Origin of the sequence: Polynucleobacter sp. MWH-UH23A (genome assembly GCF_040409805.1) — a bacterium.
Lineage (GTDB): Bacteria > Pseudomonadota > Gammaproteobacteria > Burkholderiales > Burkholderiaceae > Polynucleobacter.
In genome coordinates, this window is the sequence record NZ_CP099572.1 from 396452 (window position 1) to 511794 (window position 115343).

At 45.7% G+C, this 115343-nt stretch carries 118 protein-coding genes, 2 tRNA genes, 1 other RNA gene and 1 pseudogene (2 of these 122 running past the window's edge); 73 read left to right on the forward strand and 49 right to left on the reverse strand.

Going from position 1 to position 115343, the window contains the following annotated elements; genetic code table 11:
* The 4 genes in view from NHB35_RS02150 to fdxA are tightly spaced (at most 60 nt apart) and all read right to left on the reverse strand, a layout consistent with a single transcriptional unit that may run on beyond the window.
* Nucleotide 1 carries a 1-nt sliver of a dihydrofolate reductase gene (locus NHB35_RS02150; RefSeq protein ID WP_353432754.1) on the reverse strand. 488 nt of this gene lie to the left of the window's left edge, so just 1 of its 489 coding nucleotides falls inside the window; only part of the start codon is in view: it crosses the left edge, with 1 base visible at nt 1; its stop codon lies beyond the left edge, outside the window.
* Between the two features lie 8 nt (nt 2–9).
* Nucleotides 10–804 carry a thymidylate synthase gene (locus NHB35_RS02155; RefSeq protein WP_353432755.1) on the reverse strand — a complete coding sequence of 265 codons (795 nt, stop codon included), beginning with the start codon at nt 802–804 and terminating at the stop codon, nt 10–12.
* Between the two features lie 57 nt (nt 805–861).
* Nucleotides 862–1905 (reverse strand): NAD(P)/FAD-dependent oxidoreductase, encoded by a 1044-nt coding sequence (locus NHB35_RS02160; RefSeq protein WP_353432756.1) that lies wholly within the window; start codon nt 1903–1905, stop codon nt 862–864.
* A gap of 60 nt (nt 1906–1965) precedes the next feature.
* A complete protein-coding gene (gene fdxA, locus NHB35_RS02165; RefSeq protein ID WP_353432758.1) occupies nt 1966–2289 on the reverse strand; it encodes a ferredoxin FdxA in 324 nt (107 codons plus the stop codon).
* A gap of 97 nt (nt 2290–2386) precedes the next feature.
* Here fdxA and NHB35_RS02170 point away from each other — a divergent pair, with 97 nt between their 5' ends.
* The gene (locus NHB35_RS02170; protein WP_353432759.1) at nt 2387–3400 is read left to right on the forward strand and encodes a D-glycerate dehydrogenase; all 1014 of its coding nucleotides are present in this window, start codon (nt 2387–2389) and stop codon (nt 3398–3400) included.
* 86 nt (nt 3401–3486) lie between these two features.
* On the opposite strand, the gene NHB35_RS02175 is transcribed toward NHB35_RS02170, so the two are convergent.
* From NHB35_RS02175 to NHB35_RS02195, 5 genes are all read right to left on the reverse strand, one after another.
* On the reverse strand, nt 3487–3780 hold the full coding sequence (locus NHB35_RS02175; protein WP_353432760.1) for a hypothetical protein: 294 nt from the start codon (nt 3778–3780) through the stop codon (nt 3487–3489).
* Between the two features lie 12 nt (nt 3781–3792).
* Nucleotides 3793–5109, reverse strand: coding sequence for a gephyrin-like molybdotransferase Glp (glp, locus tag NHB35_RS02180; protein WP_353432761.1), 1317 nt, complete (start codon nt 5107–5109; stop codon nt 3793–3795).
* Nucleotides 5106–5708 (reverse strand): molybdenum cofactor guanylyltransferase MobA, encoded by a 603-nt coding sequence (mobA, locus tag NHB35_RS02185; protein ID WP_353432762.1) that lies wholly within the window; start codon nt 5706–5708, stop codon nt 5106–5108. The genes glp (NHB35_RS02180) and mobA overlap by 4 nt, the downstream gene beginning before the upstream one ends.
* Nucleotides 5708–6844, reverse strand: a complete 1137-nt coding sequence (moaA, locus tag NHB35_RS02190; protein WP_353432763.1) for a GTP 3',8-cyclase MoaA — start codon at nt 6842–6844, stop codon at nt 5708–5710. Before moaA ends, mobA begins: the two co-directional genes overlap by 1 nt.
* 119 nt (nt 6845–6963) lie before the next feature.
* Nucleotides 6964–9615 carry an Rne/Rng family ribonuclease gene (locus NHB35_RS02195; protein WP_353432765.1) on the reverse strand — a complete coding sequence of 884 codons (2652 nt, stop codon included), beginning with the start codon at nt 9613–9615 and terminating at the stop codon, nt 6964–6966.
* A gap of 459 nt (nt 9616–10074) precedes the next feature.
* Between NHB35_RS02195 and NHB35_RS02200 the strand changes: the two genes are divergently transcribed.
* Genes NHB35_RS02200 through sppA form a run of 3 tightly spaced genes read left to right on the forward strand, consistent with a single transcriptional unit; the run spans nt 10075 to nt 12786 of the window.
* Nucleotides 10075–11100 carry an RluA family pseudouridine synthase gene (locus NHB35_RS02200; RefSeq protein ID WP_353432767.1) on the forward strand — a complete coding sequence of 342 codons (1026 nt, stop codon included), beginning with the start codon at nt 10075–10077 and terminating at the stop codon, nt 11098–11100.
* Nucleotides 11097–11780 (forward strand): HAD-IA family hydrolase, encoded by a 684-nt coding sequence (locus NHB35_RS02205; protein WP_353432768.1) that lies wholly within the window; start codon nt 11097–11099, stop codon nt 11778–11780. The genes NHB35_RS02200 and NHB35_RS02205 overlap by 4 nt, the downstream gene beginning before the upstream one ends.
* Nucleotides 11781–11838: 58 nt before the next feature.
* A complete protein-coding gene (gene sppA / locus NHB35_RS02210; protein WP_353432769.1) occupies nt 11839–12786 on the forward strand; it encodes a signal peptide peptidase SppA in 948 nt (315 codons plus the stop codon).
* Between the two features lie 44 nt (nt 12787–12830).
* On the opposite strand, the gene NHB35_RS02215 is transcribed toward sppA, so the two are convergent.
* Together NHB35_RS02215 and NHB35_RS02220 are read right to left on the reverse strand one after the other, a co-directional pair.
* A complete protein-coding gene (locus tag NHB35_RS02215) occupies nt 12831–13601 on the reverse strand; it encodes an SAM-dependent methyltransferase (protein WP_353432771.1) in 771 nt (256 codons plus the stop codon).
* Nucleotides 13602–13631: 30 nt separating this feature from the next.
* On the reverse strand, nt 13632–14240 hold the full coding sequence (locus NHB35_RS02220; RefSeq protein WP_353432772.1) for a Maf family nucleotide pyrophosphatase: 609 nt from the start codon (nt 14238–14240) through the stop codon (nt 13632–13634).
* Nucleotides 14241–14360: 120 nt separating this feature from the next.
* Between NHB35_RS02220 and NHB35_RS02225 the strand changes: the two genes are divergently transcribed.
* From NHB35_RS02225 to nagZ, 17 genes are all read left to right on the forward strand, one after another.
* Nucleotides 14361–14936: a DUF177 domain-containing protein gene (locus NHB35_RS02225; protein WP_353432774.1), complete on the forward strand. Its 576-nt coding sequence runs from the start codon at nt 14361–14363 to the stop codon at nt 14934–14936.
* A gap of 105 nt (nt 14937–15041) precedes the next feature.
* Complete coding sequence (gene rpmF, locus NHB35_RS02230) at nt 15042–15221, forward strand: 50S ribosomal protein L32 (protein WP_011902241.1); 180 nt, start codon at nt 15042–15044, stop codon at nt 15219–15221.
* Nucleotides 15222–15303: 82 nt separating this feature from the next.
* Nucleotides 15304–16317 (forward strand): phosphate acyltransferase PlsX, encoded by a 1014-nt coding sequence (plsX, locus tag NHB35_RS02235; RefSeq protein ID WP_353432776.1) that lies wholly within the window; start codon nt 15304–15306, stop codon nt 16315–16317.
* The gene (locus NHB35_RS02240; protein ID WP_353432777.1) at nt 16314–17300 is read left to right on the forward strand and encodes a beta-ketoacyl-ACP synthase III; all 987 of its coding nucleotides are present in this window, start codon (nt 16314–16316) and stop codon (nt 17298–17300) included. The genes plsX and NHB35_RS02240 overlap by 4 nt, the downstream gene beginning before the upstream one ends.
* A gap of 64 nt (nt 17301–17364) precedes the next feature.
* Nucleotides 17365–18300, forward strand: coding sequence for an ACP S-malonyltransferase (gene fabD / locus NHB35_RS02245; RefSeq protein WP_353432778.1), 936 nt, complete (start codon nt 17365–17367; stop codon nt 18298–18300).
* A 27-nt stretch (nt 18301–18327) separates the two neighbouring features.
* Nucleotides 18328–19071, forward strand: a complete 744-nt coding sequence (gene fabG, locus NHB35_RS02250; protein WP_353432779.1) for a 3-oxoacyl-ACP reductase FabG — start codon at nt 18328–18330, stop codon at nt 19069–19071.
* A 103-nt stretch (nt 19072–19174) separates the two neighbouring features.
* The gene (acpP, locus tag NHB35_RS02255) at nt 19175–19414 is read left to right on the forward strand and encodes an acyl carrier protein (RefSeq protein WP_028819177.1); all 240 of its coding nucleotides are present in this window, start codon (nt 19175–19177) and stop codon (nt 19412–19414) included.
* A 31-nt stretch (nt 19415–19445) separates the two neighbouring features.
* Nucleotides 19446–20693, forward strand: coding sequence for a beta-ketoacyl-ACP synthase II (gene fabF, locus NHB35_RS02260; protein ID WP_353432780.1), 1248 nt, complete (start codon nt 19446–19448; stop codon nt 20691–20693).
* Nucleotides 20694–20744: 51 nt separating this feature from the next.
* Complete coding sequence (locus NHB35_RS02265) at nt 20745–22187, forward strand: DegQ family serine endoprotease (RefSeq protein ID WP_353432781.1); 1443 nt, start codon at nt 20745–20747, stop codon at nt 22185–22187.
* Nucleotides 22188–22322: 135 nt separating this feature from the next.
* A complete protein-coding gene (gene lepA, locus NHB35_RS02270; protein ID WP_353432782.1) occupies nt 22323–24128 on the forward strand; it encodes a translation elongation factor 4 in 1806 nt (601 codons plus the stop codon).
* Nucleotides 24128–24934 (forward strand): signal peptidase I, encoded by an 807-nt coding sequence (gene lepB / locus NHB35_RS02275; protein WP_353432783.1) that lies wholly within the window; start codon nt 24128–24130, stop codon nt 24932–24934. The genes lepA and lepB overlap by 1 nt, the downstream gene beginning before the upstream one ends.
* 6 nt (nt 24935–24940) lie before the next feature.
* The gene (gene rnc / locus NHB35_RS02280) at nt 24941–25732 is read left to right on the forward strand and encodes a ribonuclease III (protein ID WP_353432784.1); all 792 of its coding nucleotides are present in this window, start codon (nt 24941–24943) and stop codon (nt 25730–25732) included.
* A 2-nt stretch (nt 25733–25734) separates the two neighbouring features.
* A complete protein-coding gene (gene era / locus NHB35_RS02285) occupies nt 25735–26670 on the forward strand; it encodes a GTPase Era (RefSeq protein ID WP_353432786.1) in 936 nt (311 codons plus the stop codon).
* Nucleotides 26671–26676: 6 nt separating this feature from the next.
* Entirely contained in the window at nt 26677–27408 is a 732-nt protein-coding gene (gene recO / locus NHB35_RS02290; protein ID WP_353432787.1) for a DNA repair protein RecO, read from the forward strand.
* 12 nt (nt 27409–27420) lie between these two features.
* Nucleotides 27421–28167 (forward strand): pyridoxine 5'-phosphate synthase, encoded by a 747-nt coding sequence (pdxJ, locus tag NHB35_RS02295; protein ID WP_353432788.1) that lies wholly within the window; start codon nt 27421–27423, stop codon nt 28165–28167.
* Entirely contained in the window at nt 28164–28556 is a 393-nt protein-coding gene (gene acpS / locus NHB35_RS02300) for a holo-ACP synthase (RefSeq protein ID WP_353432789.1), read from the forward strand. Before pdxJ ends, acpS begins: the two co-directional genes overlap by 4 nt.
* Before the next feature lie 24 nt (nt 28557–28580).
* Nucleotides 28581–29657, forward strand: a complete 1077-nt coding sequence (gene nagZ, locus NHB35_RS02305; RefSeq protein WP_353432790.1) for a beta-N-acetylhexosaminidase — start codon at nt 28581–28583, stop codon at nt 29655–29657.
* Between the two features lie 78 nt (nt 29658–29735).
* On the opposite strand, the gene efp is transcribed toward nagZ, so the two are convergent.
* Both efp and earP read right to left on the reverse strand, forming a co-directional pair.
* On the reverse strand, nt 29736–30296 hold the full coding sequence (gene efp / locus NHB35_RS02310; protein WP_173955176.1) for an elongation factor P: 561 nt from the start codon (nt 30294–30296) through the stop codon (nt 29736–29738).
* Nucleotides 30297–30381: 85 nt separating this feature from the next.
* The gene (earP, locus tag NHB35_RS02315) at nt 30382–31452 is read right to left on the reverse strand and encodes an elongation factor P maturation arginine rhamnosyltransferase EarP (RefSeq protein ID WP_353432791.1); all 1071 of its coding nucleotides are present in this window, start codon (nt 31450–31452) and stop codon (nt 30382–30384) included.
* On the opposite strand from earP, the gene uvrC reads away from it, so the two are divergent.
* The 5 genes from uvrC to NHB35_RS02340 all read left to right on the forward strand — a co-directional run bounded on the left by uvrC (nt 31451) and on the right by NHB35_RS02340 (nt 34852).
* Entirely contained in the window at nt 31451–33364 is a 1914-nt protein-coding gene (gene uvrC / locus NHB35_RS02320; protein WP_353432792.1) for an excinuclease ABC subunit UvrC, read from the forward strand. The genes earP and uvrC overlap by 2 nt on opposite strands.
* A gap of 46 nt (nt 33365–33410) precedes the next feature.
* The gene (gene pgsA, locus NHB35_RS02325) at nt 33411–33986 is read left to right on the forward strand and encodes a CDP-diacylglycerol--glycerol-3-phosphate 3-phosphatidyltransferase (protein WP_173955179.1); all 576 of its coding nucleotides are present in this window, start codon (nt 33411–33413) and stop codon (nt 33984–33986) included.
* A 115-nt stretch (nt 33987–34101) separates the two neighbouring features.
* A tRNA-Gly gene (locus tag NHB35_RS02330) sits at nt 34102–34177 on the forward strand.
* Nucleotides 34178–34225: 48 nt separating this feature from the next.
* Nucleotides 34226–34299: transfer RNA gene (locus NHB35_RS02335), tRNA-Cys, on the forward strand.
* Between the two features lie 91 nt (nt 34300–34390).
* A complete protein-coding gene (locus NHB35_RS02340; RefSeq protein ID WP_353432793.1) occupies nt 34391–34852 on the forward strand; it encodes a hypothetical protein in 462 nt (153 codons plus the stop codon).
* A 90-nt stretch (nt 34853–34942) separates the two neighbouring features.
* Here the strand turns inward: NHB35_RS02340 and lexA are convergent, their stop codons facing one another.
* Nucleotides 34943–35662 carry a transcriptional repressor LexA gene (lexA, locus tag NHB35_RS02345; RefSeq protein WP_353432794.1) on the reverse strand — a complete coding sequence of 240 codons (720 nt, stop codon included), beginning with the start codon at nt 35660–35662 and terminating at the stop codon, nt 34943–34945.
* Between the two features lie 60 nt (nt 35663–35722).
* On the opposite strand from lexA, the gene NHB35_RS02350 reads away from it, so the two are divergent.
* From NHB35_RS02350 to dnaB, 6 genes are all read left to right on the forward strand, one after another.
* Complete coding sequence (locus NHB35_RS02350) at nt 35723–36799, forward strand: asparaginase (RefSeq protein WP_353432795.1); 1077 nt, start codon at nt 35723–35725, stop codon at nt 36797–36799.
* Between the two features lie 134 nt (nt 36800–36933).
* Complete coding sequence (gene rpsF, locus NHB35_RS02355) at nt 36934–37308, forward strand: 30S ribosomal protein S6 (RefSeq protein WP_173955183.1); 375 nt, start codon at nt 36934–36936, stop codon at nt 37306–37308.
* A 59-nt stretch (nt 37309–37367) separates the two neighbouring features.
* Nucleotides 37368–37661: a primosomal replication protein N gene (gene priB / locus NHB35_RS02360; RefSeq protein WP_353432796.1), complete on the forward strand. Its 294-nt coding sequence runs from the start codon at nt 37368–37370 to the stop codon at nt 37659–37661.
* Between the two features lie 12 nt (nt 37662–37673).
* Nucleotides 37674–37946, forward strand: a complete 273-nt coding sequence (gene rpsR / locus NHB35_RS02365) for a 30S ribosomal protein S18 (protein WP_076022861.1) — start codon at nt 37674–37676, stop codon at nt 37944–37946.
* 13 nt (nt 37947–37959) lie between these two features.
* Nucleotides 37960–38412, forward strand: coding sequence for a 50S ribosomal protein L9 (gene rplI / locus NHB35_RS02370; protein ID WP_353432798.1), 453 nt, complete (start codon nt 37960–37962; stop codon nt 38410–38412).
* Between the two features lie 58 nt (nt 38413–38470).
* Nucleotides 38471–40924, forward strand: a complete 2454-nt coding sequence (gene dnaB, locus NHB35_RS02375; RefSeq protein WP_353433371.1) for a replicative DNA helicase — start codon at nt 38471–38473, stop codon at nt 40922–40924.
* A 16-nt stretch (nt 40925–40940) separates the two neighbouring features.
* On the opposite strand, the pseudogene NHB35_RS02380 reads toward dnaB, so the two are convergent.
* From NHB35_RS02380 to NHB35_RS02425, 10 genes and pseudogenes are all read right to left on the reverse strand, one after another.
* Nucleotides 40941–41321, reverse strand: a pseudogene (locus NHB35_RS02380) (C40 family peptidase); the annotation flags it as partial.
* A 124-nt stretch (nt 41322–41445) separates the two neighbouring features.
* Complete coding sequence (locus tag NHB35_RS02385) at nt 41446–43092, reverse strand: PhoH family protein (protein ID WP_353432799.1); 1647 nt, start codon at nt 43090–43092, stop codon at nt 41446–41448.
* A gap of 234 nt (nt 43093–43326) precedes the next feature.
* Nucleotides 43327–43794 carry a peroxiredoxin gene (locus tag NHB35_RS02390; RefSeq protein WP_215390287.1) on the reverse strand — a complete coding sequence of 156 codons (468 nt, stop codon included), beginning with the start codon at nt 43792–43794 and terminating at the stop codon, nt 43327–43329.
* Between the two features lie 57 nt (nt 43795–43851).
* Nucleotides 43852–44763, reverse strand: a complete 912-nt coding sequence (locus NHB35_RS02395; protein ID WP_353432801.1) for a polysaccharide deacetylase family protein — start codon at nt 44761–44763, stop codon at nt 43852–43854.
* A gap of 31 nt (nt 44764–44794) precedes the next feature.
* A complete protein-coding gene (locus NHB35_RS02400) occupies nt 44795–45841 on the reverse strand; it encodes a bifunctional UDP-4-keto-pentose/UDP-xylose synthase (protein WP_353432802.1) in 1047 nt (348 codons plus the stop codon).
* Between the two features lie 25 nt (nt 45842–45866).
* Nucleotides 45867–46736, reverse strand: coding sequence for a formyltransferase (locus NHB35_RS02405; protein ID WP_353432804.1), 870 nt, complete (start codon nt 46734–46736; stop codon nt 45867–45869).
* Nucleotides 46737–47699: a glycosyltransferase gene (locus NHB35_RS02410; RefSeq protein WP_353432805.1), complete on the reverse strand. Its 963-nt coding sequence runs from the start codon at nt 47697–47699 to the stop codon at nt 46737–46739.
* Nucleotides 47700–47740: 41 nt separating this feature from the next.
* Entirely contained in the window at nt 47741–48904 is a 1164-nt protein-coding gene (locus NHB35_RS02415; protein ID WP_353432807.1) for a DegT/DnrJ/EryC1/StrS aminotransferase family protein, read from the reverse strand.
* A gap of 11 nt (nt 48905–48915) precedes the next feature.
* Entirely contained in the window at nt 48916–50607 is a 1692-nt protein-coding gene (locus tag NHB35_RS02420) for a glycosyltransferase family 39 protein (protein ID WP_353432808.1), read from the reverse strand.
* On the reverse strand, nt 50607–50984 hold the full coding sequence (locus NHB35_RS02425; RefSeq protein WP_353432809.1) for an Mth938-like domain-containing protein: 378 nt from the start codon (nt 50982–50984) through the stop codon (nt 50607–50609). Before NHB35_RS02425 ends, NHB35_RS02420 begins: the two co-directional genes overlap by 1 nt.
* 79 nt (nt 50985–51063) lie before the next feature.
* Here NHB35_RS02425 and NHB35_RS02430 point away from each other — a divergent pair, with 79 nt between their 5' ends.
* Genes NHB35_RS02430 through moaE form a run of 6 tightly spaced genes read left to right on the forward strand, consistent with a single transcriptional unit; the run spans nt 51064 to nt 57118 of the window.
* A complete protein-coding gene (locus NHB35_RS02430; RefSeq protein ID WP_353432810.1) occupies nt 51064–52320 on the forward strand; it encodes a pyridoxal phosphate-dependent aminotransferase in 1257 nt (418 codons plus the stop codon).
* The gene (locus NHB35_RS02435; protein ID WP_353432812.1) at nt 52317–53627 is read left to right on the forward strand and encodes a homoserine dehydrogenase; all 1311 of its coding nucleotides are present in this window, start codon (nt 52317–52319) and stop codon (nt 53625–53627) included. Before NHB35_RS02430 ends, NHB35_RS02435 begins: the two co-directional genes overlap by 4 nt.
* Before the next feature lie 37 nt (nt 53628–53664).
* Nucleotides 53665–55107 carry a threonine synthase gene (gene thrC / locus NHB35_RS02440; protein ID WP_353432813.1) on the forward strand — a complete coding sequence of 481 codons (1443 nt, stop codon included), beginning with the start codon at nt 53665–53667 and terminating at the stop codon, nt 55105–55107.
* A gap of 48 nt (nt 55108–55155) precedes the next feature.
* Nucleotides 55156–56379 (forward strand): gephyrin-like molybdotransferase Glp, encoded by a 1224-nt coding sequence (glp, locus tag NHB35_RS02445; protein ID WP_353433372.1) that lies wholly within the window; start codon nt 55156–55158, stop codon nt 56377–56379.
* An 18-nt stretch (nt 56380–56397) separates the two neighbouring features.
* Complete coding sequence (gene moaD, locus NHB35_RS02450; RefSeq protein WP_353432814.1) at nt 56398–56655, forward strand: molybdopterin converting factor subunit 1; 258 nt, start codon at nt 56398–56400, stop codon at nt 56653–56655.
* A gap of 1 nt (nt 56656) precedes the next feature.
* Entirely contained in the window at nt 56657–57118 is a 462-nt protein-coding gene (gene moaE / locus NHB35_RS02455) for a molybdopterin synthase catalytic subunit MoaE (RefSeq protein WP_353432815.1), read from the forward strand.
* 48 nt (nt 57119–57166) lie between these two features.
* On the opposite strand, the gene NHB35_RS02460 is transcribed toward moaE, so the two are convergent.
* Both NHB35_RS02460 and NHB35_RS02465 read right to left on the reverse strand, forming a co-directional pair.
* Nucleotides 57167–58798, reverse strand: a complete 1632-nt coding sequence (locus NHB35_RS02460; RefSeq protein ID WP_353432817.1) for a SulP family inorganic anion transporter — start codon at nt 58796–58798, stop codon at nt 57167–57169.
* 4 nt (nt 58799–58802) lie between these two features.
* Nucleotides 58803–59204 carry a DUF2177 family protein gene (locus NHB35_RS02465; protein WP_353432818.1) on the reverse strand — a complete coding sequence of 134 codons (402 nt, stop codon included), beginning with the start codon at nt 59202–59204 and terminating at the stop codon, nt 58803–58805.
* Between the two features lie 86 nt (nt 59205–59290).
* Between NHB35_RS02465 and NHB35_RS02470 the strand changes: the two genes are divergently transcribed.
* A complete protein-coding gene (locus tag NHB35_RS02470) occupies nt 59291–59731 on the forward strand; it encodes a universal stress protein (protein WP_353432820.1) in 441 nt (146 codons plus the stop codon).
* Between the two features lie 92 nt (nt 59732–59823).
* Here the strand turns inward: NHB35_RS02470 and NHB35_RS02475 are convergent, their stop codons facing one another.
* Nucleotides 59824–61176: a M23 family metallopeptidase gene (locus tag NHB35_RS02475; protein WP_353432821.1), complete on the reverse strand. Its 1353-nt coding sequence runs from the start codon at nt 61174–61176 to the stop codon at nt 59824–59826.
* 211 nt (nt 61177–61387) lie between these two features.
* On the opposite strand from NHB35_RS02475, the gene NHB35_RS02480 reads away from it, so the two are divergent.
* Nucleotides 61388–62524 (forward strand): mandelate racemase/muconate lactonizing enzyme family protein, encoded by a 1137-nt coding sequence (locus tag NHB35_RS02480; RefSeq protein WP_353432822.1) that lies wholly within the window; start codon nt 61388–61390, stop codon nt 62522–62524.
* Nucleotides 62525–62602: 78 nt separating this feature from the next.
* Here NHB35_RS02480 and NHB35_RS02485 read toward each other — a convergent pair whose 3' ends face one another.
* The 4 genes from NHB35_RS02485 to NHB35_RS02500 form a co-directional block, all read right to left on the reverse strand.
* Nucleotides 62603–64615 (reverse strand): TRAP transporter fused permease subunit, encoded by a 2013-nt coding sequence (locus NHB35_RS02485; protein ID WP_353432824.1) that lies wholly within the window; start codon nt 64613–64615, stop codon nt 62603–62605.
* Nucleotides 64616–64702: 87 nt separating this feature from the next.
* On the reverse strand, nt 64703–65653 hold the full coding sequence (locus tag NHB35_RS02490; protein WP_353432825.1) for a TAXI family TRAP transporter solute-binding subunit: 951 nt from the start codon (nt 65651–65653) through the stop codon (nt 64703–64705).
* Nucleotides 65654–65685: 32 nt separating this feature from the next.
* Nucleotides 65686–66612 (reverse strand): dihydrodipicolinate synthase family protein, encoded by a 927-nt coding sequence (locus NHB35_RS02495; RefSeq protein WP_353432826.1) that lies wholly within the window; start codon nt 66610–66612, stop codon nt 65686–65688.
* Between the two features lie 12 nt (nt 66613–66624).
* Nucleotides 66625–67554 (reverse strand): 2-hydroxyacid dehydrogenase, encoded by a 930-nt coding sequence (locus NHB35_RS02500; protein WP_353432827.1) that lies wholly within the window; start codon nt 67552–67554, stop codon nt 66625–66627.
* A gap of 86 nt (nt 67555–67640) precedes the next feature.
* Between NHB35_RS02500 and NHB35_RS02505 the strand changes: the two genes are divergently transcribed.
* The gene (locus tag NHB35_RS02505) at nt 67641–68582 is read left to right on the forward strand and encodes a 3-hydroxyacyl-CoA dehydrogenase NAD-binding domain-containing protein (protein ID WP_353432828.1); all 942 of its coding nucleotides are present in this window, start codon (nt 67641–67643) and stop codon (nt 68580–68582) included.
* Here the strand turns inward: NHB35_RS02505 and NHB35_RS02510 are convergent.
* Nucleotides 68575–69777, reverse strand: coding sequence for an MFS transporter (locus tag NHB35_RS02510; protein ID WP_353432829.1), 1203 nt, complete (start codon nt 69775–69777; stop codon nt 68575–68577). The two genes, NHB35_RS02505 and NHB35_RS02510, sit on opposite strands and share 8 nt — an antisense overlap.
* Before the next feature lie 50 nt (nt 69778–69827).
* On the opposite strand from NHB35_RS02510, the gene NHB35_RS02515 reads away from it, so the two are divergent.
* A complete protein-coding gene (locus NHB35_RS02515; RefSeq protein ID WP_353432830.1) occupies nt 69828–70508 on the forward strand; it encodes a cytochrome b/b6 domain-containing protein in 681 nt (226 codons plus the stop codon).
* Nucleotides 70509–70517: 9 nt separating this feature from the next.
* Here the strand turns inward: NHB35_RS02515 and NHB35_RS02520 are convergent, their stop codons facing one another.
* Nucleotides 70518–70970 carry a cytochrome c gene (locus NHB35_RS02520; protein WP_353432831.1) on the reverse strand — a complete coding sequence of 151 codons (453 nt, stop codon included), beginning with the start codon at nt 70968–70970 and terminating at the stop codon, nt 70518–70520.
* An 88-nt stretch (nt 70971–71058) separates the two neighbouring features.
* Complete coding sequence (locus NHB35_RS02525; RefSeq protein ID WP_353432832.1) at nt 71059–71721, reverse strand: site-2 protease family protein; 663 nt, start codon at nt 71719–71721, stop codon at nt 71059–71061.
* Between the two features lie 28 nt (nt 71722–71749).
* Between NHB35_RS02525 and NHB35_RS02530 the strand changes: the two genes are divergently transcribed.
* Genes NHB35_RS02530 through crcB form a run of 4 tightly spaced genes read left to right on the forward strand, consistent with a single transcriptional unit; the run spans nt 71750 to nt 73298 of the window.
* Nucleotides 71750–71917 (forward strand): hypothetical protein, encoded by a 168-nt coding sequence (locus NHB35_RS02530; protein ID WP_353432833.1) that lies wholly within the window; start codon nt 71750–71752, stop codon nt 71915–71917.
* A 44-nt stretch (nt 71918–71961) separates the two neighbouring features.
* A complete protein-coding gene (locus NHB35_RS02535) occupies nt 71962–72099 on the forward strand; it encodes a hypothetical protein (RefSeq protein WP_172793433.1) in 138 nt (45 codons plus the stop codon).
* A 9-nt stretch (nt 72100–72108) separates the two neighbouring features.
* Entirely contained in the window at nt 72109–72888 is a 780-nt protein-coding gene (ygiD, locus tag NHB35_RS02540; RefSeq protein WP_353432834.1) for a 4,5-DOPA dioxygenase extradiol, read from the forward strand.
* Between the two features lie 32 nt (nt 72889–72920).
* Entirely contained in the window at nt 72921–73298 is a 378-nt protein-coding gene (gene crcB, locus NHB35_RS02545) for a fluoride efflux transporter CrcB (RefSeq protein WP_353432835.1), read from the forward strand.
* 39 nt (nt 73299–73337) lie between these two features.
* Here crcB and NHB35_RS02550 read toward each other — a convergent pair whose 3' ends face one another.
* The 7 genes from NHB35_RS02550 to NHB35_RS02580 form a co-directional block, all read right to left on the reverse strand.
* Nucleotides 73338–74324, reverse strand: coding sequence for a tripartite tricarboxylate transporter substrate binding protein (locus tag NHB35_RS02550; protein WP_353432837.1), 987 nt, complete (start codon nt 74322–74324; stop codon nt 73338–73340).
* Between the two features lie 11 nt (nt 74325–74335).
* The gene (locus NHB35_RS02555) at nt 74336–74857 is read right to left on the reverse strand and encodes a chromate transporter (protein WP_353432838.1); all 522 of its coding nucleotides are present in this window, start codon (nt 74855–74857) and stop codon (nt 74336–74338) included.
* A complete protein-coding gene (locus tag NHB35_RS02560; RefSeq protein ID WP_353432839.1) occupies nt 74854–75393 on the reverse strand; it encodes a chromate transporter in 540 nt (179 codons plus the stop codon). The genes NHB35_RS02555 and NHB35_RS02560 overlap by 4 nt, the downstream gene beginning before the upstream one ends.
* Before the next feature lie 24 nt (nt 75394–75417).
* Complete coding sequence (locus NHB35_RS02565; protein ID WP_353432841.1) at nt 75418–76395, reverse strand: D-2-hydroxyacid dehydrogenase family protein; 978 nt, start codon at nt 76393–76395, stop codon at nt 75418–75420.
* A gap of 14 nt (nt 76396–76409) precedes the next feature.
* On the reverse strand, nt 76410–77783 hold the full coding sequence (locus NHB35_RS02570) for an MmgE/PrpD family protein (protein ID WP_353432842.1): 1374 nt from the start codon (nt 77781–77783) through the stop codon (nt 76410–76412).
* A 54-nt stretch (nt 77784–77837) separates the two neighbouring features.
* Nucleotides 77838–78833 carry a tripartite tricarboxylate transporter substrate binding protein gene (locus NHB35_RS02575; RefSeq protein WP_353432844.1) on the reverse strand — a complete coding sequence of 332 codons (996 nt, stop codon included), beginning with the start codon at nt 78831–78833 and terminating at the stop codon, nt 77838–77840.
* A gap of 77 nt (nt 78834–78910) precedes the next feature.
* Nucleotides 78911–79681: a sulfurtransferase gene (locus tag NHB35_RS02580; RefSeq protein WP_353432845.1), complete on the reverse strand. Its 771-nt coding sequence runs from the start codon at nt 79679–79681 to the stop codon at nt 78911–78913.
* Nucleotides 79682–79766: 85 nt separating this feature from the next.
* Between NHB35_RS02580 and NHB35_RS02585 the strand changes: the two genes are divergently transcribed.
* The 7 genes from NHB35_RS02585 (at nt 79767) to NHB35_RS02615 (ending at nt 86495) form a co-directional block, all read left to right on the forward strand.
* Nucleotides 79767–80774, forward strand: a complete 1008-nt coding sequence (locus NHB35_RS02585; RefSeq protein WP_353432846.1) for a tripartite tricarboxylate transporter substrate binding protein — start codon at nt 79767–79769, stop codon at nt 80772–80774.
* Nucleotides 80775–80797: 23 nt separating this feature from the next.
* Nucleotides 80798–81349, forward strand: coding sequence for a carboxymuconolactone decarboxylase family protein (locus tag NHB35_RS02590; RefSeq protein WP_353432848.1), 552 nt, complete (start codon nt 80798–80800; stop codon nt 81347–81349).
* 18 nt (nt 81350–81367) lie between these two features.
* Nucleotides 81368–82222 carry a pirin family protein gene (locus tag NHB35_RS02595; RefSeq protein ID WP_353432850.1) on the forward strand — a complete coding sequence of 285 codons (855 nt, stop codon included), beginning with the start codon at nt 81368–81370 and terminating at the stop codon, nt 82220–82222.
* On the forward strand, nt 82222–83388 hold the full coding sequence (locus tag NHB35_RS02600; protein ID WP_353432851.1) for a class I SAM-dependent methyltransferase: 1167 nt from the start codon (nt 82222–82224) through the stop codon (nt 83386–83388). The genes NHB35_RS02595 and NHB35_RS02600 overlap by 1 nt, the downstream gene beginning before the upstream one ends.
* 252 nt (nt 83389–83640) lie before the next feature.
* Complete coding sequence (locus NHB35_RS02605; RefSeq protein ID WP_353432852.1) at nt 83641–84141, forward strand: energy transducer TonB; 501 nt, start codon at nt 83641–83643, stop codon at nt 84139–84141.
* Nucleotides 84142–84144: 3 nt separating this feature from the next.
* On the forward strand, nt 84145–84324 hold the full coding sequence (locus NHB35_RS02610) for a hemin uptake protein HemP (protein ID WP_353432853.1): 180 nt from the start codon (nt 84145–84147) through the stop codon (nt 84322–84324).
* 83 nt (nt 84325–84407) lie between these two features.
* Entirely contained in the window at nt 84408–86495 is a 2088-nt protein-coding gene (locus tag NHB35_RS02615) for a TonB-dependent receptor (RefSeq protein ID WP_353432854.1), read from the forward strand.
* A gap of 13 nt (nt 86496–86508) precedes the next feature.
* On the opposite strand, the gene NHB35_RS02620 is transcribed toward NHB35_RS02615, so the two are convergent.
* The 6 genes from NHB35_RS02620 to ompA form a co-directional block, all read right to left on the reverse strand.
* Nucleotides 86509–87093 (reverse strand): mobile mystery protein B, encoded by a 585-nt coding sequence (locus NHB35_RS02620; protein WP_353433373.1) that lies wholly within the window; start codon nt 87091–87093, stop codon nt 86509–86511.
* Nucleotides 87093–87551: a mobile mystery protein A gene (locus NHB35_RS02625; protein ID WP_353432855.1), complete on the reverse strand. Its 459-nt coding sequence runs from the start codon at nt 87549–87551 to the stop codon at nt 87093–87095. Before NHB35_RS02625 ends, NHB35_RS02620 begins: the two co-directional genes overlap by 1 nt.
* Before the next feature lie 167 nt (nt 87552–87718).
* Nucleotides 87719–88077: a transfer-messenger RNA gene (ssrA, locus tag NHB35_RS02630) on the reverse strand.
* Nucleotides 88078–88141: 64 nt separating this feature from the next.
* A complete protein-coding gene (locus tag NHB35_RS02635) occupies nt 88142–88822 on the reverse strand; it encodes an HAD-IA family hydrolase (RefSeq protein ID WP_353432856.1) in 681 nt (226 codons plus the stop codon).
* On the reverse strand, nt 88819–89508 hold the full coding sequence (ubiG, locus tag NHB35_RS02640) for a bifunctional 2-polyprenyl-6-hydroxyphenol methylase/3-demethylubiquinol 3-O-methyltransferase UbiG (protein WP_353432857.1): 690 nt from the start codon (nt 89506–89508) through the stop codon (nt 88819–88821). Before ubiG ends, NHB35_RS02635 begins: the two co-directional genes overlap by 4 nt.
* A gap of 98 nt (nt 89509–89606) precedes the next feature.
* Nucleotides 89607–90182, reverse strand: coding sequence for an outer membrane protein OmpA (ompA, locus tag NHB35_RS02645; RefSeq protein WP_353432858.1), 576 nt, complete (start codon nt 90180–90182; stop codon nt 89607–89609).
* Nucleotides 90183–90341: 159 nt separating this feature from the next.
* Here ompA and gyrA point away from each other — a divergent pair, with 159 nt between their 5' ends.
* The 15 genes from gyrA to cysM all read left to right on the forward strand — a co-directional run bounded on the left by gyrA (nt 90342) and on the right by cysM (nt 107616).
* Nucleotides 90342–93035 (forward strand): DNA gyrase subunit A, encoded by a 2694-nt coding sequence (gene gyrA, locus NHB35_RS02650; protein ID WP_353432859.1) that lies wholly within the window; start codon nt 90342–90344, stop codon nt 93033–93035.
* 4 nt (nt 93036–93039) lie between these two features.
* Nucleotides 93040–94137: a 3-phosphoserine/phosphohydroxythreonine transaminase gene (serC, locus tag NHB35_RS02655; RefSeq protein ID WP_353432860.1), complete on the forward strand. Its 1098-nt coding sequence runs from the start codon at nt 93040–93042 to the stop codon at nt 94135–94137.
* On the forward strand, nt 94137–95216 hold the full coding sequence (gene pheA / locus NHB35_RS02660) for a prephenate dehydratase (protein ID WP_353432861.1): 1080 nt from the start codon (nt 94137–94139) through the stop codon (nt 95214–95216). The genes serC and pheA overlap by 1 nt, the downstream gene beginning before the upstream one ends.
* Before the next feature lie 55 nt (nt 95217–95271).
* Complete coding sequence (gene hisC / locus NHB35_RS02665; RefSeq protein WP_353432862.1) at nt 95272–96396, forward strand: histidinol-phosphate transaminase; 1125 nt, start codon at nt 95272–95274, stop codon at nt 96394–96396.
* Nucleotides 96393–97277, forward strand: coding sequence for a prephenate dehydrogenase/arogenate dehydrogenase family protein (locus NHB35_RS02670; RefSeq protein ID WP_353432863.1), 885 nt, complete (start codon nt 96393–96395; stop codon nt 97275–97277). The genes hisC and NHB35_RS02670 overlap by 4 nt, the downstream gene beginning before the upstream one ends.
* Before the next feature lie 5 nt (nt 97278–97282).
* On the forward strand, nt 97283–98602 hold the full coding sequence (gene aroA, locus NHB35_RS02675) for a 3-phosphoshikimate 1-carboxyvinyltransferase (RefSeq protein WP_353433374.1): 1320 nt from the start codon (nt 97283–97285) through the stop codon (nt 98600–98602).
* 4 nt (nt 98603–98606) lie between these two features.
* Entirely contained in the window at nt 98607–99269 is a 663-nt protein-coding gene (gene cmk / locus NHB35_RS02680) for a (d)CMP kinase (RefSeq protein ID WP_353432864.1), read from the forward strand.
* Between the two features lie 154 nt (nt 99270–99423).
* A complete protein-coding gene (gene rpsA, locus NHB35_RS02685) occupies nt 99424–101097 on the forward strand; it encodes a 30S ribosomal protein S1 (RefSeq protein WP_353432865.1) in 1674 nt (557 codons plus the stop codon).
* Nucleotides 101098–101149: 52 nt separating this feature from the next.
* Nucleotides 101150–101494, forward strand: coding sequence for an integration host factor subunit beta (locus NHB35_RS02690; RefSeq protein WP_173955239.1), 345 nt, complete (start codon nt 101150–101152; stop codon nt 101492–101494).
* A 60-nt stretch (nt 101495–101554) separates the two neighbouring features.
* Nucleotides 101555–102766 (forward strand): lipopolysaccharide assembly protein LapB, encoded by a 1212-nt coding sequence (gene lapB / locus NHB35_RS02695; RefSeq protein WP_353432866.1) that lies wholly within the window; start codon nt 101555–101557, stop codon nt 102764–102766.
* A 25-nt stretch (nt 102767–102791) separates the two neighbouring features.
* On the forward strand, nt 102792–104156 hold the full coding sequence (locus NHB35_RS02700; RefSeq protein ID WP_353432867.1) for a UDP-glucose/GDP-mannose dehydrogenase family protein: 1365 nt from the start codon (nt 102792–102794) through the stop codon (nt 104154–104156).
* A gap of 26 nt (nt 104157–104182) precedes the next feature.
* Nucleotides 104183–105112, forward strand: a complete 930-nt coding sequence (gene rfaE1 / locus NHB35_RS02705) for a D-glycero-beta-D-manno-heptose-7-phosphate kinase (RefSeq protein ID WP_353432868.1) — start codon at nt 104183–104185, stop codon at nt 105110–105112.
* Complete coding sequence (rfaD, locus tag NHB35_RS02710; protein ID WP_353432869.1) at nt 105109–106128, forward strand: ADP-glyceromanno-heptose 6-epimerase; 1020 nt, start codon at nt 105109–105111, stop codon at nt 106126–106128. Before rfaE1 ends, rfaD begins: the two co-directional genes overlap by 4 nt.
* A gap of 88 nt (nt 106129–106216) precedes the next feature.
* A complete protein-coding gene (locus tag NHB35_RS02715) occupies nt 106217–106663 on the forward strand; it encodes a helix-hairpin-helix domain-containing protein (RefSeq protein WP_353432870.1) in 447 nt (148 codons plus the stop codon).
* Between the two features lie 41 nt (nt 106664–106704).
* Entirely contained in the window at nt 106705–107616 is a 912-nt protein-coding gene (gene cysM, locus NHB35_RS02720; RefSeq protein WP_353432871.1) for a cysteine synthase CysM, read from the forward strand.
* 21 nt (nt 107617–107637) lie between these two features.
* Here cysM and NHB35_RS02725 read toward each other — a convergent pair whose 3' ends face one another.
* On the reverse strand, nt 107638–108918 hold the full coding sequence (locus NHB35_RS02725) for a lytic murein transglycosylase (protein ID WP_353432872.1): 1281 nt from the start codon (nt 108916–108918) through the stop codon (nt 107638–107640).
* 71 nt (nt 108919–108989) lie between these two features.
* On the opposite strand from NHB35_RS02725, the gene NHB35_RS02730 reads away from it, so the two are divergent.
* The 5 genes from NHB35_RS02730 (at nt 108990) to NHB35_RS02750 (ending at nt 115201) form a co-directional block, all read left to right on the forward strand.
* Entirely contained in the window at nt 108990–109910 is a 921-nt protein-coding gene (locus NHB35_RS02730; RefSeq protein WP_353432873.1) for a histone deacetylase family protein, read from the forward strand.
* Between the two features lie 35 nt (nt 109911–109945).
* Nucleotides 109946–111598: an acyl-CoA synthetase gene (locus NHB35_RS02735; protein ID WP_353432874.1), complete on the forward strand. Its 1653-nt coding sequence runs from the start codon at nt 109946–109948 to the stop codon at nt 111596–111598.
* 96 nt (nt 111599–111694) lie between these two features.
* The gene (locus tag NHB35_RS02740; RefSeq protein WP_353432875.1) at nt 111695–112444 is read left to right on the forward strand and encodes an electron transfer flavoprotein subunit beta/FixA family protein; all 750 of its coding nucleotides are present in this window, start codon (nt 111695–111697) and stop codon (nt 112442–112444) included.
* Entirely contained in the window at nt 112445–113380 is a 936-nt protein-coding gene (locus NHB35_RS02745) for an electron transfer flavoprotein subunit alpha/FixB family protein (protein WP_353432876.1), read from the forward strand.
* A 33-nt stretch (nt 113381–113413) separates the two neighbouring features.
* Nucleotides 113414–115201 (forward strand): acyl-CoA dehydrogenase, encoded by a 1788-nt coding sequence (locus tag NHB35_RS02750; protein ID WP_353432877.1) that lies wholly within the window; start codon nt 113414–113416, stop codon nt 115199–115201.
* Nucleotides 115202–115239: 38 nt separating this feature from the next.
* Here NHB35_RS02750 and NHB35_RS02755 read toward each other — a convergent pair whose 3' ends face one another.
* Nucleotides 115240–115343, reverse strand: the final stretch of a protein-coding gene (locus NHB35_RS02755) for a hypothetical protein (RefSeq protein ID WP_353432878.1). 343 nt of this gene lie beyond the right edge of the window; only the last 104 of its 447 coding nucleotides appear in the window; its start codon lies beyond the right edge, outside the window; it ends in the stop codon at nt 115240–115242.

Below are 115343 nucleotides of genomic sequence, written 5' to 3' on the forward strand. Positions count from 1 at the left end.
TAAACAATCTTATACAGCTACAGGAGCTTTGATATGTGGATGTGATTCGTAGCCAACGATTTCAAAATCCTCAAACTCATAATCAAATATTGAGTTCGGTTTTCGGAGGATGTTGAGTTTCGGTAGTGGGAAAAAGTCTCTAGATAGCTGTAAATTCACTTGCTCAAGGTGATTGCTGTACAAATGGCAATCACCGCCGGTCCAAATAAAGTCACCTACTTCTAAATTGCATTGTTGCGCCATCATATGGGTCAGCAGAGCATAGCTCGCGATGTTAAATGGGACGCCTAAGAAGATATCTGCACTGCGTTGATAGAGTTGGCAAGACAGTTTGCCTTCAGCAACATAGAACTGAAAGAATGCATGGCATGGTGCTAATGCCATACGAGGAATATCCGCCACATTCCAGGCTGAAACAATAATGCGGCGTGAGTCAGGATTCTTTTTAATTGTCTCAACCACTTCAGAAATCTGATCAATGTGTTGCCCATTGGGTGCAGGCCATGAGCGCCATTGATAACCGTAGATGGGGCCAAGATCGCCATCTGGTGCGGCCCATTCATTCCAAATCGATACGCCACGCTCTTTGAGCCAATTGTTGTCGGTGCTACCTTTGAGAAACCAAAGTAATTCATAAATGATGGACTTGAGGTGTAGCTTCTTGGTTGTCACCATTGGGAAGCCATCAGCCAGGTTAAAGCGCATCTGATGCCCAAATACAGAGATCGTGCCTGTGCCAGTCCGGTCAGACTTTTTAACGCCCTTAGCAAGGACTTCTTTCATGAGATCGTGATATTGGCGCATAGGGTAGGAACTAAATTAAGTACTAAGTATTGTTAATTAATTGCTAATAAGGATAGCTTACTCGAATGTGGGCGACTGCACCCCAAGGGCTTTATGCAGCTTGGTGGAGGTGGTGGTGTATTGGAGCTGAATCGGCTTTTCAGGGTTCAAATAGGCGGCTGCGGCAAAGGCAGCTAAGGCAGCCTCATGAAAGCCGGACAAAATCAGCTTTTTCTTTCCGGGGTAGATATTGATATCACCTACCGCGTAAATACCCGGAATACTGGTCTGAAATTTTTCGGTATCAACTGCGATTTGCTTGCGGTCTATATCCAAGCCCCATTCAGCAATTGGACCTAATTTTGGAGAGAGTCCAAAGAAGATCAAAAGATCGTCAAGCTCTAATGATTGGGTATTCCCTTCAATATCGTCCACGGCAACACCAGTCAAAGTTCCATCTTGTACTTCAAGACCGGTAATTTGACCAATGAGCAATTGAATCTTTCCCGCATCACAAAGTTCGCGCATTTTTGTAATCGACTGAGGCGCCGCTTTAAAGTCATTACGACGATGAATGAGGGTGATGCTTGATGCGGAGTTAGCAAAATACAAAGCCCAATCAAGTGCAGCGTCCCCGCCACCACAAATGACAATCCGTTTGCCTGTAAATTGTTCTGGCTGTTTAACGTGGTAGAAGACTTGCTTGCCAACTAGAGATTCAATGCCCTCGAGATTGAGTAGCCTAGGTTGGAAGGCGCCAACTCCAGCAGCAATAAACACAGTCTTAGCCAGAAAGGATTTGTTTTCAGAGGTCGTCAATAGAAATCGACCATCTTCTTGTTGCTCAAGACTCGTAACGTCTTGTCCCAAATGAAATTGGGGTTTAAATGGTTCGATTTGTTTTAGAAGATTGCTAACAAGCTCTCGACCAGTGCATACGGGTATCGCGGGAATATCGTAGATAGGCTTATCGGGGTAGAGTTCAATGCATTGACCGCCAATTTCTGGCAATGCATCTATGACGTGCGCCTTAATGTCTAGGAGGCCAAGTTCAAAAACTTGAAAGAGCCCCACAGGACCGGCGCCAATGATGACTGCATCAGCTTCTGTGGGGGAGTGCAAGGCAGTTCTCTGACTTAATGAATATGGTGAGTTAATGCAATTAGCTAAAGAGCGAAGGATTTACCTCTGCAGCTGATCGAGTTTGTTTTTAACGTCTTTCCATTCTTCAGCATCTGGAAGTGCTGCTTTAGATTTGGTGATTGAAGTCCAGGATGGAGCTAACTCTGCATTGAGCTTAATGAAGGCTTGTTGATCACCTGGCACATCATCTTCGGCATAAATCGCATTTACTGGACACTCTGGAACACACACTGCGCAATCGATACACTCGTCTGGATCGATTACTAAAAAATTAGGGCCTTCGCGAAAGCAATCCACTGGGCAAACATCAACGCAGTCAGTGTATTTGCAGCGGATGCAGGATTCGGTAACAACGTAAGTCATGGTTTTAATGAATGGAGCCCAAAAACGAGGGCTGCTGGGTTGTAAAACCTCAATTTTAGCCGAAATACCCCAATCTATTTGAGGTAAAGTTCCCCCTATGAATACATCAACTAATACCCAAAATACTGGCGCAAAACCCAAAATATTGGTCGCTCGGGCGATATTTCCGGAGGCTTTGGCTAAATTAGAGGCAAGCTTTGAGGTTCGATCCAATCAAGAGGATGTGATTTTCACGCCTGAACAATTGCACAAAGAACTCTCAGGAGTTGTAGGAGCTTTGGTTGCTGGTAGCGAGCGTATTGACGCTACAGCATTGGCAAATGCAAAGGATCTAAAAGTCGTTGCTAATATTTCCGTGGGGTATAACAACTTTGATGTGCCAGCAATTACTGCCGCTGGTGTCATGGCAACAAATACTCCAGATGTGCTGACTGATACCACCGCCGATTTTGGTTTCGCACTCTTGATGGCAACCGCCAGAAGAATTACAGAGTCAGAGCATTGGGTGCGAGCGGGTCATTGGGATAAATGGTCGATTGTGAATAATCCACTCGGCATGGATTTGCATCACAGCACTATTGGCATTATTGGCATGGGTCGCATCGGTCAAGGAATTGCTAAGCGCGCACTGGGATTTGGTATGAATGTGATTTATCACAACCGCAGCCGTTTATCAGATGTTGATGAAAAAGCTTGTAGAGCAAACTATGTTTCAAAGGAAGAATTATTGCGTTCGGCCGATCACGTTGTCTTGGTCTTGCCCTATACCCCTGAGAATCATCACACCATTGGCGCAAAAGAGATTGCCCTAATGAAACCCACGGCAACCCTGATTAATATTGCGCGGGGCGGCATTGTGGATGACTTGGCTTTAGCCCAAGCTTTAAGAGAGAAAAAGATATTTGCTGCTGGCTTAGATGTCTTTGAAGGCGAACCAAAAGTTAATCCTGAATTACTGAAGCTGAGTAATGTTGTGCTTGCGCCTCATATTGCTAGTGCGACAGAAAAGACACGCAGAGCCATGGTGGATTTAGCGATTGATAATGTCATAGCTGCGCTATCTGGAAAAAAGCCACCAAGTTTAATTAATACGGAAGTTTTTAAGGCTTAGTTAAATAAGAATCGCAACTTATTAGTTGTAAAACAAAAGAGCCGAGATATCTCGGCTCTTTTGTTTAATCGAGTGAAACTAGAAAATTACTCGGCTTCAATTTCTTCTGGAAGATCACGCAGTGCAAGTTCAATGCCGCCGAATTTTCCAGCAACCCAGTTGTAAACTTTGCATGCAACCCAGAGCAGGCCAAATCCCAGCAAGGCATTTAAAATCAAGGCAGACAGAACGGTAAACCCAGGAATAGCGCCGTCACGAATGAAGGCGACAAACAAAGCAAGCAAAACGATTGGAACCGAGAAACAGAGATAAACCAATACCAGTGTTTTGGCTGTATGCGTTGGGTCTAGGAAAGCAAGTTCTTTTTTGGTTAGTTTCATGATGGTGCAATCTTAAAGCAGTCCATCAAAAAGCGCTATATCTACCCACTCGCCAGCAGCAACATTTCCTTGATCATGACCCAAAATGACGAAGCAGTTTGCCTCGCTCATAGATCGCAAAATACCTGCGCCCTGGCTGCCTGTGAGTTTCACGCTAGGCTTGCCTTCGGTATTGCGTCCGAGGATTGCGCGCTGGAACTCGGTGCGACCAGGCTTTTTCCGTATCGTTGTTTCAGAGATGGCTTGTACCAATGGAACCTCTGTTTGGCTGGCGCCATTGAGTTGCAGTAAAGCACTGCGTACAAATTGATAGAAGGTCACCATGACGGCAACAGGGTTGCCAGGCAGACCAAAGAATAGGGTTTTGCTCGCTGATGTCTTTCCAGGAACTGGCCTAAGCGTTCCAAATGCCATTGGGCGCCCTGGCCGCATAGCGATTTTCCAGAAGCCGACATCACCTAACTCTTGCATGATTTGTTTTGTGAAATCCGCCTCACCGACTGATACTCCGCCCGAGGAGATAAGCACATCTGCTTTTGAGGCTGCATCAATAAATGCATTTTTGAGTGAGGTCGGATCGTCCCGCACAATGCCACAATCAATAATGTCTAGATTGAGGCGATTGAGTAGACCAGTCAAGCTGTAACGATTACTATCATAAATACTTCCAGCATCCAAAGCCTGATCTAAGGAACGAAGTTCGTTACCTGAAGACAGAATCGCAACCTTCAATTTGGGTTTTACTTTGAGAGTGCGAACACCAAGTGAAGCGGCTAAACCTAAATCTGATGGACGCAGCAATCTTCCTGCAGAAATAGCCGCTTTTCCTTTTTGCAGATCTTCACCGCGTAAGCGTCTATTTTCACCGGCCTTCAGTTGACTGGCATGAAAGCAGATGTGCTCAGAATCAGGGCTAGTTGTAAATTCTTGCGGAATGACGGTATCGCAATCGCTTGGCATTACTGCGCCAGTCATGATTTTGAGACATTCACCCTTAGCAATTTTTCCAGTGTAGGGTTTGCCAGCCAAAGCAGTCCCTACAATGCGTAGTTTGATTTCTGCTTGACTGCCTTCTAAGCATTTGCCATCAAATGCAAAACCATCCATAGCAGAGTTATCTGCAGCAGGTACATCGATAGGTGAAAGCAGGTCTTGCGCAAGAATTCGGTTAATGGATTGATCAAGGGTGACCGTTTCAATGGCATCGGGGCTATTAATTGACGGCGCTTCCTGTAAAAGCTGATTCACTAGATTGGCAATTGCCTTACGCGCTTCATCTACATGCAGTGATGAGGTGAGCAGTATTGGATCATTAGGCGATTGACTCATGATGCCGCCTCTAGAGATTGCAATTCTTCTGGTGTGTTGGCATTAGCAAAGGCGTGAGCATCATCAAAAACAATTGTGCCGCTTTTAAGTTCTTTAAACCAGCGATCAATTTTGAGATCACCTTTGCTTAAAAAAGAACTTAAAGAATCTTGCAAACTAGCACGCATTAAACAAAAGACAGGTTGTGCCCATACCTTACCATCAGCCTCTTTGCTAGATGCGTAGACTAAATCCAAGTCATTACGCTCTAGCTCACTAGCAAGCTTAGCGCCTAGATCCTTTGGAAATAAGGGTGAATCGCAAGGGGTTGTCAGTAAATAAGGCGTCTTACAGTTTTTAAGACCCATCAGGAATCCTGCAAGAGGCCCTGAAAAGTCAGGGGTCTCATCCATGATGACGGGATAACCATAGGCGGCGTACTTGGTAATGTTGCGATTGGCATTAATCAGAATAGATCCAACTTGCGTTTTGAGTCGTTGGATGGTCGCTTCAATTAAAGGTTTTTGATGAAAAGGAATAAGACCTTTATCAATACCGCCCATACGCTGTGCACGACCACCGGCCAATATCAAACCCGTAATTTGTTCACTGCTAATCATTAACCACCTATGTAAGACATTTCAACCTTGCGACCACCAGTTGATTGATCGGCTGTATGTGAGCCCCGAATTTCTGAATAGTGATCTTCGCGAGTAGACCAGGTATTCATAATGGCATTAGCAATTTCTAAATCAGACTTACCTGAACGAAGCAGAGTTTTGAAATCAAAGCCTGAATTAGCAAACAGGCATAAATACATTTGGCCATCAGTAGAGATTCTGGCGCGGGTGCATTCATGGCAAAAAGTTTGGGTAACGCTCGAAATAACGCCAATTTCACCTGAACCATCTTGATAGCGCCAGCGTTGCGCTACTTCGCCCGAGTAGTTTGGTTCTGCTGATACCAGTGGGAATACTGCATTGATGCGGGCAATTACCTCTTTAGAAGGGAGTACCTCTGTCATATTCCAGCCATTGGAGCTGCCAACATCCATAAACTCAATAAAGCGCAGAATGATGCCGCTGCCTTTGAAGTGCTTGGCCATCGCAACGATCTCATGATCGTTTGTACCTTTCTTTACCACCATGTTGACTTTGGTGTTCTCAAAGCCTGCTTCTTGTGCGGCAGAAATTCCATCTAAAACATCAGCAACAGGAAAATCCACATCATTCATTTTCCGAAAGACTGCATCATCCAAGCCATCAAGACTCACCGTGAGTCTATGTAAACCAGCTGCTTTCAGGCTAGCTGCCTTCTTGCGCAAAATACTGCCATTAGTAGTTAGCGTTAAATCTAATGGTTTGCCTGCTGGAGTGCGAATGGCTGCCAGCATTTCAATGAGTAATTCTAAATTTTTGCGAAGTAGAGGCTCGCCACCAGTTAAACGAATTTTTTCAACACCTAAGCTGGAGAAGATGGTTGTCAGACGAGTAATTTCTTCAAAGCTCAGCAATTCTTTGTGAGCAAGGTAAGGATAGTTTTGGTCAAAGACTTCCTTGGGCATGCAGTAAGTGCAGCGAAAGTTACAGCGATCCGTTACTGAAATGCGTAGATCGCGTAAGGGGCGACCACGAGTATCTTTAGTCTGATTGTGGGGTGCGCGCAACTCTGTGCCAATGCTTGGCGCAAGGCCTCTGCCTTCATCAATGCGAATCGGGATAACTTTAGATGGGTTGGGAATTGCTTTTTCGACCATATCCCCAATTATGGCTTTGAAATCAGCTTTCTGCCAAACCGCCCAAAATCCTTTTGGGATATCGGGCGGCTTAGAGAAAAGAGGTTTGGGCGCTAACCGTCTTTAACGTTTTAAACGTACTAAACGGTTTTTTCTTGACCGCCGGTTTCCACAAGGACCATTGGGCCTTCAGGGAGAGTCGCGGCGGGTTTTGGTGTGCGGCCTAAGTTATGAACTACTGTCTCAGCTTTAATTTGTGTTTGCACTTCAGCGTGCTTGGACGCATCAGTTGCAACCCAAATCATACCTGCGGATTGCACAACGCTATGCAGCGGAGTTTCTTCGAGTGCTTGGAAAGCCACCTTGGGAAGCTCTGGCATAGGTTTGGCAATCACTTCAATTGCAGTAACAGCAACAGCTGCTACGGGTGCTGGTGATGTTGGAGTGGTCGCTACTACAGATGTAATTTGCTCAGAGCGAGATTCACGTGGTGGACGTGATGAACGCTCAGATCGTCCTTGACGCTGACTTGCAGGCTTTGCATTACTAAAGCTACTCACAATATTTTGAATAGGCATGCTTGCGGATGCGCCAGCCATTCCTGCGGGAGGCCCACTAAAGGGGCTGGCTGAAGCAGTCGCTCCTTCTGGTGAAGTGCTGCCATTTTCTGCGCGCTCGCTACGGTCACCACGCTCATTGCGATTACGTCCGCGACCACGGCGATTACGTCCGCGACCACGGCGCTCTTCACCATCCGCGCCAGTAGCAACTTCATTACCTGGTACAGCCTCTGTTGCAGGTGTTAGTGCCGCAACGTTAGCTTGATTGTTATTGCGGTTTGCGTTTTGCTCAGTCTTCGGACCGTTTTGATTACCTTGATTGCCTTGGTTACGATTATTGTTACGGTTATTGCCATTGCGATTATTCGCGCCTTCAGTATTTCCGCTTTCTGCAGCATTCGCAGCAGGACGCTCGCCACGACGGTTGCGGCCGCGATTACGGTCGCGGTTATTGCCGTTGCGACCTTGGTTGCGGCCACGGTTACCACTTTGTGCTGGCTTCTCTTCTACCGCTGGTGAAGAGGAAAAGAGCTTTTTAATAAAGCTAAAGAAGCCGCCAGAACTTTCAGAGCTGGCTTTCTCCGCACGTGCAGGACGTGGCTGAGCAATTGGTGCTGGCTGTGTTGGAGTAATACCCTTAACAGCTGCCTCTGGGCGCGCTTTTACATCCGCATCTTTTTTACTTACGGTTGTATCAGTCTCTAATTCACGCGCAGCTTCTTCAGCCATTACGTAGCTAGCCTTCTGATCATCTAAACGGGGATCATCATGGCGTAAGCGCTCAAGCTTGTAATGCGGAGTTTCTAAGTGCTTGTTTGGAACCAAGAGTACGTTGACCTTGAAGCGTGTTTCGATCTTGATCACTTCAGCACGTTTCTCATTTAACAAGAATGCGGCTACCTCAACTGGAACCTGCGTATGAATCGCCGCAGTATTCTCTTTCATAGCCTCTTCTTGAATGATCCGTAGCACTTGCAATGCAGATGATTCAGCATCACGAATATGACCAGTGCCATTACAGCGTGGACAGGTTACGTGGCTACCTTCGGAAAGTGCAGGACGCAAACGTTGGCGTGACATTTCCATCAAGCCAAATTTGGAGATCTTGCCCATCTGTACACGGGCACGATCATGGCGCAGGGCATCACGTAAGCGATTCTCAACGTCTTTTTGTGCTTTGCTTGATTCCATGTCGATGAAGTCAATCACGATCAAGCCACCCAAGTCACGTAGACGTGCTTGACGTGCGATTTCATCGGCAGCTTCTAAGTTCGTGCGAGTCGCAGTTTCTTCAATATCAGAACCACGAGTTGCGCGAGCGGAGTTAACGTCGACAGAAACAAGCGCTTCTGTGTGGTCGATCACGATTGCGCCGCCAGATGGCAATGGCACAGTACGTGAGTATGCGGTCTCGATTTGATGTTCGATTTGGAAACGAGAGAAAAGCGGCACATCATCTTGATAGCGCTTTACTCGTGGCAAGTTATCCGGCATCACCACTGACATAAAGGCAGCGGCTTGCTCATAGATATCGTCGGTATCAATGAGGATCTCACCAATATCTGGCTGGAAGTAATCGCGGATCGCACGAATCACCAAGCTAGATTCAAGGTAAATGAGTAATGGTGCAGAGTTGCCTTTGGCAGCCTCATCAATCGCTTTCCACAATTGCAAGAGATAGCTTAAGTCCCACTGCAGTTCAGTAGCGTCACGCCCAATACCTGCTGTTCGAGCAATAATGCTCATGCCATCAGGCACTTCTAATTGAGCCATCGCTTCACGGAGTTCTTGACGGTCTTCGCCTTCAATGCGACGAGAAACGCCGCCTCCACGTGGATTGTTTGGCATTAATACCAAGTAACGTCCAGCCAGGGAGATAAAGGAGGTAAGTGCAGCGCCTTTTTGGCCGCGCTCTTCTTTTTCTACCTGAACAATGATTTCTTGACCTTCGCGTAGGGCATCCTTAATGGATGCGTTGCGAACATCAATACCTTCCTTGAAATAGGCTCTAGCAACCTCCTTAAATGGCAGGAAGCCATGACGCTCTTCACCATAGTTAACAAAGCAGGCCTCAAGCGAAGGCTCAATACGGGTAATAACACCTTTGTAAATATTGCCTTTGCGCTGTTCGCGACCGGCAGCTTCGATATCAATATCGATAAGTTTTTGGCCATCGACGATGGCAACACGCAACTCTTCTTGTTGAGTTGCATTAAACAACATGCGTTTCATAACACTCTCCTGTTGGGGGGTGGAAGTAAGCCGGTGCGTTAGGGGACAGATTGAATACCGCCTTGGGCTAAACCATAGCGGTGTGAAAGTGTGGAGCATGCAAATCTAGGCACTTTTTGCCTAGTTCACCCAGTTAACGTTTGGTTAAATCGGTGCCACACTTGACGATCGCCGCAGAGACCTCCTTTAGGTCATCGATGCAGGCGCGCGCCTGAAAACTGTCATCTAATCGCGGGTCGCGGCATACGGCACACCAACCCTGCGCCTCATTCAACAGGGGAGGGGCAACCCCGGGAGTCTATTTAAGGGCGACTCCAAGCTCCAATATTCATACCGAACTTCGGTAGGGATCTAGTCAAAAATCGGCTAGAGCGTTGATTATACGGCACAAGTTGAATGGGAATGGGGTATTGTTGAGTCCCTTGACACCTTTTTTCGGGGTGGCAAGAGAAATAAATCATGAAATCCAACCCAGTTTCTAAGTCTAAAGTAGCCCAAGCGCGAGCACCAGCGGCAGTTCATTTGCAGACTATTGGCCCGGAAGAGGCCGGCCAACGCCTGGACAACTATTTGCTGCGTTGGGCAAAAGGGGTTCCTAAAAGCCATGTTTATCGAATTATTCGCTCAGGTGAGGTCCGGGTAAATAAGAAGCGAGCAGAGCCAACCACTCGCTTAGTTGAGGGTGATGTGGTCCGAGTTCCCCCCGTCAGAATTGCTGAGCCAGCCCAAATGGCTAGTGTTAATGCTGCGCAAACCAAGTCACGAGCCCATGCTTATCTAGACAAAATGCCAGTCTTGTTTGAGGATGAGGCGCTCTTAATTGTGGATAAGCCATCCGGACTTGCGGTTCATGGCGGCTCTGGAATTACTCTGGGAGTCATTGAGACCTTGCGTATTGCTCGTCCAGAACTAAAGTTTTTGGAGTTGGTCCATCGCTTGGATAGGGACACCTCTGGGGTTTTGTTGCTTGCTAAAAAACGCAGCGCCTTAGTAGAGCTGCATCGTCAGATACGTGAGAATCAAACAGACAAGCGCTATTACTTACTTGCCCATGGTGAAATTAAACAGGGCGCGCAGGTCATGCAACTCAAATACCCATTGCATAAATACTTGTTAGCCAACGGTGAGCGTCGTGTGCGCGTTGACCCAGAGGGCTTACCAAGCCATACCGCATTGCGAGTGAGTAAAGTGATGAAGCGAGATGACGCTGCTATTACCTTGGCAGAGGCCCAATTAAAAACAGGACGCACGCATCAAATACGTGTGCATCTTCAAAAATTAGGCCATGCTATTTTGGGTGACGATAAATACGGTTTTGAAGATCAAGATAAGCAAATCAAGTCGAAACGCTTGTATTTACATGCCCATCTTGCCGGATTCACTCATCCACGTTCTGGTGAGAAGATGCGGATTGAATCGCCTATTCCAGCAGAATTTATCGCCATGATGAAAACCTTTGAGCAAGCAAATAACACCCAAGAATGACTCCAGTAGAGAAATCTGAAAAAGCCGATCGACGCTACGACCTGATTGTTTGGGATTGGGATGGAACCATCATGGACTCCACGCCAACAATCGTGCATTGCATTCAGCAAGCATGTCGCGACCTGGGATTTAAAGAGCCGGACGATACCTTGGCAAGTTCTGTCATTGGTTTAGGAATACAAGACTCCTTGCGTAGAGCTGTGCCCTGGATTGAGCCAAAGCATTTTCAGCAATTGACGGATCGTTTTCGTTATCACTATTTAGCAAAAGATCATGAGTTGGATTTATTTGTAGGCATTCGTGAGTTGTTGGAGGAGTTAAGGGCGAATCAGTTTTTATTGGGCGTTGCCACAGGCAAGTCCAGAGTGGGATTGAATCGTTCTTTGAATCATCATCAGATCGGACATCTCTTTCATGAGACTAGGACCGCTGATGAATCTTTTTCTAAACCCCATCCAGCAATGTTGCTCGAGTTATCTGATATAACTCAAGTGCCAACACGCCGCATGCTCATGATTGGCGATACCACTCATGATTTGGATATGGCTGCAAATGCTGGGGTAGATGCGGTTGCAGTGACTTATGGCGCTCATCCCCCAGACACCTTAAGGGCATCGCCATCATTGGCGCATGTTGATGATGTCGCTCAACTCTCCCAGTGGCTCAAAGCCAATGTTTAGTTGAATATATTGAAAATAGCAAAATACAATTCAGAAGCAGAAAAATTGAGGATGCAAGATGGAAAATAATTCAAATTCAAACTGGGAACGTCAAGCGCTTGAGCACCTGCTCTTGGAAAATCTAAAAGAGACCCGTAAGGCGCGCCGCTGGAAGGCAGTTTTGCGAGTGCTAACACTCTTAGTCATCGTAGCCGTGCTCTTTGCGGTATTTGATTTTCATTTACCTGGTCGCGGCATGAGTGTTGAAAGACATACTGCGATGGTTACTTTGGAGGGAGAAATTTCTTCAAGCACTATGGCTAATGCAATGGATATTAATTCTTCACTGCAGTCTGCTTTTGAGAATGAGCATAGTGCTGGCGTGGTTCTACGCATCAATAGCCCAGGCGGTTCTCCAGTGCAAGCAGGAATGATTAACGATGAAATTCATCGTTTACGTAAGCTTTATCCAAACAAGCCGTTTTACGTAGTGGTCGAAGATATTTGCGCCTCAGGTGGCTACTATGTTGCAGTAGCAGCCGATCAAATTTTGGTAGATAAGGCAAGCCTTGTGGGATCAATCGGCGTGATCATGGAGGGCTTTGGTTTCACAGGCCTCATGGATAAGTTAGGCGTAACTCGCCGCATGATTACTGCGGGTTCAAATAAAGGCATGCTTGATCCATTTAGTAAAGAAGAGCCTAAGCAGGTTGAGATGGTTAAGACCATGATTGATGAGATTCACCAGCAATTTATTCAAGTTGTTAAAGAGGGTAGAGGCTCTCGCTTAAAAGATAGCCCTGACCTTTTCTCAGGTCGTATTTGGAATGGTGAGCAAGCAGTCAAATTAGGTTTGGTTGATGGCTACGGCACAGTCGATTCGGTAGCGCGCGATATCCTCAAGGCTCCTGACGTGCTTGACTACACCATGAAAGAAAACTTTGCTGAACGCGTGGCAAAACGTTTTGGCGCTGAAGCAGGTGCCGCTGCCGGTAAGGCTCTGGTAAAGGCGCCTGATCTTAAGTGAACAGTCTTAAGTAAGCAAACTTACTTTCTGCAATTACCTTAAATCTAGGCCAATAGGAGAAATACTGTTGGCCTATTTTGTAATGAGGCGCATGAAGTTTCATTTGGATAACGCTTGCGCCACTCCGCAATTGGCAATGTGACAATCATTTCTGATGGCAGGCTTAAATCTACCCCAAGACAAAGCTGTGTTTGCGGCGCAAGTGAGTTGATGCAAGCCATGAGCATCGCAGTGTTGCGATAAGGCGTCTCAATCCAAATTTGCGTTTGTTGTAATTTGCGGGATTCTGTTTCTAATTGTTTAAGTTTGCTACTGCGTTCATGGGTATCTTGAGGTAGGTATCCCTGGAATGCAAATCGCTGGCCATTCAAGCCACTCGCCATTAAACCCAGCAAGATCGAGCTTGGCCCTACAAGAGGTTTGACTTGGGCGCCAAGTTTATGTGCGGCAAGTACAAGCTCTGCCCCTGGATCAGCTACTCCAGGAACTCCCGCTTCTGACATTAAGCCCATATCGTTGCCAGCTAGCAGTGGTTTTAATAAATCAGCGGGTTTTACTGAGTCGCCATACTTTGCATTGCGCGCGGCACCACGCCATTCACTCATTTGCATTTCTTGTATGGTGCATGCAAGTGGTGAGGTGCTATCAATTGCCTTCAGAAATGCGCGCGCGGTTTTTGCATCCTCAACAATCCAGTGCTTGAGTTTTGCTGTACTTGCAATCGTCTCAGACGGCAAGATCCATGGCAATTGCTCTGCACGATTTTCATTGCCCAAGGTATTGGGAACTAAGAATAGTGTTCCAAGTTTTGCCATGAATAATTTTTTAGTTAGTTGCTGGGGTACTTATTTCTTTGCTGGAATTGCAAAACCAGCATCACGCAATAGTCCAGTCAGAGCAATCAAGGGAAGGCCGATGAGGGCGGTAGGGTCATCGCTTTTGATAGATTCAAGTAAGCTGATTCCTAAACCTTCAGACTTGGCGCTACCTGCGCAGTCATAAGGCTCTTCCGCTAATAGATAGTTTTCTAAAACGGTATCTGGTAGTTTGCGAAAACACACTTCTGTGGGAATGCTAAGCGTAGTTTGTGTATCGCCTTTCATTAGGCATAAAGCGGTGTGAAACGTTACAGTTTGTCCTCGCATTAATTGCAATTGCGCCATGGCTCTTTCAAAGTTACCTGGTTTGCCGATTGCTGCGCCACAAAGATCGGCAACTTGATCAGAGCCGATTACCCAAGCATCTGGATATTGCTTAGCAACAGCTTCCGCTTTTGCGTGCGCAAGACGCCTTGCCAAATCCAGTGTGCTCTCGCCAGTTAATGGGGTTTCATCTACCTTGGGAGAAACAACTTCAAATGGAATGCGCAAACGAGCTAATAGCTCACGTCGATATGCAGACGTGGACGCTAAAATGAGCGATGGATTTTTGGATGTGTTTGCAAAATGACTCATTGCTGCGTATTTTCAACTGACTGAGAAAGAAAGGAAAGTAATTAAGGAAAAGTGATATGGAAAAATGGGAGGCAAGCGACTGAAAAGTCACCATCCTTATTCTTGATTTAGACTGATGTCATGGATCGAAATCATGCTTTACCTCAAGTTCAGTTGCCCGCAGAGCCGAATGCTTTGCGGCGGATTGATTTCTGCGCACCACAGTCCTACAAAGGCTCCGGCTTTTTAAGCATCCCAGACTTGCCAAGGGTAGCGGAGGAGGTAACGGCTGTTCTTCCTGGGGATGGCTTTGATTGGGATATCAAAACTCACTTTGAGTCTTTACCTGGTAGCGAGTCCCATCAAATCATGGAATTGGGCTTGAAAGGCAGACTGCATTTGACTTGCCAGCGCTGCTTGCAGGGTTGCGCAGTCGAATTGGACGAAAAGCGCCAATTTATCTTCTTAGCCACCGAATCTCAGGCGGATGAGTATCCACCGGAGGATGAGGATCGGGAGCCTCTAGTGGCCAGCCAGCAATTTAACCTTTTAGAGACCATCGAGGATGAGATTTTGCTGTCTATCCCCTTGATTCCAAAGCATCCTGAGGGTTTTTGTGAGCCTCATACCCCGGTTTTTGGGGAGGATGATGAGGATGAAGTACCGGCTGAGCGCGAAAATCCCTTTAACATATTGAAAAATATGAAGAAAAACTGAAAAAGCTTGTTAAAAATGGGGTGTTGTTTCAGCCCTTGTTTGCAGATAAATCAAGCATTTAGACGCTTTTCCATGCTAGAATGTCGCCTTGCTTAGGAGTTCATTATGGCCGTTCAACAAAATAAAAAATCACCATCCAAACGTGGCATGCACCGTGCGCACGACTTTTTGACCGCACCTGCTACGGCTGTTGAAGCCACAACTGGTGAGGCACATTTGCGCCACCACATTTCACCTAACGGCTACTATCGTGGTCGTAAAGTAGTTAAAACTAAAAACGACTAATTTTTTAGTCTAAATAGATCGAAGCGGCTCACTTATAGCCGCTTTTTTCTTAGATAAATCACTTGTAGCAATCAATGAGTTTATGAGCGTTACTCTTGCTATTGATGCCATGGGCGGAGATCATGGGGTCGTCGTGACCGTCCCCGCCGCTTGCGACTTTTTAGAAAAACACGCTGACGTCAAGATCGCCCTTGTAGGCGATCCGGATTTAATTAAGCAGGTCTTAAGTAAATCTTCTAACGCTCCCATGGAGCGCATTCAAATTATTCCTGCGAGTGAAGTGGTCTTGATGGATGACCCTATCGAAGTTGCTTTGCGTCGCAAAAAAGATTCTTCCATGCGTGTGGCAATTGAGCAGGTAAAAGAAGGTGCTGCTGATGCAGTGATTTCTTCTGGCAATACCGGCGCACTCATGGCGATTTCTCGCTACATACTCAAAACACTGGAAGGTGTTGATCGCCCTGCGATTGCAACCGCAATTCCAAATGAGCTGGGGCGCGGCACGACCATGCTGGATTTAGGTGCGAACGCGGATTGCGAGCCCATGCATTTACTGCAATTCGCTCAGATGGCTAACGTAATGGTGCAAGTAGTAGATGGCAAACCAAATCCTTCGATTGGTCTTTTGAATATTGGTGAAGAAGTCATTAAAGGCAATGAGGTAGTGAAACAGACAAGTGAACTACTTCGCCAAAGCAATTTGAATTTTTACGGCAACGTTGAAGGCAATGACATTTTTAAAGGCACCACAGATATTGTGGTGTGCGATGGCTTTGTTGGTAATGTAGTACTCAAGGCTAGCGAAGGTTTGGCTAAGATGATGAGCGGCATGATTCGCGAAGAATTTAACCGCTCTCTACTTACCAAATTGATGGCGATTTGTGCAATGGTTCCCCTGTTACGTGTTCGCAAACGTGTTGATCATCGTCGCTATAACGGCGCGGTATTGTTAGGTTTGCGTGGTTGTGTGATTAAGAGCCATGGATCTGCCGATCGATTTGCATTTGGATTTGCATTGGATCGTGCATATGAAGCGGCTAAAAATCGCATGGTTGAACGTATTGCCGCAGCCTTTGTGGCGGAGACAACGGTATGAGTAGTTATGCAAGAGTAGCTGGCACAGGAAGCTATCTTCCAGCGCAGCGTTTAACAAACCAAGATCTAGTTGAGCGTCTTGCCAAGTCAGGCTTAGAGACAAGTGATGAGTGGATTACGACTCGCAGTGGAATTTCTGCGCGCCACTTTGCTGCTGAAAATGAATTGACTAGCGATTTAGCAGTAAAGGCTGCACAGGCTGCTTTGACCAGCGCTGGCATCACCTCAGCCGACTTAGACCTCATCATCCTCGCCACTTCCACCCCTGATCACTTGGGTGGTTTTCCGAGTACGGCTTGTGTGGTGCAAGATAAGTTAGGCGCTCATACTGCATGCGCGGCTTTTGATGTGCAGGCTGTATGTGCAGGTTTCACTTATGCACTTGCTACAGCGGATGCCTTCATTCGTGCAGGTTCTTATAAAAAAGTATTGGTGATTGGCGCTGAAACCTTCTCACGGATTTTGGATTTCCAGGATCGCGGAACTTGTGTGCTATTCGGTGATGGTGCTGGTGCAGTAGTGCTTGAGGCTTCAAATGAAGCTGGCATTCTGTCAACCGCATTGCATGCGGATGGTAGTCAGCGTGACATTTTATGTGTGCCAGGACGCTCTGGTAATGGAACAGTTCATGGCTCCCCATTTATGACCATGGATGGGCAAGCAGTTTTCAAGCTGGCTGTAAAAGTATTGGAGCAAGTCGCTCATGAAGTTTTAGAAAAAGCAAAACTGAGGCCAGAGCAGATTGATTGGTTGGTTCCTCATCAGGCAAACATTCGCATTATGGAAGGTACTGCTAAAAAAATGGGAATGTCCATGGATAAAGTCATCGTGACAGTTCATGAGCACGGTAATACTTCAGCCGCTTCGATTCCATTAGCTTTAGATGCTGGTGTGCGATCTGGTCAAATCAAGCGAGGTCAACATCTTTTATTGGAAGGAGTTGGCGGTGGTTTTGCTTGGGGTGCGGTAGCGCTCAAATACTAAGAACTCAAAAAGCTATTCTGTTTATTTCCTTTATTTCAATTCGTAAATCTCACCTATCTCGACTATGACATTCGCATTCGTATTCCCAGGCCAAGGATCACAATCAGTAGGCATGCTTAATTCGATTTCTGAGCGTCCTGAAGTTCGCGCTACATTGCAAGAGGCTTCTGAAGCTCTAGGTGAAGATGTGGCAAAACTGATTGCCGAAGGCCCTGCCGAAGCGCTTGCTTTAACTACCAACACTCAACCAGTGATGTTGACCGCTGCCGTGGCGTTTTATCGTGCTTGGCTGGCTGCCGGTGGTGCTGCGCCTAAAGTGATGGCGGGCCATAGTTTGGGCGAATACTCTGCATTAGTTGCGTCTGGAGTGATTTCATTTAAGGATGCTGTTCCTTTGGTTCGTTTTCGTGCTGAAGCGATGCAAACTGCAGTGCCAGTTGGTACGGGTGGTATGGCAGCCATCTTGGGTTTGGATGATGCGGTTGTTATTCAGGTTTGTGCTGAAGCTAGCTCCGCTTCAGGCGGTGTGGTTGAGGCGGTGAACTTTAATGCGCCTGGCCAAGTGGTGATTGCCGGAGCAAGTGATGCAGTAGCTAAAGCCTGTGAGTTACTAAAAGCCGCAGGTGCTAAACGTGCGCTACCTTTACCTGTATCGGCACCATTCCACTCTTCCCTACTGCAACCTGCCTCTGAAAAGTTAAAAGGCTATTTGGCGAATATCGAATTCAAGGCACCAACGATTCCGGTGATTAACAACGTGGATGTTGAAATCTTGAATGATCCTACTGCAATTAAAGATGCACTAGTGCGTCAAGCTGCTAAGCCAGTGCGCTGGCAAGAAACCATTCAGGCAATGGCTGCCCAAGGCATCACTCAAGTCGTTGAGTGTGGACCTGGAAAAGTATTGGCTGGTCTTACAAAGCGTATTAATGATCAAGTGACTGGCATTCCAGTCTTTGATGAGGCGAGCTTGAATGAAGCTCTTGCCACCGTAAAATAAATTTAATACAACTTCCGGAATATAAACATGAACCTCGACTTAAGCGGACAAATTGCTCTAGTAACTGGTGCCTCGCGTGGTATTGGCCAGGCGGTAGCAGATGAGTTGGTAAAGTGCGGCGCAAAAGTGATTGGCACAGCTACCACTGCTGATGGCGCTAAAGCAATTGATGCGAGACTGAAGCCCTCTGGTGGCGCTGGTTTAGCTTTGAATGTAACCGCACCAAATGCCTGCGAAGAAATTATTGATCACATCGTGAAAGAGTTCGGTGGTATTCATATTTTGGTGAACAACGCTGGCATTACTCGTGATAACTTAGCTATGCGCATGAAGTCTGAAGAGTGGACTGATGTGATTGATACCAATTTAAGTGCAGTGTTTCGTTTAACTCAAGCAGTATTGCGTCCGATGATGAAGGCACGCACTGGCCGCATTATCAATATCACTTCGATTGTTGGTCATATGGGAAATCCTGGCCAAGCAAATTACGCAGCAGCTAAATCTGGTGTTTCTGGAATGACCCGCGCGTTAGCACGCGAAATTGGTAGCCGTAATATCACTGTGAATTGCGTAGCGCCTGGGTTTATTGATACTGATATGACCCGTGCATTGAGTGAAGAGCAGCAAAATGCACTAAAAGTGAACATTCCTTTGGCTCGTTTAGGAAGTCCAGAAGATGTAGCTCAGGCAGTGGCGTTTTTAGCCTCTCCAGCCGCTGGCTACATTACGGGTAATACCCTACACGTCAATGGCGGTCTCTATTTGGCCTAATGGCAAAACACGGATTTAGTCATTTTTTGGTGGTTTTGCTAATTCAGCCCGCCAAACTGATAAAATCCTTTTCATCGTTTTTTTACAACCCTTGGGGGACTTAATGGACAACATCGAACAACGCGTTAAGAAAATCGTCGCTGAGCAATTGGGCGTCGCTGAAGGAGATATCAAGAATGAATCTTCTTTTGTGAACGACCTAGGCGCTGACTCTCTTGACACTGTTGAGCTGGTAATGGCTTTGGAAGATGAATTCGGTATCGAAATTCCTGATGAGGAAGCCGAAAAGATCACCACAGTTCAGCTCGCGATCGACTTCGCTAAATCAAAAGCTCAGGGTTAATTCCCTAGCTTAAGTATTACTTAGGTTTACTGTGTCAGCATCAAATGGCCGACGCCGGGTTGTAGTCACCGGCCTTGGCCTTATCTCACCTGTTGGTAATTCTGTTGATGTAGCTTGGTCTAATTTGCTCGCGGGCAAATCAGGTATCGCTACCATCACCAAGTTTGACCACGCTCCACTCAGCGTTCATTTCGCTGGAGAGGTGAAAGATTTCAATGTCGAAGAGTATGTTTCTGCCAAAGAGGCGCGTCATATGGATACCTTTATCCATTATGGAATCGCCGCTGGCACACAAGCTATTCGCGATAGCGGTATTGAAGTAAACGAGCAAAACGCTGAGCGTATCGGCGTTATGGTGGGCTCAGGCATTGGCGGCTTGCCAATGATTGAGGAAACAGGAGCTGAGCTTATAGCTCGTGGGCCACGTCGTATCTCACCATTCTTTGTTCCTGGCTCCATTATTAATATGATTTCCGGGCACCTCAGTATTTTGTTTGGTCTCAAAGGTCCAAACGTTGCTGCGGTAACTGCGTGCACGACTGGTTTGCACAGCATTGGTTTAGCTGCGCGTCTCATTCAGTACGGTGATGCTGATGTCATGATTGCTGGTGGTGCAGAGTCAACCATTTCTGCATTAGGCGTGGGCGGTTTTGCTTCTGCTAGAGCGCTCTCAACTCGTAATGATGATCCTGCCACCGCATCTCGTCCTTGGGATAAAGATCGCGATGGTTTTGTGCTTGGCGAGGGTGCTGGTGTTTTAGTGCTTGAAGAGTATGAGCACGCTAAAGCACGTGGTGCAAAAATATACTGCGAGTTACGTGGTTTCGGTATGAGTGGTGATGCGTACCATATGACTGCTCCAAACATGGATGGCCCACGTCGTTGTATGGTCAATGCAATGCGCGATGCTGGCTTGAATCCAGATCAAATTCAGTACGTTAATGCTCACGGTACTTCAACGCCTTTGGGTGATAAGAATGAGACTGAAGCTATTAAGGCTGCATTGGGTGACCATGCTAAGAAGGCCCTAATTAACTCAACCAAGTCGATGACGGGTCACCTCCTGGGCGGCGCTGGGGGTTTGGAGTCTGTATTTACAATTCTGGCGCTCCATCACCAAAAATCGCCCCCTACGATCAATATCTTCAATCAAGACCCTGAGTGCGACTTGGACTACTGCGCCAATACTGCTAGGGATGTGAAGATTGACCATGCAGTCAAAAACAATTTTGGCTTTGGTGGTACTAACGGCACCTTGATTTTTGGTAAGCTGACCTAATATTCCCTTTATCTCCATTTTTTTGGTTTTTACCAAGTAGGTCTTGGCATTATGAAAAAGCACTTTATTGCGCTCTTGGCTATTTTGAGTCTGGGGCAAATGTCGTTTGTTCCTTCCGCTATCGCGCAAAATCCTCGTGTCACGATTCCTGATTTCGCGGATTTAGTAGAGCGTGCTAGTCCAGCTGTAGTCAACATCCGAACCACCGAAAAGGTGATGGTTCAGCAACAGGGCGGCATTCCTGGAATGCCTGAAGACCAAGCGGAGTTCTTTCGCCGTTTCTTTGGCGTGCCTATTCCCGGAATTCCAAATGGCCCGAAGCAATCGCAACCTAACCCTGGAAAACCGCAAGAAGCTGATCGTGGTGTTGGATCTGGTTTCATTATTGAATCGAATGGTTTGATTCTGACGAATGCGCACGTAGTTGAAGGTGCTACAACGATTTATGTCACCTTAACTGATAAACGTGAATTCAAAGCCAAGCTATTGGGTATGGATAAACGTACCGATGTGGCCGTTGTCAAAATTGAAGCGCGTGACTTGCCAAAATTACCTTTAGGTGATTCATCTAGAGTGCGTGTTGGTGAGTGGGTATTAGCAATTGGCTCCCCATTTGGCCTGGAGAATACTGTCACCGCAGGTATTGTCTCGGCCAAGAGCCGTGATACAGGTGATTACTTGCCATTTATACAGACGGACGTTGCAGTTAATCCGGGCAACTCTGGAGGACCCTTATTGAATACTGCTGGCCAAGTGATTGGCATTAACTCTCAAATTTTTAGCCGCTCCGGTGGTTACATGGGAATCTCTTTCGCCATTCCAATTGATGAAGCAATGCGGGTGGCTGATCAATTGCGTACCAATGGAAAAATGACGCGTGGTCGTATTGGTGTTGCACTTGGTGAGATGACTAAAGAAGTTGCCGAGAGCTTGGGTTTAGGTAAACCACGTGGTGCATATGTGCGTAATGTTGAGCCAAATGGTCCGGCTGCAAATGGCGGCATTGAATCTGGCGATGTGATCTTGAGTTTTAATGGCCGAGAAATCGCTAAGTCAACAGACTTACCAAGAATTGTTGGCGACACTAAACCAGGTACTGCTGTTGCAGTTCAAGTTTGGCGTAAAGGTGCTACTCGCGACTTAACGGTTACGGTTTCTGATGGCGAGGCTTCTCAGGTCGCAAGCAAGAAATCTGAAGCACCCTCGGGTAGCGGAAGTGCGACCACCCTAGGTGTAGCAGTCAGCGATGTATCAGACGCTAAAAAGAAGGATCTCAATATTAAAGGTGGCGTTGAGGTCACTGGCTTGGGAGACGGTCCTTTGGCTAGAGCGGGTGTGCGACCTGGGGATGTCATTATTCGGATTGCTGATACTGATATCTCGGGTGCAAAGCAGTTTGAGGCTCTTGTGAAAGGCCTAGACGCCAATAAGGCTGTTCCAGTCTTTATTCGCAGAGCTGACAGCACTTTGGTGATACCTGTAAGGCCAAAATAAGGCATTTTTGCCTAAAAAATGGGCACAGGCGCCATTTGGGCGCCACCCATTACAATCCTTTTAAGACGACTTTTTGCAGCGCATCATCCTGGTGCGTTCTGACAAGGCGTTTTTGGAATTACTAAATAAGACGCTATGGATTTAATCCGCAATTTTTCTATCATCGCCCATATTGATCACGGCAAATCTACGCTTGCGGATCGCATTATTCAACTCTGTGGCGGTCTCTCTGATCGCGAAATGGAAACCCAGGTACTCGATTCGATGGATATCGAACGTGAGCGGGGTATCACGATTAAGGCTCAAACCGCGGCACTGAATTACAAAGCCAAAGACGGCAAAACCTACAACATCAATTTGATTGATACCCCAGGACACGTCGACTTCTCATATGAAGTCAGTCGATCTTTGTCTGCCTGTGAGGGCGCCTTATTGGTGGTCGACGCCAGTCAAGGTGTTGAAGCGCAAACAGTTGCGAACTGCTATATGGCGCTCGAGTTGGGAGTTGAGGTTGTTCCAGTTCTCAATAAGATTGATTTGCCACAGGCTGATCCTGATCGCGCTAAAAAAGAAATCGAAGATGTGATTGGTATTGACGCATCTGAAGCAGTAACCTGCTCAGCTAAGACTGGTATGGGTGTTGCGGATGTGATCGAGGAGATGATCGCTAAAGTGCCACCTCCAAAAGGTGATGCATCGGCACCATTACAAGCATTAATTATTGATTCTTGGTTTGATAACTATGTTGGTGTTGTCATGTTGATACGTGTTGTCAACGGCACCTTAAAGCCAAAAGAAAAGATTACCTTGATGGCCAATGGCTCAACTCATTTGGTAGAGCATGTCGGTGTGTTTAGTCCGAAGTCAGTGGATCGTACAGAGTTATCTGCGGGTCAAGTAGGCTTTGTAATTGCGGGCATTAAAGAACTAAAGGCCGCGAAGGTCGGCGATACCGTGACTCATGCTCCAGGACAGCAAGGTCGAGTTCCCGCTGCGCAGCCTTTGCCTGGTTTTAAAGAGGTCAAACCACAAGTGTTCGCTGGTTTATATCCAGTGGAAGCGAGTGAATATGATCAGTTGCGCGAGTCACTTGAAAAACTCAAGCTCAATGACGCATCGCTCTTATATGAGCCTGAGGTATCTCAAGCTTTGGGTTTTGGTTTCCGCTGCGGTTTCTTGGGCTTGCTCCATATGGAGATTGTTCAAGAGCGTTTAGAGCGACAGTACGGAATGAACTTGATTACAACAGCACCAACAGTGGTGTATCAAGTTCAGCAATCTGATGGCACCACCATCATGGTGGATAACCCTTCAAAGATGCCTGAGGTGAGCAAGATCGATACGATTCTTGAGCCGATTGTGACAGTGAATTTATACATGCCGCAAGAGTATGTAGGCTCTGTCATTACTTTATGCGTTGGTAAGCGTGGCATTCAGACGGGCATGAATTATCTTGGGCGCCAAGTGCAGCTCACTTATGAATTGCCGATGGCTGAGATTGTGTTGGATTTCTTTGACCGCTTGAAGTCAATTTCTCGTGGCTATGCTTCGATGGATTACGAGTTCAAGGAATATCGTCCTGCAGATGTGGTCAAAGTAGATATTTTGATTAACGGTGATCGTGTAGATGCGCTCTCCGTGATCGTTCACCGCAGCAATAGCCAGTCTCGCGGCAGAGAAGTGGTCTCTAAAATGCGCGGCATCATTCCGCGCCAGATGTTTGATGTCGCTATTCAGGCCGCTATTGGCAGCAATATCGTTGCTCGTGAAAACGTCAAAGCATTGCGTAAGAACGTTTTAGCAAAGTGCTACGGTGGTGACATTTCCCGTAAGCGCAAGCTCCTAGAGAAGCAAAAAGAAGGTAAGAAGCGCATGAAGCAAGTAGGTAATGTGGAGATTCCGCAAGAAGCATTCTTGGCAATTTTGCAGGTAGAAGATTAATGAACTTTGCCCTCATCCTCTTCATTTTGGTGGTTGTTTCAGGCCTTGCTTGGGTTGCTGACCGAATGTATTTTGCACCCCAAAGAAAAATGGCTGGTATTGATCGCATGCCGCTGTGGTTGGAGTACACGGCTGGATTTTTCCCAGTTATTTGCGCTGTATTTGTATTACGTTCATTCATAGTTGAACCTTTTAAGATTCCATCAGGCTCTATGATCCCAACGCTACAAATTGGCGACTTTATTTTAGTAAATAAATTTACCTACGGTATTCGTTTGCCGGTGATCAATCAAAAAGTAATTGATTTAGGTTCACCTAAGCGCGGGGACGTCATTGTGTTTCGCTATCCGCGCGATGAATCAGTGGATTACATCAAGCGGGTAGTAGGTATACCTGGTGATGTGATTGCATATGAAGATAAGCGTTTAACAGTTAATGGTCAGCCATTGCAATACAGCGGCGGCGAGTCTTATTTAGATCCTGAAAATATGCGCTATGCGAAGCGCTTTACAGAAAGTTTCCCTGCCGATTTAGGCGGCAATCGTCATGAGATTCTCAATGACCCAGACCGTCCTGCTGCGGTATTTCCAGTAGAGCGTTTCCCTGGAGCTGAGTTTTGTCAATATCAGCCATCGGGCTTAACCTGTAAAGTTCCCGCAGGTCATTACTTTGCTATGGGGGATAACCGCGATAACAGCGCAGACTCTCGCTACTGGGGATTTGTTCCGGACAAGAACTTAGTAGGTAAAGCATTCTTTGTATGGCTTAATTTGGGCAACCTTGGTCGTATTGGTGGATTCCAATAAAACATCATGAACGCACGCGCTGTCATTGAAACCGCACCGCTTCAAGAGCGCCTAGGTTACATCTTTAAGAAACCAGAGCTGCTTCATCAAGCGCTGACTCATCGTAGTCATAGCAAAAAAAATAACGAACGCTTAGAGTTTTTGGGCGATTCTGTCTTAAATTGCGTAGTCGCCGAAATGCTGTATGAGCGCTACTCCGATTTGGATGAAGGTGATTTGTCTCGTGTGCGCGCCAATTTAGTAAAGCAGCAAGCCTTATATGAGATTGCACAAACTTTATCTCTGTCAGACTATTTGCGTTTAGGTGAGGGTGAGTTGAAGAGTGGCGGCTTTCGTAGACCATCCATTTTGGCTGATACCTTAGAGGCGGTAACAGGCGCTATCTTTTTGGATGGCGGCTTTGATGCTGCTAAAACTTGCTTGCGAAAACTTTATTCCGTCATTCTGTCGCAAGTGGATCCAAAAACCTTGGGCAAAGATGACAAAACGCTTTTGCAAGAGTGCTTACAAAGCTATCAATTGCCATTGCCTACCTATAACGTGATCGGTACCAGTGGCGCTGCTCACAATCAGCAATTTGAAGTTGAGTGTTTGATTCCAAGTCTAAAAGTTTCTGTGAAAGGCGAGGGTGCCTCGCGTCGTGCTGCCGAGCAGTCTGCCGCAAAAAGTGCTTTGCTCGCGGTTTTGAAGGCTTTGCCACAAGATTCTCGCAAGCCGAAGAAAACACGCTCTGCTAAGAAAAAAGCCGCCAAGAAAGAGGCGACCGAAGAGCAACTGAATTTGAAGTTAAAGGGCTAATTGTGTTTAGATGCGGCACCATTGCGATTGTCGGACGTCCTAATATGGGCAAATCTACTTTGCTTAATGCATTGGTAGGTCAGAAGATCAGCATTACTTCACGTAAAGCGCAAACCACACGTCATCGTATTTTGGGTGTTCAGAATCGCGAAGAAGCGCAGTTTATTTTCATTGATACGCCAGGATTTCAGACGCGTTTAATGAATACCTTGAACAAGGCGCTAAATCGTACCGTTACCACTGCCTTGCAAGATGTCAACGTAGTTTGTTTTGTTGTCGAAACTGGTTATTTTGGTGAGGACGACAAGAAGGTTCTTAAGCTTCTGCCAAGTGGTATTCCAGTGGTGTTGGTATTAAATAAGTTGGATCTATTTAATAGTCGTTTTCAGGCGCCATCAGAGCGCGATCAAGCTTTGCTCAATTTCATTAAGGAAATGGCTAAGCCTTGGTCTGAATTGGGTGGTCACGAAGATCAGAAGTCTGAGTTCGCCGAAATTGTCCCAATGAGCGCAAAGAGCCCTGGCGATATTCAGAGGCTATTGGATGTTCTTGAGGGTTATTTGCCTGAAGGAGATCCAATATACGATGGCGATACGGTCACCGATCGTAGCGAGCGCTTCCTTGCCGCTGAAATTTTGCGTGAAAAGGTATTTCGCTTCACAGGCGAAGAATTGCCATATACCTCTACCGTGGTCATTGACCAATTTAAGATGGATGGCAAGATGCGCAGAATTTCTGCGACCATTTTGGTCGATCGGGATAGTCATAAGGCGATGATCATTGGTCAAAAGGGTGAGCGCCTAAAGAAAATTTCTACCGATGCCCGTATTGATATGGAAAAACTGTTTGATGGAAAAGTTTTTCTAGAGACATGGGTAAAGGTTAAGCGTGGTTGGGCGGATGATCGCGCTGAGTTACGGGCACAAGGACTGGAATAATTTCCTATGGCTTCGATACGTGTTACTGACGAGCCCGCTTTTGTATTACACAGCATTCCCTATAAAGAAACTAGCCTTATTTTAGATGTCTTTACGCGACAGCACGGTCGCATGGCGCTCATTGCCAAAGGGGCAAAGCGTCCTCATTCCACATTAAGGCCGGTATTGCAGCGTTTTCAACCGCTTCTGGTTTCATGGAGTGGAAAGTCGGAGTTACGTACCTTAACCAAATCTGAATGGGTGGGCGGCATGCCCTCATTAGTAGGCGATGCGCTTCTGTGTGGTTTCTACCTAAATGAATTGCTAGTGAAATTCTTGGCACGTGAAGACGAATATGAAAAGCTCTACGATCGCTATGCTGAGGCTATTAACGCCTTATCGGCTCTAGAAGAGTCAAAAGGTTTAGAAGAAATTCTGCGTCCATTTGAACTGTCATTACTGCAAGAGACGGGTTATGCAGCGGCACTTGATCGCTGTGTTGAAACTAATGAAGCTCCCGTTCATGATGGTCAATACGTGTATCAACCTGAAAAAGGTGTGAGACCCGTTCAAGTGGATGATCCTGGTCATTGGCCTGTGCTGACTGGCAAGTCTTTATTGGCTATCGCGGTTGGTGACTTTTCTGATCCAGTAACGCTTGCCGAAAGTAAGCAATTGATGCGTTTTCTACTTGGCTTGCATTTGCAAGATCAAGTGCTGACTACGCGTCAAATTCTGATTGATCTCAAGAAAATCTAGTAATCTACCGATATGACTGCAGCGCGTCCTTTGGAACTGGGAATCAATATCGATCACGTGGCAACCTTGCGCAATGCGCGGGGCACCATTTACCCGGACCCCATTAAAGCGGCGCAATTGGCAGAAGAGGCGGGCGCTGATTTAATTACATTGCACCTTCGCGAGGATCGCCGTCACATTAAGGATGCTGATTTAATCGCTTTGCGACCTTTGATCAAAACACGCATGAATCTCGAGTGTGCAATTACTCCAGAGATGCTCAATATCGCTTGCAAGGTTAAGCCGCAAGATATTTGCTTGGTCCCTGAAAAGCGCGAAGAAGTCACTACCGAAGGCGGTCTTGATGTTTTGGGGAAATTTGAGCTCGTCAAGGCGGCTACCAAACAATTACAAGAAGCTGGCATTCGGGTATCACTTTTTATTGATCCAGAAGAAAGGCAAATTCAGGCTGCTAAAGATGTAGGTGCCACCGTAGTGGAGCTACATACTGGTCGCTATGCTGATTTATCTGGCGCTCAACAAGAGGCTGAGTTGTTGCGTATAAGGAAGGCGTCACAGTTTGGGAAAAGTATTGGTTTGAGAGTCAACGCGGGCCATGGCTTGCATGAAGGTAATGTGATGCCCATTGCAGCCATTGCAGAGTTATCAGAATTAAACATCGGACATGCCATCGTTGCGGAAGCCTTATTCAAGGGCTGGCAACAAGCAATTAAAGATATGAAGGCCTTGATGATTCAAGGCAGGAAAGCAAACCCATGATCATCGGTATTGGCACCGATATTTTGCAGATTGAGCGCTTACAGGCTGCATATGATCGTACTAATGGTCGCCTGGCTGAAAAGATTCTCGGTCCCGATGAGATGTTAGTCTTCAAGCAGCGCCTTGCCAGAAATCACAAGCGGGGCATCGCCTTTTTGGCAACTCGTTTTGCCGCTAAAGAAGCTTTCTCAAAAGCGACTGGTTTGGGAATGAGAATGCCTATGACCTGGCGCTCTTTACAAACCTTAAACGAGCCCAGCGGTAAGCCTGTTACCAGCTATTTAGGCGCTTTAGCCCAATTTATGAATGATAAAAACTGGGAAGCTCACGTTACGGTGAGCGATGAGCAAGATATGGCAATTGCGCATGTTATCGTGACTCAAAAATAAAAAGATCAATCACAAGAGGAATCAATGAGCAAATCGATCATGAAGCCAGGACCCATTACTTTGGATGTTGTGGGACAGGAATTAAATGCTGAAGATCGCCGTCGGATTTTGCATCCACTAACAGGTGGTGTGATTTTATTTGGTAGAAACTTTAAGGATCGCAAACAACTTACCAAGTTAACTGCGGATATTAAAAAGCTTCGTCCTGATGTATTAATTTCAATTGATCATGAAGGTGGTCGAGTTCAGCGTTGCAGAACAGATGGTTTCACGCACTTGCCAGCGATGCGAAAATTTGGCGAACTTTGGCTTGCTAAAAATAAATCTAGCCATGCAGCAGAATCCGCTGCGCTGGCGATGGCAGCAGCTACCGCTTGTGGTTATGTGCTTGCTGCTGAGCTTCGTGCATGTGGCGTAGATTTCAGCTTTACACCAGTGTTAGATCTCGATTTCGGTCGTAGCGGTGTGATTGGAGACCGTTCCTTTAGTCGTGACCCTCAAATTGTGTTTGCTTTAGCAAAGAGTTTGAATGAAGGTCTGCGTTTGGCTGGTATGGCTAACTGCGGCAAACACTTTCCTGGCCATGGTTGGGCAGAGGCGGATTCTCACGTGGCTATTCCGGTGGATGAGCGTTCGCTTCAGGAAATTTTGAATGACGATGCCAAGCCTTATGAGTGGCTTGACTTGAGTTTGACCGCAGTCATGCCGGCACATGTGATTTATCCAAAAGTTGATCAAAATCCAGCGGGCTTTTCTGAGGTCTGGCTGCACTCTGTGTTACGTCAAGAGCTTGGCTTTGAAGGCGTGATCTTCAGTGATGATCTATCAATGGAAGGCGCAAGCGTTGCAGGATCGGTAGTGAAGGGCGCGGAGATGGCCTTAGATGCTGGATGTGATGCCGTTCTCATCTGTAATCAACCTGATCTAGCGGATCAGTTGCTAAGTAATCTCAAAGTATCTAAAACAAAACAAACTGAATCGGCAGTGCGTTTAAATAGGCTTATGCCTAGCAATCCCGCACTTTCATGGACAGAGTTGCAAAATGAAGCTCAATATCAGCATGCCAAGGGCTTGCTGCAGCAATTGAAGTTAATTGGTTAATTGAGTTAACCGTTAGAAAGAAAAAGCCCGGCATGCCGGGCTTTTTATCTTTTGCAGCTAACTAAATCAAACTAGGCATCAATTAGCACGACTGCGGTATTCACCGGTACGTGTATCGATTTCGATCTTGTCGCCTGTATTGCAGAACAAAGGCACTTGCAATTCATATCCAGTAGCCAGTTTTGCTGTTTTCAACACTTTACCGGAGCTGGTATCACCTTTTACTGCAGGTTCTGTGTAGGTGATTTCACGAACGAGTGAATTTGGCATCGCTACAGAGAGGGCTTTACCTTCGTAGAACACTACTTCACAAGGCATACCTTCTTCGAGGTAGTTCAATGCATCACCCATGAATTCAGATTCAACTTCATATTGGTTGTAGTCGCCATCCATAAATACGTACATTGGATCTGCGAAATAAGAGTAGGTGCACTCTTTCTTATCTAAAATCACCACATCAAACTTGTCATCGGCTTTGTAAACACCTTCGTTTGGTGCACCAGTTAACAAGTTCTTGAATTTCATTTTGACAACAGAAGAGTTGCGGCCAGAGCGGCTGTATTCTGCTTTTAAAACGACCATGGCATCAGTGCCGATCATTACTACGTTACCAACGCGGAGTTCTTGTGCTGTTTTCATCTTGCTATTCCTGGGTGCAGATTGCTTTCTGCGGTTTTTATCAAAAACAAGATTGTAACCGCCCGCAGGGCTTTATTGCTTGGGTTTAGCTGGTAAACCGCAATAGACGGGCTGCCAAGCCACCATCCCCTTGTTTTTTGAGTAGCTGGGCACGCCAGTCTTTGGCGTAGGCGCTCCATTGATTGAGTATTGCAAACCATTCGCTGGGTATTGCCCATGTCATGGCCGCAATGATGGCCAAGCGTAATTCTTGATCTGCTTCTTCTAGATAGAGGTCTAAAAATGCCGCTAATTTGACTTCGTGAGCGCGATCTTCTTGTGGGTAAATGTGCCAAATAAAGGGCTTGCCTGCTAACTGTGCTCTGACAAAAGAATCTTCACCCCGCACGATATTGAAATCGCATTGAGAAAGAACCCAGTCGTACTCATCTTGAGAAACAAATGGAATTGAAAGTAATTGCAGGTTGCTTGGTAGTTGAAGTGCTTGTTGGCCATATAGACTTAATTGTTCGGCATGGCCATGCGTCAGTAATACATCAATATCCTCATTGAGTGAGCCCAAGTTTTCAAGCCATTTGCGTAATGGGGCGCCTGGGTAACAAAACACGCTGATGCGTTTTTCATTTAGGCGAAGCTTTGACCAGGTCTCTTGAAGTGCTAAGGGGATATTTTGTTTGCTTACTTCGCCATCAGGCGGAACGGGGTCAATTAAGATGCCGCCTGCTTCATCCTGAAATCCTGGAAAGAAAAAGTATTTTGAGATGCCATGAGATTGAGGCGAAGCCTTGCCATGAAAATCCAAAATCCATGGTTCCGCACTCAGATACTCCAGATTGATGATGATGGGTTTCTCTGGCGCAATGAATAGTCCCGCCAGATAGCGTTCTGGTAGGTCGCACCCGAACGCCTCAATCACGACATTTGGGGTTTGAATGGGATGCCTTGCATTGCTAAAGCTGGCTTCCCAGGGTTGTATATCAATACGATCTTTAACGCTTGCATCGGTGCCTGAGGCGATTAGATTCAAGGTGGGTAGATCATCACAGAAAATCCGCACCTCTTGTTGGTGAAGACTTGATAAGCTACGGGCTAGACGCCAGCAAACACCGGCATCACCATAGTTGTCTACGATTTGGCAGAAAATATCCCAACGCATGAGTAATTCGCTTTTTGAAACCCTTCAGCAGGATGTTAAACGGCTGCCCGGATTGCCGGGGGTATATCGCTTCTTTGGTGAGGCGGGAAATATTCTGTATGTAGGCAAAGCTCGTAACCTTAAAAAACGCGTTTCTAGTTATTTTCAGCGGACCCAGTTATCACCTCGCATTGAATTGATGGTGGGCAAAATTGCTCGCTATGAAACAACCGTAACGCGTACTGAAACCGAAGCTCTCATTCTAGAGAACAATCTCATTAAAGAGTTAGCTCCGCCATTTAATATTTTATTTAGGGATGATAAGTCTTACCCTTATGTAATCTTAACGGGTCATGAGTACCCGCGCTTGGCATCCTATCGCGGCAAGGTTGATAAGCGTAATCAGTATTTTGGACCTTTCCCTAATAGTTGGGCGGTTCGCAATAGTGTGCAGATTTTGCAAAAGGTATTCCGTTTGCGCACTTGCGAGGATTCTGTTTTTAAGAACCGAAGTCGTCCTTGTTTATTGCATCAAATTCATCGTTGTAGCGCCCCTTGCGTCGGTCGCCTTAGCGTTGAGCAATACGCCCAAGATGTTGCGCAGGCCACACGATTTTTAGAGGGTGATCATCGGCGTGTTCTCTCCGAGCTTGAAAAGGAAATGCATGCGCATAGTGAAGCAATGGAATTTGAGATGGCGGCAGTTTTACGCGATCGTATTGCGGACCTCTCTAGCGTCTTGCAACAGCAATCTATGGATGTGGTTGCTGATGGTGAGGGTGATGTTGACATTATTGCTGTCGCGCAAATGGAGGGCATGGTTTGCGTAAACTTAGCAATGGTTCGTGGTGGTCGCCATCTGGGAGATAGAGCTTACTTTCCGAAGGGGCTGCGCAGCGCGTCGGGTGAACCTCTTCCCCCATCAGAAATACTGGAAGCATTTATTGCGCAACATTATTTGGAAGATGTCGCTCATGATGCTACTAGCATCAATTTGATTCCACCGGTTCTTATCCTCAATCACCCTTTAAAAACTGCGGGTGACGATGTGAGTCAATCAAGTGATGATCTTCCTGAAGATTTGCATGATTTATTAAATGCGCAAGCTGGTAAGAGAGTTACCTTCTTACATCAACCACAAGGTCAGCGTCGACACTGGTTGGCAATGGCTGAGGGTAATGCAAAGATTGCGTTAACAAAACGTCTCGTTGAAACGGGTGGGCAGTTGGCTAGAGCAAGAGCCCTGGTTGATATCTTGGGCTTAGATTTGGAAGGCCTAGAACATTTACGGATTGAATGTTTTGATATTAGCCATACCTCTGGAGAAGCAACACAAGCATCATGTGTGGTCTATGCTAAGAATGCAATGCAATCTGGTGAGTACCGTCGCTTTAATATTAATGACATCACCCCAGGTGATGACTATGCAGCGATGCGCCAGGTTCTTCAAAGGCGGTATGCTAATTTTCAGGAGCTCCCACCAGAAAAGATGCCCCAGGTAATTTTGATTGATGGCGGCAAAGGCCAAGTGGAAATGGCAAGACAGGTGCTCACTGAATTTGGCATGGATGTCAGTTTGATTGTTGGCGTAGCTAAAGGTGAAGGACGCAAGGTTGGTCTAGAAACTTTAATATTTGCAGACGGTCGTAAGCCATTGGAATTAGGGATTGATAGCGCCGCACTTTTATTAGTTGCGCAAATTCGGGATGAAGCGCACCGCTTTGCAATTACGGGAATGCGCGCTAAACGAGCTAAAGCCCGAACAGTCTCGCGTTTAGAGGAAATTGAGGGAATCGGTGCTAAGCGCCGACAAAAGCTCTTAGCTCGATTTGGAGGGCTTAAAGGAGTGGCTAATGCAAGTATTGAAGAGATCGCTAGCGTAGAGGGGGTATCGCTCACACTAGCCGAACAAATTTATCGCCAGTTGCACTGATTAATGAATTAGGTATTTAGTTAAACATTTAGTTTATGCTTGTGACATGCCGTTTAATCTACCTATTGCCCTGACTTGGTTGCGTGTAGCAGCCATTCCTTTATTGGTAGTGGTTTTCTATCTTCCGAATTCTTGGTTTACCCCCTTTGAAAAAAATATTATTGCGGCGGTTATATTTATTTCTGCCGCGATTACAGATTGGCTGGATGGATTTTTAGCACGCCGTCTAAAACAAGAATCCGCTTTTGGCCAATTCTTGGATCCCGTTGCAGATAAATTAATTGTGGCTGCAGCTTTATTGGTATTGCTCAACATGGATCGCGTACAGGTCTGGGTGGCGCTCGTCATCATCGGTAGAGAAATTACGATATCCGCTTTAAGAGAGTGGATGGCTTTGTTAGGTGCAGGTAAAAGTGTTGCCGTTCACATGGTTGGTAAACTGAAAACCACGGCGCAGTTAGTAGCCATTCCGTTTCTACTCATTAATGACACCTTATTTGGATGGCTTGACTGCGCGAAGTTAGGTACCTGGTTGATTTGGGTTGCTGCCTTTTTAACGCTTTGGTCAATGTTCTATTACCTCAAGAAAGCGCTGCCGCAATTAGTCGGAAAAATCGATTAATTCTCTTATTGCCCGCCCAGTAAGGCTTAGCGGGCTCATTTAAGCTGTGAATATTTCCCCTTCTGCAGGAAAAATGCTTTCTTTTGGATTGTTTGTTAAACTATCGCCCTGTTATGCGGGAATAGCTCAGCTGGTAGAGCGATACCTTGCCAAGGTATAGGTCGGGAGTTCGAACCTCCTTTCCCGCTCCAAGTTCGATGGGAAGCTCTTCAAAGCTTCCCATTTTTGATTCAGGATCTGGCGCGTTGGCCGAGTGGTTAGGCAGGAGCCTGCAAAGCTTCGTACGGGGGTTCGATTCCCTCACGCGCCTCCAGTGATTTCACTTGACGAAAAGGGTGTAGCACCTAAAATACTTTCAGTATGTATAAGAAAGTCGCACACACTCTTTAAGGCGAAATAAATAGATGAATTCCATACACCCCTTGAAACTCAGCGCGCTTGCACTATTTCTATCGGCTCTGTTGGGCGCTTGCGCAAGCTCTGGTGACTCACCTACTGGTACACCTCAAGAGGTTCAAGAAATTCAAACGCAGTTATTGGGCGATATGCCTTTGCCTGCTGCCTCAAAAATTATTGGATCAGATTCTCTGATTATTGGTCGTGGCGATAATTGGGTTGGTCGTGTAGTGCTTTCTGGCGTGCAATCACCAACTGATATTTATGCTTTCTTTCAATCTGAGTTCCCACGTGCGGGTTGGACAACGGTGAGCGCAGTAAAAACAAAAACCAGTATCTTGGTATTTACAAAAGGTGATCGCACCGCCACTGTGGAATTAAATGAAGGTTCAATGACGGGTCCAAAGACATTGATTACCATTACTTCATCCCCCAAGAATGCGAATGTGATTGCACCAAGTAAGAAGTAAGAGTAGAAGCAAAAATAGAAACAAAGGACAGTCAATAAAAAAGCCTCCAAATCGGAGGCTTTTTTATTTCTAACTTAACCTTATTTATGCTTACAGGCCTTCTGCCCGAATAAGCCCTACGGCTTGACCTTCAATCGCAAAGTTAGGTTGACGACCGTCTACTAGAATGTTTTTAAAATCTGGATTTTCGGCTTGTAGCTCAATCACCATACCGTTGGCAGTTTTCTTTTGTTGCCAACGTTTCACGGTTACTTCATCATCAAGACGTGCAACCACGATATCGCCATTACGCACTTCAGTTGTTTTTCTAACTGCTAAATAATCGCCATCTAAAATTCCTGCATCACGCATACTCATACCTTTTACTTTTAATAAGTAATCGGCGCCTTTGCTAAACAAGCTCGGATCAATCGGAACTTGTTTTTCAATATGCTCAACCGCCATGATCGGTGATCCAGCAGCAACACGACCAATGAGCGGCAATGTCAGTTGTTGTAATGCACCTGATGGCAAAGAGAGCTGACGATATTGATTTGCGTTTTGCGTTTGATTAAAACGGTGTGGAACGCGAATGCCACGCGATGTTCCTGGAGTTAGTTCGATGTATCCCTTTTTTGCAAGCGCGCGCAAATGTTCTTCAGCCGCATTAGCGGAAGCGAATCCTAATTGCGTTGCAATCTCTGCTCTAGTAGGTGGCAATCCACTCTCATCAATCGCCTTGGTAATGAGATCCAAAATCTCGCTTTGACGAGGTGTTAGCTTGGGGAGGGCAGTCAGCTCCTCTGAGTAATCGACTGTGTTTATGTCCATACTGGGATTGTATACAGCACTTTTTCTGAATTCAAGCGATATAAAGGAGATAATGGCGTAATGAGTCAAATTCAGAATCAATCGAATAATTCTCCTCATATCCTTGTTTTGGGAATGGGGGGCACGATTGCTGGTTTGGCTTCCAATCCAGATAAAGACCCTCTTCAATACGCTGCAGGTCAGGTGGAGATCAGATCTTTACTAGACCATATCGAATTTGCAATTCCAGAGGGCGTTTGCCTCGTATCAAAGCAGCTTGCAAATATCAATAGTTGCAACATGACCGAGACGCTCTTGGCGCTTTTGGGTAATGCAGTTAGGGAGGCCCTTGAAAACACAATGGTTAGGGGGGTAGTGGTTACTCACGGTACGGACACGATTGAGGAAACAGGCCTATTTTTGCAGCTAATTTGCGGTAAATTTGCACAAAATTTAGGCAAAAGAGTAGTTCTAACAGGGGCCATGCTGCCTGCCAACGCACCCAATGCCGATGGCCCCGCCAATTTAGTAGATGCGATTCAATGGGCTGCAAGTCCTTTGGATAACAGTCCTGGTGGTGTTTATGCTGTGATGGCGGGTAAGGTCTGTATGGCCATGGATCTGGCTAAGCGCCACACAACCGCCTTAAACGCCCCGATTCAGAACTCTCCTGCCAGTCCAGTGAGGCTAATTAACCCTTCCTGGCTCTCTGGCGTCAAAGCAGCTCAGGCAATCTGGGTCGAGGATTTACCCATTCCAGATGGAGATACTTGGCCTTGGGTGGAGATTTTGACTAGCCATGCTGGTGCACGCCCTGAATCCATCGACCTTTTGCTGGAAAGCAAGATACAGGGCTTGGTGCTTGCAGGAACCGGTATGGGAAATCTCCATGAGCAATGGCTTAAGCCCTTGTCTAATGCCACAAAGCAAGGGATTGCAATGGTAAGGGCTTCTCGCTCTGGGGCTGGGCAGGTATTACCAAATATCCCGGAGTGGGATTTTGAAGGCTGCTTTGCTGCGGGTAAGTTTTCTCCGCCCAAAGCAAGAATTGCTCTGCAGTTAGCCCTAAATGCTAAAAAACAGGCTAAATCCGCTGGTAAATCCCTGACTTGGCAGGATTTTTTTGCTAGAATAGCAGTCTTGCCTGAAATCGGGTGAGCACTGAAAAGTGGCTGTAAAGTTGTTGTAAGCAGTATCTACAATTTGTTACTACCTTGTCACACTGGCGCTAATTTCGCAACCATCAGAAATTAGCAAGACGCCCAGGTGACTTTATCCTTAAGGAGTGTTTGATGCGTCATTATGAAATCGTCTTTATCGTCCATCCGGACCAAAGCGAGCAAGTGCCAGCGATGATCGATCGCTACAAAGCTACATTAGCAGCTGCGGGCGGCAAAATTCATCGTATTGAAGATTGGGGTCGTCGTCAGATGGCTTACATGATCGACAAGCTTGCAAAAGCCCACTACGTTTGCATGAACATTGAGTGTGACCAAAAAACTTTGGAAGAACTCGAGCATGCGTTCAAATTTAACGATGCTGTTTTGCGTCACCTCATCATCAAAACAAAGAAAGCTGAAACAGAGCCTTCCATCATGATGAAAGAAGTGCAACGTGAAGAAGCGCGCAAATCAGCTCAAGCCGACGCTCCAGTAGCAGCGGAATAAGTTAGAAATTTGAAGAGGAATACACAGACTAGAAAACGTATCAGAGAAGCGGAGCGGCGTTGAATCATTTCACCCTCACTGCAATCTTGGTATCTAAAGACGCGATTCGATTTACACCAGCAGGAATACCGGTAATGCATTGCCAGCTAGAACATAGCGGTCAAGCAAACGAGGTAGGAGTAGCTAGGAAGATTCAGATGAACGTTGAAGCCATTACGATTGGTCCGATACAAAAGGACCTTGAAAAAATGGACTTAGGAACTGAGGCAGTGTTTGAAGGATTCTTAGCACCGAAGACTCTTCGTAATCAAAGACTGGTTTTCCATATTACCCATATTCAATTAAAAAATTAAAAGGAAATCATCATGGCGTTTGGAAAGAAACCCGATTTCAAGAAGAAACCTGCTCAGAACCCATTGTTCAAGCGTAAGCGTTATTGCCGTTTCACTGTTGCTGGCGTAGAACAGATTGACTACAAAGATGTAGACACATTGAAGGACTTCATTGGCGAAAACGCCAAAATCACTCCTGCTCGTTTAACAGGTACAAAAGCGAAGTATCAGCGTCAGTTAGACACTGCTATCAAGCGTGCCCGTTTCTTGGCTTTGTTGCCATTCTCTGATCAACATAAGAAATAATTGGGAGCCCTCAATGCAAATCATTCTTTTAGAAAAAGTAACAAACTTGGGCAACCTCGGTGACGTCGTTCGTGTTAAAGACGGTTACGCTCGTAATTTCTTAATCCCACAACGCAAAGCTCGTCGTGCGACTGAAGCAGCAATTGCTGATTTCGCAACTCGTCGTGCTGAGTTGGAAAAGTTGGCTGCTGAGAAGTTGGCTGCTGCGCAAGCTGTTGGTGTGAAGCTTAAAGACTTAGTTTTGGACATCGCTCAAAAAGCGGGTGTTGATGGTCGTTTGTTTGGTTCTGTAACCAATCATGACATCGCTGATGCTTTGAAGGCTAAAGGTTTCACAATTGAGAAGTCTTCAATTCGCTTGCCAACTGGCCCATTGAAAATGGTTGGTGATCACCCAGTAGCGGTGGCAGTACATACCGATGTTGTAGCTGATATCACCATCCGTGTAATCGGCGAGCAAGCTTAAGTAATACACTAGCCTCATGGCTGAATCCCGCTCACGTACCGTTACGTTGAACCCTAGCATGACGGGTTCTGGGGATTCAGTTGTGCAGGCCTTAAAAGTACCCCCGCATTCTGTAGAGGCCGAGCAATCACTGCTCGGTGGTCTACTGATCGATAACTCTTCTTGGGATAACCTGGGTGGAGTATTAAACGACAAAGATTTCTATCGCCCTGAGCATGCTTTGATCTATAAGGTCATTGCGCGCCTCATTAGCGACAATCATCCCGCTGACGTCATTACAGTTTATGACGCTGTTAAGTCTGAGCAGGGCGGTGATTTAGTCAGCATTGACTACTTAAATTCTTTAGCGCAGAACACACCAAGTGCCGCGAACATTAAAGGCTACGCCGATATTGTTCGTGATCGCAGTATTCTGCGTCGCCTTATCGAAGTCTCTGACAGCATTGTGAACTCTGCGTTTGTTCCAGAAGGGCGTACTGTTAGAACGCTTTTGGATGAAGCCGAGTCTCGTATTTTGCAAATTGGCGAAGAAGGTAGTCGCAAGGCGGATTACCTTGAGATTGAGCCGCTCTTAAAAAGCGTAGTAGCTCGAATTGATGAGTTATATAACCGTCAAGGTGGCAGCGACATTACCGGTATCGCAACGGGTTTTATTGACTTAGATAAACAAACTAGCGGACTGCAAAAAGGCGACTTGGTGATTGTTGCTGGAAGACCTTCAATGGGTAAAGCTCAGCCGCTAGATGCGAAGATCAAAACGATTGATGGTTGGAAGTTGATGGGTGATCTTCGTTTTGGCGATCGTTTAGCATCAGTTGATGGCCAGTTTTCCATGGTGACTGGCATATATCCTCAGGGCATTAAGCAGATATACAAGGTTACTCTTTCGGATGGTCGCCAAGCCGAGTGTTGTGATGAGCATTTATGGCGCGTGATGTATCGGGATTGGTCTGAGCCGCGCGTAATCAACACCAAGCGTTTAATGGAAATGCTGCAGTGCGTACGTTATAAAAATAGATTATGGATTGATCCAGTTTCTGGAGACTTTGGGCACTCCAATGCATTGCCAATTCATCCATGGGTATTAGGCGCATTATTGGGTGACGGTACTTTGGCTTTGTCTCACAAGTCCGTGATGTTTTCTACTAAATCTCCTGAGCTTGTAGAGCGCATGAATATGCTTGCTGGCTATGAGATGGAGATGGTGCACGCTGGTGTTTATGACTGGCGCATCGTTTCAAAAGAGAGAATTGCTGTAAACGGTACTAGACAGTACGTTTCTAAAAATTATTTCAGGGCTGCTCTGGAAGATGTAGGTATATTGGAATGTAGAAGTTTTAATAAATTTATTCCCGCAACCTATCTAGAGGCTAATAAGAATGCTCGTCTCGCTTTATTTCAAGGCTTGATGGATACAGATGGTTGGATTGAAAAGTGGGGCTCCATTCGTTTTTGTACTGCAAGTAAACAACTATCAGAAGATGTTGCTACCTTAGCAAGATCTTTAGGTGGTTTCTGCTCAATCGCAACCAAGCAGTCTAGTTACACATACCAAGGCGAAAAGAAACAGGGTCGTTTGACCTATGTTTTGAAGATGAGCTTTGAAGCAGGTTTCCAAGCTTTTAGCTTGCCTGAAAAGAAAGAGCGCTTGAGAGCAAGCTGGGATCGTCAACGTCGTTTGACATTCAAGAGTATTGAGCCATCAAGAGTGACCCAAGCGCAGTGTATTTCTGTAAGCCATCCTCAAAGAACATACATTACCAATGATTATGTTGTTACGCATAACACAGCTTTCGCGCTGAATATCGCCGAGAATGTTGCATTAGCCGAAGGTTTGCCTGTAGTTATTTTCTCCATGGAGATGTCAGGCGAGCAATTGGCAGCGCGTTTATTGGGTTCAGTAGGGCGTGTTGATCAAGGTCGTATGCGGACTGGTAAATTGCAAGATGATGAGTGGCCACGCGTTACCGATGCTATTGCCCGGTTAAGCAACACACAAATTTTGATTGATGAAACGGGCTCACTCTCCAGCTTAGAATTGCGTGCACGTGCACGCCGTATTGCTAGAAACTTTGGCGGTACCTTAGGCTTGGTAGTGATTGATTACCTGCAGCTCATGAGTGGATCGGGTTCTGAGAATCGCGCTACGGAGATTTCTGAGATCTCCCGTTCTCTAAAGTCGCTTGCAAAAGAGTTGCAGTGCCCTGTAGTTGCGCTCTCGCAGTTAAATCGTGGTCTTGAGCAACGCCCAAACAAACGCCCGATCATGTCTGATTTGCGTGAGTCAGGTGCGATTGAACAGGACGCCGACTTAATCATGTTTATCTATCGTGATGAGGTCTATCATCCAGATACCACCACCGATAAAGGCGTGGCAGAGATCATCATTGGTAAGCAGCGTAACGGTCCAATTGGTACAGTGCGCTTGAGCTGGCAAGGTCCATTTACCAAGTTTGATAATTTGGCGATGGGATCGATTGGCTATTCATCTGGTGGCTACGAACCGTTCTAATTGCATCTCACTTTGAGGCAATGCGTCGCGCCTCAGTAAATTTAGCAGCCCAATAGGGTGAGGTAATGTAATCAAGGCGCACAGTTCCACCTGCGCTTGGTGCATGCACAAATCTTCCTTGCCCAACATAAATTCCTGCATGCGAATACTTCTCGCCGGTGGTGTTAAAGAACACCAAATCGCCAGGAGCGGGCGGACCATTTTCAATACTGAAGCCTTGGCTACTCATTTGCTGAATGGTGCGAGGTAATTTGATTCCAGCAGTCTTGTTATACACATACATAATCAGACCGCTGCAATCAAAACCGCCCTTGGGAGTATTGCCGCCATAGCGATAGGGCACATCGACTAATCCAATTGCCGCAATTGAGATGCCTTCGGTGCCAACACTCGTGTCTTGTTTAAATTGAGCGACTTTGGCCTGATTGGATTTGCCACTAAAGGTGCTACACCCTACTAATAACAGCAAGGTGCAAATAAAAATGCCGCACCCAAAAAGAGTGCGGCATGAGAGGATTTGCTTAAAGCGCGTCGGCAGCATGATCCGCAAGACGTGAGCGCTCGCCACGCGCTAAGGTGACATGGCCGCTATGGCGCCAGCCTTTAAAGCGATCAACAACATAAGTGAGGCCAGAAGAACCTTCAGTTAGATATGGAGTATCGATCTGAGCAATGTTGCCTAAGCAAACAATTTTGGTTCCTGGGCCAGCACGAGTTACTAAGGTCTTCATTTGTTTTGGTGTCAGATTTTGTGCTTCATCAATGATGACAAATTTACTCACAAATGTTCTGCCGCGCATGAAGTTCATACTTTTCACTTTAATGCGCGAGCGAATCAGCTCTTGAGTGGCTGCACGACCCCACTCGCCAGCATCATCATTGCGTTGTAGCACTTCTAAGTTGTCATCGAATGCACCCATCCAAGGCTGCATTTTTTCTTCTTCAGTTCCAGGTAGGAAGCCAATATCTTCTCCAACAGGAACCGTTGCACGGGTAATAATGATTTCGTTATAGCGCTTGCTATCGAGCACTTGCTCAAGACCAGCTGCCAATGCCAGCAAGGTTTTACCCGTACCAGCCTGACCCAATAAAGTAACAAAGTCGATATCTGGGTTCATGAGTAAGTTCATGGCAAAGTTCTGCTCACGATTGCGGGCAGTTACGCTCCAGACATTGTTCTTCTGGTGGGAGAAATCTCGTAAGGTCTGCAACAGGGCAGTTTTGCCATTGATTTCTTTAACGTGGGCATAAAACGGGGTCGAGCCATCAGGATTTTCTTGATAGACAAATTGATTGACTAACATGCTCGGTACGGTGGGGCCGGTAACACGGTAATACATTGTTCCTGATTTGGAATCCGCCCAGCTCTCCATATCTTTGCCGTGCTTTGGCCAGAAATCTGCAGGCAGGGAAAGCACACCTGAATACATTAAGTCACGATCTTCTAATACTTGGTCGTTGAAATAATCTTCGGCAGGTAAGCCTAGCGCACGCGCTTTAATACGCATGTTGATATCTTTGGATACCAACACCACCTCTTGACCATTACGAGTTTTTTGCAGCTCGCTAACTACCGCCAAAATGAGGTTGTCGCCTTTGCCTTCAGGAAGTCCTTCTGGTAACGCTTGGGTAGATAGCTTGGTCTGGAAATACAAACGACCAGAGACATCTTGATTGCCTAATTTATTGAGCGGAATGCCATCATCCAATGTGCCACTAGTGCCTGCAATCAACTGATCTAAGGAGCGGCTAACGGTACGGGCATTGCGAGCTACTTCAGTCATGCCTTTCTTGTGATTATCAAGCTCTTCCAAGGTAGTCATTGGTAGGTAGAGATCGTGCTCAGAGAAACGGAACAGAGAGCTTGGGTCATGCATTAATACGTTGGTATCGAGCACAAACAAGCTAGGAGGTCCTGTACGAATAACGCGTTTTGGTTTTGCTGGAGCACTAGCCTTGCTTTCATCTCGTACGGGGCTGCGATCAGCCTTAATCTTTTCTAGGGCGACTTCCGCTGCCGATAAATCTTCTTCAGCATCATTGACCCACTCAGCCGTTTCAAGTGCAACTGGTTTTGCCTGGGCTGGACGTTTCTTTAAATCAGGAGTGTCCTTGCGGCTCAGTTTCACTTGATCAGCAATTTGAGTTGGGATGGGTGGCAATGGCATGCAGACTCTCCTAAAAGAAAAAACCGCCAAGCGGAGTGCGTTGACGGTTTATTACGAAACTGGTTATGAGCGCATCAGAAAAATGGAGGGGGTGGTTCCCCGTACCTGCTGTGAATTGCTCAGGCTGTTGATTCAAACGGATTGTCAGACTTTCCCGTCGTTTACGGTGCATGTAGATCACTTTACCCCAAATTTTGGGGTTTGCAAGCACCTCAGATCAAATTGTTGTAAAAATCATTTAGCGGCTTTGGCAGCCTCTAAGACTTCGGTCACATGTCCTGGAACTTTCAGGCCGCGCCACTCTTTAACTAGCTTACCGCTGGAGTCAAAAAGGAAGGTGCTACGTTCGATACCGCGCACTTGTTTGCCATACATATTTTTCATTTTGATGACACCAAATAGTTGGCAAAGCTTCTCTTCGGTATCAGCAACAAGCTCAAAAGGAAGCTCTAACTTGCTACGAAAGTTGTCGTGGGATTTGAGGCTATCTCGGGATACCCCAACAATTAAAGTATTGGCTTTAGTAAAAGCCGCGATGTTGTCACGAAACTCTCCAGACTCAGCGGTACATCCTGGTGTCATATCTTTTGGATAAAAGTAGAGAACCAGTTTTTTTCCTTTGGCGGAATCCGGGGTAAAAGTAAGACCGGATGTCGCAGGAATCGCACATGCTGGAATGGGTTTGCCGATAGCTACTGTCATGATGATTCCTTTTTATAGTGATTCTTTGTAATACGTCTCTAAACTGATTTTTTAATCTTATTGAATAATCAACTCACCGCTTCGATTGGGTATTTCACCCCAAGTTAACGGTAATACAGCTATTTTATCGAGTTGCTTAGTGGCTTTCCAAGATTGGTGAAGTTCGCCCATGGTAACGAGGTCGTGGCCTTGATTTAGCCAGCCCATCAGCAGCTTTTCAAAGGCAGGAAGGAGCTTTTGCCCCTCAAGCTCGGCGTGCAAGGTGAAGACTTGATCATTGGGATTGCTGTTGGTAATTTCCAGAATCTTGTTTACTGCACCAAACTCATTGGCGCCATCAATCCCAATGAGTTCATCAAATGTAGGCAGCGTAGTGGGGTATTGCACATGCTTGGTATTGCCGGAGGAAAGCGCTAAACGATAAGGCATGAGATTAGGTTCAGCGCGACCATCAGAAGAATATTGAATACCCCATTGATCAAGTTGCTCAAAAGCGGCTTCATTCATTTGCCATCCAGCAGCACCATAGGTCACTGGAGGGTGTCCAAAAATTTCAATAAAGCGATTCCAGCTTTTCTGCATCATCGTTTTTGTCCACGCCGCATCTTGGTGGCGAACAGCATCTTGCCATGCGACATGGTCCCAAGTATGAATACCGGTTTCATGACCAGCCTGATCGATGGCGCGCATCTGCGCAGCAGCTTTTTTTCCAATGTCTGGACCTGGGAGTAAAACTCCGTAGAGCAGGGTTTTGATTCCGTAGTGCTCAACTACTGAGGTGCGACTTACTTTCTTTAGGAAGCCTGGGCGAAAGACACGTTTGAGTGCCCAGCCAGTATGGTCTGGACCAAGGCTAAATAAGAACGTAGCCTTCAAACCAAAGCGATCTAAGGTTCGAGCTAAATTGGGAACACCTTCTTTAGTGCCGCGTAAGGTATCAACATCTACCTTGAGAGCAATCTTAGCCATGAATCCCGATGTTTATATTGCGTTGATTTGCTTATTCTTTATCGACCAATGAGCGTGCTTTTTCCACGTCTTGGCGATAGGCTTCAAAAATATTCTTAAGTGCATCAGCCATAGTAGTGGTTGGTTTCCAGCCAAGCTCGCTCATCGTATTGTCAATTGCAGGCACGCGGTTCTGAACGTCTTGATAGCCTTCACCATAGTAAGCGCCAGAGGTGGTCTCAACAATCTTCACGTCACTGGCTGTTTTGGCGTATTCCGGTATGCTGCATGCGATCTCGAGCATTTGATTCGCAAGTTCACGTACAGAGTGATTATTTTTTGGGTTACCAATGTTGTAGATCTTGCCATTGGCAACACCATTTTTATTGTCGATGATGCGCATCAAGGCATCAATACCATCGTCAACGTATGTAAAGGCACGTTTCTGAGCTCCGCCATCAACCAAGTTAATCGGTTCGCCACGAACAATGTGGCCTAAGAATTGCGTAACAACACGAGATGAGCCTTCTTTCGGTGTGTAGATGCTATCTAAGCCAGGGCCAATCCAGTTGAATGGACGGAATAGAGTAAAGCGTAAGCCTTCCATGCCATAACCCCAAATTACGCGATCCATTAATTGCTTAGAGCAAGCGTAGATCCAGCGTGGTTTATTTATTGGGCCGTACACCATGCTAGAAGTAGATGGATCGAACTCGCTGTCTTCACACATGCCATAAACCTCTGAGGTTGATGGAAATACCAAATGCTTTTTGTATTTGACAGCGGAGCGAACGATAGGAAGATTCGCTTCAAAGTCGAGTTCAAAGACTTTGAGTGGTTGCTGCACATAAGTGGCTGGGGTTGCAATCGCCACTAAAGGCAAGATGACATCGCATTTACGAATGTGATACTCAACCCATTCCTTATTAATGGTGATATCGCCTTCAAAAAAGTGCATACGAGGATGATTGATTAAATCTCCTAAGCGATCATTCTGCATATCCATGCCATAGACATCCCAGTCGGTTGTCTCGAGAATGCGCTTTGAAAGGTGGTGGCCGATAAAGCCATTAACACCAAGAATGAGTACTTTTTTCATGTTTACTGCCTCGTTTCAATCTAATTTATTTGCTGGCTGGAAACCATTCCAAGATCTCTAAGGCTTGCTGGTCACCACAAATGCCGAATACCCGATTATCAACCACTTGGATGCCTAAATCCCCTAGATTGAGGTTGCTGGGGAAAGGGCCTTGAAGGCTAGTGCGGGCAACAATCATGGTTTTGCCATCGTGGTCGGTAAAAGCGCCTGGATAAGGGGGTGCAACCGCCCTGACAAGGTCATGAACCTGTTTAGCAGTCTGATTCCAATGAATTTGCCCGTCAGCAGGCTTTCTGCCACCAAAATAGCTCCCTTTTTGTAAGTTATTTGGCTTTCGAGGAACCTTCCCTTGCAATAGCGCAGGGAGTGCCTGATGAATAATATTGACTGCCGCCTTGCTCACTTTGGCAAAAACATCAGTAGCATTTTCATCGGGGCCAATGCTCACTGCTGATTGACCAACAATATCACCCGCATCTGGTTTTTCTTCCATGATATGCAAGGTAGCGCCCGTTTCAGTTTCCCCATGGAGAATCGCCCAATTGACTGGAGCACGTCCACGATATTTAGGTAGTAATGATCCGTGCATATTGAGTGCCGCAATTTTGGCGCATGCCAGAATCTGCGCAGGAATCATATGGCGATAGTAAAAAGAAAAAATGTAATCAGGAGCAATTGCTTGGAGCTGCGGAACGAGGTCGACTAGTTCACTTGCGCTTGGTGTGATGTACGCAATACTGTTTTCTTGGCAGAGCTTGGCTACACTTCCAAACCAAACATTTTCATTGGGATCGTCTTGATGTGTGACAACAAGATCAATTTTGATACCAGCTTTAATTAGCTCATTTAGGCAATTAACGCCAACATCGTGGTATGCAAAGACAACTGCGCGCAATTATTTTTTCTCTAAAACCGTTTGCACCACATAACGAGGGCGATTACGGATTTGTTGGTAGATGCGGCCGATATATTCGCCCAGTAAGCCTAGGCCAAAAAGCATGACGCCAATTAAGAAGAATGTGAGTGCGAAGAGAGTAAAGACGCCCTCTACCTCAGCGCCTAATACAAAGCGACGTACTAAGAGGTAAGCAAATAGGCTGCCAGCAGCAAGGGAGAGCAGCATGCCCAGGATCGAGAAGATCTGCAAAGGCATGATCGAGAACCCAGTCACTAAGTCAAAGTTCAAACGGATCAGTTGATACAAGCTATATTTAGATTCACCTGCAAAACGCTCCTCGTGTTTGACGGTAATTTCAACGGGGTTTGCTGCAAAGGTATAAGCCAGTGCAGGAATAAACGTATTGCTTTCATCACATTGACGCACAAGATCAACAATGCGACGGCTATAGCCACGCAACATGCATCCTTGGTCGGTCATGGTGATACGAGTGATGTTTTCACGCAAACGGTTCATAGCGCGTGAAGCAAATTTTCTAAAGAAACTATCGCGACGCTCAGCACGAATGGTGCCAACATAATCATGTCCATCAATCAACTTCTCAGCGAGAGCATCAATTTCTTCAGGGGGATTTTGTAGGTCTGCATCTAAGGTGATGATGTATTCACCTTTCGCGTATTCAAAACCAGCCATGATGGCCATATGCTGACCAAAATTACTATGGAATAAAACGGCTCGTGTGACATCAGGTCGCAACTCAACTTGTTTGGCTAATATGCCAGCGGAGCGATCTTTGCTGCCATCGTTAACAAACACAATCTCATAGGGGATATTGCGCTTAGCGGAAACCTTATCTAATGCAGGATAGAGTCGATCAAATAATGCTTGGAGGCCATCTTCCTCGTTGTATACGGGGATGACAATGCTCAGCTTTGGGTTGGCAACTAAATTTGCAGTCATGCCACAATTTTGCCTGATTCTGGGAATTACACCCAATATAGCTATTTTTTGTAGTGTTTCTGAAGAATTCCAATAAGACCACTCGCAATACGAGCTATATCTTGGTCTTTCATGCCTGGAAATAGCGGCAGGGTCAAAATAGATTTACCAATGCGTTCTGCAACCGGCGTAGTGCTGGTTTGGTAGCCCAGATTTTTGTATAGAGTGAAACCGCTGATGGCGGGGTAGTGAACTCCAGTGCCAATTCCGAGTTCTTTTAACTCGGTCATTACTTGTGCGCGATCACAATTCAGCTGCTCCAATGGAAGTACCACTTGAAACATATGCCAATTGCTTTCAGTAAAGTTTTCGACTGGTAGCTCTAGTTGGAGGTCAAGACTGGTAGATTTAATTTCTGCACGAATGCTATCGAAATACTGACGAGCTAATGCAGTCCGTCTGGTTTGATATGCGGGTAATTGTTTTAGCTGATGCAGGCCAATTACAGCATTCACATCCGTTAAATTATCTTTGCCACCCAAGACATCCACATCCATGCCGTCCATGCCTTGGCGTGTAAGCCCTTGTAGGCGAAATTTCTCAGCAAGCTTTGCTTCGTCACCATTGTTTAAAACAAGGCAACCGCCTTCAATGGTGGTGAGATTTTTATTGGCCTGAAAACTAAAGCTCACCAGGTCACCAAAGCTACCAATCTTTTTGCCTTGCCATTGAGAGCCAAAAGCTTGTGCAGCATCTTCAATAACGCGTAATTGATGTTGTTTGGCTAGTGAGTAGAGCTTATCCATATTAACTGGTAGCCCCGCAAGATAGACCGGCATAATGGCTTTGGTTTTACTTGTAATGGCGCCAGCTACTTTATCAAGATCAATATTACGTGTTACGGGATCGATATCCACAAAAACGGGTTTCGCACCAACGCTCAAAATCACATTAGAAGTGGCAACCCAAGAAATCGGCGTAGTAATGACTTCATCGCCGACACCAATACCGGCAACTTGCAGAGCGATTTTCATCGTCGCAGTGCCATTGGCAAAGCAACGTACAGGACGTCCACCAAAGTATTCGCTGAGAGTGGATTCAAATTCAGCGAGCTTGGGTCCTGAGGTTACCCAGCCAGAGCGCAAGACTTCAGCAACCGCATCAATCGTTTCCTGATTAAAGCTTGGGCGCGTAAAAGGAATAAATTCTGGACTGGTGTTTGACATGATGCTCTATCTTACCGTGTTGAGCTTGAGTCATCTGGGTGCTTCACAATCACTCTGCGTGAATCCCGCCCCACTTCTTGCATTGGCAGGTTTAGTCCTTGCAGCTCAATAAACACCTCAGGCACCATGATCGCATAAGCGCTTGGATCTTCTTCCCAGCGAATAATGAAATCATTTAATGTGGGCATCCATAATTCTGGCTGTTGATCAACGCCAAATCGTAATTCATCAGGGTCTTCAACCATGATCATTGTTCTGCCTAAATAGAATGGCACCGTGTGATCTAGTAAGCGTACGGAGTAGAAATTCACATTCGCAGGAATACTGCCTTTTACTCGATTGGCAAGATCAATACCAGACACTCCCCGACCTAGGGTTTCATGTCCAGTGCCGGCAATAATGGCGCATAAGAAAAAGCCCCACGCAAAAATCACAATGCTATTAATGCCGTTTCGTTTAGATTGGAAGCTTGCATAAAGACTAAATGCAAGCAAGGTAATTAGTGCGGCAATAATCCAATACACATATTGGGCATAGGCTTCAATTTCATCGGGCCTAGCTTGCTTGCCGATTTCAGATAAGAAGAAAAATCCAATAGCAGCCAACAATGCAAAACTAATTGTCTGCAACTTCCATGAAAAAGGTAGGGAGTTGGTGTGGCCAAGTAAATGATCGAGGCGATTTCCAATTAATAATGCAAGAGCCGGAAAAATGGGGATGATGTAGCCTGGCAGTTTTGACTGTGAAATGCTGAAAAATGCAAATATCACGATAAACCAGCAGCTAAGTAACCATCCAGAAGAGAAAGTTCTTGAGCGCTCTTGCCATGCTTGCGCAATAGAGCCAGGGAGTTGGGCTAGCCAAGGCAGTAATCCAATCAATAACAGCGGTACAAAATAATAAATGGGCCCCGTTCTGCTATGAGCATCTTGAGTGAAGCGTTGTAGGTGCTCATGAATAAAGAAAAACTCCAAGAACTCTGGATTACGTTGTGCCACCAAAACAAACCACGGAGCAGTGATCACTAAAAATAAAATAAGTCCGCTGAATAAGCGTAAGCGTTTCCAGATCTTCCAATCCCATGCGCTAATCGAATAGATAACAAAAACCATTGCAGGTATTGCTGCACCTATCACGCCTTTTGAAAGGGTTGCTAGCGCCATGAAGATCCAGCATGCCCACATCCAATTGCGACGGCTCGATTGAGTTTGTGAAGTTTGCGCAATCAAGAGGCTGCATAGTGCGGCAACCAAGAATGCAGACAAACCCATATCTAAAGAATTGAAGTGTCCGCTAATGACCCACATGGGACTCGAAGCTAAAACAACAGCCGCCAACCATCCCGCTCTAGCGTTATAAATTTTTGCGCCAGTAAATCCAATTGCAAGAATGGTTAAAAAGCCTGTGAGCGCAGTCCAGAGTCTAGCTTGCCAATCGCCAACGCCAAATAATTGAAATGTGGCAGCAGTCGCCCATATTTGTAGTGGTGGCTTTTCAAAATACTTGTAGCCGTTATAGCGAGGGGTAACCCAATCACCTGTGACGAGCATTTCTCGGGCCATTTCTGCATAACGACCCTCGTCTGAGGGAATGAGATGGCGGTAGTTGAGGGTTCCAAACCAGAGAGCTGCATAGATAAGCAATAACAGCAAAATCTTGCCAGGATGGAGGGCGGATGACTGCCGAACTTGGCCAAATTGCATTAGGTGGGTTCCACAATTAAGGCCAAAACGACCTTTCGGCCTTCGCCAACCAGGATGTTGTAGGTACGGCAGGCTGCTTGTGAGTCCATGATTTCAAAGCCAATTTTTGCTGAAATCAGACCTTTAAGGAGCTCAGGCTTCGGAAATTGCTGGCGACTGCCCGTTCCAATCAGAATCAATTCTGGCTTCAAATTGACCATTTGATTGAAGTGGCTAGCCTCTAGGTCGCTAAAGGACTTTGCTGGCCATTCTTGGGTGGCGCCATCCGAGCTCAATAGGACGCTGTGCTTGTATGGAGTTTGGTTGATCTCCACATAGCCATCGCCATAGCCAGTAATCGTATTGGCTCCAGAATGGGGGTCAGATTGAAGCTTCAAGTGCACTCTCTGTCATAATTATGAGGATTATAGCTAGCTGTTTTTTCCAAGATTTCAAGAACTTACCCTTTAATTTATTGTGAAACCCATCCTAAAGTCCCAAAAACTCGATAACGTCTGTTATGACATTCGTGGGCCTGTGCTTGAGCTTGCTCAGCGCATGGAGGAAGAGGGTCACAAAATCATCAAATTAAACATCGGAAATGTGGGTGTTTTTGGTTTTGATCCCCCTGAAGAGATTCAGTTGGACATGATTCGTAATTTGAGTAATGCCTCCGCTTACTCCGATTCCAAGGGTATTTTTGCTGCCCGTAAAGCCATCATGCAGTATTGCCAAGAAAAAGGTATTCAGGGCGTCAATCTAGACGACGTTTATACCGGTAATGGCGTATCTGAATTGATTGTGCTCTCGATGAACGCATTGCTCAATGATGGTGACGAAGTTTTAGTGCCTACCCCAGATTATCCTTTGTGGACCGCAGCTGTGAGTTTATCTAGTGGCACCCCCGTTCACTATCTTTGTGATGAGTCAAAGGATTGGGCGCCAGATCTAAATGATCTGCGTAAAAAAATTACACCAAAGACAAAAGCAATTGTGGTGATTAACCCGAATAATCCAACGGGTGCAATTTATTCGAAAGAGGTATTACTTGAGCTCACACAAATTGCACGTGAACATGGTTTGATTTTGTTTGCTGATGAGATCTACGACAAGATGTTGTACGACGGAGAGAAGCATATTTCTTTAGCTTCCTTGTCTACCGACGTTGTCATCATTACCTTTAATGGTCTTTCCAAGAATTACCGTTCATGTGGCTATCGTGCTGGCTGGATGGTGGTTTCAGGGGATAAAGAGATGGTACGCGACTATATTGAAGGTCTCAATATGTTGGCTTCAATGCGTCTCTGCGCAAACGTTCCAGGTCAATACGCTATTCAAACAGCTTTAGGTGGATATCAAAGCATTAATGATTTGGTCGGTGAAGGTGGTCGCTTAGCTAAGCAACGCGATCTTGCTTGGAAGCTGATTACCGATATTCCTGGTGTTTCATGTGTGAAACCAAAATCCGCATTGTATTTATTTCCAAAGTTAGATCCTGAGGTTTATCCAATTGAAGATGATCAACAGTTTGTTGCTGATCTTTTGAAAGAAGAAAAAGTATTGTTAGTGCAGGGCTCTGGTTTTAACTGGGGCAAGCCTGATCATTTTCGCGTAGTGTTCTTGCCTCATGAAGATGTACTAAAAGAGGCTATTGGACGTCTTGCGCGTTTTCTCGAACGTTATCGTAATAAGCATGGCCGTAAGGCTTCTTCAACCGCAGCAAAGGCATCATGAAACCGATTCAAGTAGGTCTATTAGGCATTGGCACCGTTGGTGGTGGCGTATTCACTGTTCTCGACCGTAACCAAGATGAAATTACTCGCCGCGCAGGTCGTGGTATTCGGATTAATACCGTTGCTGATCTCAATGTCGATCGCGCTAAAGAGATCGTTAAAGATCGCGCGCAGGTAGTGAATGACGCTCGTGCGGTGATCAATAACCCTGAGATTGATATCGTTGTCGAGTTAATCGGTGGCTATGGCATTGCTAAAGACCTAGTGCTAGAGGCAATCGCTGCTGGTAAGCATGTGGTTACTGCAAATAAAGCCTTGATCGCTGTTCATGGTAATGAGATTTTCAAGGCTGCGCATGCAAAAGGCGTTATGGTGGCTTTCGAGGCCGCCGTTGCTGGCGGCATTCCGATCATCAAGGCTTTGCGTGAAGGCTTAACTGCTAATCGCATCGAATGGATTGCCGGCATCATCAATGGCACCACGAATTTCATTCTTTCTGAAATGCGTGACAAAGGCCTAGACTTTGAAACCGTATTGAAAGAGGCGCAACGTTTAGGTTACGCAGAGGCTGATCCGACTTTTGATATTGAAGGGGTGGATGCAGCTCATAAAGCAACCATCATGAGCGCAATCGCATTCGGTATTCCGATGCAGTTTGAAAAAGCGCACATTGAAGGTATCACTAAGTTAGCTGCAATTGATATTCGTTATGCAGAGCAATTAGGCTATCGCATCAAATTGCTCGGTATCGCTAAGAAGACACCTGGTGGCGTTGAGTTGCGCGTGCATCCAACATTAATCCCAGCAAAGCGCTTGATCGCAAATGTAGAGGGCGCAATGAATGCGGTTCAAGTATTTGGCGATGCAGTGGGTACTACTCTGTACTATGGCAAAGGCGCTGGGTCAGAGCCAACCGCCTCCGCAGTGATTGCCGACTTAGTGGATATCACTCGTTTGCTCAGCGCAGATGCAGAGCATCGCGTGCCATATTTGGCTTTCCAACCAGATGCCGTTCAAAACACCCCTGTTTTGCCGATTGGCGAAATTACAACCAGTTACTACTTGCGTATGCGTGTAGCTGATCAAGCAGGTGTGCTTGCAGACATTACTAAAATCCTGGCTTCACATGGTGTATCTATAGATGCACTCTTGCAGAAAGAGGCGGATGAGGGCGAGAGCCAAACTGATTTGGTTGCATTGACTCACGAGACTAAAGAAAAAAATATGCTTGCGGCAATTAAAGAGATTCAAGATCTCAAAACAGTTGCAGGAGAAGTAGTAAAAATCCGTTTAGAAAATCTGTCTTGAGAAACAATAAGCAAACATAGCAAAACTAAGCAAATACATGCGTTACCAGTCCACTCGTGGCAATAGTCCACAACAATCTTTTTTAGAAATTCTGCTCGGTGGATTGGCGCCAGATGGTGGTTTATATCTTCCAACTCAGTACCCACAAATTACTCCTGCTCAATTAGATTCTTGGCGTGGACTGGCATACGCTGATCTAGCCTATGAAATTCTGAGCTTGTATTGCGATGACATTCCTGAGGCTGACTTACGTGCTTTATTGCGTAAGACCTACACAGAGCAAGTCTATTGCAATGGTCGTCCACAAGATAATGCGAAAGACATCACACCATTACATTGGTTGGGTGAGGAGCATGGAACACGCATCGGTTTATTAAGTCTTTCTAATGGCCCAACTTTAGCCTTTAAAGATATGGCTATGCAGTTGTTGGGCAACTTGTTTGAATATGCCCTTAAACGCGCTGGTCAACAGCTCAACATTTTGGGTGCCACCTCTGGGGATACCGGTAGTGCTGCGGAATACGCCATGCGTGGTAAAGAAGGTGTCAAAGTATTCATGTTGTCGCCACGCGGCAAGATGAGTGCATTTCAGTCTGCACAAATGTATTCCCTGCAAGACCCGAACATTTTTAACTTGGCGGTGGCCGGCGTTTTTGACGATTGTCAGGATATTGTTAAGGCGGTTAGTAATGATCACGCTTTTAAAGCGAAGAACCAAATCGGTACTGTGAACTCGATTAACTGGGGCCGCGTTGTGGCTCAAGTGGTTTACTACTTCCAAGGCTACTTATTAGCAACTAAATCGAGTTCTGAAAAAGTATCGTTTACTGTTCCGTCAGGCAATTTTGGTAATGTCTGTGCTGGGCATATCGCTCGCATGATGGGCTTACCAATTGAGCATCTAGTTGTGGCAACCAATGAAAATGATGTGCTAGATGAGTTCTTCCGTACTGGTGTTTATCGTGCTCGCAAGTCTGCGGAAACTTTGCATACATCAAGCCCTTCGATGGATATTTCTAAGGCAAGCAACTTTGAGCGTTTTGTTTTTGACTTTATGGGTCGAGATGGAAAAGCGACTGCAAGTATGTTCAAGCAAGTTGATGAGGTAGGTGGCTTTGATATCTCCAAAGAAGCGGTCTTTAAAGAGCTAGATCAGTATGGCTTTCAGTCTGGACGCAGCACCCATGCCAATCGTCTGGAAACCATCCGTGATGTCGAAAAGAAATACGGCATCATGATTGACACACATACGGCCGATGGAGTGAAGGTAGCGCGTGAGCATTTGCAAACTGGTGTGCCAATGATTGTTTTAGAGACTGCCTTGCCAATTAAGTTTGAAGAAACTATTCAAGAGGCTTTGGGTCGTCCGGCTGAGTGCCCTCCAGCATTCCAGGATATTAAGTCTAAGCCGCAACGCGTAGTCAATATTGATGCTGATGTAAATCAAGTGAAAGATTTTATTGCTACGCATCTCAATTAACTAATCAGAGATAAGCCAGTAATCAGTATTGTTATGACTAAGCTACCGATGTTGACTGCGCAGCAGGCCTTAGACCATTTGCTCTCACACGCAAATCCTGTTCATGAACATGAAAATGTTCCAGTGCAAGCTGCATTGGGTCGTATTCTCGCTGAAAACGTTCAGTCTCTAGTGGATGTCCCTCCTTTAGATAACACTTCGATGGATGGATACGCGGTTCGCACTGCTGATACTGCTAGTTCTGGTCAGGTGTTGCGAGTAGCGCAACGCATACCAGCAGGTTCGGTAGGCACCCAGCTAGAACCGGGAACTGCTGCGCGTATATTTACTGGTGCTCCAATTCCTCCTGGTGCTGATGCGGTAGTCATGCAAGAAGATTGTGCTATTCCTGAGGGATCGAATGATCAAGTGCTGGTTAATGCGGTTCCTGCGGCTGGACAGTGGATACGTCGGCGCGGAGAAGATCTGAGCACTGGAAAAACAGCGTTGACTGCCGGTATTTTTTTGCGACCACAAGAATTAGGGGTGGCTGCTTCAGCAGGTCTAACCCATTTGAATGTAAAGCGACGTGTGAAAGTTGCTGCATTCTTTACCGGTGATGAGTTAGCGCTTCCTGGTGAGCCTTTAAAACCTGGAGGTATTTACAACTCTAATCGCGACACTTTATTGGCTTGCCTTCGTTCTTTGGGTTGCGATGCAAGTGATTTAGGTATTGTTCCCGATCGTTTGGATGCGACTCGAGAGGCTTTGCGTTGCGCAGGTAAGGATCATGATCTCATCATTACCTCTGGTGGAGTCTCGGTTGGTGAGGAAGATCATATTAAGCCTGCAGTGACTGCTGAGGGTAGATTGGATCTGTGGCAGATTGCAATTAAACCTGGCAAGCCTTTGGCTTTTGGCGCCGTTCGTAAGTCAGATCAGGGTGATGATGAAGCATGGTTTATTGGATTGCCTGGTAATCCAGTATCCAGTTTTGTTACTTTCTTATTATTCGTCAGACCGTTTATTTTGAAATTGCAAGGCCGTGACATCACTGCGACACCTTCCTACTTTGTACGTGCTGATTTTGATTGGTTAAAGGCGGATCGTCGTAATGAATTCTTACGCGTCAAAATGAATGAGCGGGGTGGACTTGATATATTCCCAAATCAAAGTTCTGGAGTCCTCACCAGCGCATCTTGGGGTGATGGGCTAGTAGATTGCCCTCCAGGGCAGGCAATTCATAAAGGCGATCTAGTGAAATACATCCCTTTTGATGCGCTTCTCAAATAATCGGTTTACGATTAACTCATGAAACTCGAATTACGCTTTTTTGCTTCTTTACGAGAAACCTTGGGCGCATCGCAAGAGACTATTGAGGTGTCGGAAGAGGTAAAAACGGTATCTCAACTTCGTGCGCATTTAATTGCGCGCGGTGGGGTTTGGGCTGAAGCTTTGGCAGAGGGTAAGTCACTGCGCTGCGCCCTGAATCAAACCATGGTTGATGCTAATACTGCTTTGATCGACGGTGCTGAGGTGGCATTTTTTCCGCCAGTAACTGGGGGCTAATATGACTCAGTCATTGATCCGTATTCAAGAGAAAGACTTTGATGTCAGTTCAGAGATCGCAGCACTTCGAAAAGGTGATCCCAGAGTCGGAGCAGTTGTTACTTTTCTAGGTACTGTGCGTGATTTGAATGATGGTAGTCAAGTCAGGGAAATGACCCTGGAGCATTACCCTGGCATGACTGAAAAAGCCCTTGAGGAAATTGTTGCGCAGGCTAAATCTCGCTGGAATATCTATGAAGCTTTAATCATTCATCGAGTAGGTCCATTACTACCTGAAGATCAAATCGTTTTGGTTGCTGTCACTAGCGCACACAGAGGTGAAGCGTTTGCCGCCTGTGAGTTCATCATGGATTACCTAAAAACCGCTGCCCCATTCTGGAAAAAAGAAGAAACTCCTGATGGCGGTCGTTGGGTAGACGCTAGGGTCACAGATGAAGCTGCCATGGCTCGCTGGAAAAAATAATCATCCTTCATCACATCTAGGGTTATCTGGATTCAAGAGTCTTGGTAATTAGGAGTGTGTTACTGCAGCAATTCCAGACGCAAGGTCGGGATGTAAGCAATCTAATTCTAGGGTCTGTAGGTAGCCGCTACGTTGTGCCATTTCATAAGGTTGATGATCAAGACCACAGATGATGAGTTTAATATTCCGAATTTTGCATAAATGCGAAAGCTCCGTAATAGCTTCCATTCCAGAAGTATCGATGTAAATAACGTTCTTTAAATCTAAAAGCAAAATTTGCGATGGTAGGTTTTGCTCAATCTTCTCGAGCAGTTTTACTGCACCAAAAAAGATTGCACCATAAATACGATAGGCATCAATTCGGCCTTGATGATTTTCTAGTGCCGGATAGTGTTGAATATCAGCTGGTTCGCATCGTGAGAGACTGGATATGCGATAGATGAAAGTAATAAAAGCAAAGAGCAACCCCACTTGAACTGCAACCGTAAGGTCTAGAATAATTGTGAGTATGAACACACTCAGAATCGTGAGGCGATAGGGTAAACGAAATTGCTTGAGATCAATAAATTTTCGCCACTCACCCATATTCCATGCGACGTACATCAGAATGGCTGCCAAGCTTGCTAAGGGTATATCTTTTGCTAATGGGGCGGCAAACAGCACCACGACTAGTAGGGTACTTGCGTGAACTATTCCAGAGATTGGCGTTCTTCCGCCACTTTCAATATTAGTGACTGTTCGAGCAATCGTACCGGTTGCTGGCATGCCGCCAAAAAATGGGCTGAACAAATTAGCTACACCTTGTGCCATCAGTTCTTGGTTGGAGTTATGACGATCATGAATCAATCCATCTGCAACGCGCGCACAAAGCAGGGATTCAATTGCACCGAGTAGAGCTAGGGTCAATGCAGGTGTGACCATGTACTGCGCTGTACTCCAACTAATTGGAATCCATTCAAAATGCGGTAAGCTGGATGGAATGCCGCCAAAGCGACTGCCAATCGTATCTACTGGTAAGTTGAATAAGCCGGTAACAGTTGTAGCGATTGCCATTGCTACTACCGTTCCAGGAAGATGGCCAAGCCATCCTAATTTTTTCTGAATGAGTTTCCAGATTACGATAATGATCAAACTCGCGCTAGCAAGACCCAGAGCAACGATGTTGAAGGTATCTGCAGCCGCATAAAGCGCCTGTACCATAGGGAAAAATTGAGCGGGCATTTTCTCAACTGTGAGACCAAAAAAATCTTTGATTTGAGAAATACCAATCAAACAGGCGATACTGTTGGTAAAGCCAATGATGACAGCGATGGGAATGAAGCGCACCAAATTACCTAACCTAAAAACCCCCATGAGAAATAGCATCACTCCTGACATTGCGGTGGCAAGTAACAAGTTCGGAATGCCATAACGCTCCACAATTCCATACACAATCACAATAAATGCGCCAGCTGGTCCACCGATTTGGACACGGCTACCACCTAGAAGAGAGATGAGTCCGCCAGCAACAATGGCGGTAAAGATGCCTGCTTCTGGTTTGAGGCCACTTGCTATCGCGAATGCCATTGCTAAGGGTAGGGCAACAATGCCAACCGTAATGCCTGCTAATACATCCTTAGTCAAAAGGCTACGGTTGTAGCCTTGAAAAGAGTCCAGAATTTTTGGGTGAAAAAAGAACATGGTTTTAGGAGAATCGATTGCCTACCCAATAGGCTACGCCAGAACATAGGGCCGTCACAAAAGATCCCCAAGCAATATCAATGAATGCTAGCTTAGTTGGAAAATTTCGAATTACAGCCAGATTAGTGAGGTCATAGGTCATGTAGCAGAACAAGCCGAAGAGGGCTCCGTATATTAGGGCATCAGTACATGACTGTTTTGATAGAGCTGGGCCTATGACAAAAATACAGACCCCAAAGGCATAAATCAAATAGAAGGCCAGTGCGGCTATGAGCTTGGGTTCGCTAGCCATCAAATCACCCATTTCATTGCGATATAGGTTTTTTGCGATCCCTAAGAGCCAGACTAAATCGACCGTTAGTAGGCAGACTAGAAATGATAGGTAGATCCCAAAATATTTGAGCAATTAATTTACCTTTTGATCTTTTATAGGCGAATAATAAGCATTATGATGGAAAGAGTAGATTGGTAGTTAATTTAAAGGAGATTGGTATGTTTAAGCATTTATTAGTACCGGTAGACGGTTCGGATATCAGCAAAAAGTCACTCAAAAAGGTGGCTGAACTTGCTAAGGCGGACGGCGCAGCCGTGACTTTGGTTTATGTTTCTGATCCCCTTCCACCTTTGGTCTATTCCGATAGCACAATGGGTTATGGAATTTCCGCCAAAGAGCATAAGAAGGTTTGCGAAGCCTATGCCAAAGATGTCTTTAAAAAAGCTGCAACGGCTCTAGGGTCTAGCATTAAAGCAAAGACTTTGCATATTTCCAATACCAATCTTTCCGAAGGTATTTTGGATGGTGCCAAGAAGGCGAAGGCCGATGTGATTGTGATGGCCTCGCATAAGCGTACCGGCATCAAAGGCATCTTGCTGGGAAGTGAAACGCATGAAGTAATCGTACACTCTAAGTTACCAGTATTGGTATTAGGTTAATTAGCCAGCCCTCTCTAAAGGACTAAAAATAAAGGGGTTCATTTGAACCCCTTTATTTATTTGATCTTTCAATATCGTCTGATAACGATCGATTAGCGTGTAATCGGGCTTCCTAACAGTAAAATTTCTCTTGTTAGCTGACCACTTTCGTTATCACGCATCGACCATAAATCTAGTTGAGTTTTGGAGGCGTAGGGGTCAACATAGATGCCATCTTTTCTAAGTTCAAAGTGAAGGTGAGGCCCTGTTGATCTGCCAGTTGAGCCAACGTAACCAATTTCAAAACCCCTTCTCACTTCGTTTCCTAATTCCAGTTCATTGTTGTAGTTACTTAGGTGCGCATAGTACGTGTGATAGCCACCAGGATGCTCTAAAACAATGAGATTGCCAAAAGCACCGCTATATCCTAGATGCACCACTTTGCCATCAGCAACACTAAATACCGGTGTTCCAATGGGGGCGGCGTAGTCAATACCCATATGTGCCCGATAGCGTTGTTTTGTTTGGGTTGCTTGGGCTGGCTTGGTGACAGCAGTATTGGCTTTTGATCGCTTTGCGCCTCCTGACCGAACCATGCCTACGCCACGAGAAATGCGTCGATAGCTCAATGGGTTGGTCCAAAATGAGCGCTCTAGCGCTTCGCCGTTGCCAGTAAAAAATGCCCCCGGAATATCATTGCGACTTACCCAAAATGCGCTGGAAAAGATTTCATTATTAATTGGGTCGGTAATTTCGACGGCCCAGATCTGTGCCCATCTTTGGCGATCGCCAAAATCAACAATTAAGCGAACAACGCTATTTGTATTTTCTAAGGAATTATTGTCTTCTGGATAAATCTGTTTGATGATGGAGTTCAGCTCCCACACCAATTCAACTGGCAATTTATCGCCTAATTTACGCTGGTCATACAAGACTTCTTTGAGGGGCACCCGAATTTCAGAAAGGTTTTTAGATTCGTTCTTTAATAAATCTTGTTGAACCAAAAACCCGCCAAATGCGGATGGAGTGAAGGTCCATACTTCTGTCTTGCTATCCTGAAATGGGCCATTCATGATGCTCAGAGAGTCAAAGCGATTGCGAGTGGTAAAAGCGGCAGCGTAAGGGATGCAATCTCCACGCATGCGATCGAAGAATGATTTGGTCTGACTTTTGAAAAACTCTGAAAATTGACGGTTGTCGATCCCAATTGAAGCCGGAAGATTGTCTTCATTGAAGTTGCGTCGTAAGCAGCCTTGAACCACTCGGTAGTCTAAGTTGGCATCATTATCAAGAATGAGTTCGTTCGGATTTTTTCGTTGAAAGAGCTCAGGATTTAAGCTCATACTGGAACTTTTGGTATTTACTCCAGCGGATTTATCCTTAAACCCAATTTGCTTGGTAGTTTGAACGGCCACTTTTTTGCGGGGCTGGTTTGTTTGAGATTGCGCCAAGGGGCTAAAGCCCATGGATAGGCCTAGTAATAAACAGGCTAGCGGGCGCTGAAACCTCTTCACAAGCCGAGTTGGAGCTAAAGCATTTTTGTTCACCCCATCATTATCTAATAATGTTGCCCAATAGATTCAGAATTATGTTGTAGCGCAATAAATTCATCCGCTTTGCCACAAACTGACTATTTCAATACTGGCTAAAATGATTTTTTCAATAAAAGGAGTTTAGATGCCGATCATCGAATCAGTCCAGGTTGCATCAGTAGCCGTGCCGCTGGATAAAGTCACCTCATTTTCAACTCGGACTGTGTCTGAGCGCCACTATTGCATTGTTAAGGTTCGTGGCAAAGATGGCAATGAGGGTATTGGTTTTTGCTATGTCGGTAGCGCGGGTGGAGATATTGCGAAGATCGCGATTGAACAGCTTCTAGCCCCAAAATTGATTGGTCAAAACAGCCATCGCAGCGAAGGCTTATGGATGGATATGTATAACGAATCTATTTTGCAAGGGCGTGCAGGCGCGGTGATGCGTGGCATTTCTATTTTGGATAATGCTTTGTGGGACTTAAATGCTCGCGCTGCTGGTTTGCCTCTTCACCATTACTTAGGGTCTGTAGTGGATGATCGTGTTCCTGCATATGCCAGCGGCGGTTATTACTTAGATGGAAAAACTCCTGCAAAACTTGGAAAAGAAATGGAGTCCTACGTAAAGCAGGGCTTTAAAGCGGTAAAGATGAAGGTAGGAAGACTCTCCCCGACTGAAGAGGAGGCTCGTGTGAAAGCGGCCCGTAAAGCGATTGGTGAAGATGTTTTGCTGACCCTAGATGCAAATAATGCTTGGCGTGATCTGCCAACGGCGCTGGAGTATGTCAGACGATTTGAGGCTTATAACCCGTATTGGATTGAGGAGCCTTTCTCTCCAGATGCAATTGATTTGCATGCTGCTTTAGCTCGTCAAACTACCATCAATGTAGCTACTGGAGAAATGGAAGCAGGACGTTGGCGTTTTCGAGAATTAATTGATGCCGGTGGCGCTGCGATTTTGCAATCAGATGCCGCTGTTTGTGGTGGTATTACGGAATGGCGTCGTATCTCTGCTTATGCGGATGCGAAGGGTATTACTGTGTGCCCACATTGGATGCATGATTTGCATGCTCCATTAGTGGCTGCAACTCCAAATGCGCGATTCGTGGAGTTTTTCTTAGACGATCAAGTGCTCAATTTCCGTCGCTTAATTAATAAACAATTGACTTTCAAGAATGGCGATTTGATTTTGCATAAAACGCCTGGATTGGGCTTTGAGTTTGATGAAGCGGCAATTAAGAAGTACACCGGGAAAGATGCTTGGAAGAAGATTTCTAAGTAATTATCTAAACTCTCAATTTCCAAATAAAAAGCCCGCGATTTTTTAGTCGCGGGCTTTAGTTTTTATTGAGTAATCAATTTATGCGGATTTAGGTCGTAGCCTGATATGTCGAATGGTTTGAGTAACAAGAATTAAACCAAAGCCAATAAATCCAACAAGATCCGCTTCTGTCGATGGGTAAGCAAGCGCTACGCCAGAAGCCACCATAATGACGCGTTCGAAGACTTTAGTCTTTTCAATAAACCAACCTTGTAGACCGCCAGCAAGGCAGATAATGCCAACGACTGCAGTAAATGAGACCCAGCCAATCTGTGACCAATCCGCTTTTTCTAGAGCGTCAGTAGAGCCCATCAAAAGTAGGCTTACCCCAGACTTATCCAAGACAAACATAAACGGCACCAAGATTGCTGGTGCAACGTATTTCCAGGTCTGTAAGGTCGTTTTATAAGGATTGCCTTTGCAGATGGCGGCTGCTGCAAATGGAGAGAGCGCGGTCGGAGGCGATACCTCAGACAATACTGCGTAATAGAAGATAAACATATGGGCTGCAAATGCAGGCACACCTAAATTGATAAGAGCAGGAGCTGCAATCACTGCGCAGATGATATAAGAGGCGGTTACAGGAACTGCCAGCCCCACAACCCAAACAACTAGTGCAGTAAAGATGGTGGTGAGAAGTAAAGAGCCGCCTGCATACTGGATCACGATTGAGCTAAATTTCAGACCAAGTCCAGTCAGGGTCACCGTTCCAACAATTAATCCTGCGCCAGCACAAGTTGCTGCAATCGCGAGAACACCGGTAGAGCCTGAGGCTAAGGCCTTGGTGAGATTGGAGTTGTAGAGTCCAGAGATGAATGGCTCTTTTCCCTTAAACCATGACCATGGAATGATTGCGGTATCTTCACGCAACATACTGGACAGCGCTGAGACAACGGTTGCCCAGAACACAGCCATCACTGGAGAGAAGCCCAGCAACATAAATACCACAATAGAAATCAGGGAGAAGAAGTGGAACCAATATTTTTTAGTCAACTGCCACGCAGTTTCAACAGACTCGAAATGAATACTCTTCATCCCATATTTACGAACATCAATTTCTACCATGACAAATAAACCTAGATAGAACAAGATAGTCGGAATAGTGGCCATCAAGAGAACATCGAGGTAGGAGATCTTGAGGAAGTCTGCAATCAAGAATGCAGCGGCACCTAATACGGGTGGTGAAATAATCGCCCCCAATCCACCTGCAGCCAACAATCCACCTGCCGCATTTTTCTCGTAACCGACTTTCTCTAACATCGGCGCAGCAACTGAGCCAACAGTAACCGTAGTGGCAACACCTGACCCAGATGGGCCGCCCAGCAAGAATGAGGACATGACGATGGTTCTGCCAACCCCCGAGGATTTGCCACCCATAGCGGCAAATGAGAAGTCGATAAAGAATTTGCCTGCACCAGTAAATTGGAGGAAGGCGCCAAAAATAGTGAAGAGAATAATCAGTGTCGCGGAAACATCCACAGCCGTTCCGTAAATACCCTCTAGCGTCATGTACATATAACCTACTAAACGATCAAGATCGTAGCCCTTATGGGTCCATGGAGCAGGTAAGTGGTTACCAAAAAGTGCATACAACAAAAATAGGATGGTAACGGTGACCAGGATCATGCCGTTCGTACGACGTACGCTTTCCAGGATAAGCAAGATTAAAGCAATCCCCATTAAGACATCTGTAGGATTAGGTGCAGTATTGCGATCCATAAAATCATCGCCACCACTGAGTATGTAATACGAAATCGCAATAGATCCGATTGCAAACACAATATCCCAAGGCATCAAGCGATTTTTGAAGCGAGCCGCGATAGGAAAGCTCAAAAAGACCAAGAATAGAACTAGTGCAACGTGAATAACTCTTAATTGCTGGGTTGGTACGATGGAGTAGGCAGCATATAGGTGAAATAGAGACATGCCGACCGCAACCAAGGTGATGAACTTGGCCAATAAACCTTTGTAGTCATTAGAGTCACCTTCTTCTTGCTTGATAAACGCGTCTAGTTTTTCTTGTGTCTCATTATCGATGACGTTTTGATTCATGTCTCAACCTATTATTTGTAGTTTTTGTATGTTTATGTACCGCTCTAAATTAAAAGGGGCGAGATTAACTCACCCCTTGTCTCTCTTTTAGTTAACTTTGACGTTCTTTTCTTTGTAATACTTCAGAGCACCTGGATGAAAGTCAACCGGAGTTGCTTTTGCTTTCTGATTTTCAAGGTTCACATTCATATATTCCTGATGAGTGCGAACTAGATCCAGTTTGTTATCAAAAATAGCTTTGGTAATTTTGTATGCCTGATCATCTGGCATATTCGCATTGACTACTAAGATGTTTGCAACAGCAGCGACCTTGTTATCTTTGCTCATACCGCTATAAGTTGCCTTAGGAATATTGGTCTCAAAGTAGAGATTGCCGTACTTCTTATTCATGGCAGCCACTTCAGCATTGGTGTCAATCATGACGATTTTGGTACCAGGAGTGTTAGCAAGATCGGTTACTGCTGCAGTCGGTAATCCACCAACCCAGAAGAAGGCATCAATCTTGCGATCTTTAACAGCGTTTACAGACTCGGCTACGCTAAGGCGCTCGCGCTTTACATCTTTATCTTTATCTATGCCAGCCGCCTCAAGTAGACGGAACGCCATTACTTCTGTTGCGCTTCCAGGGGCGCCAGTACTAATGCGCTTGCCTTTGAGGTCTTTCATGGACTTAATGCCAGTTGAATCGACTGTTACTACGTGCATTAAGTTTGGATACAAAACTACCAAAGTTTTCAGGTCAACCTTCTTACCGCTAAATTTACCTTCACCAACCTGGGCATCTTTAGCAGCGTCTGCCATGGAGAAGCCAACATATGGTTTCCCGCTGCCGATAAGGTTGAGGTTATCTACAGAGCCACCAGTTACTTCCGCTGTTGCGGACATGCCAGGAACTTTGCTTGACAGCACAGAGGCTAAACCGCCACCCATTGGGTAGTAAACACCGCCAGTTCCACCGGTAGCGATAGAAATATTTTGTGCTTGGGCACTCATCCATAAAAAGCTAAATGAGAGCGCAATGATTTTTAATAATTTCATATTAATGTCTCCTAAAACTATAGTGAACTAAATTAAAGACCAGGCATACTGAAATTGATTTTCTTTAACTCGCTGATCAACTGGGCTTGTTGATCAGAAGTAAGTTGCATGAGTGGTGGGCGAACACGCAACCACTCTGAATCATTGCTGAAATGGGCTACAGCAGTCTTCATGCCAGCAATCATTTGATATTTAGCAAATACGCTACGCACCTTGTCGAGGTCAGCTTGACGCTCATCAGCGTTAGACTCTCTCCAATGTGCTGCTAAATCGGCGATTGCGTGTGGATTGACGTTCGCAGTTGCGGAGATGCAGCCTACGCCGCCTGCACGCAGAGTGCGCATCAGGAATACTTCGCTACCAGCATAAACACGGAAACCAGAGGGCGCCAATAGTTTGATTACGGACTCGGTATAAGCCCAATCTCCAGAGCTATCTTTCATGCCCACGACGGTTTTTGGATACTCTTTAGTTAAACGCTCGAGCAAGGACAGACTGAGATTGATTTTGGTAACAGGTGGAATGTTGTAGATATAAACCTGGAGAGCATCACTGCCGACTTTCTGAATCACTTCAGAAAAATATGCGAAGAGACCATCGTCAGTAACGTCTTTGTAATAGAAAGGAGGCAACATAAGTACGCCTGCACATTTTAGATTTACTGCATGACGTGTCATGTTGACTGTAGCGTCAATCGAGGTAGCGCCAGTACCAGGCATCATATGCGCTGGATTTAAGCCACCTTCCACTAGTGCTGTAAGTGTGCTCATTTTTTGTGGAGCTGACATGGAATTCGCTTCGGAGTTTGTGCCAAACACTGCTTGGCCAACACCATTCGATTCAAGCCATTTGCATTGCTTTAATAATTTTTGGGCATCTGGGTTGCCGTCAGCCTTAAATGGCGTGAGTACTGGTGAGAGTACCGCTGGCAATGTAGAGGGATGCAAAGTAAGGGGCATGCTGACTCCGTTTTAATAATGAACTTCTGATAGAAGTGGTTGTTGTGTAAAGAAAGCCTCTAAATTATCTACTGCTAATTTGGTCATTGCTACCCGTGTTTCCGAGGTGGCACTACCGATATGGGGTGTTAATAGGACATTATCAAGTTTTAGAAACTCGGGGTTTGGATTTGGCTCATTATTAAAGACATCTAATGCTGCGCCAGCAATCTTTTTATGTTGCAGTGCATATAAAAGATCAGACTCATTAACGACACTGCCTCGCGCAATATTAACTAAGTACGAGCTTGGCCCAAGAGCCTCCAGAACAGCCGAATTCACTAGATTGTCAGTTTCTGGTGTTGCTGGGCAAGCCAGGAAGACGACATCGCAAGCTTTAGCTAAGTCTTTAATATCAGGGTAATAGGTATACGGTACAGGTTTAGAGTTGGGGCCAGAGTAAGCAATCTCAACCTTAAAGGGCTCTAGGCGTTTTGCAAGGTCTTGACCAATACGACCCATACCCACAATTCCAACCCTTTTGCCCGCCAGAGTGGTGGTTAACTGGAAGAGACCTTTTGCCCAGGCTCCACTTTTGACGTGCTCTTGGGATTCAGGAATTCGACGCATGAGGCTAAGCATCATGCCAATGGCGAGCTCGCATACCGCATCATTGAGAACGCCCGGGGTATTGGTAGCTTTAATGCCTTTTGACTTCAGGTAATCCAAGGGGAGATTGTCATAACCTACGCCACATGTCGATACCAGTCGAATTGTTGGGATTTGTTTAACCAAAGCCTCGGGTAGTTTGGTATTAGAGCGAACTAGGATCGCTTGAAAGTTGCCAGGTGGGGGTGGTGCAGAGGGGTCTGGATGTCGGGTAGGGCTAAAGCGTCGATCAATTTCCGCTTGCATAATCTCTGGGAAATGGCCGACCTGTAACACCGAATTGACGGGAATCATGGTTGTCTCAATTTTTTATTGGAATAATGGGCTTATTGTATGAGGAATTTTAAAAAAGAGGCTTGAGCCTCTCTAGGAGAACATTGATGTTATTTACCCCAGCAGAAACCAAAGTAGTTGTTGTGGGAGGCGGGACGATGGGCGCCGATGTCGCAGCGGTTTGTGCTCGTGGTGGCTGTGCCGTTCAGGTGGTAGAGCCAACAACGGAGCGTCGTGCTTTATTGCCTGACTATTTTGTCAACACTATGACTGAATTGGGGTACGAGAATCGAATTCACTTATTGTCAGTTGCGGGAACGCTTGAAGAGGTGGATTGGTCTGATATTGACTTGGTGATTGAATGCGTGCCTGAGCGCTTGGATATTAAGCGCGAGTTATTTGCAAAATTAGAAAAATACGCAAAAGCAGAAGCGGTATTGGCAAGCAATAGTACGAGCTTTCCAATTAGCCAAATTGCTGAAGGTTTAAAAACTCCAGCCCGCATGATTGGCTTGCATTTTTTTATGCCTGCACATTTGATTCCTTGTGTAGAGGTTATTTATGGCGCAAAAACATCGCCCATGGTTGCTGATAGCCTCACCCGTTTGATGACGGCATGCGGCATGGTTCCGGTGACTGTAAAAAAAGATCTGCCAGGCTTTTTAGCCAATCGGCTGCAACATGCCTTATCGCGCGAAGCATTTGCTATGGTGGATGCTGGAATCTGTACACCAGAAGATATAGATAAAGCAGTTCGTTATGGCTTTGGCTTCCGTTATATTGCGGCAGGCCCAGCTATGCAGCGTGATCATGCTGGCCTTGAAATACATGCAGCTGGTGGCACGACGATCTATCCCACCTTAAATAATTCAGCAACGATTGCTAAGTGCTTAAGCGATCGAGTTGAAAGCGGTAAGTTTGGTATGAAGACTGGCGAAGGTTTTTACTCTTGGACTTCAGAGTCAATTAAAGCGGAACGTGAGCGTTATCAAGACGCCTTACGTGAAGGCCTGAAAATTATTCAGAAAGAATTGCCAAAAATTAAGTGATGTCGCGAATGTGAAACTTGTGCAAATTTGGCGCAAGTTTATAGGTGATCAATACCACTGCTAACGTAGCGACACCACCAAAAATAATAGAGGGCACTAAGCCTAAGAGGCTAGCTGCAATGCCAGACTCGAGGGCGCCCAATTCATTTGATGACCCAATAAAAATTCCATTGATTGCGCTGATGCGACCGCGCATATTGTCTGGAGTTGTCAATTGCACAATACTGCTCCGTATCACTACAGAAACGGAGTCACAACAGCCCGAAGCGAATAAGAAAAATGCGCATACCCATAAATGGGTGGATAAACCAAAGCCAATAATGGAAATTCCAAAGCCCGCAACGGATAGCAGCAAATACTTACCCGAGTCATTTAGGATGGGGCGGCTAGCAAGATAGATCCCCATGAGAACGGATCCTGCGGCTGGCGCGGCACGTAAAATGCCAAGAACTTCTGGACCCGCATGAAGAACATCACTCACAAAAGCGGGAAGAATTGATACGGCACCTCCAAAAAGTACTGCGAACATATCCAGTGCCATGGTGCTTAGGATGAGTTCATGCTTTCTGACGTAATCAAACCCCTGCATAAAGCTTTTGAGAAAGTGCGTAGATTGAGCCGATTTTTCTGTGTGGGCTTTGATCAAAGTAACACCATAAAGACTAACGAGTCCACAAAAAGCTGCCAAAGCATAAGTCCATGTCAGATTGGTAAAGCCAATCATGAGGCCACCTAAGCCAGGCCCAGCCACTACGCAAATTTGGAAGGAGGCATTACCGTATGCCATGTATTTTGTGAGTTGCTCGCGCGGAATGATTTGACCAAAGAGCGCTTGATATGAGGGACGTAATAATGCTCGAGCAATGCCAATAAAACCGACTGCCGTATAGATCAGCGGAACGGGTGGAGATACCCAATCTAACGCAATGGCGCATAAAAATAATGCGACGAGCACGTGAATAATCGCAGCGATTGCGGAGATGACTTTACGAGAGTAGTGGTCTACTGCATGACCCGAGTAGAGCGCTAATGCAAAGTAGGGTACGAGTTCTGCAAGACTAATCAATCCCAGTGAAATCACGCTATGGGTAATTTCATAGAGATGCCATCCAACTGCCACCATCGTAATTTGATAGCTTAGGGTGGCGCCAATACGATAGATCAGCAGGGTTTTAAAGGCTTTGCTTGGACTCATTTTTCATGAGTTTAAGGGAATTCTTGTTTTATCTGATTTATCCTTAGGGTATGAAGAAAATCATTCGCGTTTGGGATTTACCAATCCGCTTGTTTCACTGGTTGCTAGTTGCTTGCATTATTGGAAGCTTGGTGAGCATTCATTTATTTGATAATGCGGTTGAGTTGCATGCCTACTTTGGGTATTGCATTTTGACTTTGTTGATATTTAGAGTAATTTGGGGTTTCGTGGGATCAAGGCATGCGCGTTTCGCCTCTTTTATTCCCAACCGCCAATCAATCCTTGATTATCTTCAAGGTAAATCTCCGCGTTTTTTGGGGCACAACCCGATTGGGGCTTTATCCGTTTTTGCCTTGCTATTTATTTTGTGTGTGCAGGTGCTCACTGGATTATTTGTAGATGATGAAATCGCGTTTCAGGGGCCGTTGGCAAAATATGTGCCAAGTTGGTTATCTTCATTTTTATCAGAGATTCATGAGAGCAACCAAGTCATTATTTACACGCTAGTTACCATTCATATTATTGCTATTTGGTACTACAAGAGATTTAAAGGTGAAAACTTAATCAAACCAATGATTACGGGCGATAAAGAAATTGACCCAAGCGAAGAAGCGAGTTATTTGCTTTCTGACTCGGGTCAAGGTTCCAAGGATGGAGCTTTGCAACGGGGTTTAGCTTTATTGCTCTTAAGCTTGATTGCCGTTGCTGTGGGTTACTTCATTACGCGTTGAGAAGGCGCTTTATTTTTTCTTGAAATCATCGTGGCAGTTTTTGCAGCTTGCGCCTGCTGCTGCAAATGCTTTCTTAATGCTTTCCAAATCACCAGACTGTGCGGCGGTATTAAGATTGGCAACAGCAAGTTGCATTTTTTCAGAAGCAGCTTTGAACTTCGCGTTATCAGACCAAATATCAGCTTGCGCTTTACCACCTTCGGTGCCGGTGCCAAATGCTTGCCATGGCAAAGTCGATAGTGTCGCTACAACTGCAGCATTTTTTGCAACTTCATCTTTGTTATAAGGCGCTTCACCTTTAACAACAGCACTAATTTTTCCAAAGGAATTCGCCATCACAGTAAATACGCTTTGACGATATTTGATGGCATCTTCCGAGTTTTTAAATTGGGCAATTGCTGTGCCAGCACCTATTGCAAGAATCGTGGCTGAGCTTATTAGTACTAGTTTGTGCAGTTTCATGGAGAACCTCTCATGCGTTATGTTGTGAATCGAGACCGCTTAATGTGAATTCAGCATACTCCAGATTATTAGGTTTTGCTGAATGTTCTTAAAAGAGCATTTGTAGGGGGTAGGTAAGCAGATAAATAGCGCCCTTAAAAAACGCCATTAGAGGATCCATCCAAAGGGCGCCAATAATACCGGTGAAGACAAGACCTAAGACAATAAAGAATCCCCAAGGCTCAAGCTTTCCAAATGCAATCGACTGCCTTGTTGGTAATAAGCCAGCAAGAATGCGCCCACCATCAAGCGGCGGTATTGGGAAGAGGTTGAAAACGAGTAGACCTAAATTCCAGAGGATGCCCGCTTGCGCCATGGCAATAAAAAACTTTTCATCTATCCCTAGGCCAATAAGCAGAATCAACAAGATCGCCCAAATCAAGGCTTGAATAAAGTTGGAGCCTGGTCCTGCTAGGGCAACCCAAATAGAATCGATTCTAGGATTACGTAGACGACCAAAATTGACGGGAACAGGTTTGGCATAGCCAACCAAAAAGGGGGAGCCCACCAAAATTAACGCTAATGGAATCAAGATGGTGCCAACGGGATCAATGTGCTTGGCAGGATTGAGACTAACCCGCCCCAACATATAGGCAGTGTTGTCCCCAAATCTACGGGCAGCATAGCCATGGGCTGCTTCATGGATGGTGATAGCAAAAATCAAGGGAATCGCATTAATTGCGATAGCTTGGATAGAATAGTCAGTAATCATGGCAATATGATATCCATAGGAGCTAAAAGTGACTGACGATAAGAAATCTGATCCCAAGACCCCCGCAAAACCTGTTGCTGCCAAGCCTCCGGTCCGCCCCCCAGCCCCTAAGGGCCCATCTGGCCCTGCTGGAAGGCCTCAGGCTGGCTTTGGTGGCGGAAAAGGCATGATGCGCAAGGCTGGTCGCGGTCGATAGTGGATAATTGCACTCATTATTAATGTGTTTACAGAGGATTTAGCATGAACGAATGGCATAACGAATCTAAAGAAGAAGTTAACAAAAAGATCATTACCTTGATCGTGATGTTGGCTGCAGCAACTAGCTTGGCGATTTTGTTTGCATTGGTAGCTGCTCATACTGGTTACGTATTCGGTTAATCAACCTGAATGACTAGCCATCGCCAACCTGCAATTTTTGCTGGCCATGGCAGTCCGATGTATGCAATTGAGCCCAACCGTTATACAGCGGCTTGGACTGCATTAGGAAAATCGCTTAAGCGTCCTGATGCCATCTTGGTAATTTCTGCGCATTGGGTAACTCGAGGAACTTGGGTTACCGCAATGGCAAAACCAAAAACGATTCATGATTTTGGTGGCTTCCCCCAAGCGCTTTTTGATATTCAATATCCCGCGCCAGGAAGTCCCGCTCTCGCTGATCGCGTCAAAGAGTTGCTCAGTGTTCCGATTGTTCTTGAAGAGAATGAGTGGGGCATTGATCATGGCGCTTGGTCAGTACTTAAATATTTATACCCCAATGCGGATGTACCCGTTGTACAGCTAAGCCTTGATGGCTCAATCTCAGCACGAGCGCATTACGATTTGGCCAAGCAACTCAAGCCTTTGCGCGATGAAAATATTCTGATTCTATCCAGTGGCAATGTGGTGCATAACCTACGCACGATTCACTGGCAAGATAATGCACAGCCATATCCGTGGGCTAAAGACTTTAATGAATTCTTTGTCGCTCAAATGGATGCTAATCATCATCAGCCATTAATAGAGTGGGAGAAGTATGGCGAGGTAGCACATCTTTCTATTCCTACGCCAGAACATTATTGGCCAGCTTTATATACCTTGGCATTGCAACATGAAAATGAGCGCGCATCCATTTTTGTAGATGGAATCGAAATGAGCTCCATCAGTATGTTAGGTTTTTCTGTTCAATAAAGATTAGCGACGGTAAAACGCGAAGATAAATTATGTGGCTATCTATTCTTGCAATATTTTTTGGAGCGGGTTTTGGTGCTTTATTCAGAGCGGGATTTAATATTCTGACTGTTGGTACTGCCTCAATTATTCCTTTGGGGACTTTGCTCTCTAATATGGTGGGCGGTTATTTAGTTGGTTTGGCGGTTGCTTACTTTGGCAATAATCCACAGCTATCGCCCGAGTGGAAGCTATTAGTCATAACGGGTTTTTTAGGTGGCTTGACAACCTTTTCTAGCTTTTCTGCGGAAGTAGTTGGTTTTATTCAGCGCGGTGAATTTACCTGGGCTTTGGGTACAGCAATGCTGCACCTCGTCGGCTCCTTGGTATTAACCTTTTTGGGCATTCTGACCTATCAGGCTTTGAAATAAAAAAGGGGGCTTATTAGCCCCCTTGATCAAAAAAACTGCTTATTCCGGTTTGATATTCGCCGTTTTGACAACGGTGCTCCACTTCGCAGATTCTGATTTGATGAGTGTCGCAAAATCTGCTGGTGTCCCACCACCAATTTCATTACCTTGAGACAACATTAGCTCTCTCAACTGAGGATCTTTGAGTGCTTCATTAGCAGCAGCATTGAGTTTGTCGATCACAGCCTTAGGCGTTCCCTTTGGCGCAATCAAACCTTGCCAATTTAAGACTTCTACTTTTGGATAGCCTGCTTCAGCAAATGTAGGAATATTGGGGAGTAGTGGTGAGCGCTTCTTGCTGGTGATGGCAATTGCACGTAACTTATCACCCTTAATGCTCGGCATCGCAGAATACATTTGATCGAACATCATGGTGACATTGCCTGCCATGAGGTCGGTTAGGCCTGCTGAACCGCTCTTATAGGGAACATGGATCATGTCAATGCCTGCGCTCTGTTTGAATAACTCGGCAGACAGCTGATGACTCCCGCCAATGCCGCCTGAGGAGTATGTCAAGGCGCCAGGTTTGGCTTTAGCGGCGTCCACAATTTCTTTAACAGTTTTGTATGGCGAGCTGGGATTTACAACTAGTACTAGCGGACCTTTTTCAATCAAGATGATTGGCAGCAAATCAGTTTCTGGGTCGTAGCGAAGATTGCCAAATAAGGTTTTATTAACAGCCATTGGAGCAAAGTTGCCCATACCAATGGTATAGCCATCTGGAGCTGCTCGCGCAATGAATTCAGTGCCGATATTGCCGCCCGCACCTGGTTTATTGTCGACAATAATAGGTTGCTTGAGAATGACGCTCATCTTCTGAGCAATTTGACGACTGCGCGCATCTGAACCGCCGCCTGCACCATAAGGTACGATGAAATTAATTGGTTTATTGGGGTAGTTAGCTTGTGCAAAGGCAGTTGGAGTGGTGAGTGTGGCAACTCCCAGTAGTGTCGATGCCAATAATTGAATGGGTTTTAGTAGATTCATATTAACTTTCTTTAGATAAATCCCAGAATACCGAGGAGGGCGCCAATCGCAATGAGATATAAAGGATGCCATCTTGTGAATAAGGTAGTGGCAATTGTGCCAAGCGTCAAGAGATAAGCAGCAAGACTTTGATTAATTTGCAAAGCAATTTGTAAGGCAGAAGAGAGTACCAAGCCAATAGCCAATGCTGCAGCTGCATACTGAATTGATTTCTTGTGGTGAGAGTTTTGAATTCCTAGAATCAGACGCTGAAGATAGTAGATCAGAATAGATGATGGCCACGCAATAGCCAGCGTTGCAATCAGCGCGCCAATCACACCATAAATATGCCAGCCTAATAGAGTGACTGTCATGAAGTTTGGACCTGGCGCTGCTTGTGCAATCGCAAAGTAGTCAGAGAATGTTTGTAAGTCGATCCAGTGTTCTTGATTGACAGCCAAGTTGAGAAGTACTGGCAGTAGGGCGTTCACGCCCCCAAAAGCAATCAAGGAGAATGCAGAAAGCTTTAAGAAAAGACTTAGTAAGATACTCATTCTCGACCAGCCTTTTTCCAAGCGAGAACTAATGCAAGTGGGGATGAAATGAGCACCACCCATCCCAAGCCTAAATGGAAATAACTGGCAGTAATCATCGTCAACGCAACCACCAATAGCATTGCTGGAAAACGAAACTCATCCTTGAGCATTTTGAATCCAGTAGATGCAATCAAACCAACACCCACAGCAGAAATTCCGCGCAATAATCCTTTGACGGTTTCAAGATAGCTGTAGTGCTCGTATAAAACTGCTAATAGCATCACTATTGAAATAGGGCCTAGAGTTAGGCCAAGCACACTAGCAATCGCTCCACGCGCGCCTCCAAATCGCGAGCCAACGCAAACGGCCAGATTCACGATATTGGGTCCAGGCACTATTTGGCAGATGCCAAGAATGGCGCTAAATTCTTCCGAAGTCAGAATTTTGTCACGCTCTACAAGTGTTCTTCTAGCCCAAGGTAAGACCCCTCCAAAACCAGACATACCGATTTTGCTAAAGCTGATAAACAGCTCAAGAGGCGTTAGTGTTTTCAAAATGACTTCGACTTTATTTGGGCTCTAGCTTGGCTTATAAGGATGTGGAATAGGTTTTTGATCGAGCCAAGCTTCTAGTGTCTCGGTAATACCTTTAGCAAAAGCCTCAAAAATAGGTTCGGCAATAAATCCTAGGTGTGGTGTCACCAAGAGGTTTGGAGTATTACGTAGCGGATCTTTTTCGGGGAGAGGTTCGATATCAAAAACATCAATTGCGGCCTGACCTGGCTTACCTGCAAGCAATGCTTTTTGTAAGTCACTCATATTAATGAGGGCTGAACGAGAGGTGTTTACTAATATTGAATCGGGGCGCATTAAGGATAGCTGATCTGCGCTAATAATTCCCTTGGTTCCAGGTCCCGCCACTAAGTGCATCGACACAACTTTAGATGTGGATAGTAGTTCATCCAGACTAACTGACTTAGCGCTCTCTGCTGCAGCGCGTTCTGGTGTCATGCGAGGACTCCAGGCTACAACCTCCATACCAAATGCAGCGCCAACACGGGCAACTCGGCTACCAATAGCGCCCAAGCCCATAATGCCCAAGCGCTCGCCTGCGAGCATCGGAAGAACTGAAAGTTGATCACGCCAACCACCTGACGCAATCAGTTTGTTTTGTTCAATGAGGCGCTTTGATGCACCCAAAATCAATGCCCATGTGAGTTCGGCTGTAGTGTCCTTAGAAGGACCACCTGGAGAGCAGGCAATCGGAATATTGCGTGCTATTAGTGCGGCTGCATCTAGAGTACCATTGCGCTCCCCGGTAAACATCAGAAATTTCAGCTTCGGTAGGCGTGCGATCATGGCTTCATTAAATGGTGCACGATCACGAACAATCGCAATTACATCAGCATCCTTTACAACTTCATAAAGAGCCTCATCACGTAAAGGCTCATGATGAAAAGTCAGCTTAGCTTGTTTATCTAATTTTTCCCAATTCGAGAAACGACGCAATGCGCGTTCGTAATCTCCAAGAATGACGATATTAGGCAATGAGCTCATAAATACTTTCTAAATTAATCTGGTGTGCAAAGACTGATGATCTGTTTGAGATCGGAAGCTTGTCCTAGTTTCCACAAAGCAGAGATGAGTTGACGAGTTTTTTCTTTGCCAATGACAGGTTCAGCAAGGTTGGTGAATTTTTGCTCTAAGTTAGCATCGCTCATTGGATTTTCCAGGGAGCCAATTGCATTCTTCACAAAAATATGAACTTCTTTACCGTTCTTCAAGAAGGCTTTTACATCAACAGATGCTTCGCTGATAGAGGTATCTGTAGTCGCGTTAACTTTAGCGCGTAATGCCACAACATCCGGGCGATTAACAATGTCATCGGCGTATTCGCCTTCGCCTGCTTGACCAAAGATTAGGCCAACAGCGCAACCATGATAGACACTAAATTTACCTTCGAGTCCATCCTTCGGTGTCTTTTTACCAGTAAGCTCTAGTACGAGTGGGTGAACACGTAATTCAATGCGTTCAACATCTTCAGCTTTTACGCCTTGAGCGCGCAATTGTGCGCAAGCATCGATCGCAGGGTGAATCACAATGCCGCATGCAAATGGCTTATAGGTATTTAGTGAAATCTCAAATGATTTACCTAGTTCGCGATCGATCTCTGACCAGTCGCATTTAGTTGAAACAGTCTGCATATAGCCACGACCTGCCTCAAGCGCTTTAGGGCTTGCTGTGAAACCATGCTTCGCTAGTAGAGCAGAAAGTTGACCTGCACGAGCAGCACCGCCTGGATGAAAAGGTTTTGTCATCGTGCCAAATTGTTCACGCATTCCTACGGGTTGCGAAGCGGCGATTCCTAATGCCATAGTGGTCTTTTGTAAATCTAAGCCCATTAAGCGAGCGCATGCTGCTGCAGAACCGAGTGTGCCAGTGGAGCCGGTGATGTGCCAGCCACGGTGGTAGTGATCGGGATACATGGCATTACCAACACGACAAGCAACGTCAATGCCAAGAACTAATGAATCGATAATCTGACGACCATTTGCACCAATGTGTTCACCAAGCGCCAAGATGGCAGAGGCAACAGGACCTGCAGGATGAATTACTGTTTTCAGGTGAGTATCGTCAAAGTCAAAAGTGTGCGAGCTAATGCCGTTAATTAAAGCTGCACCACCCATGTCTACTTTGTCTTTGCGACCCAAGATGCTGGCTTGAGGGGCGGGCTGGAATTCGCGAACGGCTGCTAAGGAAGACTCCACGCTTTCATGATTTGCCGCGCCAATTGCACAACCAAGCCAATTTAAGAATGTGCGGTGTGCCTCATGATCTACCTCAGGAGTCCAGCCTTGGGTTGGATGAGAGTGAACAAACTGAGCGAGCGTTTTAGTAACTGGTGGCGCATTAAGATCGGCAGCTGCGGCAATAGCATGAGACATATGATTTCCTGTGAATGAGCAATTAATATAGGTAGTTGATTGGTATTTGTTGATTTATTCAATTTCAATATTGCGATCTTTGGCGACTTTTGCCCAGCGTGCAATATCTTCTTTTATGTAGTTGGCAAACTGAGGTGGAGTCATTGGCATGAGCGTCATGGCTTCACTTGTCATTTTTTCCGAAAAGTCTGGGCTAGCAAGAACTTTATTAAGTTCAGTATTGAGTTTTGCAACAACTGCAGGAGGCAAGTTTGCGGGGCCTACGATTCCATACCATTGCTGACCATCAAAGCCATTAAATCCCAACTCTTTAAAAGTGGGAATGTTGGGTGCAGCAGAACTGCGCTTGGCACCAGTGACCGCAAGTCCGCGAACACGGTTGGTATTGATATAGGGTAAAGCAGCAAACAGTGTGGGGAGCATAGCTTGTGTTTGACCGGCTAATAAATCAGTGTAGGCGGGACCTACACCCCGATACGGGACATGAACCATAAAAATACCTGCAGCTAATTTCAGTTGCTCCATACCTAAATGCGTTAGGGTGCCTGGGCCTGCAGATCCGTAACTGAGTTTGGCGGGATTCTTCTTTGCATAATCTACAAACTCTTTGAAGTTTTTGATTGGCAATTCTGGATTAATGATGAGTACGTTTGGTGTGGCGCCGATCATGCCAATTGGCGTGAAGTCTTTGATTGCATCGTAAGGTAGGCGACGAACCGCTGGATTTGTTCCATGAGTGCCTACGTAAGCAACCATCAAGGTATAACCATCTGCTGGAGCTTTAGCTGTAGCTTGTGAGGCAATTGCACCACCGCCACCGCCCATATTCTCAACAATCACGGGCTGGCCGATTGAACGTGAGAGTTTTTCAGCAGCAGCACGGGCGATATTATCGAGTCCGCCACCCGCAGCAACTGGGGCAATTAACTTAATCGGTTTGGTTGGATAAGTTGGCGCTTGTGCGTGGACATTGATGTTTACGAACAAAGCTAAAACGACAAACAAAAAAGATAAAAAAATCGGCTGTTGCCGATAGAGGGTATTAGACATGTCTCAGGCCTAGAGTTGTTATTTAATAGTTTTTGTAAAGCTTGGCTATTTTACTATTTATGACTGATTTTGGTGTTTTAGCTAGTTTTGATGTTTTTGCGAGTAGAACGTTCCAGAGGGATTGAGTCAAGAGTGGGTTCTAGGGCCTCACGCGTGTCAAAAACAAAGCAACTACCTTGATAATGTGCTGATCCTACCTCTTCAAAATACTTCAGAATGCCGCCCTCCAGTTGGTAGCTGTGCTCCATACCAATTTCTCGCATGTACAGACCAGACTTTTCGCAGCGAATTCCACCAGTACAAAAACTCACCAATGTTTTATCTGCTAATTCGTCTTTGTGCGCAGAAATGGCAGCAGGGAACTCGGTAAATTTTTCAATATTGAAATGCAAAGCATTTTTAAATGTGCCGTAGTCGACTTCAAATGCGTTACGAGTATCAATCATGACTACAGGCCGACCAATATCATCCGTTCCACGATCTAGCCATTCTTGTAATTTTTTCGGCGAGATGAAATTCGCGCGACCTTTCTCTGGCTGAATGGTGGGGTGATTCATGCGAATAATTTCATTTTTGAGTTTGATCAGCATTTTCTTAAAAGGCTGCTCATCCGACCAGCTTTCTTTTGCCTCAAGAGGGGCAAAGCGTGGGTCAGCGCGAAGCCAATCTAGAAATCCGCGAAGTGCATCGGGCTTGCCAGCCAAAAACATATTGATACCTTCGCCGGTAAGCAAAATCGTTCCTTTGAGTTCACGGGCATTACATTCATCGAGCATTTTTGCGCGCAGTTCTGGCAGCGCATCAAGGCTTACAAATAGATAGGCGGCAATATTGAGTATGGGTTTCATATGTTTCTTTTGCTGACTTAGCTATTATCGAGCAAATAGCCCCAATGGGTGGTAATCTTCCTGATTCACTATAGGAGACAAACCCATGAAACTGACGGCTCAATTTGGCTTTAAAGCCCTTCAGAACATGCTGGCCTTGGCATTATTTGCATTGGGCGCCAGTACCTTAGCTTTTGCCCAACCATCTGGTGCTTGGCCTACACAAAAACCCATTCGCTTAATTGCAGTATTTCCGCCTGGAGGCTCTGTTGATCAAGTAGCCCGTATTTTGGCACCTGCTTTGCAAGCAGAATTAAAGCAAAACGTCATCGTTGAAAACATCGGTGGTGCATCTGGTGTTATTGGTACTTCTGCCATGACGCGCTCAGATCCTGATGGCTATACATTTGCCGTGGTCTTTGACACTCACGGCGTTAACCCCAGTCTGAAAGACAAGCTTCCCTATGACACGATCAAAGATATTGCTCCTGTCATTTTGGTGGGTACTTCACCGATGGTGTTAGTGGCAAGTAAAAATTCTGGCATTACTAGCTTTAAGCAGTTAGTAGATCAATCTAAAGCGGGCAAAAAATTTAGTTATGGCTCAATTGGTATTGGAAGCCTTGGTCACCTAGCAATGGCGCGTCTAGCCAAGCAGGCTGGATTTGATTGGAATCATATCCCTTATCGTGGTGGTGGCCCATTAATGCAGGATGCATTGGGCGGTCAAGTAGAGCTGGCTGTGGGATCAGAGTTCTTAGTGAAACCTCATATTGAAAGCGGTGGCGTTATTCCGTTAGTGATTACTACTGCAAAACGTTCTCCTGCTTTGCCTAATGTTCCAACGATTTCTGAGAGTGGCTTCCCTGGCTTTAGTGCTCCTGCTTGGTGGGCGGTTTTAGCTCCAGGTAAAACACCTCCAGCAGTAATTGATGCCATGAATAAAGCCTTGAATAAAGCACTCAAAAATCCTGCTGTGGCTGCAAAATTTAAAGCCCAAGGTATTGAAGTGGTCGGCGGTAGCCCAGAAACTTTGCGCGACTTCATCGGCAAGCAAATCGCTATTTGGGGCAAGTTCGTCATTGAAAACAATATTAAAGAAACAGCTCAATAAGAGTTAACTCAACAAAGGTATTTATGTCAGAACGATTAATTCCTTATCAGCCAATGGATTTGGCTGAGCCAGCCGAGTTAGTCGCTGCGATTCGTAAGCGACGCGGTGGTCAATTTATTAATTTGGATCGCATGTTATTGCATAGCGTTCCCATTGCCGAAGGTTGGAATCATTTCATTGGTGAAATTCGTAATAACTTATCGCTGGATCCAAAGCTGCGCGAGTTGGCGATGTGTGGTGTAGCTGTTTTGAACGGCGCTGAGTATGAGTTTTTCCATCATGCGCCTCCTTTCAAAAAGGCTGGTGGCACCGAAGAGCAAGTTCAGGCATTGCGTTTAATTGGGCAAGCAAACTTTCCAAAGGGTCTATTTACCCAGCTTGAGAATGATGCGGCAGATCTGACATTTCAGATGACGCGTAACATCAAGGTTGATCCTGAATTAATGAGGCGCATACAAAAAGCATTGGGCAGCACGGATACCGTTGAGTTGGTGACAGTGATTGCCGCATATAACATGGTCTCGCGCTTCTTAATTGCCTTGGATGTTAATCCAGAAGACCATCCACCTGCATAATCGAAAGAAGGGCGCATCATGATTCGCAATATTCAAACGGTCATTCCTGGCATTGCGACCTCAGATGGTGCGGGAGTGAAGTTACGTCGCAGCCTTGGTGGTCAGCAGCAAGTTCGATTAGATCCATTCTTGATGTTGGATGAGTTTTCATCAAACGATCCCAATGATTATGTTGCTGGCTTTCCGCCGCATCCCCATCGTGGTTTTGAAACAGTAACCTATATGCTTGAAGGCCATATGCTTCATGAGGATCATTTGGGTAACCAAGGACATCTGAAGACTGGTGGCGTGCAATGGATGACGGCAGGGCGCGGCATTATTCACTCGGAGATGCCTCAGCAGGTAAGCGGAGCAATGCGGGGATTTCAGTTGTGGATTAACTTGCCAGCCAAAGAGAAGATGAAGCCAGCGGGTTATCAAGACATCCAGGAAGAAAATATTCCCAAAGTATCACTTGAGGATGGCACTTACGTGAAAGTCATTGCTGGTACCTATCGGGATGACAATCAAACCATCACAGGGCCAATACAGGGGATCAGTACTGCACCTGTATTTTTGGATGTACATCTACCCTCAAATACCGATTTTGAATACCCTCTCGCAAAGGAGCTCAATGCCTTTGTGTATATCTATGAAGGCGCCCTAGAAATTGGCAGCCCCCTGAAAGCTGCACCCAAGCAAGCTGCAATTGTCTTGGATGAAGGTGATCAACTCAAAGCAAAGGCGGGTGCCGATGGTGCGCGGTTCATTGTTTTGGCTGCATTGCCTTTGCATGAACCAATCGTGCAATATGGCCCATTTGTCATGAACACGCGCGCTGAGATCGAGCAAGCTATTGATGATTATCAAAACAATCGTTTTGCGGTCTCTTAATGCTTTATTGGAATGAGGGCGGGCAACAATGCTTCGCAAGATGGCATTCTGAAAACGGGATAGCGGCCCATCAAAAAATTCAGATTGGTGATGACACCTTAACTGCAGATGTAGCTTACCGTTTGGCTTGCGAGGGTACAGCCATTTTGTATCGAGGTGATTTCCAAAATGCTAGGCAGTTGTTACAAGCTCTAGTACGAAGGGTAGATAAACCTTCCAAGAAGTCGAAAAGAGTAAATAAAGGTTCTAAAAATGGGGAGACTAGAGAAAAAACTCCTTTAGATCTTTTCAACTTGCACCGCCTATCTCAATCGCAGCGGGCGCGTATTTTGGGAATGTTGTTGATTCAGATCGAGGCAGATCATTCTATCCCGCTTAGACGTGCGCCAGATGTCGCTCAAGCCTGTCTGGAGGCATATGGCCCACAAACACAGTCTTACGTAATTTCTTTGCGAGAGCTCTTGGGGGTTATTAGTGCTCATGAGTGGCGCAAGAAGGGTGTTCCTATCCTCGTTAGGGATGATGAAGAGATCCGCATTCATCCACACTATGGTGTGTTCTCTCCAATTCGTGGTGAATATATTGAACTCGTCTTAAAAGCACCTTTACCTAAAGCGCTTATCGAAAGCTCAACAGCATTTGATATTGGAGTGGGCACCGGAGTTTTGTCTGTTGTGTTGGCAATACGAGAAATTCAAAACATCATTGCAACAGATCAAGATGATCGAGCCATTACTTGTGCCAAAGAAAATATTGATCGTCTTGGCCTAAGCAATCAAGTGAAGATTCAGAAAACTCATTTATTTCCTGATGGTAAGGCTGCACTCATCGTCTGCAATCCACCTTGGTTGCCTGCTAGACCTAGTTCTTCTCTGGAGCATGCGGTATATGACCCTGGTAGCCAGATGCTTAAAGGCTTTTTGGGTGGCTTAAGAAAACATCTTTTGCTCGAAGGTGAGGGCTGGTTAATTCTTTCAGATATAGCTGAGCATCTTGGTTTACGCACTCGAGAAGAGTTGCTGGGCTGGATCGATGCCGCAGGTTTGAGTGTAATTGCACGCTTGGATACCAAACCGCATCATCCAAAAGCATTTGATCAAACAGACGCTTTGTATATGGCAAGATCTAAAGAGATCACCAGTCTTTGGCGTCTAGGGATAAAGTGATAAAAATATCCCTAGAGCTTCTATCCTCGTTCATCTCATGGTTGTTAATCGCCTACTTCATTCATAAAATTATGCCAACTGCTGAAATTTAAGCAGGTCTTATTGAGATGCGTGTGGCGTAGTTACACATCTCTCGTAGTGCATGATTGATTTGTTCGAGGCTTAAATTTGTACCGTAGTTCACAAAATCAAAATTACTTAGCAGTTCTTTTCGTCATCTTCATTCATGTTTTGCTTTTATTGGGAGCATTCATGTTCGATATACGAAAGAGGGAGGTATTAGATTTTGGATCGACAACAGGACCTATATTTGTGCACTTGCACCAAAGCGTCAAGTTAAAAACCCAAGCGAGACATGATGATGCTGTAGTTCTTGACCCTAGAGCGCTCAATAATCAAAAATCAGCCGATACAGAAAGTGAATCCATCCCTAAGCTTCCCAGTTTAGGTGGTACGGCTGCAATTCGTAATATGAGTGATTTACGCCCAACAAAAATTGACGGCCCCAAGCCTCACTACCCAATCGCCAGTAGGCGGTTAAGGGAAGAAGGGGAGGTTTTAGTGAGGCTATGCATAGACTCTAGCGGTGCAGTAGAAACTGCGCAGATTCAAAAAAGTTCTGGCTATCGAAACCTAGATCACTCCGCCTTAAGTGCATTATCAAAATGGCGTTTTTTAACCCCATACCAATTAATCAATAATGACCTCGCAGAGTGTTTTCGTTTTCCAGTGCGTTTCACCTTAGAAGGTTGATGAATGGTTAATATTTCAGAGCCTATTTTTGAGAGTGTGGCAAAGCAAGCCAAGTCAGAGCTTCCCAAAACAATTTCTAGTGTCGCCCTACTGGGGAAACAGAATCAAATTTATATTGTTCATGATGGCCAGCGATATCTGCTACGCATCACGAAGTTAAGGAAGCTTATTCTCACTAAATAATTTTTAACAATTTATTAGCCAGCAACAGCATTTTCATATGCACATAGCCAGCGATTTTTTACTAATGTCACTGGAGGTTGTATATGAAACATCAGTTTATTGGGGGATCTTTTGGCGATCGTAATAAGATTGCTTGGATATCATCTATCGCACTGCTTTATGGAAGTATTTTTTCAGGTTCTGTAAAGGCGCGTGATGCAGAATTACCAAGGATCGATATTGTTGGCAGAGAAGAAAGTGCGGTACATAAGATTCCTGGCACAGTTGATGTTATTTCAGAGAAACAACTTGAAATACTGCAGGCGCCATCACTTCAGGATGCCTTAAGAACCGTTCCAGGTGTCAATATCAGAGGGGATGAGGGTGGTCTTGGATCTATTCCGAACATCGGATTACGTGGTCTAAATCCGAGTCGTAGCTCCAAGGTACCTCTTTTGGAGGATGGTGCCCCAATTCAGCCGAGTTTATTTATCTCAAATGCCTCTTACTACAGCCCTCCAATCGATCGAATTAGTAGCATCGAAGTTTTAAAGGGTGCCTCTGGCTTGCAGTACGGACCCTCTAATATTGGCGGTGTTATTAATTATCTTAGTAAAACACCTGCATCAGGCATTAAATTGACTGGCAAAGTTGGCAACTTTGGGTACCGACTCGCAGAGCTGGAAGCTGGAGGCAAATCTGATGCGAATGGGGCAATTGGTGGCATCAACCTCATTCAATCTGAATCAAATGGGTATCAAAATAATGGATTTAAGATGTATGACGTATTAGTCAAAGGCGGTCTACAAATTGATCAGAATCAGTGGTTAAGTCTTAAATACACTCACTACGATAACAACATCAATACTTCTTATGTTGGGCTTCGTCCTAATCAGTATGCCGCCAACTCTGGCATAAACCCAGCTCCCAATGATCGATTTATTACTCAGAGAAACGCGGTAGATATTAACCATTCTCTCGAGATTAATTCAGACACCAAGCTCAATACATTGCTGTATTGGAGCAAATTAGACCGAGATTATTGGAGGCAATCTATTCTGGATCGCAATCAAGATGCAACTGTGTTTAAGCCATGCAACACAGGTGCCGACTGTCAGGCTGGGCGAAATCGAGAGTTTCAGATGTTAGGTTTAGATTCGCGTTTGACTCATGGATATAAAGCCCTTGGTATCGCAAATGAGATGGAATTGGGGGTTCGATTGCACACGGAGTCGCAGTCAAATCAAGTGGAGACATCTCAAACTCTAGCTCACTCAGGTCGATTGACTTTGCACGAGGAGAATAAGGCTAACTCGATTGCCCTGTATGCTCAAAATCGATTTTTAATCACGCCAGATTTTGCAATTATTCCAGGTGTTCGTGTTGAGAGCTACAACCAAACTCGATCAAATGTTCTCACCAATAAAAGTGGTAGCGCTAAGAATATAGAAACTGTCCCACAGATTGGTGCTACTTGGCAATTAATTCCCCAAGCGCAGATCTACAGCAGTATCTATAAAGGCTTTGCACCTGCGCAATTGGCTACAGCTATTGATGACAAAGGAGTAGATCAGCAGCTTGCACCAGAGCGTTCTACCAATATGGAATTTGGATTAAGGGGTCGTTCTGGTGGTTTTTCATATGACTCTGCTGTATTCAGTATGGATTTCAGCAACCAAATTGTGAATCAAAGTCTTGCCTCTGGTATGTCCAAGGCTAATGGAGGACAGAGCCTGCATCAGGGAGCTGAACTATCTCTGGGGTATGAGATTGGTGGGGGTTGGAGCATCAACACAAACGCGACATATATTCCAGTTGCGCGGTTTGTTGGAACCAATTCTTTAGGTAAAGATGGGAAACGTATTCCGTATACGCCAGAGTTAACTTCCAATTTTGGTGTTAATTATCAAAAGAATGGGTTTAATACTTTGCTATCGCTGAACTATGTCTCAACTCAATATGCGGATTCTGCTAATACCGTTGCACAAAATGCAATTGGCACTATTGGTGAGGTACCAGCTTTTGCCACAGTAAATTGGAGCGTTAACTACGACATTAATAAGGCCTGGAAAGTATTTGGTGTGGTGAACAATCTTTTTGATAAAAGATATATTGCCAGCCGAAGTCCCGATGGTATTTTTCCAGGTGCGCCGCTTAATTTTCAAGCAGGCATGAGTTATCAATTTAATTGAGTGCGAAAAATGATTACGCTCTTGCAAATCTGAGTAGTGGTTTTATATCGCCTGCGTCTGCAGTGCGAAGGGCTGACAGATAGTTTTGACGTGTAATGCTTGGGGTAGCAATTGATGTATTAGCACCCCAAGAAAATCTTTCGCCACCAAGATTCATTATTAAAGCATCAGCTATTAAGCGGGCATGGCGTCCATTACCGTTTGGAAATAAATGAATTAGTATTAGTCGATGATGAAAGCGGACTACGATTTCATCGATAGACATCACGCAATGTTCTATTTGATAGGTGATGTCATCTAAAAGATCTCTGAGGGCAACAGAGATTTGCGCCCAATCAATGCCAATGCTTTTATCGCTTTTTCTGAATGAGCCAGCCCATTGCCATGTTTGGTTAAACATGCGCCTATGTAATTCGCGTACCAGACTTTCATTTAAATTCTGAGCTAGCTTCTGACGGCTAATCCAAGCGGCGCCCTCGACAATATTTAATTCTTCCCAAGCATTCAGGTCTGCTTGAGTGTGAATATGTTTTGGAATTAAGCCAAGAGCCTCATCCGGATCAATCGGAGTTGCTCCTGGTGGATATTGAAATTGCATCACCACAAATTCCTTCTAGGGCCATCCAAAATCTCTTTTGCGAGGAGCTGGAGCTGCTTTTCATTGGAAGACTGATCAACTGCCTGATCCTCAAGGCCCATTGAATGAGAAACAGGACGCAATTTATCCCGCGCAACTGCCATTGCGCGATCCTCCAAGATTTCCTCTAAAGATTTACGCGGTATTAGGGCGTATTGCAGCTCACAATCCAGTGCGTTAGCCAGTTTGCGTAGGCTTTGCAAGGTAATCTTCTCATCAACCTCGGCTTTTTCTAGCTTAATAATGCTGGCAGGCGTAACGCCTAATTTGCGCGCTAATGCGGATGCAGACATCCCCAAAGATTCACGAATAGCCTTAACCCACCCATTACTAGGCGGGCTTGGGGGGCGAGCATCCCTTAACTTAGTAAGGGTGGAATTGATTTGATGGAGTTGCAAATTGGCAAATTTATTCTTCATATTGATACCTATAGGTATAACTTAATAAGTTAAATTATAGCCTATAAGTATAAATTAAATAGTATATTTTATGCCTATAAGTATCAAATTTATACAAAAATTAGGGTTTGAGCTCAAATTACAACGCCACCATAGTGGGTGGCGTTGGGCTGTTACAGACTTCAAAATGGTGGAGTCGGCGGGAATCGAACCCGCGTCCGCAAATCCTCCACAACAAGTTCTACATACTTAGTCATATCATTTAATTTAATCAGCTAGACACGGACTGACACGTTTCTCGCCGACGATTCACTTGGTTTTCGTACTATTCTTCGTGACACAAAATAGTCTTATCTCTTGTATATGACCCTGATGTAGCTTGCGCTACCTGACCCAAGAGAGAATCAGTTCAGGGGCAACCGCAATTAAGCGGCTAGTGCGTAACGTTCGTCGTTAGCAGTTATTACATTCCCATTGATTTACGAGATAACGGGTCCTCGGTATGCCCTTGATGCTTTGCAATCCACGTCGAAACCATGTCGACCCCGGAGTTCACGCATAAGAATCTCTATTTTAAAGCCGCTAGCCTTAAATTGCTTGCGAATGTTGCTTTAATCCCTATTGGGAAAAATGATGTTGACTAACTCCAGAGGAGAATTGATGAGGTAATCCGCTCCCCAGGCTTCTGGTGGTTCTTTGCAGCCACAATATCCATATGCCGCTGCTACAGTTTTCATGCCAGCAGCTTTCCCAGCAATAACATCTCGAATATCGTCGCCAACATAAAGTGATTTTATAGGGTCAATATTGGCTAATCTAGCTGCGTGCAAGATCGGCTCTGGATGTGGTTTAGAGTGTGGCGTGGTGTCGCCAGAGACAGTAGAAGCCGATCTCTCATGAAGGCCCATGAGCTCAACTAATGGGTTGGTAAAGCGCTGGCTTTTATTAGTCACGATTCCCCAGGGGAGATTGGCTTGATCCATTTGATCCAATAAGTGATCAATATCTTCAAACAATTTGCTTTCAACTAGCAACGCTTTCTCATAATTGGAGAAGAATTCATCTCTTAAGGTGACGAAATCTGGGTGGTCTGTGCCGATCCCAAAAGCGCCCTCTAGCAATCCTCGCGCTCCTGCAGAGGCATAAGGCCGAAGGAATTGATAAGGCTTGGGATCTAAATTGCGGGCTGTTAGAAGCTTGTTTGTGGCCGCTACTAGGTCTGGGGCGGTATCCGCTAAGGTTCCATCTAAGTCAAAAAACACCCCATGAAAGGGGCTGCTAAAACTGCTCATTTACGAACCGCAATCATGTAGTTCACATCTACATCATCGCTGAGGCTGTAGACCTGAGTGAGAGGGTTGTAGCCCAAACCTTTTATACCGAGCATTTGCAATCCTGCCTGACGCGTAAACGCAACTAACTCCGAAGGCTTAATGAATTTAGCGTATTCATGCGTACCTTTAGGTAGTAACTTCAGAATGTATTCAGCTCCAACAATGGCAAATAAGTAAGACTTTGGATTTCGGTTTAGGGTGCTGAAAAATAAAGTGCCCCCTGGTTTGCATAGTTTGGCACATGCACGGACTACAGATGCAGGATCAGGTACATGTTCAAGCATTTCCATGCAGGTAACTACGTCATATTGTTCAGGTTGCTCATCTGCTAAATCTTCTGCAGAGATTGAGCGATAGATGAGCTTAGCGCCAACTTCTAATGCATGAAGCTCGGCGACTTTGAGCGCTTTTTCAGATAAATCGATGCCAGTTGTATCTGCACCAGATTGAGAAATAGATTCAGCCAAGATGCCACCACCGCAACCTACATCAACTACTTTTTTATTCTCAAGCGACACAAATGATTTAATCCAATTTAAACGCAATGGGTTAATCGCATGCAATGGTTTGAACTCGCTATTGGGATCCCACCAACGATGGGCTAGGGCGCTAAATTTGGCGATTTCTGATTGATCGACGTTCATGTTGGACTTGTACTTAATGCAAAAAGAATGTGTATGTGATGAATATAGCGGAAATAAAAAAGCCCGCTGTAAGCGGGCTTTTTTACAAGTAAAAAGAATTACTTAGCTGCTGTACCAACAACTTCGATGTCTGTACGGCGGTTCTTAGCACGGCCTTCAGCAGTTGCGTTTGATGCAACTGGATTGCTCTTGCCCTTAGATTCTGTGTAGATGCGGCTACCGTCAACACCCTTGCTTACGAGGTATGTCTTAACAGATTGAGCACGACGCTGACCGAGAGCCATGTTGTATGCATCTGTACCAACGCTGTCTGTGTTACCAACAGCAATGATCACTTCCAACTTGATTTTCTTCAAGTCAGCAGCGATTTTGTCCAATGTAGCCATTCCTTCTGGCTTCAAAGTTGCTTTGTCAAAATCATAAAGTGTGTCAGCTTGCAAAGTGATTTTGCTTTGGCTAACGCCAGCAGCTGCAGTACCAGCAGTCAATGCACCGTCACAACCCTTAGCTGCAGTAGCAGGTGTCCAGTTGTTATCGCGCCAGCACAATTGGCCATCACCGTTTTTCCAGGCTGTACCAGTTGAGTTGACCCAGTTGTCAACGTTTTGAGCTGAAGCAGCAGTAGCGGCAACAGTAATTACACCAGCAAGTACCAGTTTTAGGGTTTTGTTCATTTTTAGTCCTCAAAAATCTCTTTTTTAATTAAAGTCAAACTTAAATGTAATTCGCCCTACCTTAAAGCTAAAACTGCAAAGCGACACATCTCAATTTCGTACAAACTGACAGAATCTTAGCATAGCGCCCCTCTGTCATCAAAATGATATTATTTCTAGATGGAACAAGCCGCTAAAGAAACACTACCAATATCCCTCGAAGACGAAATGCGGCGGTCCTATTTGGACTACGCAATGAGCGTCATCGTCGGCAGAGCCCTGCCAGACGTGCGTGACGGCCTCAAACCGGTGCACCGCCGGGTCTTGTATGCGATGTATGAATTAAACAACGATTGGAACCGAGCTTACAAAAAATCTGCCCGTATAGTTGGCGATGTGATCGGTAAATACCATCCGCACGGTGATTCTGCGGTGTATGACACCATCGTTCGTATGGCCCAGGATTTCTCTCTGCGCTATATGCTGGTTGACGGCCAGGGTAACTTTGGCTCTGTAGACGGCGATAACGCTGCTGCAATGCGATATACCGAGATTCGTCTGCGTAAGATCGCCCATGAGCTTTTGGCCGATTTAGACAAGGAAACCGTCGATTTTGGGCCAAATTACGATGGTAGCGAGAAAGAACCCCTGATTTTGCCGGCCAAAGTGCCAAATTTGCTGATAAATGGCAGTTCTGGCATTGCTGTGGGCATGGCAACCAACATTCCTCCCCATAACCTGGATGAGGTGATTTCAGCCTGTTTGCACGTACTTCACAACCCAGAATGCTCAATTGATGAGCTGATTGAGATCATTCCAGCCCCGGATTTCCCGACCGCTGGCATTATTTACGGTCTTCAGGGGGTTCGTGAGGGCTACCGTACAGGCCGTGGCCGCGTAGTGATGCGCGCTAAGACCCATTTTGAGGACTTGGACAAAGGATCCCGTCAGGCCATCATCGTGGATGAGTTGCCTTACCAGGTAAACAAGAAAAACTTGCTTGAGCGAATTGCTGAGCTAGTGAATGAGAAAAAAATTGAAGGCATTTCTGATTTACGTGATGAATCAGATAAATCTGGCATGCGCGTTGTGATTGAACTCAAGCGTGGCGAAGTGCCTGAAGTCGTTCTCAATAATTTATACAAGAGCACTCAATTACAAGATAACTTCGGCATGAACATGGTGGCTTTGGTAGATAACCAACCACGTTTGTTGAACCTGAAGCAAATGCTTGAGTACTTCTTGCAACATCGTCGTGAAGTAGTTACACGTCGTACGATTTTTGAATTACGCAAAGCGCGTGAGCGTGGTCACGTTCTTGAAGGTTTGGCTGTTGCATTAGCAAACATTGATGAGTTCATCGCAATTATTAAAGCGGCTGCAAACCCTGTCATTGCTAAGCAAGAGTTGATGGGTAAGGCTTGGGATTCTTCTATGGTGCGCGAGATGTTGGCACGCGCTGAGAGTGATACTCCAGGTGGTCGCAACGCTTATCGTCCAGAAGGTTTGTTGCCTGAGTACGGCATGCAAAGTACTGGTCTCTATCGTCTTTCTGATAGCCAAGCGCAAGAAATTTTGCAAATGCGTTTGCAACGTTTGACTGGTCTTGAGCAAGACAAGATTGTTAACGAGTACAAAGAAGTGATGGCGGAAATTGCTGACTTGTTGGATTTGTTAGCAAAGCCAGAACGCGTGACCCAAGTGATTGAAGATGAACTGAAAGAAGTTCAATCTGAATTTGGTGCCGCCGGCACAGATAACGGTCGTCGTTCATTCATTGAGATGAATGCAACCGAGCTCTTCACTGAAGATTTGATCACTCCACAAGATATGGTGGTGACACTTTCTCATACTGGTTACATGAAGAGTCAGCCTCTGAGCGAATACCGCGCACAAAAACGCGGTGGTCGCGGTAAGCAAGCTGCAGCTACAAAAGACGAGGATTGGATTGACACTCTGTTCGTGGCGAATACGCATGACACGATCTTGTGCTTCTCTGATCGTGGCCGCATGTACTGGCTCAAAGTGTGGGAGGTTCCACAAGGTAGTCGTACATCGCGTGGTAAGCCAATCGTCAACATGTTCCCATTGATTGAAGGTGAAAAGATCACCGTGATTCTGCCGATTAAGGGCTATCAAGATGATCACTATGTATTCATGGCTACTCGTCTAGGTACAGTGAAGAAGACACGCTTGTCTGACTTCTCTAACCCACGTAAAGCCGGCATTATTGCGGTTGACCTCAACGAAAATGATTTCTTAGTGGGCGCTGCGATTACCGATGGTCAGCATGACGTAATGTTGTTCTCTGATGCAGGTAAAGCAGTTCGCTTTGATGAAAACGATGTGCGCCCAATGGGCCGTACCGCACGCGGTGTGCGCGGTATGAACTTAGGCGAAGGACATCAAGTGATTGCCATGTTGGTAGCGCCTGCAGAAGCTGCAGAGGGCGCGCAAATAGCGGTAGTTGATGAGAATGGCGTTGCTATTCCAAGCAGCGTACTAACTGCTACAGAAAATGGTTATGGCAAGCGCACTCCAATCGCTGAATACACGCGTCATGGTCGCGGTACTAAAGGCATGATTGCGATCCAGACAACTGAGCGTAACGGTAAGGTAGTTGCAGCAGCACTAGTATCACCAGAAGATCAAATTATGTTGATTACTACTGGTGGCGTTTTAGTTCGCACTCGCGTCTCTGAGATTCGTGAGATGGGTCGCGCTACTCAAGGTGTTACCTTGATAAACGTCGACGAAGGCACCCGTTTATCTGGCTTGCAGCGAATTGCTGAGAGTGACTCAGATGAGGAGGGTGCTGACGATGCTGAAGATGGCGATGCATCTACGGATCCAGTAGCTGATCAAGACCAGTAAGGCGATGACTTTCGATCACCGCATCTTCAATTTCGCTGCGGGGCCTGCTACCTTGCCTGAAGAGGTATTGAAGCAGGCTGCGGATGAGATGTTGAATTGGCGCGGGCTTGGTACAAGCGTGATGGAAATTAGTCATCGCAGCAAAGAGTTCATGGAAGTCTATGAAGAGACTTTGCAAGATCTCCGCACCTTAATGCGCATACCTGATACCTATGAGATCTTGCTTTTGCAAGGTGGTGGTCTTGGACAAAATGCAGCGATTCCAATGAACTTGATGCCCTTGGCAAAGAATGGTCCCAAGGCGGATTTTTTAGTGACTGGTATTTGGTCTGAAAAATCTTACAAAGAAGCACAAAAGTACGGTACTGCAAATTTAGCGGCATCATCCGCTGCAGAAAAATTTAATACGATCCCGCCAAGATCGAGTTGGAAATTATCCAGTGATGCTGCCTATGTGCATTACTGTGCCAATGAAACCATTGGTGGCGTTGAGTTTCCTGATGTACCGGATGTGGGAAGTATTCCTTTGGTTGCTGATATCTCAAGCAACATGCTCTCCAAAGAGATGGATGTAAATAAGTGCGCTGTTTGGTTTGGTGGCGCGCAAAAAAATATTGGCCCCTCTGGTGTCACGATTGTGATTATTCGCAAGGATCTAATCGGTCACAGTATGGGTATTACCCCAACCATTTGGGATTGGGCTATACAAGCCAATACACAATCAATGATCAATACGCCTCCTACATTTGCCATTTATATGGCAGGCCTTGGGTTTAAGTGGCTCTTAAAACAGGGTGGCGTAAAAGCAATTGAAAAACGTAATCAAGAAAAAGCAGATTTGCTCTATCAGTTCATTGATCAAAGCAGTTTGTATGAAAACCGCGTTACCAAAGAATATCGTTCACGCATGAATGTGACTTTCTTCTTGAAAGACGAAAATTTGAATGCGGAGTTTTTGGCGCAATCGAATGCTGCAGGTTTGGTGGCTTTGCGCGGCCACAAAGCAGCAGGTGGTATGCGCGCCAGTATTTACAACGCAATGCCGATTGAGGGTGTAAAAGCCCTAGTTGAATTTATGCGCGACTTTGAAAGGCGGGCTTAATGAGCACTGAAGAACAGCGCCTAGCGCCATTACGTGAAAAAATAGACGCCTTAGATGCCCAGATTTTAGATTTGCTAACGCAGCGTGCTAAAGCGGCTCAAGAAGTGGGTCACGTCAAAGGTGGATTCTCCTCGCCGGTATTTCGTCCAGAGCGCGAACGTCAAGTTGTTGCGCGCTTACAAGAGATTAATCAAGGTCCTTTGTTGACTGACGGCATTGCTGCCATCTGGCGCGAAGTTATGTCTGCTTGCCGCGCCTTAGAAGCGCGCCAAACAATTGCGTATCTCGGACCGGTAGGGACATTTTCTGAGCAAGCGGCACAGACCTATTTTGGCCACTCAATTGCTGGCTTACCTTGTGCTAGCTTGGATGAGGTATTTAAGTCGGTTGAGAAGGGTGCGGCGCAATTTGGGGTTGTGCCTGTTGAAAATTCAAGTGAAGGTGCCATCTCACGCACGCTTGATTTGTTATTGGATTCTTCCATGCGAATCAGTGGAGAAGTTGTTCTGCCTATTCGCCATCACCTGTTAACAAAGAGTGGCAACTTAGATGGTGTGACTACAGTATGTGCACATGCGCAGGCTTTAGCTCAATGTCAGCAGTGGTTAAGCGTACATGCGCCACAGTTAAAGCGCCAAGCTGTCAGCAGTAATGCTGAGGCGGCCCGTTTGGCTGCGAATGATCCAACATTGGCTGCTATTGCTGGTGATCCCGCACAAGAAGCCTATGGTTTACAAGCAGTAGCTGCGCAAATTCAGGATGATCCACACAATCGCACCCGCTTTGTAATTGTGGGTAACTATGCTTGCCAACCCACAGGAAAAGATCAAACATCATTAGTACTGTCTGTGGATAACCAGCCAGGTGCAGTACATCGTTTGCTAGCCCCATTGGCAAAACATGGCGTTTCTATGAACCGCTTTGAGTCTCGTCCAGCGCGCAAAGGCACTTGGGAATATCACTTCTATATTGATATTGCTGGTCATGCTGATGATGCGAAGGTAGTTGCTGCTTTAAATGAGCTAAAGGAAGTGGCTGCGTTTTATAAGAATCTTGGCTCTTATCCTCATTCTGCGTAAGCAAGTGCCTAGTAGTTTTTAAAAGATTAATCAGCAAACCATTTAGTAAATTCGAATGACTTCTAAGATCGGCCTAAAACATATTCATGCGATTGCCCCTTATGTTGGCGGCCGTCCAATTAGTGAAGTCGCGCGTGAGTATGGTCTTGATGAAAACAAGATCGTGAAGTTAGCGTCCAATGAAAACCCCTTGGGAATGCCAAAGTCTGCTCAGGATGCGATGCTCAAAGCTGCAAGCGATTTGGGTCGTTACCCTGACTCCAATGGATTCGAGTTAAAGAATGTTTTATCTAGCTCTTTAGGTGTGCCGCCTGATTGGATAACACTGGGCAATGGCAGCAACGATATTTTGGAATTAGCTGCGCGCGCAGTTGCGCAAGCAGGCGACGAGGTGATTTTCTCTAAGCATGCATTCGCTGTTTATCCGCTTGCCACTCAGGCTGTTGGGGCAAAAGCAGTAGAAGTTTTGGCAACTTCAAGTTACGGACATGATTTGCCAGCAATGCTAGCCGCTGTCAAATCTGCAGGTGATAAAGCGAAATTGGTTTTTGTGGCCAACCCAAACAATCCCACGGGAAGTTATCTCACTGCAAAAGAGATTGAAGATTTTTTAGTGGCGCTGCCATCGCATGTTGTAGTGGTGTTGGATGAGGCTTATAACGAATATCTCACGCCTGAGCAGCGTTACGATGCTATCGCTTGGGTGAAGCGTTTTCCGAATATGATTCTGTCGCGCAGCTTTTCTAAGGCTTACGGTCTTGCAGGTTTGCGCATTGGTTATGGGGTTGCTCAGCCACATTTAACGGATTTATTAAATCGCATTCGTCAGCCATTCAATGTGAATAGCCTTGCACAAGCTGCAGCGATTGCCGCTTTTCAGGACAAGGCGTTTTTACAAAAGGGCTTTGAGCTCAATTGCGCTGGTTACCAACAACTCACGAAAGCATTTGATCAACTAGGACTTCGCTATTTGCCATCAGCAGGTAATTTTGTATTGGTGAAGGTAGGCGATGATGATCAAGCTGGCGCGCGCATGAATTTAGCTTTGCTCAAGCGCGGCATTATTGTTCGTCCAGTTGGTAACTATGGTCTTCCGCAGTGGTTGCGTATCTCAATTGGTTTGCCGCAAGAGAATGCAGCATTTATTGATGCATTAAAAGCAATTTTGGCGGGCGAATGACCATCATTAATCCAGTAAGCAATTACGGCACCGTCACCATTGTGGGCGTTGGCTTGATTGGTGCCTCACTTGGCTTGGCTCTTAAGAAAGCAGGGGTGGTCACAAAGGTTTTGGGCGTTGGTCGTAGTAAAGAAAATTTAGATCAAGCACAAAAGATGGGTGCGATTGATGGCGTAGTGGATTTGATAGAAGCTACAAAGCAGTCAGATGTCATTGTGCTTTGTGTACCAGTAGCGCAGATGAGAGCCGCGTTTGAAACAATAGAGCCCCATCTAGAGTCGCGCACCATGATTACGGATACTGGCAGCACTAAAGGTGATATCATTTTGGCGGCTAAAGAAGTTTTAGGAAAGAAAGCTTGTCAGTTCGTGCCAGCACATCCGATTGCCGGTGGTGCGCAACATGGTGCTAGCGCAGCTAAGGCAGATTTGTTCCAAGGGAAACAAACCATCATTTGCCCCCTACAGGAAAACTCACCAGAAGATACTGCGTTGATTACTGGATTTTGGGAGTCAGTAGGATCTGTGGTGAAGAAAATTGGCGTTGTGCAGCACGATGCCATTTATGCAGCAGTCTCACACTTGCCACACATCTTGTCTTACGCCTTAATGGCTAGTGTGGTGAACTCTGAGGATGCAGATCAAAAGCTGGATCATGTTGGTGCTGGCTTTAAAGATTTCACGCGCATCGCCGCTTCTAGCCCAGAAATGTGGCGTGACATTTGCCTTGGTAACCGCACCGCCATTCTGAAAGAGCTTGATCAATATTTATTAATCGTCAATCACATGCGTAAATTGATTGCGGAAAATGATGGTGCGGGCTTAGAGAAATTATTCAATAAGGCAAGTAAGGCGCGCCAAGATTTGGATGCATCTGAATGAGTGGTTTGCCTGATATCAGTATTGGCCCATTCAAGCGAGCACAAGGCTCGATTGTCTTACCAGGCTCGAAGAGTATTTCTAATCGCGCGTTATTACTTGCAGCACTTTCCTCTGGAACTACGACTCTTAAAAACTTATTAGATGCTGATGACACCCAAGTCATGCGTAATGCCCTGCGCCAGCTAGGTCTCACAGTCACTGATAAAGACAATCATGTTTGCGTAGTTGAGGGTTGCGGCGGGAAATTTCCTGTGCAAGATGCAGACCTCTTTATGGGAAATGCGGGAACTGCCATTCGACCATTAACTGCAGCTCTAGCAATGCAAGGCGGTAACTATCGCCTCTCAGGCGTTGCGCGTATGCACGAGAGACCGATCCGTGATCTGGTTGATGGTTTGCGTCAAGTAGGCGCAAAGATTGAATACGAATTGCAAGAGGGTTATCCGCCGATTAAGATTTTGGCCTCACCTATTCAGATTAAAGATGTGGTGAAAGTACGCGGTGATGTATCGAGCCAATTCTTAACTGCTTTGCTAATGGCTTTGCCCTTGGTAGCAACTGAACCAGTACGCATTGAAGTGGTAGGTGAATTAATTTCACGTCCATACATTGATATCACTTTAAAGTTGATGGCTAGATTTGGTGTGACTGTTGCTTGTCCTGATGCGCAGTCATTCGTGATTCCAGCTAAAACATCTGATGCGGTTTATAAGAGTCCTGGCCAGTTATCGGTTGAAGGCGATGCTTCCTCTGCTTCTTATTTCTTGGCTCTGGGCGCTATTGGCGGTGGCCCAGTGCGCGTATTAGGTGTTGGAAAAGACAGTATTCAAGGGGATGTGGCATTTGCTGATGCGCTTGCCTTAATGGGCGCCAAGATTACTGCTGGTGAAGATTGGGTAGAAGTTGCTGGCGTAACAAATGCTAATGGCAAACTCAATGGCATCACTTTAGATTGCACGGAAATTCCAGATGCGGCAATGACTCTAGCGGTTGCCGCTTTATTTGCTGATGGTCCAACACGCTTAAACAATATTGCTAGCTGGCGCGTGAAGGAAACCGATCGGATCGCAGCAATGGCGAAAGAGTTAAAAAAAATTGGTGCAGTTGTTGAGGAGGGCGCCGATTACATTGTGGTGCAAGCACCAGCATCACTCAGTGATTGGAAATCTCCAAGTGAAGGCATTGATACCTACGATGACCATCGTATGGCAATGTGTTTCTCATTGGCTGCGTTTGGTCCGAACGCGCTCAAGATTAATGATCCGAACTGTGTGGCGAAAACTTTCCCAACCTACTTCTCGGAATTTGCGACGGTAGTTGCGTAATTTAATGAGTCAATTTCCAGTTATTGCCATTGATGGACCTACCGCTTCCGGTAAGGGAACGGTTGCATCCCTAGTAGCTCAAAAGTTAGGCTTTCATTATTTAGACAGCGGCGCCTTGTATCGTTTGGTGGCCCTGGCTGGTGAGAAAGAAGGCATGGATGCTAAAAATGGTCCAGAGTTAGGTTATTTAGTTCCTAAGTTATTGATTTCATTCAAAAATAATCAAGTTTTCTTAAATAATGAAGATGTGACTGAGGCTATTCGCACAGAAAACATCGGCTTGAGGGCCTCTGCGGTAGCGGTTCATCCAGAGGTGCGTACCGCTTTGGTGGGCTTGCAGCGCAGTTTTCGGCAATCTCCGGGCTTGGTGGCCGATGGTCGAGATATGGCTAGTGTCATATTTCCAGATGCGATTTTGAAGGTTTTCCTGACTGCAACAGCTGCCGCAAGAGCCGAGCGTCGTTATAAGCAATTGATAGCTAAGGGAATTTCTGCTAAACTTGAGGACTTGCTGCAAGATTTGCAGGAGCGTGATGCTAGAGATAGTAGTAGAGGCACCGCCCCCTTGTTAGTCGCAGACGGTGCAAAAGTGCTCGAAACATCAGATTTATCGATAGATCAAGCGGTTAAGACAGTTTTAGATTGGTATCAATCTGCAATTGTTTAGCTCAGTTTTGTAAGTAGTAGGTAGTGAGCTGTAGTTGTAAGTAGTAGTTTTGGTGTCTTGGGAAACTCCACAACGCGATTATTTCTTTAGCGTGTTTCTTTAGGCTTTTTTAACCTAACCCGTCGGGCCTTCTGGCGGCACAAAGTGAATATACATGTCTGAATCATTTGCAGAACTATTTGAAGAATCATTAACCCGATCGAATATGAAGACCGGCCAAGTTATTTCGGCTGAAGTTCTTCGCATCGACCATAACTTCGTCGTTGTTAACGCTGGCTTAAAGTCTGAAGCGTTTATTCCTGTTGAAGAATTCCATAACGACGCTGGCGAGATTGAAGTATCTCCTGGCGATTTCGTTTCTGTTGCTATTGACGCTCTTGAGAACGGCTATGGCGACACCATCCTCTCTCGCGATAAAGCGAAGCGTTTGGCCTCTTGGTTGAATCTGGAAAAAGCTCTCGAGCAAGCAGAAATCGTTACCGGTACTGTTACTGGTAAGGTTAAAGGCGGCTTGACAGTAATGGTGAACGGTATCCGCGCATTCTTGCCTGGATCACTTGTTGATACACGTCCAATCAAAGACACCAGTCCTTACGAAGGTAAGACGATGGAGTTTAAGGTTATCAAGCTTGATCGTAAACGTAACAATGTTGTGTTGTCACGTCGTGCAGTGGTTGAAGCCAGCCAAGGTGAAGAGCGTGCTAAGTTGATGTCTAACTTGAAAGAAGGCGCAGTAGTTACTGGCCTCGTTAAGAACATCACTGATTACGGCGCATTCGTTGATCTTGGTGGTATCGATGGTCTCTTGCACATTACCGATTTGGCATGGCGTCGTGTGCGTCACCCAAGCGAGATGTTGACTGTTGGCCAAGAAGTAACTGCGAAGATCTTGAAGTTTGATCAAGAGAAGAATCGCGTTTCACTCGGTGTGAAACAGCTTGGTGATGATCCATGGGTCGGTATCGCTCGTCGTTACCCACCAAATACCCGTTTATTCGGCAAAGTGACCAATCTAACTGATTACGGCGCATTCGTTGAAATCGAAAGCGGTATCGAAGGTTTGGTACACGTTTCTGAAATGGACTGGACTAACAAGAACGTTGCTCCAAGCAAGGCTACTGCATTGGGTACCGAAGTTGAAGTCATGGTTCTCGATATCGATGAAGACAAGCGTCGTATTAGCTTGGGTATCAAGCAGTGCAAAGCAAATCCATGGGAAGAGTTTGCACGTTCACAACAAAAAGGCGACAAACTTTCTGGCGCAATCAAGTCAATTACCGACTTTGGTGTGTTTATTGGCTTGCCTGGCGGTATCGATGGCTTGGTTCACCTCTCAGACCTCTCATGGAATGAGCCAGGCGAAGAAGCTGTTAAGAAGTACAAAAAAGGTGATGAAGTTGAAGCCACTGTATTGGCAATCGATGTTGAGAAAGAGCGTATCTCTCTCGGTATCAAGCAATTGTCTGGTGACCCATTCAATAACTACACCTCTGTGAATGACAAGGGCGCAATGGTAACTGGCACTGTTAAGAGTGTTGATGCCAAAGGCGCAACCATCCACTTAGCTGATGAAGTTGAAGCTTACTTGCGTGCCTCTGAGATCTCAACAGATCGTGTTGAAGATGCTCGCAATGTATTGAAAGAGGGCGATAGCGTAACTGCAATGATCATCAATATTGATCGTAAGTCACGTGCAATCAACCTTTCAATTAAGGCAAAAGACAGCTCTGATCAACAAGATGCAATGAGCAAGCTCCAAGGTGATGCGCAGTCTGGCACAACCAATTTGGGTGCTTTGTTAAAAGCAAAATTGGACAATCAAGGCTAAATCAATATCGCCGCTTTCCGTGAGGAAGGCGGCGATATTTTATTGATAGATCATGACAGATCAAGAGCAACAAGCGATCACCCGCTCCGAACTAGTGGAGAGCTTAGCGGAACAGTTTCCGCAGCTATTGCCTAGGGATGTGGAGTTGGCGGTAAAAACATTGCTGGACACAATGACTCAAGCCTTGGCTGAAGGTAAGCGTATCGAGTTGCGTGGCGTGGGAAGTTTTGTGCTTCACCATCGTCCTGCGCGCACCGGTCGCAATCCGAAGTCTGGTGAGAAAGTTTTGATTCCGGAAAAACGCGTTCCGCACTTTAAGCCTGGCAAAGAGTTGCGTGAGCGAGTGGACTATAAGCCTTTGAAACAGGCGAGCCCGAAAGAGGGTACTGGTGCCTAGTATTCAGGCTCAACCTCAGTGGTCCATTCGGACCATTTTTTTATTGGATTTTTGCTAAGCATGATTCAAATTGCGACATCTTGGTTATTGTTGCTACCAGTCATGTTTGGTATTGGCTGGCTTGCCTCCCGTTGGGATCTGCGATTGGAGAATCGTATGGATGAGCGTGAGCGCATGCGTCAACAGCGCTCCACCTTTAAAGGCTTGAGCCTTTTGTTAAACGAGCAACCAGATCAAGCCATTGAGACCTTGGTCAAGATTGCGCAGTTAGATCCTGAAACTATCGAGTTGCATTTTTCTTTGGGAAATTTATTCCGTCGTCGTGGTGAAACCGAACGTGCTATTCGGGTGCATCAACACTTAGCTAATCGTGATGACTTAAAACCGCGTGATCGAGATCATGCTGCCTATGAATTAGGTCGTGACTTCTTGCGTGCAGGACTGCTTGATCGCGCAGAAGCCTCTCTCAATCGTGTGGGCGATGGCAAGTACGCTGTCCCAGCAAAAGAGAGTTTGTTAGAGATGTATCAGGTAGAGCGTGATTGGAAAAAAGCGATCATTGCTGCTTCTGAGCTTGAAGGTCTTCAAGGTAAATCACATCGCATTGAAATTGCTCAATTCCATTGCGAACTAGCCCAAGACGCACTGCGTCGTAAAGACTTACATGAAGCTGAGCAATCTATTCAACGTGCTTTGCAAGCAGTACCAAATCACGCGCGTGGCCTTATTTTGCAGGGCGATTATTTAATGTCGATGGAGCGTCCTGCTCAAGCCATTGAGGTATGGGGTCTAGTTGCTGATTCACATCCTGCTTATATGCACCTGTTGGCGGATCGCTGGATGCTTGCTCATACTGCCTTAGGAAAAGAATCTGAAGGCTTAGATCGTCTCTGCACACTTTTGAAAACACAGGCTACTGGCGAGCTGTTGGATATCGTACATAAGCAGCTGATGAAGATTCGCGGGCCAGAGGCTGCCAATGCAATGTTGTCTGAGGTAATGCAACATTCCCCTAGCTTGAGCGCCTTATCAAAACTCGCTGAAACACGCCTTGCACTAGAAGAAGGCAATGCCAACCCAGAAAGACTCTCGGAGTTGCAGTCAATACTGAATCTCCTGCGCCAACGGACAACGAGTTTGGCTCGTTATACCTGTGGCAATTGTGGTTTCCGTGCGCGCAGATTCTATTGGCAGTGCCCAGGTTGTAATAATTGGGAGGCATACTCACCAAGACGCTCAGAGGGGGTTGCTCCAAGTGGCCCATTAATGTAATGAACTATAGAAAATAAGAGACGCAATGAAAGTTACAATCGTTGGAAGTGGTTACGTAGGCTTGGTTACTGGTGCTTGCCTCGCTGAGCAGGGTAACAATGTCTTTTGTTTGGATTTGGATCCAAAGAAGATTGAAATTCTCAATTCTGGTGGCGTGCCTATTTATGAGCCTGGCCTAAAAGAAATGATTGAGCGTAATCGTGCCGCTGGTAGATTACAGTTCTCCACAGATATCGCTGCTTCAGTAGCGCATGGTGATATTCAATATATCGCAGTAGGCACTCCTCCTGATGAAGATGGCTCTGCTGATTTGCAGTATGTTGTTGCCGCAGCGCGCAATATTGGTCGTCATATGACTACCCCAAAAGTTATCGTCGATAAATCGACTGTCCCAGTTGGAACGGCAGATAAAGTTCAAGCAGCTATTACCGAAGAACTTGAGAAGCGGAATTTATCTGCCGATCTTTGTTCCGTGGTATCTAATCCAGAGTTCTTGAAAGAGGGTGCTGCGGTAGAAGACTTTATGCGCCCAGACCGGATTGTGATTGGCACAGAAAATACACCAGCGGGTCTGCGCGCGAAAGAGCAGATGCGTAAACTTTATGCGCCATTTAATCGTCACCATGAGCGCACCTATTACATGGATGTAAAGAGTGCGGAGTTAACCAAGTACGCTGCTAATGCCATGTTAGCAACACGTATTTCCTTCATGAATGAGTTGGCCAATCTGGCTGACTTGGTGGGTGCGGATATCGAGGCAGTGCGCCAAGGTATTGGGTCGGATTCGCGCATTGGCTTTGGCTTTTTGTATCCCGGTACTGGTTATGGTGGATCCTGTTTTCCAAAAGATGTATCCGCACTATCAAAGACTGCCAAGGAACATGGCAGAGAATTGAAAATTCTCGGTGCTGTTGATGCGGTAAACGAGATTCAAAAGTATGTGTTGGTAGAAAAGATTGAAAAGCGTTTTGGTAAAGATCTTTCTAATATGAAATTTGCTTTATGGGGTCTAGCATTCAAGCCAAATACCGATGATATGCGCGAAGCTCCAAGTCGCGTCATTATTTCTGAGTTGGTTAAGCGTGGTGCTACGATTATTGCTCACGATCCAGTGGCAATGCCCGAAGCGAAGCATGCTTTAGAGTTGGATTTTCAGAGTAATCCACAGGGGCTGAAAAACGTTTCCATGGTGGATAACCCAATGAATGCGCTTGATGGTGCAGATGCGTTGATCATTGTTACAGAATGGAAAGCATTCCGTAGCCCCGATTTTGATGTGGTTCTCCAAAAATTGACTCGCCCCATTATTTTTGATGGACGTAATTTGTATGAGCCACAAGCAATGCAAGAGTTGGGTATTGAATACCACGGCATTGGGCGACATAATTAAGCAAGTCATTAGCAAAAGCTATTTATATGGAAAAAGCCAATCGCGAACAATTTTCTAAGGCACGTCTACTAGTAGTAGGGGATGTCATGCTTGATCGTTATTGGTTTGGCGATACCAACCGTATTTCACCCGAGGCGCCTGTACCAGTGGTCCAAGTTGGCAAGATTGATGAGCGCTTAGGAGGCGCTGCGAACGTGGCCCGAAATGTGGCGGCTCTTGGTGCGAAAACAACCATTCTTGGAATAGTGGGTCAGGATGAGCCTGGTGAACGCGTTATCAATTTGCTGCAGTCTGGTGGTGTTGATAGTCAGCTTGAGATTGATGCGAAAGTTCCAACGATTGTGAAGTTGCGTGTGATTGCACGCCAGCAACAATTAATCCGTTTGGATTTTGAAGAGACTCCCAGTGAGAAAGCGCTAGCGCACAAGTTAGAGCGTTTTGAAAAATTAGTTGGCTCTGCTGATGTTGTGATTCTGTCGGATTACGGTAAAGGGGCTTTAGGTCAAGTCGCTCATATGATTGAGCAGGCTAGAGCGCAAAACAAAATGATCTTGGTTGATCCTAAAGGCGAAGATTATGAGAAATATCGTGGCGCCACCGTTTTGACGCCTAATCGCAGCGAACTGCGTCAAGTGGTTGGGCGGTGGACTAGTGAAGAGGATCTCACCAAGAGAGCGCAAGATCTCAGAAAGTCTCTTAACCTTCAGGCGTTATTGCTTACCCGCTCTGAAGAGGGGATGAGTTTATATACCGAGGCAGGTGTCAGTCATGTCAAAGCGCAAGCTAGAGAGGTATTCGATGTATCTGGTGCTGGCGATACGGTAATTGCTACTTTGGCAGTTGCTCTAGCAGCTGGATGGCCATTAGAGCGGGCGATGGCGTTGGCAAATCGCGCTGGTGGAATTGTGGTTGGTAAGCTGGGTACTGCTACCGTTACTTCAGAGGAATTACAGTGACTATTATCGTAACTGGCGCCGCAGGATTTATTGGCGCAAATATCGTTCAGGCTTTAAATGTGCGCGGTGAAAAAAATATTATCGCTGTTGACGATCTACGTCCGGCTGATAAATATCGCAATTTAGCCGATCTCGACATTATTGATTACCTAGATAAGGATGAGTTTCTAGAAGCATTTAGAAATGGTCGCTTTGGTAAGGTAAAAGCAGTGTTTCATGAGGGCGCCTGCTCCGATACCATGGAGACTGACGGCATTTTTATGATGGCGAATAACTATCGATACACCATGGATTTGCTAGATATCTGCACTGCTCAAAAGGTTCAGCTCTTGTATGCCTCATCTGCTGCTACTTATGGCGGTTCCGATGTGTTTGTTGAAAGTCGTGAGCATGAGAAGCCTTTGAATATCTATGGCTACTCAAAGTTCTTGTTTGATCAGGTGATGCGCAAGCGTTTTGCTGAAAATGCCAATACTGCACAAGTGGTGGGCTTCCGTTATTTCAACGTATATGGTCCACGCGAATCACATAAAGGTCGCATGGCATCCGTAGCATTCCATCAATATCATCAATACAAAGCAAATGGTCATGTAAAACTATTTGGTGAATATGGTGGTTATGGACCAGGCGAACAAAGTCGTGACTTTGTATCGGTTGAAGATGTCGTTAAAGTGAATCTCTTTTTCTTAGATCACCCAGAAATTAGCGGCATCTTTAATTTAGGTAGCGGTCGTGCGCAGCCATTTAATGATGTTGCTCATGCTGTAGCCAACGCAATGCGCAAACTGGATAAAGCGAAGCCTGCAAGCCTTCAAGAGTTGGTAAAAGAAAGGGCCATTGAATACATTCCATTTCCGGGCGCACTCAAAGGTAAATATCAGTGTTTCACGCAAGCTGATTTAACAAAACTGCGAGCCGCTGGATATACAGAGCCCTTCCTGAATGTGGAGCAGGGTGTCAGCCGTTATATTGAATGGCTAGAAGCAAATTCTGATTTCTTGGCCAACCCACTATAAGCCAGTCAACTAGATCTATACATCTTCGTTGTAAATGATCCACGTGCACTTTGTGCCCGTGGATTTTTTATTGATCTCTGGAGAATGTATGAAAAACATCAATTTTGGAAGCGCTAAAAATATGATGAGATCTGTTGTGGTCTCAGCAGTACTCTCAATTTCTGGATTGGGCTTGGGTATAGGTATTGTAGGTATGGCAAACGCTTCACCTATTAATGTCAATACTGCTACTCAATCTGAACTAGAAAGCATTAAAGGTATCGGTCCATCTAAGGCAAAAACGATTATTGCGGAGCGTCAAGATGGTGGCCATTTTCAGGATGCTAATGATTTGCAAAAGCGGGTCCGTGGTATTGGTATGAGATCGGTTGAAAAAATGGTGGATAACGGATTAACCATTGAGGCACCAAGCTCTTTTCGGGAGCCCAATGGGCGTACGCAGAAAGAAGGGGGAGCCTCTAGCCGGCGTCATTCGCGTCATCAGGCTAATGGGCGAAATTCATCGGAGCGTGCAGCGCCACATCGCAGAAATTAGACCCTTTCGCGTTTAGGTGTGCTTACGGCTAAAATCAGTCTATGAGTAGACCTTCTTACCTAACCATCTCACAAACAGTAGGCAATACGCCTTTGGTGCGCTTGCAGCGTATTCCAGGATTGGAAAATGACAATCGCAACAATGTCATTCTGGGTAAGTTAGAGGGCAACAATCCAGCCGGGTCGGTTAAGGACCGACCTGCGCTGTCGATGATCATGCGCGCGCAAGAGCGTGGCGAAATTAAACCCGGCGATACCTTAATTGAGGCTACTAGCGGAAACACCGGCATTGCTCTAGCAATGACTGCCGCCATGTTGGGCTACAAAATGATTTTGGTGATGCCGGAAAATCAGAGTATTGAGCGTCGACAAAGTATGGCTGCTTATGGCGCCGAATTAATTTTGACGGCAGCTTCAGGCGGTATGGAGTTTGCAAGGGACTACGCATTGCAATTGCAGCGCGAGGGTCGTGGAAGATTGCTTGATCAATTTGCTAATCCTGATAATCCTAGAGCACACATCGAAACTACAGGGCCTGAGATTTGGCGCGATACCGATGGTCAGATTACTCATTTTGTTTCAGCGATGGGTACTACTGGCACTATTACTGGGGTATCAACTTTTCTAAAGTCCATGAATCCCAATATTCAGATTATTGGTGCGCAACCTGAAGAGGGTTCGCAAATACCAGGTATTCGTAAATGGGCTCCAGAATATCTACCGAAGATTTACCAAGGCGAGCGTGTTGATCGTATCGAATATGTAACGCAAGCAGATGCAGAAGATATGGCAAGACGTTTAGCGGTAGAAGAGGGAATCTTCTGTGGTATCTCTGCGGGTGGCGCTTTGGTTGTTGCTTTGCGCATCGCCCGTCAGGTTGAAAATGCTACGATTGTCTTTATTGTTTGTGATCGCGGGGATCGTTACTTATCTACGGGCGTTTTCCCAGCTTGAGCTACTAACTACAAGTCCTGATTAGTTTGCTTTTGATTTTTTCTTAGCGCCAGATTTTTTGCTGCTCTTACTTTTGAGTTTATCAGTGGCATCTTTAGCGCTATTCGTTTTCTGCGAAGACTCTACAGGTACAGCACTTTGGTTTTTGTACCCTAAAGCTTCCGCAAACTCCGCCACACTTTGAGCGTAGAAATAGCTACGGTTGTATTGCACGATTGTCAGAAAATTATTGAGGCCAACAAAGTATTGCGCTTGATCTGACCCATCTTTACCTGGATAAGGCAGATCTACAATGAGCCCTTTGCTCTGGGGCTCCACACCACCACGTTGCAAATCACCTTGCTGTGGACTAAGAATTCCCTTTTGGATTAACTCGGCAACAGTGTGTTTCAGTTGTGGCTCTCCATCCGCTAATTCCTTGGCGGCACTTAAACCGCTTTCTTGTACCGGGAAGGAGATAGGCATTCCTGTTTGCCAGCCATGCTTTTTCATGAAGTTCGCAACGCTAGCAATAGCATCTTTCGGACTCTGTTTTAAATCAATGCGACCATCACCATCCCCATCGATTGCAAAGCTACGAATGCTGCTAGGCATGAACTGAGGTAAGCCAATAGCTCCAGCGTAAGAGCTATTTTGATTAAGACAGGAATTAAAACGACTTTGATTAATACCCTGAGTATTTTTGGCTGGCAACTGACCACCTGCTTCTGTCCAGCACAACAAAATAAGTTCTTGAAGCTGATCTTTAAAAAGCTGCTCTCGAGCAGTTTTGTTTGGGGTATACGGATAGCTGAAAGCTAAGGTTGATAAAACGTCTTTCACCCGAAAATTACCAGTTTGCCGACCATAAATCGTTTCAATGCCAATAATGGCGGCAATCACTTCAGCTGGTACCCCATAGGATTGCTCAACCTGACCCAAAAACACTTGGTTTTCCTCTAAAAAGGCCTTTCCAGCCTTTAGGCGGATTGGCTCAATGAAACGCTTGCGGTAGGCTAACCAGTTCTTCTTGAAGGTTCCCGATGGGGGTAATACCAATTTGCGGATCGAGGGAATCGTTTTAGCATCTATAAAGCCCATTTCTAGGGTCTGAATAGGGATTTCCTGGGTTTGGGATACCTGATTGAGCAGGGCATTCAGGCTTTGGCTATAACGCGCCTCGGTGGCTGCATCATCCGCCTGGTTTACGATGGTTTGCTGGGTACTACTTTGCTGTGGGGGTGTGCTTGTGCAGGCCCCAAGAGCGAGTAGCGCTAGTAAGAGCAGTGGGAAGTGGATGCGCAAGCAGGAATTTGGGGACATAGGTTTTAACGAATTAAGCAATATTGATTAGATTATAAAAATTACAGTTTTGCTATTAAGGATTTAGGTAAATGACAACAGGATACATAACTCATCCCGATTTTCTGAAACACGAGATGGGCAGTCATCACCCAGAATGCCCAGAGCGTATTCAGGCAATTAACGATCAGATGATTCGTAGTGGTATCGATCACCTCCTGCATCACTTGGAAGCGCCGTTGGCTAGTGAAGATCAGCTCGAATTGGTGCATAGCCCAGACCATATTGCTTTTGTAAAAGAGCAGGCGCCACAGAGTGGGTATGCGATGCTCGATGGCGACACCATTATGAATCCGCATACTTGGCAAGCGGCTCTAAGAGCAGCAGGTGCTGCAATTGCAGGGGTTGATGCCGTAATGAAGGGTGAAGTTGAAAATGTATTTTGCGCTGTAAGACCTCCAGGTCATCACGCTGAGCCAACTCGCTCTATGGGTTTTTGTCTCTTTGATAATGTTGCCATTGCTGCACGTTATGCGATGGAGGCTTATGGAATTGAACGTGTAGCGATTATTGATTTTGATGTGCACCATGGCAATGGTACGGAAGCAGCATTCTTTAATGACCCTAGCGTATTAATGTGCAGCATTTTTCAGCATCCGTTTTACCCCTACAGTGGTCTAGATCATGCGAATAACATGGTCAACGTACCCCTGCCTGCCGCCACTCGTGGCGATGTGGTGCGTGCGGTAGTAGAGGAAAGGTGGTTGCCAGCATTACGTAATTTTGAGCCACAGTTAATCATTATTTCTGCGGGATTTGATGCGCATCGTGAAGATGATTTGGGTCAGATGGGATTAGTAGAGGATGATTATGTGTGGATCACTAAACGCTTAAAAGAGGTAGCACATGAGTTCGCCAACAATCGCATTGTCAGTTGCCTTGAGGGTGGTTACAACCTATCCGCCTTGGGTCGTAGCGTCGTTGCGCATGTGAAAGCCTTAGCTGATATTTAAAAGATTAAAAATAAAACTGTTATTGAAAGCAAAAGATGGCAAATATTTATGAACAGGGTCTAGAGCGTAATTCTGCGAATTACACCCCGATTACTCCACTGTTGTTCTTAGAAAGATCGGCGGAGATTTATCCTAAAAAAGTAGCCATCGTGCATGGCAAGTTACGTCAGACTTGGGCCCAGACCTATGATCGTTGTCGTCGCTTGGCAAGCGCCTTGCAAAAGCATGGGATCGGCCTTGGCGATACCGTTGCCGTTATGCTTCCTAATACGCCTCCTATGGTGGAGGCACACTTTGGCATTCCGATGGCTGGTGCGGTGTTAAATGCCTTGAACACCCGCTTAGACCCAGAGTCTGTTGCCTTCATGCTCAATCACGGCGAAGCCAAGGTAGTAATCGTTGATCCAGAATTTTCTGGTGTCATGAAAAAAGCACTTGAGATTGCCAAGAAAGATAGTGGCCGTGATTTCTTGGTCATTGATGTGGAAGAAAAAGAATTTGATGTGCCAGGTGAGAAGTTGGGCAAGTTAACTTATGAACAGTTACTGGCCGAAGGCGATCCACAATTTGCATGGCAAGTTCCTGCAGATGAATGGCAAGCGATTTGCTTAAATTACACTTCTGGCACTACCGGTAATCCAAAGGGTGTGGTGTATCACCACCGTGGCGCAGCGATTAATGCTGTATCCAATGTTCTAGACTGGGATATCAACAAACATCCAGTGTATTTGTGGACACTACCAATGTTCCATTGCAATGGTTGGTGTTTCCCATGGACGATTGCGGCGCGTGCGGGTATTAACGTCTGTTTACGTCGTGTAGATGCGCAACATATTTTTGCCGCTATTAAAGAGCACGGTGTGACGCACTACTGTGCGGCGCCGATTGTGCATAACTTGCTGGTGAATGCCCCAGACGAACTCAAGGCAGGTGTGCCTGCGGGCGTCAAGGGTTTGATTGCAGGGGCCGCACCTCCCGCATCCATTATTGAGGGTATGGAAAAGTTGGGCTTCGATTTAACCCACGTATATGGCTTAACAGAAGTGTATGGTCCGGCTGCAGTTTGTGTGAAGCAAGATGAGTGGAATGACATGGATATTGGTGAGCGTGCTCGTTTGAATGCGCGTCAAGGCGTGCGTTATCACATGCAACAAGCGATTGATGTATTAGATCCAGAAACAATGCAACCTGTTCCTGCCGATGGTGAAACCATGGGCGAGATTATGTTCAAAGGCAATATTGCCATGAAGGGCTATCTTAAGAATGAAGAAGCCACCAAAGAAGCGTTTGAAGGTGGGTGGTTCCATTCAGGGGATTTGGCGGTGAAGAACCCAGATGGTTACGTCAAGATTAAAGACCGCAGCAAAGACATCATTATTTCTGGTGGCGAGAATATTTCTTCGATTGAGGTGGAAGATGTTCTTTATCGTCACCCAGCAGTGATCGCTGCGGCGGTAGTGGCTAAGCCAGATCCTAAGTGGGGTGAGACGCCCTGCGCTTTCTTGGAAGTCAAGCCTGGTGTTGAGGTAACACCTGCTGACATCATTGCCCACTGCAAAAAACATTTAGCTGGCTTTAAGGTTCCCAAGGCGATTGTGTTCGGGGAGCTGCCAAAGACATCAACAGGAAAAATTCAGAAGTTTGAATTGCGCAAGCAAGCTGGTTCTGCGGCTGCAATTGATGTCTAGTTTGCGATGATGGGGCGTTAAAATAAGCATTAACCCATTTTTAAGTAAATTTTCAGTTTGTTTTAGTTTGTCGTCATTAAGGATTGTGAAAGTCAGATGAAAATCTTAGTAGCTGTAAAGCGTGTAGTGGATTACAACGTCAAAGTACGTGTGAAATCCGATAACTCCGGTGTGGACATTGCCAACGTCAAAATGAGTATGAACCCTTTTGATGAGATTGCGGTGGAAGAAGCTGTCAGAATCAAAGAAGCGGGCGTAGCAACTGAGGTAGTGGTAGTTTCTGCGGGTGTTACGCAGTGCCAAGAGACTCTCCGTACCGCTCTAGCGATTGGAGCTGATCGCGCTATTTTGGTTGAAACCGATGCAGAGTTGCAGCCTTTGGCGGTAGCTAAGATTCTCAAAGCTCTCTCCGAAAAAGAGCAGGCTCAAATCATTATTTTGGGTAAACAAGCAATTGATGACGATAGTAATCAAACTGGTCAGATGCTAGCAAGCCTCATGGATATTCCGCAAGCGACATTTGCCTCTAAGGTGGTAGTTGCAGATGGTAAAGCGACTGTGACTCGTGAAGTTGATGGTGGCTTAGAAACGATTGCACTCTCATTGCCAGCAGTCATTACTACTGACCTACGTTTGAATGAGCCACGTTATGTGACATTACCAAACATCATGAAGGCCAAGAAAAAGACTATTGACACAATTACCCCAGATAGCTTGGGTGTTGATATTGCTCCGCGTCTGAAAACTCTCAAAGTAGAAGAGCCACCTAAGCGTAGCGCCGGCGTCATGGTTGCTGATGTGGCGGCTCTTGTTGAAAAACTTAAAAATGAAGCGAAGGTGATTTAAATGGCCGCACTCGTTATTGCTGAACACGACAATCAATCCTTAAAAGCTGCGACTTTAAATGCGGTAGCTGCCGCCTTGCAGTGCTCTCCAGAAGTGGATGTGCTTGTTGCTGGTAGCAGCGCCGATGCTGCTGCGGCCTCTGCAGCACAAATTGCTGGTGTGCGTAAAGTCATTCAAATCGACGCTGCCAATCTAGCTGATCAATTGGCCGAACCTTTAGCTGCGCAGATTCTTTCTGTAGCAAAAAACTATAGCCACGTATTAGCTCCTGCAACCGCTAATGGTAAGAATGTATTGCCACGTGTTGCTGCTAAGTTAGATGTTGCTCAGTTATCTGACATTACTAAAGTGGTTTCACCTGATACATTTGAGCGTCCAATTTACGCGGGTAACGCGATTGCGACAGTGCAAAGTGCAGACCCTATCAAAGTGATTACTGTGCGTACCACTAGCTTTGATCCGGTTGCTGCTACAGGTGGATCTGCCGCCGTTGAAAAAGTAACAGCGGCTGACAGTCAATCTTCCTCATCTTTTGTAGGTCGTGAGCTCACTAAGTCTGATCGCCCTGAATTGACTGCTGCCAAGATCATTGTGTCTGGCGGTCGCGGCCTAGGTTCTGGAGAGAAGTATCAAGAGCTCGTTGTGCCTTTGGCTGATAAGTTAGGTGCCGCTTTGGGTGCTTCGCGCGCTGCAGTTGATGCGGGTTATGTACCCAATGATTATCAAGTGGGTCAAACTGGCAAGATCGTTGCACCACAGTTGTATGTAGCCGTTGGTATCTCTGGTGCAATTCAGCACTTGGCTGGTATGAAGGACTCCAAAGTGATTGTTGCCATTAATAAAGACCCAGAAGCACCAATCTTTGGTGTGGCCGATTATGGTTTGGTGGCTGATCTCTTTACTGCTGTGCCTGAACTGACAAAGGCGCTTTCGTAATTCTGTAACTGATTTGAATTGATAGGAGTTGTAATGCCATATGTAGCCCCTGTAAAAGATATGTTGTTTGTGATGAACGAATTGGCGGGGCTATCTGAAGTTGTGGCTTACCCATCCTATGCAGAGGCAGGTGCTGATGTTGATTTAGCGCCAGCAATTTTGGAAGAATCGGCAAAGTTCAACCAAGATGTTGTTGCGCCACTCAATTGGCCTGGTGATCAAAACCCTAGCTCTTTAAAAGATGGTGTTGTAACTACAACACCTGGCTTTAAGGATGCATTCGAGCAATTTGCAGCCGCAGGTTGGCAGGGTGTGGTTCACCCTGCTGAGTTTGGTGGCCAAGGATTACCAAAGTTGATTGCAACCGCCTGCTTTGAAATGGTTCACTCAGCAAGCTTATCCTTTGCCTTGTGCCCTATGTTGACTGATGGCGCGATTGAGGCCTTGTTGACTGCTGCTAGCCCTGAGCTTCAAGAACGTTATGTGCCTAATATGATCTCGGGCGAGTGGACTGGCTCTATGTGTCTCACAGAACCACAAGCAGGATCTGATTTATCAATGGTTCGTGCGCGTGCCGTACTAGAGGGTGATGGTACCTATAAGATTTTTGGTACTAAGATCTTTATCACCTATGGTGAGCACGATATGGCCAAGAATATTATTCACTTGGTATTAGCGAGAACGCCAGATGCGCCTGAGGGTGTCAAGGGAATTTCACTCTTTGTTGTGCCTAAGTTCTTAGTTAAACCAGATGGTTCTTTGGGTGAGCGCAATGATGTTCATTGTGTTTCGATCGAGCACAAACTAGGAATTAAAGCCAGCCCAACAGCAGTATTGCAATTTGGTGATCACGGCGGCGCCGTTGGTTATCTAGTTGGTGAAGAGAATCGTGGCCTGGAATACATGTTCGTCATGATGAATGCCGCTCGCTTCGCAGTTGGTATGCAGGGTATTGCAGTGGCTGAACGTGCTTATCAAAAGGCGGTGCAATATGCTAAAGATCGTGTACAAAGTCGTGATCTAGCGGGGTCTCCTGGTCCCGTGGCAATTATTCATCAGCCTGATGTGAAGCGGATGTTGATGACGATGCGCACGTATACAGAGGCTTCTCGTGCGTTAGCTTATTACGCTGCAGCTGCGTATGATGCGCAACACGCTGCGCCTGATAATGCCGTACGCAAATCAAATCAAGCTTTATATGAATTCTTAGTGCCGATTGTTAAAGGCTTCTCAACCGAGATGTCGATTGAAGTTGCTAGCTTGGGTGTTCAGGTGCATGGAGGTATGGGCTTCATCGAAGAGACTGGTGCTGCACAACACTATCGCGATGCTCGTATCTTGACAATTTACGAAGGCACGACTGCGATTCAGGCGAATGATTTAATTGGTCGCAAAACCGTGCGCGATGGCGGAGCTACTGCCAAAGCATTCTCAGAAAAAATTGCGGAAACAGAAAAAGAATTAGCCGCTAGTGGCAGCGCAGATGCAAAAGCAGCCCTAAAGCAACTATCAATTGGCCGTGCTGCATTCGATGAAGCGGTTGCTTATATCCTGACTAATGCAAAAACAAATACTAAGGCAGTATATGCGGGTAGTTGTGCTTATTTGCGTTTAGCTGGCTTGGTGCTTGGTGGTTGGCAAATGGCTCGTGGCTTATTGGCTGCCGAACGTTTGCGTGACAGCGATCCTGCTTTCTACAATACGAAGATCGCTACTGCTCGTTTCTTTATGGAGAACTTGTTGCCTCAAGCTCAGGGTCTTGCAACATCCATAGTTGAAGGCGGTTATTCTGCAAACGCTTTGGAAGTAGAACAGTTCTAATCTAAAAACTTAGCAAGCAATTCAAAAGCTATCCGCAACTATTGGGATAGCTTTTTTGCTTCATAGATTTGAGAAATAAAGAATTGCTCAAATGCGATGGCTAGAAATGTCATCATGATGCCAGCACCAAACACGAGTGAGA

Coding starts and splice junctions, on each gene's coding strand:
- NHB35_RS02155 (WP_353432755.1), bottom strand. CDS start 804: ATGCGCCAATATCACGATCTCATGAAAGAAGTCCTTGCTAAGGGCGTT.
- fdxA (WP_353432758.1), bottom strand. CDS start 2,289: ATGACTTACGTTGTTACCGAATCCTGCATCCGCTGCAAATACACTGAC.
- NHB35_RS02170 (WP_353432759.1), top strand. CDS start 2,387: ATGAATACATCAACTAATACCCAAAATACTGGCGCAAAACCCAAAATA.
- NHB35_RS02175 (WP_353432760.1), bottom strand. CDS start 3,780: ATGAAACTAACCAAAAAAGAACTTGCTTTCCTAGACCCAACGCATACA.
- glp (WP_353432761.1), bottom strand. CDS start 5,109: ATGAGTCAATCGCCTAATGATCCAATACTGCTCACCTCATCACTGCAT.
- mobA (WP_353432762.1), bottom strand. CDS start 5,708: ATGATTAGCAGTGAACAAATTACGGGTTTGATATTGGCCGGTGGTCGT.
- moaA (WP_353432763.1), bottom strand. CDS start 6,844: ATGGTCGAAAAAGCAATTCCCAACCCATCTAAAGTTATCCCGATTCGC.
- NHB35_RS02195 (WP_353432765.1), bottom strand. CDS start 9,615: ATGAAACGCATGTTGTTTAATGCAACTCAACAAGAAGAGTTGCGTGTT.
- NHB35_RS02200 (WP_353432767.1), top strand. CDS start 10,075: ATGAAATCCAACCCAGTTTCTAAGTCTAAAGTAGCCCAAGCGCGAGCA.
- NHB35_RS02205 (WP_353432768.1), top strand. CDS start 11,097: ATGACTCCAGTAGAGAAATCTGAAAAAGCCGATCGACGCTACGACCTG.
- sppA (WP_353432769.1), top strand. CDS start 11,839: ATGGAAAATAATTCAAATTCAAACTGGGAACGTCAAGCGCTTGAGCAC.
- NHB35_RS02215 (WP_353432771.1), bottom strand. CDS start 13,601: ATGGCAAAACTTGGAACACTATTCTTAGTTCCCAATACCTTGGGCAAT.
- NHB35_RS02220 (WP_353432772.1), bottom strand. CDS start 14,240: ATGAGTCATTTTGCAAACACATCCAAAAATCCATCGCTCATTTTAGCG.
- NHB35_RS02225 (WP_353432774.1), top strand. CDS start 14,361: ATGGATCGAAATCATGCTTTACCTCAAGTTCAGTTGCCCGCAGAGCCG.
- rpmF (WP_011902241.1), top strand. CDS start 15,042: ATGGCCGTTCAACAAAATAAAAAATCACCATCCAAACGTGGCATGCAC.
- plsX (WP_353432776.1), top strand. CDS start 15,304: ATGAGCGTTACTCTTGCTATTGATGCCATGGGCGGAGATCATGGGGTC.
- NHB35_RS02240 (WP_353432777.1), top strand. CDS start 16,314: ATGAGTAGTTATGCAAGAGTAGCTGGCACAGGAAGCTATCTTCCAGCG.
- fabD (WP_353432778.1), top strand. CDS start 17,365: ATGACATTCGCATTCGTATTCCCAGGCCAAGGATCACAATCAGTAGGC.
- fabG (WP_353432779.1), top strand. CDS start 18,328: ATGAACCTCGACTTAAGCGGACAAATTGCTCTAGTAACTGGTGCCTCG.
- acpP (WP_028819177.1), top strand. CDS start 19,175: ATGGACAACATCGAACAACGCGTTAAGAAAATCGTCGCTGAGCAATTG.
- NHB35_RS02265 (WP_353432781.1), top strand. CDS start 20,745: ATGAAAAAGCACTTTATTGCGCTCTTGGCTATTTTGAGTCTGGGGCAA.
- lepA (WP_353432782.1), top strand. CDS start 22,323: ATGGATTTAATCCGCAATTTTTCTATCATCGCCCATATTGATCACGGC.
- lepB (WP_353432783.1), top strand. CDS start 24,128: ATGAACTTTGCCCTCATCCTCTTCATTTTGGTGGTTGTTTCAGGCCTT.
- rnc (WP_353432784.1), top strand. CDS start 24,941: ATGAACGCACGCGCTGTCATTGAAACCGCACCGCTTCAAGAGCGCCTA.
- recO (WP_353432787.1), top strand. CDS start 26,677: ATGGCTTCGATACGTGTTACTGACGAGCCCGCTTTTGTATTACACAGC.
- pdxJ (WP_353432788.1), top strand. CDS start 27,421: ATGACTGCAGCGCGTCCTTTGGAACTGGGAATCAATATCGATCACGTG.
- acpS (WP_353432789.1), top strand. CDS start 28,164: ATGATCATCGGTATTGGCACCGATATTTTGCAGATTGAGCGCTTACAG.
- nagZ (WP_353432790.1), top strand. CDS start 28,581: ATGAGCAAATCGATCATGAAGCCAGGACCCATTACTTTGGATGTTGTG.
- efp (WP_173955176.1), bottom strand. CDS start 30,296: ATGAAAACAGCACAAGAACTCCGCGTTGGTAACGTAGTAATGATCGGC.
- uvrC (WP_353432792.1), top strand. CDS start 31,451: ATGAGTAATTCGCTTTTTGAAACCCTTCAGCAGGATGTTAAACGGCTG.
- earP (WP_353432791.1), bottom strand. CDS start 31,452: ATGCGTTGGGATATTTTCTGCCAAATCGTAGACAACTATGGTGATGCC.
- pgsA (WP_173955179.1), top strand. CDS start 33,411: ATGCCGTTTAATCTACCTATTGCCCTGACTTGGTTGCGTGTAGCAGCC.
- NHB35_RS02340 (WP_353432793.1), top strand. CDS start 34,391: ATGAATTCCATACACCCCTTGAAACTCAGCGCGCTTGCACTATTTCTA.
- lexA (WP_353432794.1), bottom strand. CDS start 35,662: ATGGACATAAACACAGTCGATTACTCAGAGGAGCTGACTGCCCTCCCC.
- NHB35_RS02350 (WP_353432795.1), top strand. CDS start 35,723: ATGAGTCAAATTCAGAATCAATCGAATAATTCTCCTCATATCCTTGTT.
- rpsF (WP_173955183.1), top strand. CDS start 36,934: ATGCGTCATTATGAAATCGTCTTTATCGTCCATCCGGACCAAAGCGAG.
- rpsR (WP_076022861.1), top strand. CDS start 37,674: ATGGCGTTTGGAAAGAAACCCGATTTCAAGAAGAAACCTGCTCAGAAC.
- rplI (WP_353432798.1), top strand. CDS start 37,960: ATGCAAATCATTCTTTTAGAAAAAGTAACAAACTTGGGCAACCTCGGT.
- dnaB (WP_353433371.1), top strand. CDS start 38,471: ATGACGGGTTCTGGGGATTCAGTTGTGCAGGCCTTAAAAGTACCCCCG.
- NHB35_RS02385 (WP_353432799.1), bottom strand. CDS start 43,092: ATGCCATTGCCACCCATCCCAACTCAAATTGCTGATCAAGTGAAACTG.
- NHB35_RS02390 (WP_215390287.1), bottom strand. CDS start 43,794: ATGACAGTAGCTATCGGCAAACCCATTCCAGCATGTGCGATTCCTGCG.
- NHB35_RS02395 (WP_353432801.1), bottom strand. CDS start 44,763: ATGGCTAAGATTGCTCTCAAGGTAGATGTTGATACCTTACGCGGCACT.
- NHB35_RS02400 (WP_353432802.1), bottom strand. CDS start 45,841: ATGAAAAAAGTACTCATTCTTGGTGTTAATGGCTTTATCGGCCACCAC.
- NHB35_RS02410 (WP_353432805.1), bottom strand. CDS start 47,699: ATGACTGCAAATTTAGTTGCCAACCCAAAGCTGAGCATTGTCATCCCC.
- NHB35_RS02415 (WP_353432807.1), bottom strand. CDS start 48,904: ATGTCAAACACCAGTCCAGAATTTATTCCTTTTACGCGCCCAAGCTTT.
- NHB35_RS02420 (WP_353432808.1), bottom strand. CDS start 50,607: ATGCAATTTGGCCAAGTTCGGCAGTCATCCGCCCTCCATCCTGGCAAG.
- NHB35_RS02435 (WP_353432812.1), top strand. CDS start 52,317: ATGAAACCGATTCAAGTAGGTCTATTAGGCATTGGCACCGTTGGTGGT.
- thrC (WP_353432813.1), top strand. CDS start 53,665: ATGCGTTACCAGTCCACTCGTGGCAATAGTCCACAACAATCTTTTTTA.
- glp (WP_353433372.1), top strand. CDS start 55,156: ATGTTGACTGCGCAGCAGGCCTTAGACCATTTGCTCTCACACGCAAAT.
- moaD (WP_353432814.1), top strand. CDS start 56,398: ATGAAACTCGAATTACGCTTTTTTGCTTCTTTACGAGAAACCTTGGGC.
- moaE (WP_353432815.1), top strand. CDS start 56,657: ATGACTCAGTCATTGATCCGTATTCAAGAGAAAGACTTTGATGTCAGT.
- NHB35_RS02460 (WP_353432817.1), bottom strand. CDS start 58,798: ATGTTCTTTTTTCACCCAAAAATTCTGGACTCTTTTCAAGGCTACAAC.
- NHB35_RS02470 (WP_353432820.1), top strand. CDS start 59,291: ATGTTTAAGCATTTATTAGTACCGGTAGACGGTTCGGATATCAGCAAA.
- NHB35_RS02475 (WP_353432821.1), bottom strand. CDS start 61,176: ATGGGCTTTAGCCCCTTGGCGCAATCTCAAACAAACCAGCCCCGCAAA.
- NHB35_RS02480 (WP_353432822.1), top strand. CDS start 61,388: ATGCCGATCATCGAATCAGTCCAGGTTGCATCAGTAGCCGTGCCGCTG.
- NHB35_RS02485 (WP_353432824.1), bottom strand. CDS start 64,615: ATGAATCAAAACGTCATCGATAATGAGACACAAGAAAAACTAGACGCG.
- NHB35_RS02490 (WP_353432825.1), bottom strand. CDS start 65,653: ATGAAATTATTAAAAATCATTGCGCTCTCATTTAGCTTTTTATGGATG.
- NHB35_RS02495 (WP_353432826.1), bottom strand. CDS start 66,612: ATGCCCCTTACTTTGCATCCCTCTACATTGCCAGCGGTACTCTCACCA.
- NHB35_RS02500 (WP_353432827.1), bottom strand. CDS start 67,554: ATGATTCCCGTCAATTCGGTGTTACAGGTCGGCCATTTCCCAGAGATT.
- NHB35_RS02505 (WP_353432828.1), top strand. CDS start 67,641: ATGTTATTTACCCCAGCAGAAACCAAAGTAGTTGTTGTGGGAGGCGGG.
- NHB35_RS02510 (WP_353432829.1), bottom strand. CDS start 69,777: ATGAGTCCAAGCAAAGCCTTTAAAACCCTGCTGATCTATCGTATTGGC.
- NHB35_RS02515 (WP_353432830.1), top strand. CDS start 69,828: ATGAAGAAAATCATTCGCGTTTGGGATTTACCAATCCGCTTGTTTCAC.
- NHB35_RS02520 (WP_353432831.1), bottom strand. CDS start 70,970: ATGAAACTGCACAAACTAGTACTAATAAGCTCAGCCACGATTCTTGCA.
- NHB35_RS02525 (WP_353432832.1), bottom strand. CDS start 71,721: ATGATTACTGACTATTCTATCCAAGCTATCGCAATTAATGCGATTCCC.
- NHB35_RS02535 (WP_172793433.1), top strand. CDS start 71,962: ATGAACGAATGGCATAACGAATCTAAAGAAGAAGTTAACAAAAAGATC.
- ygiD (WP_353432834.1), top strand. CDS start 72,109: ATGACTAGCCATCGCCAACCTGCAATTTTTGCTGGCCATGGCAGTCCG.
- crcB (WP_353432835.1), top strand. CDS start 72,921: ATGTGGCTATCTATTCTTGCAATATTTTTTGGAGCGGGTTTTGGTGCT.
- NHB35_RS02550 (WP_353432837.1), bottom strand. CDS start 74,324: ATGAATCTACTAAAACCCATTCAATTATTGGCATCGACACTACTGGGA.
- NHB35_RS02555 (WP_353432838.1), bottom strand. CDS start 74,857: ATGAGTATCTTACTAAGTCTTTTCTTAAAGCTTTCTGCATTCTCCTTG.
- NHB35_RS02565 (WP_353432841.1), bottom strand. CDS start 76,395: ATGAGCTCATTGCCTAATATCGTCATTCTTGGAGATTACGAACGCGCA.
- NHB35_RS02570 (WP_353432842.1), bottom strand. CDS start 77,783: ATGTCTCATGCTATTGCCGCAGCTGCCGATCTTAATGCGCCACCAGTT.
- NHB35_RS02575 (WP_353432844.1), bottom strand. CDS start 78,833: ATGTCTAATACCCTCTATCGGCAACAGCCGATTTTTTTATCTTTTTTG.
- NHB35_RS02580 (WP_353432845.1), bottom strand. CDS start 79,681: ATGAAACCCATACTCAATATTGCCGCCTATCTATTTGTAAGCCTTGAT.
- NHB35_RS02585 (WP_353432846.1), top strand. CDS start 79,767: ATGAAACTGACGGCTCAATTTGGCTTTAAAGCCCTTCAGAACATGCTG.
- NHB35_RS02590 (WP_353432848.1), top strand. CDS start 80,798: ATGTCAGAACGATTAATTCCTTATCAGCCAATGGATTTGGCTGAGCCA.
- NHB35_RS02595 (WP_353432850.1), top strand. CDS start 81,368: ATGATTCGCAATATTCAAACGGTCATTCCTGGCATTGCGACCTCAGAT.
- NHB35_RS02600 (WP_353432851.1), top strand. CDS start 82,222: ATGCTTTATTGGAATGAGGGCGGGCAACAATGCTTCGCAAGATGGCAT.
- NHB35_RS02605 (WP_353432852.1), top strand. CDS start 83,641: ATGTTCGATATACGAAAGAGGGAGGTATTAGATTTTGGATCGACAACA.
- NHB35_RS02610 (WP_353432853.1), top strand. CDS start 84,145: ATGGTTAATATTTCAGAGCCTATTTTTGAGAGTGTGGCAAAGCAAGCC.
- NHB35_RS02615 (WP_353432854.1), top strand. CDS start 84,408: ATGAAACATCAGTTTATTGGGGGATCTTTTGGCGATCGTAATAAGATT.
- NHB35_RS02620 (WP_353433373.1), bottom strand. CDS start 87,093: ATGCAATTTCAATATCCACCAGGAGCAACTCCGATTGATCCGGATGAG.
- NHB35_RS02625 (WP_353432855.1), bottom strand. CDS start 87,551: ATGAAGAATAAATTTGCCAATTTGCAACTCCATCAAATCAATTCCACC.
- NHB35_RS02635 (WP_353432856.1), bottom strand. CDS start 88,822: ATGAGCAGTTTTAGCAGCCCCTTTCATGGGGTGTTTTTTGACTTAGAT.
- ubiG (WP_353432857.1), bottom strand. CDS start 89,508: ATGAACGTCGATCAATCAGAAATCGCCAAATTTAGCGCCCTAGCCCAT.
- ompA (WP_353432858.1), bottom strand. CDS start 90,182: ATGAACAAAACCCTAAAACTGGTACTTGCTGGTGTAATTACTGTTGCC.
- gyrA (WP_353432859.1), top strand. CDS start 90,342: ATGGAACAAGCCGCTAAAGAAACACTACCAATATCCCTCGAAGACGAA.
- serC (WP_353432860.1), top strand. CDS start 93,040: ATGACTTTCGATCACCGCATCTTCAATTTCGCTGCGGGGCCTGCTACC.
- pheA (WP_353432861.1), top strand. CDS start 94,137: ATGAGCACTGAAGAACAGCGCCTAGCGCCATTACGTGAAAAAATAGAC.
- hisC (WP_353432862.1), top strand. CDS start 95,272: ATGACTTCTAAGATCGGCCTAAAACATATTCATGCGATTGCCCCTTAT.
- NHB35_RS02670 (WP_353432863.1), top strand. CDS start 96,393: ATGACCATCATTAATCCAGTAAGCAATTACGGCACCGTCACCATTGTG.
- cmk (WP_353432864.1), top strand. CDS start 98,607: ATGAGTCAATTTCCAGTTATTGCCATTGATGGACCTACCGCTTCCGGT.
- rpsA (WP_353432865.1), top strand. CDS start 99,424: ATGTCTGAATCATTTGCAGAACTATTTGAAGAATCATTAACCCGATCG.
- NHB35_RS02690 (WP_173955239.1), top strand. CDS start 101,150: ATGACAGATCAAGAGCAACAAGCGATCACCCGCTCCGAACTAGTGGAG.
- lapB (WP_353432866.1), top strand. CDS start 101,555: ATGATTCAAATTGCGACATCTTGGTTATTGTTGCTACCAGTCATGTTT.
- NHB35_RS02700 (WP_353432867.1), top strand. CDS start 102,792: ATGAAAGTTACAATCGTTGGAAGTGGTTACGTAGGCTTGGTTACTGGT.
- rfaE1 (WP_353432868.1), top strand. CDS start 104,183: ATGGAAAAAGCCAATCGCGAACAATTTTCTAAGGCACGTCTACTAGTA.
- NHB35_RS02715 (WP_353432870.1), top strand. CDS start 106,217: ATGAAAAACATCAATTTTGGAAGCGCTAAAAATATGATGAGATCTGTT.
- cysM (WP_353432871.1), top strand. CDS start 106,705: ATGAGTAGACCTTCTTACCTAACCATCTCACAAACAGTAGGCAATACG.
- NHB35_RS02725 (WP_353432872.1), bottom strand. CDS start 108,918: ATGTCCCCAAATTCCTGCTTGCGCATCCACTTCCCACTGCTCTTACTA.
- NHB35_RS02730 (WP_353432873.1), top strand. CDS start 108,990: ATGACAACAGGATACATAACTCATCCCGATTTTCTGAAACACGAGATG.
- NHB35_RS02735 (WP_353432874.1), top strand. CDS start 109,946: ATGGCAAATATTTATGAACAGGGTCTAGAGCGTAATTCTGCGAATTAC.
- NHB35_RS02740 (WP_353432875.1), top strand. CDS start 111,695: ATGAAAATCTTAGTAGCTGTAAAGCGTGTAGTGGATTACAACGTCAAA.
- NHB35_RS02745 (WP_353432876.1), top strand. CDS start 112,445: ATGGCCGCACTCGTTATTGCTGAACACGACAATCAATCCTTAAAAGCT.
- NHB35_RS02750 (WP_353432877.1), top strand. CDS start 113,414: ATGCCATATGTAGCCCCTGTAAAAGATATGTTGTTTGTGATGAACGAA.